At 61.8% G+C, this 111859-nt stretch carries 112 protein-coding genes and 4 pseudogenes (2 of these 116 cut by a window edge); 75 read left to right on the top strand and 41 right to left on the bottom strand.

Annotated features, from left to right (window positions below):
• The 4 genes from dnaA to mutM all read right to left on the bottom strand — a co-directional run.
• Positions 1–988, bottom strand: partial view of a chromosomal replication initiator protein DnaA gene (gene dnaA, locus BS630_RS10380; RefSeq protein WP_017958684.1) — the 5' portion only. Its footprint begins 563 nt before the window's first position; 988 of the gene's 1551 nt are visible here — the first part of the coding sequence; its start codon is at positions 986–988; its stop codon lies off the left edge, out of view.
• An 858-nt stretch (positions 989–1846) separates the two neighbouring features.
• Positions 1847–2125, bottom strand: a complete 279-nt coding sequence (gene rpsT, locus BS630_RS10375; protein ID WP_077977358.1) for a 30S ribosomal protein S20 — start codon at positions 2123–2125, stop codon at positions 1847–1849.
• Between the two features lie 192 nt (positions 2126–2317).
• The gene (locus BS630_RS10370; protein WP_077977357.1) at positions 2318–3091 is read right to left on the bottom strand and encodes an enoyl-CoA hydratase; all 774 of its coding nucleotides are present in this window, start codon (positions 3089–3091) and stop codon (positions 2318–2320) included.
• 39 nt (positions 3092–3130) lie between these two features.
• The gene (gene mutM, locus BS630_RS10365; protein WP_077977356.1) at positions 3131–4021 is read right to left on the bottom strand and encodes a bifunctional DNA-formamidopyrimidine glycosylase/DNA-(apurinic or apyrimidinic site) lyase; all 891 of its coding nucleotides are present in this window, start codon (positions 4019–4021) and stop codon (positions 3131–3133) included.
• A 149-nt stretch (positions 4022–4170) separates the two neighbouring features.
• On the opposite strand from mutM, the gene ubiE reads away from it, so the two are divergent.
• From ubiE to BS630_RS10325, 8 genes are all read left to right on the top strand, one after another.
• Entirely contained in the window at positions 4171–4947 is a 777-nt protein-coding gene (gene ubiE / locus BS630_RS10360) for a bifunctional demethylmenaquinone methyltransferase/2-methoxy-6-polyprenyl-1,4-benzoquinol methylase UbiE (RefSeq protein ID WP_077977355.1), read from the top strand.
• A gap of 68 nt (positions 4948–5015) precedes the next feature.
• The gene (gene ubiB / locus BS630_RS10355; RefSeq protein ID WP_077977354.1) at positions 5016–6590 is read left to right on the top strand and encodes a 2-polyprenylphenol 6-hydroxylase; all 1575 of its coding nucleotides are present in this window, start codon (positions 5016–5018) and stop codon (positions 6588–6590) included.
• 151 nt (positions 6591–6741) lie between these two features.
• Positions 6742–8328 (top strand): aromatic amino acid lyase, encoded by a 1587-nt coding sequence (locus BS630_RS10350; RefSeq protein WP_077977353.1) that lies wholly within the window; start codon positions 6742–6744, stop codon positions 8326–8328.
• A gap of 23 nt (positions 8329–8351) precedes the next feature.
• Positions 8352–9731: a dihydroorotase gene (locus tag BS630_RS10345; protein WP_077977352.1), complete on the top strand. Its 1380-nt coding sequence runs from the start codon at positions 8352–8354 to the stop codon at positions 9729–9731.
• Complete coding sequence (locus tag BS630_RS10340) at positions 9728–11008, top strand: Zn-dependent hydrolase (RefSeq protein WP_077977351.1); 1281 nt, start codon at positions 9728–9730, stop codon at positions 11006–11008. Before BS630_RS10345 ends, BS630_RS10340 begins: the two co-directional genes overlap by 4 nt.
• Positions 10989–12086: a thiohydantoin desulfurase gene (locus BS630_RS10335; protein WP_077977350.1), complete on the top strand. Its 1098-nt coding sequence runs from the start codon at positions 10989–10991 to the stop codon at positions 12084–12086. Before BS630_RS10340 ends, BS630_RS10335 begins: the two co-directional genes overlap by 20 nt.
• A 3-nt stretch (positions 12087–12089) precedes the next feature.
• Positions 12090–12419, top strand: coding sequence for a TfoX/Sxy family protein (locus BS630_RS10330; RefSeq protein WP_077977349.1), 330 nt, complete (start codon positions 12090–12092; stop codon positions 12417–12419).
• An 18-nt stretch (positions 12420–12437) separates the two neighbouring features.
• Positions 12438–14099 (top strand): thiourocanate hydratase, encoded by a 1662-nt coding sequence (locus BS630_RS10325; protein WP_077977348.1) that lies wholly within the window; start codon positions 12438–12440, stop codon positions 14097–14099.
• A 17-nt stretch (positions 14100–14116) separates the two neighbouring features.
• Here the strand turns inward: BS630_RS10325 and BS630_RS10320 are convergent, their stop codons facing one another.
• Positions 14117–14503, bottom strand: a complete 387-nt coding sequence (locus BS630_RS10320; protein ID WP_077977347.1) for a VOC family protein — start codon at positions 14501–14503, stop codon at positions 14117–14119.
• The gene (locus BS630_RS10315) at positions 14500–15750 is read right to left on the bottom strand and encodes an MFS transporter (RefSeq protein ID WP_077977346.1); all 1251 of its coding nucleotides are present in this window, start codon (positions 15748–15750) and stop codon (positions 14500–14502) included. Before BS630_RS10315 ends, BS630_RS10320 begins: the two co-directional genes overlap by 4 nt.
• Before the next feature lie 91 nt (positions 15751–15841).
• Between BS630_RS10315 and BS630_RS10310 the strand changes: the two genes are divergently transcribed.
• Complete coding sequence (locus tag BS630_RS10310) at positions 15842–16720, top strand: LysR family transcriptional regulator (protein ID WP_077977345.1); 879 nt, start codon at positions 15842–15844, stop codon at positions 16718–16720.
• 1 nt (position 16721) lies between these two features.
• On the opposite strand, the gene BS630_RS10305 is transcribed toward BS630_RS10310, so the two are convergent.
• On the bottom strand, positions 16722–17627 hold the full coding sequence (locus tag BS630_RS10305; RefSeq protein WP_077977344.1) for a LysR family transcriptional regulator: 906 nt from the start codon (positions 17625–17627) through the stop codon (positions 16722–16724).
• Positions 17628–17753: 126 nt separating this feature from the next.
• On the opposite strand from BS630_RS10305, the gene BS630_RS10300 reads away from it, so the two are divergent.
• The gene (locus BS630_RS10300; RefSeq protein WP_077977343.1) at positions 17754–18518 is read left to right on the top strand and encodes an SDR family oxidoreductase; all 765 of its coding nucleotides are present in this window, start codon (positions 17754–17756) and stop codon (positions 18516–18518) included.
• A 140-nt stretch (positions 18519–18658) separates the two neighbouring features.
• Positions 18659–19864, top strand: coding sequence for a bifunctional phosphopantothenoylcysteine decarboxylase/phosphopantothenate--cysteine ligase CoaBC (gene coaBC / locus BS630_RS10295; RefSeq protein ID WP_077977342.1), 1206 nt, complete (start codon positions 18659–18661; stop codon positions 19862–19864).
• A 30-nt stretch (positions 19865–19894) separates the two neighbouring features.
• Here coaBC and BS630_RS10290 read toward each other — a convergent pair whose 3' ends face one another.
• Positions 19895–20707: a class II glutamine amidotransferase gene (locus BS630_RS10290; RefSeq protein WP_077977341.1), complete on the bottom strand. Its 813-nt coding sequence runs from the start codon at positions 20705–20707 to the stop codon at positions 19895–19897.
• A 524-nt stretch (positions 20708–21231) separates the two neighbouring features.
• Here BS630_RS10290 and BS630_RS10285 point away from each other — a divergent pair.
• The 4 genes from BS630_RS10285 to BS630_RS10270 all read left to right on the top strand — a co-directional run bounded on the left by BS630_RS10285 (position 21232) and on the right by BS630_RS10270 (position 25300).
• Positions 21232–21909, top strand: a complete 678-nt coding sequence (locus BS630_RS10285; RefSeq protein WP_077977340.1) for a FadR/GntR family transcriptional regulator — start codon at positions 21232–21234, stop codon at positions 21907–21909.
• A complete protein-coding gene (locus BS630_RS10280; protein ID WP_077977339.1) occupies positions 21906–23198 on the top strand; it encodes a CynX/NimT family MFS transporter in 1293 nt (430 codons plus the stop codon). The genes BS630_RS10285 and BS630_RS10280 overlap by 4 nt, the downstream gene beginning before the upstream one ends.
• Before the next feature lie 101 nt (positions 23199–23299).
• Positions 23300–24832, top strand: a complete 1533-nt coding sequence (locus BS630_RS10275; RefSeq protein ID WP_077977338.1) for a S10 family peptidase — start codon at positions 23300–23302, stop codon at positions 24830–24832.
• A 66-nt stretch (positions 24833–24898) separates the two neighbouring features.
• Positions 24899–25300: a GFA family protein gene (locus tag BS630_RS10270; protein ID WP_077977337.1), complete on the top strand. Its 402-nt coding sequence runs from the start codon at positions 24899–24901 to the stop codon at positions 25298–25300.
• 26 nt (positions 25301–25326) lie between these two features.
• On the opposite strand, the gene BS630_RS10265 is transcribed toward BS630_RS10270, so the two are convergent.
• A complete protein-coding gene (locus BS630_RS10265; RefSeq protein ID WP_077977336.1) occupies positions 25327–25908 on the bottom strand; it encodes an Lrp/AsnC family transcriptional regulator in 582 nt (193 codons plus the stop codon).
• A 27-nt stretch (positions 25909–25935) separates the two neighbouring features.
• On the opposite strand from BS630_RS10265, the gene BS630_RS10260 reads away from it, so the two are divergent.
• Positions 25936–26322: a RidA family protein gene (locus tag BS630_RS10260; protein ID WP_077977335.1), complete on the top strand. Its 387-nt coding sequence runs from the start codon at positions 25936–25938 to the stop codon at positions 26320–26322.
• A gap of 44 nt (positions 26323–26366) precedes the next feature.
• Here BS630_RS10260 and BS630_RS10255 read toward each other — a convergent pair whose 3' ends face one another.
• Positions 26367–27074: a glutathione S-transferase family protein gene (locus BS630_RS10255; RefSeq protein WP_077977334.1), complete on the bottom strand. Its 708-nt coding sequence runs from the start codon at positions 27072–27074 to the stop codon at positions 26367–26369.
• Between the two features lie 114 nt (positions 27075–27188).
• On the opposite strand from BS630_RS10255, the gene BS630_RS10250 reads away from it, so the two are divergent.
• From BS630_RS10250 to BS630_RS10235, 4 genes are all read left to right on the top strand, one after another.
• A complete protein-coding gene (locus BS630_RS10250; RefSeq protein WP_077977333.1) occupies positions 27189–28079 on the top strand; it encodes a LysR substrate-binding domain-containing protein in 891 nt (296 codons plus the stop codon).
• A 706-nt stretch (positions 28080–28785) separates the two neighbouring features.
• Positions 28786–32331 (top strand): DUF5801 repeats-in-toxin domain-containing protein, encoded by a 3546-nt coding sequence (locus BS630_RS10245; RefSeq protein WP_077977332.1) that lies wholly within the window; start codon positions 28786–28788, stop codon positions 32329–32331.
• An 81-nt stretch (positions 32332–32412) separates the two neighbouring features.
• A complete protein-coding gene (locus tag BS630_RS10240; RefSeq protein WP_077977711.1) occupies positions 32413–34137 on the top strand; it encodes a type I secretion system permease/ATPase in 1725 nt (574 codons plus the stop codon).
• 20 nt (positions 34138–34157) lie between these two features.
• Positions 34158–35492 carry an HlyD family type I secretion periplasmic adaptor subunit gene (locus BS630_RS10235; protein ID WP_143529418.1) on the top strand — a complete coding sequence of 445 codons (1335 nt, stop codon included), beginning with the start codon at positions 34158–34160 and terminating at the stop codon, positions 35490–35492.
• Positions 35493–35606: 114 nt separating this feature from the next.
• On the opposite strand, the gene BS630_RS10230 is transcribed toward BS630_RS10235, so the two are convergent.
• Positions 35607–37190: a peptide chain release factor 3 gene (locus BS630_RS10230; RefSeq protein ID WP_077977331.1), complete on the bottom strand. Its 1584-nt coding sequence runs from the start codon at positions 37188–37190 to the stop codon at positions 35607–35609.
• A 91-nt stretch (positions 37191–37281) separates the two neighbouring features.
• Here BS630_RS10230 and dut point away from each other — a divergent pair, with 91 nt between their 5' ends.
• Both dut and BS630_RS10220 read left to right on the top strand, forming a co-directional pair.
• Positions 37282–37752: a dUTP diphosphatase gene (gene dut, locus BS630_RS10225; RefSeq protein ID WP_077977330.1), complete on the top strand. Its 471-nt coding sequence runs from the start codon at positions 37282–37284 to the stop codon at positions 37750–37752.
• Complete coding sequence (locus tag BS630_RS10220) at positions 37752–38651, top strand: GNAT family N-acetyltransferase (protein WP_077977329.1); 900 nt, start codon at positions 37752–37754, stop codon at positions 38649–38651. Before dut ends, BS630_RS10220 begins: the two co-directional genes overlap by 1 nt.
• A 6-nt stretch (positions 38652–38657) precedes the next feature.
• On the opposite strand, the gene BS630_RS10215 is transcribed toward BS630_RS10220, so the two are convergent.
• Positions 38658–39122 carry an Lrp/AsnC family transcriptional regulator gene (locus BS630_RS10215; RefSeq protein ID WP_077977328.1) on the bottom strand — a complete coding sequence of 155 codons (465 nt, stop codon included), beginning with the start codon at positions 39120–39122 and terminating at the stop codon, positions 38658–38660.
• A gap of 99 nt (positions 39123–39221) precedes the next feature.
• Between BS630_RS10215 and BS630_RS10210 the strand changes: the two genes are divergently transcribed.
• Positions 39222–40136: a DMT family transporter gene (locus BS630_RS10210; protein WP_170268695.1), complete on the top strand. Its 915-nt coding sequence runs from the start codon at positions 39222–39224 to the stop codon at positions 40134–40136.
• Between the two features lie 119 nt (positions 40137–40255).
• On the opposite strand, the gene BS630_RS10205 is transcribed toward BS630_RS10210, so the two are convergent.
• Positions 40256–40774 carry a Dps family protein gene (locus BS630_RS10205; RefSeq protein ID WP_077977326.1) on the bottom strand — a complete coding sequence of 173 codons (519 nt, stop codon included), beginning with the start codon at positions 40772–40774 and terminating at the stop codon, positions 40256–40258.
• A gap of 255 nt (positions 40775–41029) precedes the next feature.
• Between BS630_RS10205 and BS630_RS10200 the strand changes: the two genes are divergently transcribed.
• Positions 41030–41647 (top strand): LysE family translocator, encoded by a 618-nt coding sequence (locus tag BS630_RS10200; RefSeq protein ID WP_077977325.1) that lies wholly within the window; start codon positions 41030–41032, stop codon positions 41645–41647.
• Between the two features lie 144 nt (positions 41648–41791).
• On the top strand, positions 41792–42754 hold the full coding sequence (gene cysK / locus BS630_RS10195; RefSeq protein WP_077977324.1) for a cysteine synthase A: 963 nt from the start codon (positions 41792–41794) through the stop codon (positions 42752–42754).
• 423 nt (positions 42755–43177) lie between these two features.
• Here cysK and BS630_RS10190 read toward each other — a convergent pair.
• The 5 genes and pseudogenes from BS630_RS10190 to rsmI all read right to left on the bottom strand — a co-directional run.
• Positions 43178–43732, bottom strand: a pseudogene (locus BS630_RS10190) (magnesium chelatase domain-containing protein); the annotation flags it as partial.
• A gap of 231 nt (positions 43733–43963) precedes the next feature.
• Positions 43964–44911: a glutathione synthase gene (gene gshB, locus BS630_RS10185; protein WP_077977323.1), complete on the bottom strand. Its 948-nt coding sequence runs from the start codon at positions 44909–44911 to the stop codon at positions 43964–43966.
• A gap of 86 nt (positions 44912–44997) precedes the next feature.
• A complete protein-coding gene (locus BS630_RS10180) occupies positions 44998–45501 on the bottom strand; it encodes a cupin domain-containing protein (RefSeq protein ID WP_077977322.1) in 504 nt (167 codons plus the stop codon).
• A 114-nt stretch (positions 45502–45615) separates the two neighbouring features.
• On the bottom strand, positions 45616–45984 hold the full coding sequence (locus BS630_RS10175) for a YraN family protein (RefSeq protein ID WP_077977321.1): 369 nt from the start codon (positions 45982–45984) through the stop codon (positions 45616–45618).
• Positions 45974–46891 carry a 16S rRNA (cytidine(1402)-2'-O)-methyltransferase gene (gene rsmI / locus BS630_RS10170; protein ID WP_077977320.1) on the bottom strand — a complete coding sequence of 306 codons (918 nt, stop codon included), beginning with the start codon at positions 46889–46891 and terminating at the stop codon, positions 45974–45976. The genes BS630_RS10175 and rsmI overlap by 11 nt, the downstream gene beginning before the upstream one ends.
• 259 nt (positions 46892–47150) lie before the next feature.
• Between rsmI and dnaN the strand changes: the two genes are divergently transcribed.
• The 8 genes from dnaN (at position 47151) to BS630_RS37315 (ending at position 53093) form a co-directional block, all read left to right on the top strand.
• Positions 47151–48269, top strand: coding sequence for a DNA polymerase III subunit beta (dnaN, locus tag BS630_RS10165; RefSeq protein ID WP_077977319.1), 1119 nt, complete (start codon positions 47151–47153; stop codon positions 48267–48269).
• Between the two features lie 54 nt (positions 48270–48323).
• On the top strand, positions 48324–49235 hold the full coding sequence (locus BS630_RS10160; RefSeq protein WP_025396801.1) for a DUF72 domain-containing protein: 912 nt from the start codon (positions 48324–48326) through the stop codon (positions 49233–49235).
• A 95-nt stretch (positions 49236–49330) separates the two neighbouring features.
• Complete coding sequence (gene pmtA / locus BS630_RS10155; RefSeq protein WP_077977318.1) at positions 49331–49930, top strand: phospholipid N-methyltransferase PmtA; 600 nt, start codon at positions 49331–49333, stop codon at positions 49928–49930.
• Between the two features lies 1 nt (position 49931).
• Positions 49932–50513, top strand: coding sequence for a histidine phosphatase family protein (locus BS630_RS10150; RefSeq protein WP_077977317.1), 582 nt, complete (start codon positions 49932–49934; stop codon positions 50511–50513).
• 6 nt (positions 50514–50519) lie between these two features.
• Entirely contained in the window at positions 50520–51227 is a 708-nt protein-coding gene (pyrF, locus tag BS630_RS10145) for an orotidine-5'-phosphate decarboxylase (RefSeq protein ID WP_012759833.1), read from the top strand.
• Between the two features lie 29 nt (positions 51228–51256).
• On the top strand, positions 51257–51544 hold the full coding sequence (locus BS630_RS10140; RefSeq protein WP_017990037.1) for a DUF1330 domain-containing protein: 288 nt from the start codon (positions 51257–51259) through the stop codon (positions 51542–51544).
• Positions 51545–51655: 111 nt separating this feature from the next.
• On the top strand, positions 51656–52636 hold the full coding sequence (locus tag BS630_RS10135; protein WP_077977316.1) for a complex I NDUFA9 subunit family protein: 981 nt from the start codon (positions 51656–51658) through the stop codon (positions 52634–52636).
• A 304-nt stretch (positions 52637–52940) separates the two neighbouring features.
• Positions 52941–53093 (top strand): hypothetical protein, encoded by a 153-nt coding sequence (locus tag BS630_RS37315; RefSeq protein ID WP_003544729.1) that lies wholly within the window; start codon positions 52941–52943, stop codon positions 53091–53093.
• 244 nt (positions 53094–53337) lie between these two features.
• On the opposite strand, the gene BS630_RS10130 is transcribed toward BS630_RS37315, so the two are convergent.
• Positions 53338–54135 carry an undecaprenyl-diphosphate phosphatase gene (locus BS630_RS10130; protein WP_077977315.1) on the bottom strand — a complete coding sequence of 266 codons (798 nt, stop codon included), beginning with the start codon at positions 54133–54135 and terminating at the stop codon, positions 53338–53340.
• Between the two features lie 228 nt (positions 54136–54363).
• Here BS630_RS10130 and BS630_RS10125 point away from each other — a divergent pair, with 228 nt between their 5' ends.
• The 9 genes from BS630_RS10125 (at position 54364) to BS630_RS10085 (ending at position 64588) form a co-directional block, all read left to right on the top strand.
• Entirely contained in the window at positions 54364–55056 is a 693-nt protein-coding gene (locus BS630_RS10125) for a glutathione S-transferase family protein (RefSeq protein WP_020052564.1), read from the top strand.
• A gap of 12 nt (positions 55057–55068) precedes the next feature.
• Positions 55069–56226 (top strand): tRNA epoxyqueuosine(34) reductase QueG, encoded by a 1158-nt coding sequence (gene queG / locus BS630_RS10120; protein ID WP_077977314.1) that lies wholly within the window; start codon positions 55069–55071, stop codon positions 56224–56226.
• Positions 56226–57098 carry an SDR family oxidoreductase gene (locus BS630_RS10115; protein WP_077977313.1) on the top strand — a complete coding sequence of 291 codons (873 nt, stop codon included), beginning with the start codon at positions 56226–56228 and terminating at the stop codon, positions 57096–57098. The genes queG and BS630_RS10115 overlap by 1 nt, the downstream gene beginning before the upstream one ends.
• A 407-nt stretch (positions 57099–57505) precedes the next feature.
• On the top strand, positions 57506–57868 hold the full coding sequence (locus tag BS630_RS10110) for a septal ring lytic transglycosylase RlpA family protein (protein ID WP_017962911.1): 363 nt from the start codon (positions 57506–57508) through the stop codon (positions 57866–57868).
• A 143-nt stretch (positions 57869–58011) separates the two neighbouring features.
• Positions 58012–59301 (top strand): RsmB/NOP family class I SAM-dependent RNA methyltransferase, encoded by a 1290-nt coding sequence (locus BS630_RS10105; RefSeq protein WP_077977312.1) that lies wholly within the window; start codon positions 58012–58014, stop codon positions 59299–59301.
• A 239-nt stretch (positions 59302–59540) separates the two neighbouring features.
• Positions 59541–60818 (top strand): imelysin family protein, encoded by a 1278-nt coding sequence (locus BS630_RS10100; RefSeq protein WP_077977311.1) that lies wholly within the window; start codon positions 59541–59543, stop codon positions 60816–60818.
• 47 nt (positions 60819–60865) lie between these two features.
• On the top strand, positions 60866–62404 hold the full coding sequence (locus BS630_RS10095) for a di-heme oxidoreductase family protein (RefSeq protein WP_077977310.1): 1539 nt from the start codon (positions 60866–60868) through the stop codon (positions 62402–62404).
• Complete coding sequence (locus BS630_RS10090; RefSeq protein ID WP_077977309.1) at positions 62404–63504, top strand: imelysin family protein; 1101 nt, start codon at positions 62404–62406, stop codon at positions 63502–63504. Before BS630_RS10095 ends, BS630_RS10090 begins: the two co-directional genes overlap by 1 nt.
• A gap of 4 nt (positions 63505–63508) precedes the next feature.
• The gene (locus BS630_RS10085) at positions 63509–64588 is read left to right on the top strand and encodes a DUF1513 domain-containing protein (protein WP_077977308.1); all 1080 of its coding nucleotides are present in this window, start codon (positions 63509–63511) and stop codon (positions 64586–64588) included.
• 17 nt (positions 64589–64605) lie between these two features.
• On the opposite strand, the gene BS630_RS10080 is transcribed toward BS630_RS10085, so the two are convergent.
• On the bottom strand, positions 64606–65682 hold the full coding sequence (locus BS630_RS10080) for a DUF2252 family protein (protein ID WP_077977307.1): 1077 nt from the start codon (positions 65680–65682) through the stop codon (positions 64606–64608).
• Positions 65683–65952: 270 nt separating this feature from the next.
• On the opposite strand from BS630_RS10080, the gene BS630_RS10075 reads away from it, so the two are divergent.
• Positions 65953–66402 (top strand): PaaI family thioesterase, encoded by a 450-nt coding sequence (locus BS630_RS10075; protein ID WP_003544704.1) that lies wholly within the window; start codon positions 65953–65955, stop codon positions 66400–66402.
• Positions 66399–67037 (top strand): 5'-methylthioadenosine/S-adenosylhomocysteine nucleosidase, encoded by a 639-nt coding sequence (locus tag BS630_RS10070; RefSeq protein WP_003544703.1) that lies wholly within the window; start codon positions 66399–66401, stop codon positions 67035–67037. Before BS630_RS10075 ends, BS630_RS10070 begins: the two co-directional genes overlap by 4 nt.
• A gap of 334 nt (positions 67038–67371) precedes the next feature.
• Here the strand turns inward: BS630_RS10070 and BS630_RS10065 are convergent, their stop codons facing one another.
• The 3 genes from BS630_RS10065 to BS630_RS10055 all read right to left on the bottom strand — a co-directional run bounded on the left by BS630_RS10065 (position 67372) and on the right by BS630_RS10055 (position 71601).
• Positions 67372–68154: an ATP-binding cassette domain-containing protein gene (locus BS630_RS10065; RefSeq protein ID WP_077977306.1), complete on the bottom strand. Its 783-nt coding sequence runs from the start codon at positions 68152–68154 to the stop codon at positions 67372–67374.
• The gene (locus BS630_RS10060; RefSeq protein WP_077977305.1) at positions 68147–70402 is read right to left on the bottom strand and encodes an ABC transporter permease; all 2256 of its coding nucleotides are present in this window, start codon (positions 70400–70402) and stop codon (positions 68147–68149) included. Before BS630_RS10060 ends, BS630_RS10065 begins: the two co-directional genes overlap by 8 nt.
• Positions 70403–70518: 116 nt before the next feature.
• Entirely contained in the window at positions 70519–71601 is a 1083-nt protein-coding gene (locus BS630_RS10055; RefSeq protein ID WP_026265552.1) for a substrate-binding domain-containing protein, read from the bottom strand.
• A 284-nt stretch (positions 71602–71885) separates the two neighbouring features.
• Here BS630_RS10055 and guaA point away from each other — a divergent pair, with 284 nt between their 5' ends.
• Complete coding sequence (guaA, locus tag BS630_RS10050) at positions 71886–73448, top strand: glutamine-hydrolyzing GMP synthase (RefSeq protein WP_020052549.1); 1563 nt, start codon at positions 71886–71888, stop codon at positions 73446–73448.
• A gap of 61 nt (positions 73449–73509) precedes the next feature.
• Here the strand turns inward: guaA and BS630_RS10045 are convergent.
• A pseudogene (locus tag BS630_RS10045) lies at positions 73510–73787 on the bottom strand (helix-turn-helix transcriptional regulator).
• Positions 73788–74660: 873 nt separating this feature from the next.
• Here BS630_RS10045 and BS630_RS10035 point away from each other — a divergent pair.
• From BS630_RS10035 to BS630_RS10010, 6 genes are all read left to right on the top strand, one after another.
• The gene (locus BS630_RS10035) at positions 74661–75470 is read left to right on the top strand and encodes a CE1 family esterase (protein ID WP_077977304.1); all 810 of its coding nucleotides are present in this window, start codon (positions 74661–74663) and stop codon (positions 75468–75470) included.
• 131 nt (positions 75471–75601) lie between these two features.
• On the top strand, positions 75602–76144 hold the full coding sequence (locus BS630_RS10030) for a hypothetical protein (RefSeq protein WP_077977303.1): 543 nt from the start codon (positions 75602–75604) through the stop codon (positions 76142–76144).
• A 65-nt stretch (positions 76145–76209) separates the two neighbouring features.
• Positions 76210–76665 carry a DoxX family protein gene (locus tag BS630_RS10025; RefSeq protein WP_077977302.1) on the top strand — a complete coding sequence of 152 codons (456 nt, stop codon included), beginning with the start codon at positions 76210–76212 and terminating at the stop codon, positions 76663–76665.
• 72 nt (positions 76666–76737) lie between these two features.
• Positions 76738–77226, top strand: coding sequence for a class I SAM-dependent methyltransferase (locus BS630_RS10020; RefSeq protein ID WP_183594487.1), 489 nt, complete (start codon positions 76738–76740; stop codon positions 77224–77226).
• A gap of 184 nt (positions 77227–77410) precedes the next feature.
• Positions 77411–77869: a YHS domain-containing (seleno)protein gene (locus BS630_RS10015; RefSeq protein ID WP_077977301.1), complete on the top strand. Its 459-nt coding sequence runs from the start codon at positions 77411–77413 to the stop codon at positions 77867–77869.
• Between the two features lie 58 nt (positions 77870–77927).
• Positions 77928–78152, top strand: coding sequence for a hypothetical protein (locus tag BS630_RS10010; RefSeq protein ID WP_077977300.1), 225 nt, complete (start codon positions 77928–77930; stop codon positions 78150–78152).
• Here BS630_RS10010 and BS630_RS10005 read toward each other — a convergent pair.
• From BS630_RS10005 to BS630_RS09985, 5 genes are all read right to left on the bottom strand, one after another.
• The gene (locus BS630_RS10005; RefSeq protein WP_077977299.1) at positions 78149–79360 is read right to left on the bottom strand and encodes a CaiB/BaiF CoA transferase family protein; all 1212 of its coding nucleotides are present in this window, start codon (positions 79358–79360) and stop codon (positions 78149–78151) included. The genes BS630_RS10010 and BS630_RS10005 overlap by 4 nt on opposite strands.
• Positions 79361–79369: 9 nt before the next feature.
• On the bottom strand, positions 79370–80527 hold the full coding sequence (locus BS630_RS10000; protein WP_077977298.1) for an OpgC family protein: 1158 nt from the start codon (positions 80525–80527) through the stop codon (positions 79370–79372).
• A complete protein-coding gene (locus BS630_RS09995; protein ID WP_077977297.1) occupies positions 80499–82130 on the bottom strand; it encodes a thiamine pyrophosphate-binding protein in 1632 nt (543 codons plus the stop codon). The genes BS630_RS10000 and BS630_RS09995 overlap by 29 nt, the downstream gene beginning before the upstream one ends.
• Positions 82131–82246: 116 nt before the next feature.
• The gene (locus BS630_RS09990) at positions 82247–82729 is read right to left on the bottom strand and encodes a hypothetical protein (RefSeq protein ID WP_077977296.1); all 483 of its coding nucleotides are present in this window, start codon (positions 82727–82729) and stop codon (positions 82247–82249) included.
• A gap of 25 nt (positions 82730–82754) precedes the next feature.
• The gene (locus BS630_RS09985; RefSeq protein ID WP_077977295.1) at positions 82755–84083 is read right to left on the bottom strand and encodes a tetratricopeptide repeat protein; all 1329 of its coding nucleotides are present in this window, start codon (positions 84081–84083) and stop codon (positions 82755–82757) included.
• Positions 84084–84333: 250 nt separating this feature from the next.
• Here BS630_RS09985 and BS630_RS09980 point away from each other — a divergent pair, with 250 nt between their 5' ends.
• From BS630_RS09980 to BS630_RS37920, 11 genes and pseudogenes are all read left to right on the top strand, one after another.
• Entirely contained in the window at positions 84334–85053 is a 720-nt protein-coding gene (locus tag BS630_RS09980; RefSeq protein ID WP_167383829.1) for an SDR family NAD(P)-dependent oxidoreductase, read from the top strand.
• Between the two features lie 7 nt (positions 85054–85060).
• Positions 85061–85276 carry a hypothetical protein gene (locus BS630_RS09975; protein ID WP_077977294.1) on the top strand — a complete coding sequence of 72 codons (216 nt, stop codon included), beginning with the start codon at positions 85061–85063 and terminating at the stop codon, positions 85274–85276.
• A 162-nt stretch (positions 85277–85438) separates the two neighbouring features.
• Positions 85439–86536 (top strand): Rieske 2Fe-2S domain-containing protein, encoded by a 1098-nt coding sequence (locus BS630_RS09970; protein WP_077977293.1) that lies wholly within the window; start codon positions 85439–85441, stop codon positions 86534–86536.
• A complete protein-coding gene (locus BS630_RS09965) occupies positions 86536–87294 on the top strand; it encodes a hypothetical protein (RefSeq protein ID WP_077977292.1) in 759 nt (252 codons plus the stop codon). The genes BS630_RS09970 and BS630_RS09965 overlap by 1 nt, the downstream gene beginning before the upstream one ends.
• Positions 87291–87500, top strand: coding sequence for a hypothetical protein (locus BS630_RS09960; RefSeq protein ID WP_077977291.1), 210 nt, complete (start codon positions 87291–87293; stop codon positions 87498–87500). Before BS630_RS09965 ends, BS630_RS09960 begins: the two co-directional genes overlap by 4 nt.
• Before the next feature lie 116 nt (positions 87501–87616).
• Positions 87617–88231 (top strand): TetR/AcrR family transcriptional regulator, encoded by a 615-nt coding sequence (locus BS630_RS09955; RefSeq protein WP_077977290.1) that lies wholly within the window; start codon positions 87617–87619, stop codon positions 88229–88231.
• A gap of 108 nt (positions 88232–88339) precedes the next feature.
• Positions 88340–88894, top strand: a complete 555-nt coding sequence (locus BS630_RS09950; protein ID WP_025398402.1) for a sigma-70 family RNA polymerase sigma factor — start codon at positions 88340–88342, stop codon at positions 88892–88894.
• A complete protein-coding gene (locus BS630_RS09945) occupies positions 88891–89526 on the top strand; it encodes an NrsF family protein (protein ID WP_077977289.1) in 636 nt (211 codons plus the stop codon). The genes BS630_RS09950 and BS630_RS09945 overlap by 4 nt, the downstream gene beginning before the upstream one ends.
• Before the next feature lie 6 nt (positions 89527–89532).
• Positions 89533–90090 carry a chlorite dismutase family protein gene (locus BS630_RS09940; RefSeq protein WP_244735303.1) on the top strand — a complete coding sequence of 186 codons (558 nt, stop codon included), beginning with the start codon at positions 89533–89535 and terminating at the stop codon, positions 90088–90090.
• An 84-nt stretch (positions 90091–90174) separates the two neighbouring features.
• Positions 90175–90810 carry an NrsF family protein gene (locus BS630_RS09935; RefSeq protein ID WP_077977287.1) on the top strand — a complete coding sequence of 212 codons (636 nt, stop codon included), beginning with the start codon at positions 90175–90177 and terminating at the stop codon, positions 90808–90810.
• A gap of 404 nt (positions 90811–91214) precedes the next feature.
• Positions 91215–91324: pseudogene (locus tag BS630_RS37920) on the top strand (LysR family transcriptional regulator); the annotation flags it as partial.
• A 162-nt stretch (positions 91325–91486) separates the two neighbouring features.
• Here BS630_RS37920 and BS630_RS09930 read toward each other — a convergent pair.
• Positions 91487–92380: a LysR family transcriptional regulator gene (locus BS630_RS09930; protein WP_077977286.1), complete on the bottom strand. Its 894-nt coding sequence runs from the start codon at positions 92378–92380 to the stop codon at positions 91487–91489.
• Positions 92381–92532: 152 nt separating this feature from the next.
• On the opposite strand from BS630_RS09930, the gene BS630_RS09925 reads away from it, so the two are divergent.
• A complete protein-coding gene (locus BS630_RS09925) occupies positions 92533–93180 on the top strand; it encodes a hydrolase (protein ID WP_077977285.1) in 648 nt (215 codons plus the stop codon).
• Between the two features lie 253 nt (positions 93181–93433).
• On the opposite strand, the gene BS630_RS09920 is transcribed toward BS630_RS09925, so the two are convergent.
• Together BS630_RS09920 and BS630_RS09915 are read right to left on the bottom strand one after the other, a co-directional pair.
• The gene (locus BS630_RS09920) at positions 93434–93964 is read right to left on the bottom strand and encodes a dihydrofolate reductase family protein (RefSeq protein WP_077977284.1); all 531 of its coding nucleotides are present in this window, start codon (positions 93962–93964) and stop codon (positions 93434–93436) included.
• A 220-nt stretch (positions 93965–94184) separates the two neighbouring features.
• The gene (locus BS630_RS09915; RefSeq protein ID WP_077977283.1) at positions 94185–95066 is read right to left on the bottom strand and encodes an AraC family transcriptional regulator; all 882 of its coding nucleotides are present in this window, start codon (positions 95064–95066) and stop codon (positions 94185–94187) included.
• A 288-nt stretch (positions 95067–95354) separates the two neighbouring features.
• Here BS630_RS09915 and BS630_RS09910 point away from each other — a divergent pair, with 288 nt between their 5' ends.
• Entirely contained in the window at positions 95355–95846 is a 492-nt protein-coding gene (locus tag BS630_RS09910; RefSeq protein WP_077977282.1) for a GNAT family N-acetyltransferase, read from the top strand.
• Positions 95847–95949: 103 nt separating this feature from the next.
• Here the strand turns inward: BS630_RS09910 and BS630_RS09905 are convergent, their stop codons facing one another.
• The 3 genes and pseudogenes from BS630_RS09905 to BS630_RS09895 all read right to left on the bottom strand — a co-directional run bounded on the left by BS630_RS09905 (position 95950) and on the right by BS630_RS09895 (position 98483).
• Entirely contained in the window at positions 95950–96495 is a 546-nt protein-coding gene (locus BS630_RS09905) for a YbhB/YbcL family Raf kinase inhibitor-like protein (protein ID WP_077977281.1), read from the bottom strand.
• 38 nt (positions 96496–96533) lie between these two features.
• A pseudogene (locus tag BS630_RS09900) lies at positions 96534–97386 on the bottom strand (helix-turn-helix transcriptional regulator).
• 200 nt (positions 97387–97586) lie between these two features.
• Complete coding sequence (locus tag BS630_RS09895) at positions 97587–98483, bottom strand: LysR family transcriptional regulator (protein ID WP_077977280.1); 897 nt, start codon at positions 98481–98483, stop codon at positions 97587–97589.
• Between the two features lie 105 nt (positions 98484–98588).
• On the opposite strand from BS630_RS09895, the gene BS630_RS09890 reads away from it, so the two are divergent.
• The 3 genes from BS630_RS09890 to BS630_RS09880 all read left to right on the top strand — a co-directional run bounded on the left by BS630_RS09890 (position 98589) and on the right by BS630_RS09880 (position 100670).
• A complete protein-coding gene (locus BS630_RS09890) occupies positions 98589–98963 on the top strand; it encodes an Atu4866 domain-containing protein (RefSeq protein WP_077977279.1) in 375 nt (124 codons plus the stop codon).
• Positions 98964–99021: 58 nt separating this feature from the next.
• Positions 99022–99873, top strand: a complete 852-nt coding sequence (locus BS630_RS09885; protein WP_183594489.1) for an oxidoreductase — start codon at positions 99022–99024, stop codon at positions 99871–99873.
• A 62-nt stretch (positions 99874–99935) separates the two neighbouring features.
• Positions 99936–100670, top strand: a complete 735-nt coding sequence (locus BS630_RS09880; RefSeq protein ID WP_077977708.1) for an SDR family oxidoreductase — start codon at positions 99936–99938, stop codon at positions 100668–100670.
• A gap of 111 nt (positions 100671–100781) precedes the next feature.
• Here BS630_RS09880 and BS630_RS09875 read toward each other — a convergent pair whose 3' ends face one another.
• Entirely contained in the window at positions 100782–101345 is a 564-nt protein-coding gene (locus BS630_RS09875) for a methylated-DNA--[protein]-cysteine S-methyltransferase (RefSeq protein WP_077977278.1), read from the bottom strand.
• Positions 101346–101605: 260 nt separating this feature from the next.
• Between BS630_RS09875 and BS630_RS09870 the strand changes: the two genes are divergently transcribed.
• The 4 genes from BS630_RS09870 to ybaK all read left to right on the top strand — a co-directional run bounded on the left by BS630_RS09870 (position 101606) and on the right by ybaK (position 104348).
• Positions 101606–102214: a 2'-5' RNA ligase family protein gene (locus tag BS630_RS09870; RefSeq protein WP_077977277.1), complete on the top strand. Its 609-nt coding sequence runs from the start codon at positions 101606–101608 to the stop codon at positions 102212–102214.
• 98 nt (positions 102215–102312) lie between these two features.
• Positions 102313–103374: a M14 family metallopeptidase gene (locus BS630_RS09865; RefSeq protein WP_077977276.1), complete on the top strand. Its 1062-nt coding sequence runs from the start codon at positions 102313–102315 to the stop codon at positions 103372–103374.
• A 118-nt stretch (positions 103375–103492) separates the two neighbouring features.
• Entirely contained in the window at positions 103493–103843 is a 351-nt protein-coding gene (locus BS630_RS09860; protein ID WP_077977275.1) for an ArsC family reductase, read from the top strand.
• Between the two features lie 31 nt (positions 103844–103874).
• Positions 103875–104348 (top strand): Cys-tRNA(Pro) deacylase, encoded by a 474-nt coding sequence (gene ybaK, locus BS630_RS09855; protein WP_077977274.1) that lies wholly within the window; start codon positions 103875–103877, stop codon positions 104346–104348.
• Between the two features lie 61 nt (positions 104349–104409).
• Here ybaK and BS630_RS09850 read toward each other — a convergent pair whose 3' ends face one another.
• Complete coding sequence (locus BS630_RS09850; RefSeq protein ID WP_077977273.1) at positions 104410–104853, bottom strand: MarR family winged helix-turn-helix transcriptional regulator; 444 nt, start codon at positions 104851–104853, stop codon at positions 104410–104412.
• Between the two features lie 80 nt (positions 104854–104933).
• Between BS630_RS09850 and BS630_RS09845 the strand changes: the two genes are divergently transcribed.
• Together BS630_RS09845 and BS630_RS09840 are read left to right on the top strand one after the other, a co-directional pair.
• Entirely contained in the window at positions 104934–105617 is a 684-nt protein-coding gene (locus tag BS630_RS09845; protein WP_077977272.1) for a glutathione S-transferase family protein, read from the top strand.
• A gap of 128 nt (positions 105618–105745) precedes the next feature.
• A complete protein-coding gene (locus BS630_RS09840; protein ID WP_077977271.1) occupies positions 105746–106999 on the top strand; it encodes an aminopeptidase in 1254 nt (417 codons plus the stop codon).
• On the opposite strand, the gene BS630_RS09835 is transcribed toward BS630_RS09840, so the two are convergent.
• Positions 106947–107858, bottom strand: coding sequence for an EamA family transporter (locus BS630_RS09835; RefSeq protein ID WP_077977270.1), 912 nt, complete (start codon positions 107856–107858; stop codon positions 106947–106949). The genes BS630_RS09840 and BS630_RS09835 overlap by 53 nt on opposite strands.
• Positions 107859–107939: 81 nt before the next feature.
• On the opposite strand from BS630_RS09835, the gene BS630_RS09830 reads away from it, so the two are divergent.
• A complete protein-coding gene (locus BS630_RS09830; protein ID WP_077977269.1) occupies positions 107940–108440 on the top strand; it encodes a MarR family winged helix-turn-helix transcriptional regulator in 501 nt (166 codons plus the stop codon).
• A gap of 3 nt (positions 108441–108443) precedes the next feature.
• Here the strand turns inward: BS630_RS09830 and BS630_RS09825 are convergent, their stop codons facing one another.
• Both BS630_RS09825 and xseA read right to left on the bottom strand, forming a co-directional pair.
• Complete coding sequence (locus BS630_RS09825) at positions 108444–109037, bottom strand: NAD(P)H-dependent oxidoreductase (RefSeq protein WP_077977268.1); 594 nt, start codon at positions 109035–109037, stop codon at positions 108444–108446.
• Positions 109038–109039: 2 nt separating this feature from the next.
• Positions 109040–110620, bottom strand: a complete 1581-nt coding sequence (xseA, locus tag BS630_RS09820) for an exodeoxyribonuclease VII large subunit (protein WP_077977267.1) — start codon at positions 110618–110620, stop codon at positions 109040–109042.
• A 342-nt stretch (positions 110621–110962) separates the two neighbouring features.
• Between xseA and BS630_RS09815 the strand changes: the two genes are divergently transcribed.
• Complete coding sequence (locus BS630_RS09815) at positions 110963–111208, top strand: hypothetical protein (RefSeq protein ID WP_027669230.1); 246 nt, start codon at positions 110963–110965, stop codon at positions 111206–111208.
• Between the two features lie 66 nt (positions 111209–111274).
• Here BS630_RS09815 and BS630_RS09810 read toward each other — a convergent pair whose 3' ends face one another.
• Positions 111275–111859, bottom strand: partial view of a hypothetical protein gene (locus BS630_RS09810; RefSeq protein ID WP_077977266.1) — the end only. Its footprint extends 1263 nt past the window's final position; the window shows 585 of its 1848 coding nt (coding positions 1264–1848); its start codon lies off the right edge, out of view; its stop codon occupies positions 111275–111277.

Here is a 111859-nt window from a genome sequence, read left to right as displayed (position 1 = left end):
GGCGCGAGCGAACGCGGGGGTCGAGCGACTCCAGCTCCCAGGGCGCACGGTCGGCTGCAACGACGACCTGCTTGGCGCTGTCGAGCAGCATGTTCAGGAGATGGCAGAATTCATGCTGGATCATCTTGCCCTGCAGGAACTGCATGTCGTCGATGATCAGGAGGTCGATGTTGCGCAGCGAATCCTTCAGCGTCAGCGCATCATTGTCGCGGATCGCGGTGGCAAAGCGCCACATGAAATATTCGGCCGTCAGATAGACGACGCGCAGAGCCCGCGGGTTCTGTACTGCCGCATTAGCGACCGCCTGCAGCAGGTGGGTCTTGCCGAGGCCGACAGTCGAATGAATGAAGAGCGGGTTGAAGCGCACAGCGCCCTGACCAGCTTCCGCAATCGTCTTAGCAGCCGCAAGTGCGACCCGGTTCGAGCTGCCTTCGACGAAGGTGTCGAAGGTAAAACGGCTATCGAGCGGCGAACCGAAGAGCGGCGAGCCAAAGCTTGCTGGCCTTGCGGCGGCAACAGCCGAAACCGCCTGCTGGACGGCCTGACCGGCCGGCTGCGCGCTTGTCGGGCGGCGCATCTGCGTGGGGGCGGCTGGTTCCGGCGCGACCGCCTCATCGAGCGCCTTGGTGCCGTGGCGCGTTGCCGTGCGCACCAGGACTTCGATTTTCAGAATTTCCGGATCCTCGGCCTGGAACAGACCGGTGATGAGATCGAGATAACGATTGTTGATCCACGACTTCAGGAAGGTCGTGGGGACCGAAAGGCGAACGACGCTCTTCGATACCGAATGCAGCTTCAGTCTGGCAAACCAGCTGGCATAGACGTCAGGACCGACCTGGGCCTTCAAGCGCGCGCTGACGCGCTCAAACAAAATGCTCTGCTTCATTTCCGCCTTTGCTTCGCCCACTTCGAGGCGAATGGATCCGAACGTCTGCGGTGCCGCATCCCCATTGTCGAGCCCGCCCGTCGTCATCGTATTCATCTGCATAATGCCGCCTTTCAATTCCACCGGGCGGCATCCGCTAAAACAGCCGCCCGATCAATCCCCGCTTTGGCGGGCTGACGGATCCTCATGAGCCGCTCGCCTGCCGGTTCACTCAAAACACTGGCCCCTCAACGGGACCGACGCAGAACTCCGTTGCAGGGGCCGCATTCATGCGGCAACCTTCATCGGCCTTCCGTGTCAGGCTGGCGATCGAACCTCGTTTTCGGCCGACCAGCCCGAACCCAATATTACTTTACCTTCTCCGGCGGCCTCGCCTTAAACGTGTGGCCACTGAAGGCACAAAACATCCCCGCTCCGTAACAGCCACGTTACGGCTCAAATCCGTCGAGTGCTTGAAAAGACGGAAGCGCAAGGCTCCGTAACAAAAGGCACAAGCTCATCGCCCTGCCGACGTGGCAGTTAAAACCGAGCCTCTGCAGGTGATGTCCGCGCCCTCTGTTGGAAGCCATTTAGGCAGGATCAAAGGGCAATATCAACGATGAATTTTACGCAAAATTAACAAGCGGCCATTGACTCCGCCTGCCCTTTTCGGGCGTCACACCAGCGTCAAAAAAGAATCGCAGTTGAATCAAAGAGATTCCCCCGTTCGGGCTATTTTGACACGCATTGAAAGAAAAAAAATAAAATCCTCTTGACTCCCCTGTGGTCCGGGAAGCTTGGGGCAGAGTCGCGCAGTGCAAAAGCATCCTTGCGCAAGCCTTTGTTTTTAAACAATTTTTCCTGTCATGGCGCTGACACGAAACAGTCTTGAGATTAACCATGCAGGGGCTGATCGGTTGAATCGAAAAAGCCCGGTAAAATTACCGGGCTAATCATAAAGAAGAAGTCGTTAACGGAAGATTACGCGGTCGTGGTGGCCGAAAGAGCCTTCACACGAGCGGCCAGGCGCGAGACCTTGCGAGATGCCGTGTTGGAATGCAGCACACCCTTGCTGGCAGCGCGGGCAAGCTCGGGCTGAGCCGCCAGGAAAGCTTCCTTCGCCTTGGCGGCGTCACCGGAGGCGATGGCCTCTTCGACCTGGCGAACGAAAGTACGAACGCGCGAGCGACGAGCCTTATTGACGTCGGTACGGCGGGCGATCTTGCGGGTCGCTTTTTTCGCCGAAGTTGTATTGGCCATGGATGCCTCTCTCAAGAATTCGAACAAACTCCGCCATTACCGCGGGCCCTGCGGCCACAAAATCCAGCAATGCGGGAGCAATCGCGGAAAACCAAACCGGCTTTCCGAACCGTGGGCGGGCATATAACTCTAAAGCCGGCCCACGTCAACGCGGATTTTCAAGCTTTACCACCGGCAAGCGCCTAAAAGCATTCAACGGTGCGTAAAAGCAGGTTTGCGCTTCTCGACGAAGGCCGCCATGCCTTCTTTCTGGTCGTCCGTGGCAAAGAGACTGTGAAACAGGCGGCGCTCGAAACGCAAGCCCTCCTCCAGCGTGGTCTCGAATGCGCGGTTGACCGCCTCCTTGGCCATCATCACCGAGGGGCGCGAAAGCGAAGCGATCTTTTCGGCCGCCGCCAACGCCTCGTCGATGAGACGCTCGGGCGCCACCACACGCGAAACGAGTCCCGATCGTTCGGCTTCCGCCGCATCCATCATGCGGCCGGTCAGGATGAGATCCATTGCCTTCGCCTTGCCGACGGCGCGCGTCAGCCGCTGCGAGCCGCCCATGCCGGGAATGACACCTAGGGTGATTTCCGGCTGGCCGAACTTCGCCGTCTCCGAGGCGATGACGAAATCGCACATCATGGCGAGCTCACAGCCGCCGCCGAGCGCAAAACCGCTGACGGCAGCGATCACCGGCTTGCGTGCCTTGGCGACTTCATCCCAGCCGCTGATGAAATCACTCTTATAGATATCGGCGAACTCAAGCGGCTGCATCTCCTTGATATCGGCGCCGGCAGCAAAGGCGCGCTCGGAACCGGTCAGCACGATCGCCCCGACCGTCTCGTCGGCGTGGAAGGCGGCATAGGCCTCTTTCAGTTCCTTCAGGACGGTGGAATTCAGCGCGTTTAGCGCCTGCGGGCGGTTCAGCGTGACGAGGCCGACATTGCCTCGGGTTTCGACGATCAGGGTCTCATAGGCCATGCTGTTCTCCCGGTTTCTCACTCTTAACGTCTGGCAAGCTTACTTCTGGCAGGTGGCGCAATAGAAGGTGGAGCGACCCGCCTGGGCGATGCGGGCGACCGTACCGCCGCAGCCGGGCGTGCGGCAAGCCTGACTTTCGCGATCATAAGCGGAGAAGGAATGTTGGAAATAGCCGAGCGATCCGTCGGTCTGGATGTGGTCGCGCAGCGATGATCCGCCGGCGGCGATCGCATCGGCGATGACGTCGCGGATCGAGGCGACGAGCAGGTCGAGCTGCGCCTTCGGCCGGCCAGTCGCCGTCACAAGCGTACCGGCGGCGCGGATCGGCGAAAGATGTGAGCGCCACAGCGCCTCGCAGACATATATATTGCCGAGACCGGCAATGTTCTTCTGGTCAAGCAGCGCACTCTTCAGCGGCTGCGCCTTGTCCCGGAAGCGTTCGGCCAGATAGGCGGCGCTGAGCTCGTTTCCCGTCGGCTCCGGGCCGAGATCGCGGAAGAAGGGATGGGCGGCGAGATCGGCACGTCCCACCATATCCATGAAGCCGAAACGGCGCGGATCGTTATAGACGACGCGGCGGGGGCCGCTTGCCGCTTGCAGATGGAAGATGACATGATCGTGCTTCTCGTCCTTCGAGCGGGCATGGTGAAATTCGCCCGGCACGCCGGAGGCGGCCCCCTCCTCGATGCGAAACGAACCGGACATGCCGAGATGCGAAATCAGCGTGTTGCCGTCGTCGAGATCGACCAGCAGATATTTGGCGCGGCGGCCAAGGCCGACGATGGTGCGGCCGGAAACCCTGTCCGCGAAAGCGTCGGGAAAGGGGAAGCGCAGATCGCCGCGGCGCAGCTCCAGCCTGGTGACGCGCGTGCCCTCCATCGCCGGCGTCAGGCCGCGTTTCACCGTTTCGACTTCTGGCAATTCCGGCATCTTAACCCATCTATCTGTAACGTGTTTCAACCGACGACGATGTGCGCTATAGCGCCAGTGTGCCGCGGAAAACGCGGCCCATAGATAACGTCGCGCGCGGTCTTTCGCTATGGCCGTCGCGCCCGAATCGTCAGGAACGGAGCAGTCTGATGTCAGAAAGCCGCACTTCCGCCGATGGCGGCATGGAGACCTCCTACGGCTTCCGCGAGGTGCCCGACGGCCAGAAGCAGGGCCTGGTCAACCAGGTGTTCCACAAGGTCGCCAAGCGCTACGACATCATGAACGACGTTATGTCGATGGGCATGCACCGCGCCTGGAAGGATGCGATGATCTCGGCGCTGAACCCGCGCAAGGAGCCTGGCTACAAGGTACTCGACGTTGCCGGCGGCACGGGTGATATCGCCTTCCGCATCGTCGAGGCGTCGGGCAGACAGGCGCATGCCACGGTGCTCGACATCAACGGTTCGATGCTCGGCGTCGGCGCCGAGCGGGCGGAAAAGAGGAAGCTTTCGGGCAATCTCACCTTCATCGAGGCGAATGCCGAGGAACTGCCTTTCGAGGCAGGCAGCTTCGACGCCTATACGATCGCCTTCGGCATCCGCAACGTGCCGAGGATCGATGTCGCGCTGTCTGAGGCCTATCGCGTCTTGAAGCGTGGCGGGCGGCTGCTGGTGCTGGAATTTTCCGAAGTCGATATGCCGCTTCTCGACAGGATCTACGACGCCTGGTCGTTCAACGCCATTCCGCAATTCGGCAAGGCGATCACCGGCGATGCCGAACCCTACCAATATCTGGTGGAATCGATCCGCAAATTCCCGAACCAGGAGAATTTCGCGGCGATGATCCGCCAGGCTGGCTTCTCACGCGTCACCTACACCAATTATACCGGCGGCATCGCCGCACTCCATTCCGGCTGGAAGCTCTGAGGGATGATGCAGGCTACACGCTTTCCTTCATTCCTGTCCGTGGCCCCTTCGCAAGCAGGCCAGCCTGCATGAGCACTTTCGGCGCCTATTTCCGCCTTTGGCGCGTCGGCTGGGTGCTCGTGCGTGAGGGTGTCGTGTCAGCCCTTCCTTCCGAAGGGCTGCCGCCTCCGGTCGCGCTCGCCAAATCCTTCGTCACGATTTTCGAGCGAAGCAAGGCGCGGCACCAGAAGCGCAGCGACCGGTTGGCCCAGGCCGTCGAGCGGCTCGGTCCCTCCTATGTGAAGATCGGGCAGTTCCTGGCGACGCGGCCGGATGTCGTCGGCGTCGAATTCGCCAACGACCTGTCGCAGCTTCAGGACCGGATGGCCTTCTTTCCCTCGGCCGCCGCCAAGGCCAATATCGAAGGCTCGCTCGGACGGCCGATCAGCGAGCTCTATGCGAGCTTCGGTGATCCGATCGCCGCCGCCTCGATCGCGCAGGTGCATCCGGCCGAGGTCGATAGCGCCGAGGGCCGGAAGAAGGTCGCCGTCAAGATCGTGCGGCCCGGCGTACGCCAGCGCTTTGCCCATGACATCGAGGCGATGTATCTCGTTGCCCATATGCAGGAGCGTTTCCTGCCGTCCAGCCGGCGGCTGCGGCCGGTCGAGGTGACGAAGACGCTGGAGCAGACGACCAAGGTGGAGATGGATCTTCGCCTGGAGGCGGCCGCCCTTTCCGAGATCGCCGAGAATACCGAACGGGATCCCGGCTTTCGCGTGCCGAAGGTCGACTGGGAACGCACCGGGCGCGACGTCATCACCATGGAGTGGATCGACGGCACGCGGATGTCCGATGTCGAGGGCCTGCGCGCGGCGGGCCACGACCTCAACCTGCTTGCCGATACGCTGATCCAGTCGTTCCTGCGCCACACGCTGCGCGACGGCTTCTTCCATGCCGACATGCATCCGGGCAATCTCTTCGTCGATGCGGGCGGCATGATCGTCGCCGTCGACATGGGCATCGTCGGGCGGCTGGGCAAGAAGGAGCGGCGGTTCCTCGCCGAAATCCTCTATGGTTTCATCACCCGCGACTATATCCGCGTCGCCGAGGTACATTTCGAGGCCGGCTATGTGCCCGGCCACCACAATGTTGAAAGCTTCGCCCAGGCGATCCGGGCGATCGGCGAGCCGATCCATGGACAGCCGGCCGAGACGATCTCGATGGGCAAGCTGCTGACGCTGCTGTTCGAAGTGACCGAACTCTTCGACATGGCGACACGGCCCGAGCTGGTGATGCTGCAGAAGACCATGGTCGTGGTCGAAGGCGTGTCGCGCATGCTCAATCCACGCTTCAATATGTGGAAGGCCTCCGAGCCTGTCGTCGGCGACTGGATCCGCACCAATCTCGGTCCGAAGCGGATCGCCACCGATCTCAAGGACGGGCTGAAGGCGGCGGTCAAGCTCGCCGAAGCCGTGCCGGAAATCGCGGCAAAAACCGAAAAATTCCACCACCAGCTGCTGCATATGAGCGAGCACGGCTTACGTTTCGACGCTGAGACGGCGGAAGCGATCGGCAAGGCCGAAGCGCGGCACAACCGCTCGGCCAAAATCGCCTTATGGGTCATCGCCTTGACGCTTCTCTACATTGCCTGGATGCTGAGCTGACCGCCTGCCAAAAACATGCTGTGTTCGGCATTTGGGATATCCCATGTGACGGATGGCTCGCTTAGTCTCGCGTTCCGAGCATGATGCCGAAAAATGTGAGCGGTTTTCGGGCGACATCATGCTCTGAATCCTGTTTTAGGGAGATAGGCACATGAAGCACGAACGCCCTGGCATCGAACTTTCCGGACGGCCGCTCGGTTTTGCCGAGATGGTGACGATCGGGGCGGGCAAGGCTGCGATTTCGGCTTCGGCGACGGGCATGGCCCGCATCGCGATCGCCCGCGAGGTCGTCGAGGACGCGATCGCCTCCGGCATGCCCGTCTACGGCTCAACGACAGGCGTGGGCGCCATGAAGGATGTGGAGTGGTCGGCCGACGAACTCGACACTTTCAATCTCGGCCTGGTGCGTGCCCATCATTTCGGCACCGGCACCCCCTTTTCCTGCAATGTCGTGCGCAATGCCATGGCGATCCGTATCAACACGGCGCTGACCGGCCAGGTCGGCTGCACGCCGGAGCTGATCCAGGCCTATATGACGATGCTCGAGGCCGATCTGATCCCGGTCGTGCGCCGCACCGGCTCGATCGGCTGTGCCGATATCGGTCTGATGGGACAGATCGGCGCGGTGCTGACGGGGGTCGGCGAAGCGATCTATCGCGGCAACCGGATGCAGGCGGCCGAGGCTTTCCGGGCGGCCGGGCTGGAACCGGTGCGGATGGCGCCGCGCGACAGCCTTGCCTCGCTCAGCATCAATGCGGTGAGCTTTGCCTCGGCAGCGGAAACGACACGCAATGCTGCGGCCTCGATCCGCATCCTGCTGGCGACGGCGATGATGGCCGCTGGCGCGCTCGGCGCTTCCCGCGACCCGTGGAAGGCGGTCAGGCATGTCGGAACGGCGCGCGAGGCGCTGATCGGCGCCTGGCTCTGCAATGCCTCCGACGAATGGAACTGGCCCGTCGCAACACATGTGCAGGATCCGCTCAGCCTGCGCATGATCGCGCAGGTGTTCGGCGCGGTGATCGAGAACCTCTTATCGACCGGCCATAAGATCCTTGCCGCCACCGGCCGCTCGGACGACAATCCCGTCGTCGTCGAAGGCCGGGTGATGACGTCCGGGGGTTCGCTTCCGCTCGATGTGACGATCCTGCTCGAATCGGCAGCACTCTGCATGGCGCATGCGGCGCGCAACGCCTTCAACCGCTGCGTCATTCTCGGCAACGGCCAACGGCGCGACCTGCCGGTCAACCTCGTGCCGCCGGGGCGGATCGCCACCGGTTTCGGGCCGATCATCAAACTTGCCGGCGAGATTTTCTCGCGCGTGCTGTCGATGTCCAATCCCGTGTCGGCCCAGTCGCTGGTCGTCGCAGCCGGGCTGGAGGACGAGGCAGCCTTCCTGCCGCTCGTCATCGAGCGCTTCGAACGGCAGATGCAAGCACTGAAGCGCCTTGCGGCGCTCGAGGCGCTGCTGTCTGCCCAGGCGATCGACATTCTCGGCGACGAACCGAAGGGCGTCGCGGGCATGCTCTACGATGTCGTGCGCAAACATGCGGATTTCTATATCGTCGACCGGCCGCTTTCGGCCGAGGTGGAGGCGATCGAGGAGGAACTTGGTTCGGACGACTTCGTTACGAAGCTGACCGAGCAGGTTCCGATCGCCTCCTTCGACGATTTCTTCGCCCTCGGCTCGCTGGAGCGCATCGAGGAACGGCTAACCCGTCACGAGCCGGCAGCGGTCTGATTGCCAGTTACGGAGGAAGCAGCATGGACTTCGATCTCGTTCTGCAGGGCACGGTGGTGCTGCCGGACCGCATTCTCGACGAGGGATATGTCGCCGTGCGCGACGGCAAAATCGCCGAGGTCGGCCTCGGCGTGCCGCCTGCGGGCCGCGAACGGCATCTGCTCGGAAAAGCGCTCATCCTGCCCGGTGCGATCGACGCGCAGGTGCATTCGCTTTCCCAGAAGGACCAGGAGGATTTCCTCTGGTCGACACGATCGGCAGCGGCCGGCGGCGTGACTGTCATTGTCGACATGCCTTATGATGAAGGCAATCTCGTCTGCTCGGCGGCGGCGGTGAAGCGGAAGATCGACCATGCCGGTCCGCAGGCGCGCGTCGATTTCGCGCTTTACGGCACCGTCGATCCGGAAGAAGGCCCGGCACGGATCCGCGAAATGGTGGAGGCAGGCGTTGCGGCCTTCAAATTCTCGACATTCGGTACCGACCCGAAGCGCTTTCCGCGCATTCCGCCTGCCCTGCTCGACGCCTGCTTTGCGGCAATCGCGCCGACGGGGCTGACGGCGGGCGTACACAATGAAGACGACGAGGCGGTGCGCACTTACATGGAACAGGTGAAGACGAGCGGCATCACCGACTGGCGGGCGCACGGCCTGTCGCGGCCGCCGATCACCGAACTGCTGGCGATGCATACGATCTTCGAGACCGGCGCCAATACCGGCTGCCCGGCGCATGTGGTGCATTGCTCGCTCGGGCGTGGCTACGATATCGCGCGTTCCTACCGCCGCGACGGCTTTGCGGCGACGGTGGAATGCTGCATCCACTACCTGACGCTCGACGAGGAAAACGACGTGAAGCGCCTCGGCGGCAAGGCGAAGATCAATCCGCCCGTGCGGTCGCGCGCCGAGGTGGAGACGCTCTGGCGGAAGGTGGCCGAGGGCGATGTCTGGCTGGTCTCGACCGATCACGTCAGCTGGTCGGAAAGCCGCAAGACCAATCCCGACATGCTCGCCAACGCCTCCGGCGTTCCCGGTCTCGAGGTGATGGTGCCGCTTTTCGTCAAAGGTGCCGTCGAACGCGGCATTCCGCTGACATGGGCCGCCAGGCTGATGGCGGAGAACCCGGCGAAGCATTTCCGGCTCGACCATATCAAGGGCGCGCTGACCCCGGGCAAGGACGCCGATATCGTCGTGCTCGAGCCGCGCGACAGCGTCTATGATGCCGCCGTGAGCGGCAACAATGTCGTCGGCTGGAGCCCCTATAACGGCATCCGCCTGCCCTGGACCGTTTCCGCCACCTACCTCAGGGGCGAAAAGATCGCCGAGGGCGCGAAGGTGCTGGCTAAACCCGGCACCGGCCGCTTCGTACGGCCGCTGCCGCGCCAGGCCATTCCGGGAATTGAAACATGAGCCGCAATCTACCCGTCAATGCCAGCCGGATCGCTGACGATATCGATACATTGGCCGGGATCACCGAGCCGGAGCATCCCTGGACGCGACGGGCCTTCTCACCGCTCTTTCTCGACGGCCGTGCCTATATCGAAGCGCGGATGAAGGCGGCGGGGCTGGAAACGCGGATCGATGCCGCCGGCAATCTGATCGGCCGCCGGACAGGTCGGAAACCATGGCTCGGCACGATCATGATCGGCTCGCATTCCGACACGGTGCCCGACGGCGGCCGCTTCGACGGCATCGCCGGCGTGATTGCGGCGCTGGAGGTAGCGCGGGCTCTTGTTGACCAGAATATCGAGCTCGATCACGATCTCGAAATCGTCGATTTCCTCGCCGAGGAGGTCAGCATCTTCGGCGTCTCCTGCATCGGCAGCCGCGGCATGACCGGCCAACTGCCAGAGGCCTGGCTTTCGCGCGTCAGCGACGGGCGCGACCTGGCCGAAGGCATCGCCCAGGTCGGCGGCAGACCCGATGTGTTGATGCAGCAGAACAGGCCCGATATAGCAGGCTTTCTGGAGCTTCATATCGAACAGGGGCCGGTGCTCGAAGCCGAAAAGGAGGATATCGGCATCGTCACCGCGATCTCGGGCATCACCCGTATCGAGATCACAGTCGAAGGACGGGCCGACCATGCCGGCACGACGCCGATGGACCGGCGAGCGGATGCGCTGGTGGCGGCATCACAGCTGGTGCTCGACATCCGCAATGCCGCCGCCGAACTTGCCAGAACGCCGGGGCACTTCGCCGCGACCGTCGGCGAATTCAGGATCGAGCCGAACGCCGCCAATGTCGTACCGTCGAAGGTGGTGCTGCTGATCGATGGCCGCGCCGAAATCCGCGCCGACATGGAGGCATTCTGCCGCTGGCTCGACGGCCATGTCGAAAAGCTGGCGGGCGCCTACGGCGTGATGATCAAGACGCCGAACCGGGTTTCCGACAATCAGCCGACGCCTGGCGATGCCGGGCTGCTGTCGACCTTGGAGGCTGCCTGCGAACGTGTCGGCGCAAAACATCGGCGCATGGCCTCCGGCGCGGGGCACGATACGGCCTGGATTGCCAAGGTGGCGCCGGCGGCGATGATCTTCGTGCCTTGCCGCGAAGGCCGCAGCCATTCGGCCGACGAGTGGGCTGACAATGACGATATCGCACTCGGCGCCGCCGTGCTTTTTGAGGCAGTGCGCGAGATGGACAAAAGCTTGAATCAGGAGAAGGCGAATGGGACGCATACTCGTTGAGAAGGACGTGGAAGCTGCCGTCAAGGGCGGCTCCGTCTATGCCGCCGGCGGCGGCGGCTGGGCCGATCACGGGCGGATGCTTGGGTTTGCCGCCGTCAATGTCGGCAAGCCGGAGCTGGTCTCGATCGACGAGTTGAAGGACGAAGACTGGATTGCGACTGCGGCCGCGATCGGTGCGCCGGCCTCCACCACCCCCTGGGAAATGCAGGGCATCGATTATGTGAAGGCGGTGCAACTGCTGCAGGAGACGCTCGGCCACAAGCTTTCCGGGCTGATCATCGGCCAGAACGGCAAATCCTCGACGCTGAACGGCTGGCTTCCGTCAGCAATCCTCGGCACCAAGGTGGTCGACGCGGTCGGGGATATTCGCGCGCATCCCACAGGCGACATGGGCTCGATCGGCATGGCCGGTTCGCCCGAGCAGATGATCCAGACCGCCGTCGGCGGCAATCGCGCCGAGAATCGTTATATCGAGCTGGTGGTGAAGGGGGCGACGGCGAAGATCTCGCCGGTGCTGCGCGCCGCCGCCGATCAATCCGGCGGCTTCATCGCCAGCTGCCGCAATCCGCTCCGAGCCTCCTACGTCCGCACCCATGCGGCGCTCGGCGGTATCTCGATGGCGCTTGCGCTCGGCGAGGCGATCATCGCGGCGGAGAAGCGCGGCGGATCTGCCGTCATCGACGCGATCTGCAAGACGACGGGCGGGCATATCCTTGCCGAAGGCGTCATCACCCGCAAGGACGTCGTCTACACCAAGGAAGCCTTCGACATCGGCACGATCACCGTCGGCGCAGGCGAAAAATCGGTGACGCTGCATGTGATGAACGAATATATGGCGGTGGACGATGCGGATGGTGAGCGACTTGCGACCTTTCCCGCCGTCATCACCACGCTTTCACCGGAGGGCGAGCCGCTCAGCGTCGGCCAGCTCAAGGAGGGCATGCATGTCTTCATCCTGCATGTGCCGATGGAGATCATTCCGCTGTCGGCAAGCGTGCTCGATCCGACCGTCTATCCCGTCGTCGAAAAGGCGATGGGGATCGAGATCGCACGTTATGCACTGGCGACGAAGGCCTGAGCCATGGCGCGCGATCCCGGCCTCGAAGAACTGATGCGTGAGGAACTCGGCGGTCGGCCGGGCCTTGCCGAAAAATCGATGTTCGGCGGCTGGGCCTTCATGCTGAACGGCAATCTTCTCTGCTGCGCGCGCCATGACGGCATGCTGATCCGTCTCGGCAAGGGCAATGACGGCTGGGCGCTGGCGCTGCCGGGCGTGATCCAGATGCTGTCGGGCGAGCGGGTGATGCATGGCTGGGTGCGCGGCGGTGCCGAGGTTTACGGCGACGATGCCCTGAGACAGCGTTTGCTCGATGCGGCACTTGCCTATGTGGAATCGCTGCCGAGCAAATAACGAAACGAGGAACCCACGATGCCGAAGGCCAATCTACGTCATCCGAAATTTCCGATTCCCGGCGGGCCGGAGCTGCGCGCCAAGGGCTGGCGGCAGGAAGCGCTGCTGCGGCTGCTCGAAAATGTGCTTTCCGTCGGCGAGGACCCCGAGAACCTGATTGTCTATGCCGCTCTCGGCAAGGCGGCCCGCAACTGGGCGGCGCACAGGGGCATCGTCAAGGCGCTGACCGAGATGGAGGAGGACCAGACGCTGCTCATCCAGTCCGGCAAGCCGATCGGGCTTGTTCGAACGCATGCCAAAGCGCCGCTTGTTATCATGGCGAACTGCAATATCGTCGGGCAATGGGCAAAGGCCGAAGTATTCTACGAGCTGCAGCGTAAGGGACTGATCTGCTGGGGCGGGCTGACGGCCGGCGCCTGGCAATATATCGGCAGCCAGGGCGTCATCCAGGGCACGTATGAGATCTTCATGCGCATTGCCGAGCGGCGCTTCGGCGGCGATCTCCTCGGCCGGTTCGTGCTGACGGCCGGCCTCGGCGGCATGGGCGGAGCGCAGCCGCTTGCCGGCCGCATGGCAGGCGCTGCGATCCTCTGCGTCGACTTCGATCCGGAGCGGGCCCGCAAGCGCCAGCAGATCGGTTATCTCCAGGAAATCGCGCCCGATCTCGACACCGCCCTTCAGATGATCGATGCGGCGGTGAAGGACAAGCGGGCGCTGTCTGTCGGCCTCGTCGGCAATGCGGCGGAGGTCTATCCCGAAATTGCCCGGCGCGGCATCGTGCCTGATATCGTCACCGACCAGACCTCGGCGCATGACCTCGTCTATGGCTACGTGCCGAAAGGCATGGACCTCGAGCAGGTCAAGGGCCTGCGTGACGATGGCCAAGGGCAATTGATGGCGGCAAGCCGGGCCTCGATCGTCGAGCATGTGACGGCGATGCTGGAATTCCAGAAGCGTGGCTCGGAAGTCTTCGACAACGGCAACCTGATCCGCACGCAGGCCAAAGAGGGCGGCGTCGCCAATGCCTTCGACATCCCGATTTTCACCGAAGCCTATCTCAGGCCGCTGTTTGCCCGGGCGATCGGCCCATTCCGCTGGATGGCGCTATCGGGCGAAGAGAGCGATATCGCTCGCATTGACGACCTGCTGCTCGAGATGTTCCCCGACAACAAGATCATCACCAACTGGATCCGGCTGGCGCGCGAGCATGTGCCATTTGAGGGGCTGCCGGCCCGCATCGCCTGGCTCGGCCATGGCGAACGCACGGCACTCGCCCGCCGCGTCAATGCGCTGGTTGCAAGCGGCGAACTCAACGGCCCGGTCGCCTTCTCCCGCGACCATCTCGACGCCGGCGCCATGGCGCATCCCAACATCATGACTGAAGGGATGAAGGACGGCTCCGACGCGATCGCCGACTGGCCGCTGATCGATGCGATGATGCTCTGCTCGTCGATGGCCGATCTGGTCGTCATCCACTCCGGCGGCGGCGGTTATGCCGGCTACATGACGAGCTGTGGCGTCACCGTCGTTGCCGACGGTACGGATGCTGCCGACGAACGGCTCGACCATGCGCTGACCAACGATACGGCGCTTGGCGTCATGCGTTACGCTGATGCCGGTTACGAGGAGGCGCTGGACGAGGTGACGAAGAAGGACGTTCCCTATATCCGGCTTGGTTGATGTGCGGGAGGCGGACGTCAGGCAATCAGATTGGAGACTTCGAGGAGGTTGCCGTCGGGATCCCTGAAATAGACCGAGCACAAACGCCCGGTCGCACCTGTGCGTTCGACCGGGCCCTCTTCGATCGCAACGCCCGCGGCCTTTAGATCAGCGATGACATTGGCAAGCGGTGTCTCGGCGATGAAACAGAGGTCGCCGGAGCCGGGTGTGGGTTGCCTTGCCTTGGGATCGAATTCGTTTCCAGCCTGGTGCAGGTTGATCTTCTGCCCGCCAAATTTCACCGCCTTGCGGCCTTCCGCGAAGGTTTCGGCCGACATGCCGAGGATGCGGGAATAAAAATCGCAGGTGATGGCGATATCGGCGACGGTCAGCACGAGATGGTCGAGACGGTCTATGCGGATCATGCTTTTCTCCTCGCGAGGTGTTGCGCAAAACAGGCGGAAGCAAAGGCCAGCGCCAGCATGGCAAGCGTGAAGATAACCACGGCGGCCCAGCCTTCAACCGCGAAGAACCAGCCGCCCGCCGAACCCATGAGGCTGGAGCCGACATAATAGGCGAGCATATAGAGCGATGAGGCATGGCCTTTGGTGCCATGCGCCAGCTTGCCGACAAGTCCGCTGGCGATGGAATGGCTCATGAAGAAGCCGGTCGTCAGCACTGTTATACCGAAGATGATGACCGGAAGTGAGGCCGCGAGCGTCAGCGCACTGCCGGCTGCGGTGAGCGCCAGGCCGAAGAGAAGCACGGAAAAATGCCCGATTCTGTCTCCGAGCAGGCCACCGATCGAGGAGGCGCCGATGCCGAAGAGATAGACGGTGAAGATCAACCCGAGTTCGGTCTGGTTGAGGTCGTAAGGCGGCTCCACCAGGCGAAAGCCGGCATAGTTATAGATCGTCACAAAGGAGCCCATCGCCAGGAAGGCGATAGCGAAGAGTAAGGGCAGCGCCGGATTTTTGAGATGGCCGAGCCAGGCCCTGAGATGAAAGCGGGGATCGAAGCCCGGCCGGCGGACGAAATTGCGTGACGGCGGCAAGAGGGCGATGAAGCCGATCGCGGCGGCAAGGCCGATGGCGCCGATGAGAAAAAGCGCCGGACGCCACGTGAGATATTCGGCGAAGATACCGGTCAGCACGCGGCCGGACATGCCGCCGAAGGCCGTGCCGCCGACATAAAAGCCCATGGTGGCGCCAAGACCGCGCGGATCGATTTCCTCGGCGAGATAGGCCATGGCGACAGCAGGCACGCCGCCGAGAATGAGGCCCTGGAGAGCGCGGATGACGAGCAGCAGATGCCAGTTCGGGGCAAAGGCGGTGGTGATGGTCAGCAATGCCGCGCCCACCAGCGATATCGACATCAGGCTGCGGCGGCCAAGACCTTCCGAGACGGCAGCGGCACAGACGATGGCGACCGCGAGAAAGCCGGTGGAGAGCGACAGGGACAGCGAGCTTTCGGCCGGACTGACGGAGAATTGCTGCGAAAAGATCGGCAGCAGCGGCTGGACGCAATAGAGCAGTGAGAAGGTGGAGAAACCGGACAGGAAGAGTGCCAGGCTGGCGCGGCGATATGCGCCGGCGCCACGGGTCAGGTATTGCTTCTGCCCTGGGATTGCGGCTGTCTCGGCGGTCTTCATTGCATGCACTGACGTCGGCATATCTCATCCTTCCCGACCTCCGATCTAGTCAACGCCACTCCATTTGTCCAATATATGGCACTGGCGGTCCTGATAGGTTTTGGAGATACCAATGGAATTGCGGCATTTGAGATATTTCCTGGCGGTGGCGGAAGAAGGCAATTTCACCCGTGCCGCCGGCAAGCTCGGCATCGGGCAGCCGCCGCTCAGCCAGCAGATCCGCGACTTGGAGAGGGAAGTGGGTGCCACGCTGTTTCACCGCGTGCCGCATGGGGCCGAATTGACGGCAGCGGGTACGGCATTCCTCGGCGAGGCGAAGGCTTCGTTGGCAGCCGCGGAAAAGGCAAAGCTTGCGGCGCAAAGCGCCAATCGCGGCGAGACCGGCCGGCTATCGCTTGGTTTCACTGCTTCCTCCGCCTTCAATCCCATCGTCAGCACGACGATCCGACGCTTTCGCGCACGCTGGCCGGAGGTGCAGCTGTCGCTGACGGAAATGAATACGCTGGCGCTGATGCAGAAGCTCGAACGTGGAGAGCTCGACGCCACCTTCATGCGCCCTAGCCTCGACGATCTCGCGGGTATCCGGATGCGGCGGCTGCCGGATGAGCCGATGGTGATCGCCCTGCCCGCCAGCCATCTCTTGGCACGGCGCAGCAAGTTGCCGCTTGCGGCGCTGGCGGACGAACCCTTCATCCTCTTTCCCCGGCTCGTGGGCTTGAGCCTTTACGACGATGTCGTGCTCGCCTGCCGCAGGGCGGGGTTCGAGCTGACCGTGGCGCAGGAGGCGCCGCAGATATCCTCCGTCGTCAATCTGGTGGCGGCCGATCTCGGCGTCTCGATCGTGCCGGCCTCGATTTCGCAGATCAAGCTCGAAGGTGTGGCCTACCGGCCGGTCGAGGGGCCGCCGGCCGTGGCGCGCCTGGCGCTGGCAATCCTGAAAACACATCGCTCGCCCGTCACCGAGAACCTGATCAGCCTCCTGAGCACATGAGTTAGCCCGCCGGATCCCAATAGGGCGGATCGCCGAAGCTTTTCTTGAGATGATCGGCGATGGCGCGAAGCTTGGCGGAGGGATTTCGGCCTTCGGGATGGGCCATGTAGATGAATTCGGCCTCCGGCCTATGGCCGACATCGATTTCGGCAAGCCGGCCCTCGCGGATTGCCGGGCCTGCGATGAAGGCAGGCAGCAGCGCGATGCCGAGCCCGGCAATCGCGGCGTCGCGGAGCATGTCGCCATTGTTGATGCCGAGCGCCAGTTTCGCGCGCACGACGATCGCACCGTCGGGCGTCTGGAAGCGCCAGTCGGCAATGCCGCGATTGGTGTAGAAGATGCCGCGATGGCTGTTGAGATCAGCCAGCGACGACGGAATTCCCTGGCGCGCGAGATAATCCGGCGAGGCGCAGAGAAGACGGCGGCTATGCGCGAGCTTCCAGGCGACCAGCCGGCTATCGGCGATTGGGCCGTTGCGGATAATGGCATCATAACCGTCCGAGGCGGCATCGACGCGCCGGTCATCGATATCGAGGGTCAGTTCGATCTCGGGATGTTCGGCAAGAAAGGGATAGAGCGCCGGGCCGAGATGCATGCGGCCGAAGGTGACGGGGGCGGCGATGCGGATCGGTCCCGATAGTGTTCCGCGCCGCTCGGCCATATCGGCGGCGGCTTCCTCGATCTCGCGCACGATGCGCGCGGCGCGCCCGAGGAAGACCGTGCCATCCTCCGTCAAGGTGAGCTTGCGCGTCGTTCGGTGCAGCAGCATGCCGCCGAGCGACTTCTCCAGTTCCGCCAGCCTTTCGCTGACGACGGATTTGGACAGCCGCAGGCGCCGGGCCGCCTCGCTGACCGAGCCCGCCTCGACCACGGCGACGAAAGCCGCAATACCTTCGATTCTGATCATCGTTCGGCTCTTCCGAATTTGAATTCCCCAATCTGGAGACTAACCCGAACGAAGGGAAAATGCCATCTTCCACTCATCGAAAGGGACGGCAGGGGCCGCCTCACCTTAAACGCAGGAGATGGAACCATGAACCGCTTGAACAACAAGGTGGCGATCGTCACCGGCGCAAGCTCCGGCATCGGCCGCGCCACGGCAAAGCTGTTTGCCGCCGAAGGCGCCAAAGTCGTCGTCAGCGCCCGCCGCCAGGGCGAACTCGACAGTCTCGTCGCCGAGATCAAGGCAGAGGGCGGCGAGGCCATCGCGATTGCCGGCGACGTGCGCTCGGAAGATTATCACAAGGCGCTGGTCGCGGCCGCCGTGACGAATTACGGCAAGCTCGACATCGCCTTCAACAATGCCGGCACGCTTGGCGAAGCCGGTCCGAGCACCGCCGTTTCGGAAACAGGCTTCAGCGAGGCGCTGGCAGTCAATCTGACAGCCTCCTTCCTCGCCGCTAAGCACCAGATCGGCGCGATGGTGGAAAATGGCGGCGGCTCGGTAATCTTCACCTCGACCTTCGTCGGCTACAGCTTCGCCTTTCCGGGCGTTGCCGCCTATGCCGCCAGCAAATCCGGGCTGATCGGCCTGACGCAGGCGCTTGCCGCCGAATTCGGCCAGCAGGGCGTGCGCGTCAATGCCATCCTGCCGGGTGCTGTTGATACCGACATGTATCGGGACATGAACGATACGCCTGACAAGCAGGCCTTCGTCACCAACCTGCATGCGCTGAAGCGTGTCGCAACCCCCGAAGAACTCGCCCGCTCGGTTCTCTATCTCGCCTCCGACGATGCGAGCTTCGTTAGCGGCACGGCCTCGCTGGTCGATGGCGGCGCTTCGATCACCCGCACCTGAGACGGCGCGACGCGATTATTCGCTGCGGGTTGGGGGGCTTCCCCGACCCGTGGGGACGTCGTGTAGATCCGCGCGATTGCATGTTCTCCGCCAAAGGCTTAGGGTCGAGAACGGTCAGAAAAGGCAACAGGAAGAAGGCCATGGCTCTCAGCGGCAAACGCATCCTCCTTATCATCTCGGGCGGCATCGCGGCCTATAAGAGCCTGGATCTGATCCGCCGGCTGCGCGAGCGCGGCGCGAGTGTCCGCCCTGTCATGACCAAAGGCGCGCAGGAATTCGTCACGCCGATTGCCGTCGGTGCGCTGGCGGCGGATCACGTCTTCCTCGATCTGTTTTCACGACAGGACGAACAGGATGTCGGTCATATCCGGCTGGCGCGTGACTGCGACCTCGTGCTGATTGCCCCTGCCTCCGCCGATCTGATGGCGAAGATGGCGAACGGGCTTGCTGACGATCTCGCTTCGACCGTGCTTCTGGCGACGAATAGGCCGGTACTGGCCGCACCGGCGATGAACCCGGCCATGTGGGCGCATCCGGCGACGCGGCGCAACGCGGCGATGCTGAGAGCCGACGGCATCCGCTTCATCGGGCCGATGGCTGGCGAGATGGCGGAAAGCCGAGAAGCAGGGCTCGGCCGGATGGCGGAGCCGCTGGAGATCGTCGCTGCGGCCGAAACCATGCTCGACGATGGAGAAAAGCCGCTCAAGGGGCGCAAGGCGATCGTCACCTCAGGACCGACGCACGAGCCGATCGATCCGGTGCGTTATATCGCCAACCGCTCCTCCGGCCGGCAGGGGCATGCGATCGCCGCAGCCCTGGCAAAGCTCGGGGCGGAGGTGACGCTGGTGTCAGGGCCGGTGACGATCGCCGATCCCGTCGGCGTCAGCACCGTGCATGTCGAGCGGGCCGAGGAAATGCGTGATGCCGTGCTTGCGGCGCTGCCGGCCGACATCGCCGTGATGGTCGCGGCGGTGGCGGACTGGCGCGTCGCCTCGGCGGCTGACCAGAAGCTGAAGAAACATCCGGGCGAATCCATCCCGACGCTGGCGCTGACCGAGAATCCGGACATCCTGAAAACCGTCGGCCATCACACGATGCGGCCGAGGCTGGTGATCGGCTTTGCCGCCGAGACGCAGGACGTGGAAAGCAATGCGAAGGCGAAACTCGAAAGGAAAGGCGCCGACATGATCGTCGCCAATGACGTTTCTCCTGCGACCGGCATCATGGGCGGCAGCCGCAACAGCGTCAAACTCATTCGCCGTGACGGCGTCGAGCAATGGCCTGATCTGACGAAGGAAGAGGTTGCCGAAAGACTTGCGGCACTGATCGCCAAGCAGCTCCGCTGATCGCGAGCGGCTCAGCTGATCGCGAGCGGTTCAGGCAGGAATCGCCAGACGCTGCGGCTTGGCGGCACTGCGCTTCTCCGGCCGGAAGTCGACGACGTCGATGCCGTCTTTGCCGACGGTGACGGCGCTGCCGTCCGGAATTTCGGCCCAGGCATCGACATCGTCATTCAACGGCTCGGAGACGAGGCAATAACCCGCGCCGACGGGAGAGGCGTAGAGCGTCGGCGCCTTGCGATCCGTGGCATAACGGATCGCATAGAGCGTGCTGCCATCGGAGAAGGCGGCGGTGAATCGCAGCAGGATCGAGCCGATGACACTTTCGGCCAGATCCTCGATCACACCGATCATTTCCGCCATCGCGGCGACCGGCGCCTCGCGCAGGCCGAACTGCAGCGCCAGCAGGAACATCAGCTCGGAATCGGTCGTGCCGCCGCGGGCATTGAACAACTCGTCGTCGAGCATCGCCTCCATCGGCCGGCGCAGGCGCTCGAAGCCGGAGATCTGGCCGTTATGCATGAAGGACCAGGTGCCATGGGTGAAGGGGTGGCAGTTGTCGCGGCGCGTGCCGCCGCCTGTGGCAGCGCGGACATGGGCGAGGAAAAGCGGCGAACGGATCTGCCGCGCCAGGCTCTTCAGATTGCAATCCGACCATGCGGGCAGGATATCGCGGTAGCGGCCGGGCTCGGGTCTATCGCCATACCAGGCGATGCCGAAGCCATCGCCATTCGTCGCCGTCTTGGCGCGGGTGGCGCAATGGGACTGCTCGATCAGCGAGTGGGCGGGCGAGGATACCAGCTCCTCGAGATAAAGAGGGTCTCCGCGATAGGCTGCCCAGCGACACATGGCTCTTTGCTCCGGAACCCGCCGCCGCATCGGCGGGAATGCTGAAATTGTCGAACGACGCGACTAACAACAGCTTAACGCGCGGCCGGTTTGCAAGCCAAACATGACGGTTTCTTGACGTATAGCGTCTTCAAATTCGGCAAAACACTGTGTTCTCTCGTGAACACCCGTGTTCCCGAAAGCAGGGCATGCGTGCATTTCTGCTTGCATCTCAGAAGAATCAGCCTAACTTTAAGCCATCAGCAACAGAACGAAAGGAAGGTGATCCAATGTCTAATGAGATTTCGGACCTCGTAACGGGCATGGAAGAGGTGACGAAGGCGAGGCAGCCCTCGCTCTAATCCCCGCCTTCCTGGGGCTGCATAGACAGTCCAGGCCAGTTTGAGGCCAAACTCATGGAAAGGGTCGCTGAGGCGGCCCTTTTTTATTGTCTTGATGTCTTTATTCTCTTTGATGTCAGGCGTTGACGGAAGATCGAAATCCCACTACTCATAAAGTCATCGGATGACTTTATGAGTAGTGGGATGCGAGCGCTCAGCAAGACCAATCTCGCCGATGAGGCGATCGAGGCGATCCGCGGCGACATTCTCGGCAAACGCTGGGCGGTCGGCGAGAAATTGCCGAATGAAGCCTCGCTGTCTGCCATGCTTTCCGTCAGCCGCGGCACGGTGCGCGAGGCGGTGCGCGTTCTTGTCTCCCAGGGTTATCTCGAAACAAGGCAGGGTTCGGGCACCTATGTCCGCTCGACGACCGATGCCGGCCGGCCGCTGACGATGGCGCGGCGCGCCAGCCTGCGCGACCAGTTCGAGGCGCGCCTGGCGCTCGACGTCGAGGCCGCCCGGCTGACGGCGATCCGCAAGACGCCGGAGACGGTTGCCGGGCTTCGCCGGCTGCTTGCCGAACGCGGCAATTACGACGGCGGCAATCAGGCCGCCTTCATCGAACGCGACCTCGCCTTCCACAAGGCCGTCATCGCCGCCTCCGGCAACCGGGCGATGATCGAGATCTATGATTTCTTCTCGGCCTCGATCGCCGACGCCATCGCGGCGACGCTCGGCAAGGATGTTCCGGAACCCCATATGCAGGCGCATGCCAATATCGTCGACGCCATCGAAACCGGCGATCCCGACAAGGCGGATGCGGCGGTGCGCCGCTTCATGGCGCCGGTCCTTGCCGCACTCGAGCGGATGATCCTGTCATGAACACGCCTGCCAACCATGCCGTCAGCACGCTCGAGGCGGCCGACGAACTGCTTGTAGACGCCGAGGCCGGCAGCCTTCCGCCGCCGCAGGCAACGCCGGTCCGGGGAGTTGCGGGTCGTTTCCTGCTTGGTGCAAGTCTGGTGCTGATCGCCTTCAACCTGCGCCCGGTCTTCTCCAGCGCCTCGGCGCTTCTGCCGGAAATCCGCGGAGAATTCGGCCTGAGCGCGCTGGGCGCCAGCCTGCTGACGACGCTTCCGGTCGTCTGCCTCGGCGCCTTCTCGCCGCTTGCGCCTCGTCTTGCCCAGCGCTTCGGCACGGAACGCACGCTGCTCGGCGTTCTCCTGCTTCTGGCGCTCGGCACCGCATTGCGCGGGCTTTCCTCCATACCGCTGCTCTTCATCGGCACGGCCCTTGCCGGCGCCTGCATCGCCGTCGGCAACGTGCTGCTGCCGGGGCTGGTGAAGCGGGATTTTGCCGGGCGCGCCGCGCTGATGACCGGCTTCTATACGATGGCGCTCTGCGCCGGGGCGGCAAGTGCCGCCGGGCTGACGCTGCCGATCGAGCACGCACTCGGCGGCTCTCTCGAGGGCGCCCTCGCCGTCTGGGCGCTGCCCGCGCTCATCGTCAGCCTGCTCTGGCTGCCTGAGGTTCTTCGCAGCGGCAGACAGGCAAGACGAAACGGCTTTCGCGTCGAAGGCCTCTGGCGCGACCGTTTCGCCTGGCAGGTGACGCTGTTCATGGGGCTGCAATCGGCCCTTGCCTATTGCGTCTTCGGCTGGTTGGTTCCGATCTTGCGCGAACGCGGGCTCGACGGCGTCACTGCCGGGGCGATCGTTTCGCTGTCGGTGATGGTGCAGGCGGCATCCTGCCTGATCGTGCCGCATATCGCCGTGCGCGGCCGCGACCAGCGGCTGATCAATGCGAGCCTCTGCGGCGTTGCCGTCATCGCCCTGCTCGGCCTGCTCTTCGCGCCGCTTTCGACGGTCTGGCTGTGGGCGGTGCTGCAGGGCATCGGCCAGGGCGGGCTGATCGCGGCGGCCATGACGACGATCGTGCTGCGCTCGCGCGATCCGGATGTCGCCGCCCATCTTTCCGGCATGGCGCAATGCGTCGGTTACCTGCTCGCCGCCATCGGCCCGCTCATCGTCGGCCTCATCCGCGGCTGGACCGGCAGCTTTTCCTGGTGCGCCGCCCTCTTCGTCGCACTCGGACTGGGCGCGGCAATCAATGGCTGGAAGGCCGGCCGGGCAGTGGAGATCAATGTCCATGCGGTCGAAAAGGACGGCTGAGCCCTTCGCTCACCTATCCATCACCATCTCTTGATGCCGGTCGCCGGCCGCGGATGTTACGCTATCTCAGCCTCTCATTCCTGACCGCCGGAGGAGACATCTTGCGCATACGAACCCTGTTTCTGCTCACCGCATTTATGGCGTCGCTGGCACCTGCCCTTTCCCATGCGCAGGAAAGCGATCCACCGAGGGCGAATGTCCAGCGCGGCGCACGCGACGGCGTGCTGAAGCTGCTGCCGGCCGATTCCGTCACCGAGCACGCGTTGACGATCGGTGACCGGAAGATCGCCTATACCGCCACCGCCGGCACGCTGGATCTCTTCGGCCAGGACGGGGCGCAGACCGGCGCGATCTTCTACACCGCTTACGTCGCAGGGGATAGCGGGGCGAACCGGCCTCTGACCTTTGCCTTTAACGGCGGGCCGGGTGCTGCTTCCGCCTTCCTGCATCTCGGGCTGGTCGGGCCGAAGGTGCTCGACTTCGGGCCGGACGGACGCGACGGCGCCAATGCGAAACTCATCGACAACCCGCAAAGCTGGCTCGATTTCACCGACCTCGTTCTGATCGATCCGATCGGCACCGGCTGGAGCCGGACGGCAAAGGCGGACGACGCCTCCAATTATTACAACGTCAACTCAGATGCCCAGAGCATCGCCAAGGCGATCGCGCTCTATGTCACGCACAACAACCGTTCCAACTCGCCGAAATATCTTCTCGGCGAAAGTTATGGCGGCTTCCGCGCGGCTAAGGTCGCCTCGGCACTGCAGGAAAGCCAGGGCATCATCGTCGCCGGTGCGGTGATGCTTTCTCCCTTGCTCGAGGGTCAGCTGATGTTCAATGCCGATCAGTTTCCGCTCGGCGCAGCACTTGAGCTGCCGTCGCTCGCCGCCGCCGAACTCGACCGGCACAAGGCCTTTGACGAAGAGAAGCAGAAGGAAGCCGAGGCCTTCGCGCTCGGGGACTATCTGACGACGCTCGCCGGCCCGCCGCCGACGGGTGCCGAGGCCGCAGCTTTCTATGGCAGGATCGCTCGCCTGACGGGCATCCCCGAGGATATCGTCACCCGCAACCGCGGCTTCCTCGGCAGTTCCTTCGTCAAACATTCCGATGAGGGCAGCGGCGAGGTGATGAGCTCTTACGACGCCTCCTTTGCAGCACCTGATCCCTATCCGGAATCGGATTACGACCGCGGCGACGACGCCATCCTTGACGGCTTCACCCGCGCCTATGGCGGCGCCTTTGCCGACTATGCCCGCAACGAACTTGGCTTCAAGACGGAGATGACCTATTCGCTGCTCGACGGCGATATCAGCCGGCGCTGGGAATGGGGCGGCGGGCGCGGCGGCGGATCGCGCTTCCAGGCCAGCGCCACCGACGATATCAGGCAGCTGCTCGCCGCAAACCCGGCCTTCCATCTGCTGATTGCACATGGCTACAGCGATCTGGTGACGCCTTATGGCGTCAGCCGCTATGTGGTCGACCATCTGCCACCCTCGCTCGCCGGCGGCCGTGTCGGACTGAAGCTTTATCGCGGCGGCCATATGTTCTATACAAGAGCTGATCAGCGGGCCGCCTTTACGGCCGATGCAAAGGCCTTCTACGCCACACATTTGGCCGCTCAGCCAGCGGACTAGAGCGTGGCGATGTCTTTGTCGCTAACCGCTCTACAGTTTTGCGCAACATGCTTTGGGGACTTGCCGATGCATATTACCGGAGGATGCCACTGCGGCGCGATCCGCTATCAGGCGGAGATCGACCCGGAGCGGGTGTCGATCTGCCATTGCATCGATTGCCAGCGGTTGACGGGCTCGGCCTATCGCATCACCGCGCCGGCGAGGCCGGGACGTTTCACGCTCACTTCAGGCGAGCCGAGAGGCTACGCAAAATATGGCGACAGCGGTGGCCTCAGCCGGCAATTCTTCTGCCCGAATTGCGGATCGCCGCTCTACCGCACGGACGGCGCCGGCGGCGGGTTCGGCATCCGCGTCGGCAGCATCGACCAGCGGCAGGAACTGGTGCCGAAGAAACAGATATGGTGCCGCTCAGCCTTGCCCGGGGTGGAGAATATCGAAACGCTTCCGCGCTTCGAGGGTGAGGATTAGGCTGGCCGCGGCTTAACATCCCGCCTCTATCCCGGCAGAGGCATGTCCGGCCAGTTATCGGTGACGCCGACCTGTACCGGACGCTCCAGATAGGTGGAAAGCGCAATATAGCTGCGGGTGCCGGTGACACCGGCAACGGCGTGAATCTGGGCGAGAAAAGCTTCCAAAGCCTGCGGGCTGGCGGTGCGGACCTTGAAGAGAACGCTGGCGTCGCCCGCGACCGAATGCATCTCCTCGACCTCGGGAAACTGGAGGAGCTGCATCAGCCGCTCGCTCTTGCCCCAGCCGGCCGCCTCCACATGCACGAAGGCAAGCAGTGGTTTGCCAAGGGCTGCGCCATCCAGCGCGGCATGCACGCCCTTGATGGCGCCGGATTGTCTCAGGCGGCGCACACGCTCATGCACGGCCGGCGCCGACAGGCCGACCACTTCGCCAAGCCTGGCATAGCTCTGGCTGCTGTCGGCGGCGAGCGCGGCTAATATTCTTCGGTCGAACGCATCGATAACCGGTTGCTGTGGGCGTCTTTGCCGAAGATCCTCTGTATTTTTCGCCATTCTGCAAACTCCCCTTTCTGCCGAAGAATAATCGCCGATACTGGCGTTCTTCAACAGAATATTCGGAAGAGGAGGAACCTCATGGAGATGATCGCGCACAATCCAGCAGACGGGATCTATGCGGCCAGCCCTGATTACATCCATGCGCTGGAGGTCAGGCATCCATCCCGGCTGCTTTTCGTCAGCGGTACGATGGGTCTCGATCAACAGGGAATGGCGGCGGCCGATCTGGAAGGCCAGTTAGAGCTCATCTGGTCCAATCTTCGCGCCATCCTCACGTCCGCTGATATGACGGTCGACAATATCGTGCGGCTGACGAGCTATCTCAGCGACGGCGCCTTCATGGAGGCGAACCAGAATGCCCGTCTTCGGGCGTTTGGCGGCCGCGCCGTGCCGACTACGGCCATCATTGTCGAAACGCTGCGCCACGACTGGCTCGTCGAAATCGAGATCATCGCTGCCGGCTGACGGCACATTGGCCATCGCACCCAAAGATGCGATGGCCATGGTTTTCAGGCCGCCTGTTTCAGCAGGCCAAGCGCCTCGGCCAGATCGACCTCGCCGCGGAAACCGCCGCTGCTTTTCGCCTCCTGCCGATGCTCGATCGCATGGGCAAAACGCACGGCCGGTTGCTGCTGCATACGCTCATAGAGGCGATGCAGGCCGGGAAATTGCCGGCGGTCGACGACCTTGTGAAAATCGTTCCAGCGGGCGATGCCGACGAAATAGGCGTCCGCCAGGCTCGGGCCGTTGCCGAGAAGCCATTCGCGGCCATCGAGCAGATTTTCCAGCCTATGATGCGCCTTTTCGACCGCGGAGATGCCATAGGCCGTGAGGACCTGCTTCTCTTCCGGCTCCAGCGGATGCTCGATCGCATACCAGAGCGGGCCGAAGGCCTGGAAGAAGGTGGTGTTGAGAAAGGCGAGCATCTGGTTCAGCCGATCGAAATCCTCCGAGCCCTGCGTAAAGCCAAGACCCCTGCCGATCGTGCGGGCGCCGATATGGTGGAGGATCGCCATGCTTTCGCTGATCGTCCTGCCATCTTCGAGCAGCAGCGACGGCGTTTCGCCGACCGCGTTGATCCGCTTGTATTCTTCACTGGAAACTATTTCCGGCATCTCGACGCGGCAGAGCCGATAAGGCAGGCCGGACCATTCCAGCGCGACGATCGAGCCGAAGGAGCAGCCTTCCGGCACGCCGTAAAACAATATGGGTGACATCAATCGTTCCTTTCAGAATTGAACCCGTTTGGACACGATCAATGTGAGGATGTGGACGATCTTGCGGTAGAGGCTATAAATGCATCGCAATGTCCACATATCTGGAAGCTGACGATGGCGCTTTTCAACCTCAATGACCTCCATCTTTTCGTGCAGGCCGTCGACAGCGGCAGCTTTACCGCCGCCGCAAGACATCTCGGCATTCCGAAATCGACGGTTAGCAAGCGGGTTGCAGAACTGGAGGCACGGCTTGGCGTGCGGCTGATCCAGCGCACGTCGCGAAGCTTCGCGCTGACCGAGCTCGGCCGGGAATTCTTTCAGCATGCCCAGGCCTCGATCATCGAGGCGGAGATGGCCGAGGGCATCGTGCGGCGGCATCTGGCCGAACCCGCCGGCAGCGTTCGCCTGACCGCCTCGGTGCCGACGGCGCAGTTTACCTTGACGGAGCATCTGCCGGCGCTGGCGGTGCGCTATCCGAAGCTCCGGCTTTCCGTGCATGTGACGGACCGTTTCGTCGATATCGTCCAGGAAGGGTTCGACATCGCGCTGCGCAGCCATCGCGGGCCACTGCCGGATTCGGCGCTGGTGCAGCGGAAGCTCGCCAGCCATCCTTTCTTCATCCTCGCCTCGCCAGATTATGTGAGTACCCATGGGCAACCGCGCCGGCCGGAGGAGCTGGCACAGCACGCGACGATCATGACCAGCCTGACGGAGGACCAGTGGCGGCTTTATTCGGGCGGCGACGAGGTTCTCGTCACGCTGCATTCCGTCATGGCCGCGGATGAGCCTTATGTCTTGATGGAAATGGCCATGTCGGGGCTCGGCATCACCTGCCTGCCGACATCCGTCTGCCGCAAAGCGCTGGCCGACGGGCGGCTGGTGCGGGTGCTGCCGGAATGGACGGCCGGCAGCATCGAAACGACCATCCTGATGCCGCACCGGCGCGGCCAGCTGCCGGCTGTGCGCGCCGTCGTCGACTTCCTGGCCGAACGGCTCGGCGGCTAACGCTCCGCCCATACGCAGCAGACGGAGAAACGCGACATTTCGAAGGAGACAGGGCGTATTCGGCCATCAGCCGCTCCTTCAGCACGTCGAGCTGCAGGGCACCGACGATCGCCGGCGAGGCGTCTTCCGGCGAGACTGCAAGTCGTCGATCGCTCGTGCTTCCGGCCCGGCTTTAGCCTTTTCTAATCACAACCACCGCCTCGTTTTGGTGACTATCCGCGACGCCCTAGGTCCCCGCCAGTACTCAGTAAAGTGTGAAATGCGATGTATTCGTCCACCATCAGATAGAACAGGTTAAATCTAGTTCAATATAGCTCCGATCTGTAGCTCGAACTGACTAAGTGCATACTAGCCAGATTTGCAGTATAGGTAGAGTTGAGGAGCAATTCGCGTCACGAACGCGATAGGTCGACATAGTCTTCAACGGCCTTTTCTGAGTTTACCAACTCTGTCTTGCACATTGTATGAAATTAGCTTCAGAGTTGTTATTATTCAGCTATACGTACGGACTTTAGTCTTGGCGTATTTACGGACTTTAGTCCCAATACCTTCCAACCGAGAATGACCAGCGCTCTCGATCGACGAATCAATAGTCGTCATTGAGCGCCTTAAAATCAATGCGCAATGAGGTGGACCAGGCGGGTGCATTCGGCATCCGGACTTGGATCCCTCCTCTCAACGCGATTGAAACCAAGGGAGAATCTCCATGGCACTCGACATCACGACCCAGGACATCATTATCGACGAGACCACCGGTCTGACTGACGACGATATCAACCCTGCCACACCGCCGCACAACGCCAATACCACGCTGCAATATTTGTTAGGTCTTGACGTTGCCGGCGGGCTGACCTCACCGGAGGTCGCCTACCAGAGCAATTTCGTCGTGGCCTCGGCGAGCGCCGGGGAAACCATCACCTCGGTCGTTCTCACCCAGAACGCCTCCGGGACCCCGTTCTCCACCACGGTCGGCGTCAACAGCGGCGTTCGCACGGTTGACGGCAATTATGTCTGGCTGTTCCAGGACCCGACACGTCCAAATGTGGTGATCGGCGTCATCGGCACCTCTAACCCGCTCACCGAGCCCGTTGAAACAGGGCCGCTCGCCTTCTCGCTGGCGCTGATCGGCAGTGGCGCCGCTGCGGACCTGTACACGGTCCAGTACGTGCCGTTGTTCCATACGGATGCGACCAATGCGGACGACCGCATCGATCTGACGAACAAGGTGTTCGCCTCGGTCAGCGGAACCTCGGTGGTCAATTTCAGCCAGCTTGGCGACGCCCCGTCCGGACATAACAACTGGTATATTCTCGACGCCGATGCAGCGAGCCCCCAGAAGATCCTCGTCACGGCTCACGACAATGGCGTGCAGGCGGAAGTCAACGTCAGCACGCAAGGCCTGGGTGTCGCATCGCAAGACGTACGCTTCGGCCGTGAGCTCCAGATCGACCTGATCACCGGCGGCACCCAGAGCGCCGGCAAGGATTTCACCAACGCGCCAACCGCGCCCGACTACGGCACCCACCTCGAGAACGTCTCCACCGCCGGCTTCTCGATCTCGCAGTCGACGCCGACCAGCACCGTCGCCGACATCGAGATCCACGCCTATAACAATGATGACAACGTAGAAGGCGCTGCCTTCCCCACTGACGACAACGATGCCGAGATCAACATCACCGGCGTGACGTTCAAGCTGAACGGTGTGACAAAAACAGCCGCTGAGCTCGGCATCACGGTCAATCTGGCCGGCACTGGACTGATCCTCGAGGACGTCGGCGAGGGCGTGACGATCGACTTCACGACCGCAGGCGGAGCTGGCGGAACCTTCGATCGCTTCACCATCAAAAATATCGACACCGAGAAGGACTTTTTCGATGTCAAAGAGGTGCATTATGGTGGTGAGGTAAGCAACGCCTACAATGAGGAGGTTGGCTCCTTCATCAACTTCGACGATGACGGGCCAAGCATTACCGCAACCGGCAGCCCGCCCGAATTGACGGTCGATGAGACAGTCCTGGCAACCAATGACAGCGGCGACTTCGCGACCTTCTTCACCTCGAATGCGGGGGCCGACGGCGGTGCCATCACCTATGCGCTCGGCATCAGCCAGGTCACCAATGTCAGCGGCCTCACCGACACCGCAACCGGCCAGTCCGTGCTGCTCTTCGTCGAAGGCGGCAATGTCGTTGGCCGCGCCGGAGCCGGAGGCCCGGTCGTCTTCACCGTCAGCGTCACCGCTGCTGGCCTCGTCAGCCTCGACCAGGCACGGGCCGTGGTCCATGCCGATGCCAGCGACCCCGACGACAGCATCACCCTGGCTGCCGCCGACCTCGTCACCCTGACCGCGACCATCACCGACGGCGACGGCGATCACGCCGCAGCCACCCACAATATCGGCCAGAGCCTCAACTTCGAGGATGACAAGCCGATAATCGGGGTAAAAGGCGGCCCGTTTCCACTGACGGTCGACGATACCGATCTGACGACCAACGTCAGCGCCGACTTCGGCGCCTACTTCGTCGCCTTCCCGGGGGCCGATGGCATTGGCAACGGAATCACCTATGCGCTCGGCATCAACCCGAACAACAATGTCAGCGGTCTTACCGATACCGAAACCGGCCAATCCGTCCTGCTCTTCCTGGAAGGCGGCAGCGTGGTCGGCCGCGCCGGAGCTGGCGGTCCGGTCGTCTTCACCGTCAGCGTCAGCGCTGCCGGCGTCATCACCCTCGACCAGGCAAGGGCGGTTGTCCATGCCGATGCCAACAACCCGGACGACATCACCACCCTGGCGGCCTCCGACATCACCTTGACCGCAACTATCACCGATGGCGACGGCGATCAGGCAACCTCCACCCGCTATATCGGCCAGAGCCTCTACTTCCAGGATGACGGGCCGACGATCACGGTGCCGTTTGACGGCAACCCGGCTCTCGCAGGCATCCAGCACGAAACCCTGGCCAACGTGCTCAACGCCTCGGCCAGCGGCGCCTTCGGCTACAATATTGGGGCGGATGTCCACCCGGCGGCTTTCTACACCGGTGGCGGTTCTGACTTTGTCGACGAGGATGGCGGGACGACCGGTGTCCAGATCGGACTGACCGGCACGATCACCGGCGGCGGCGGCGGCAATCTCGTCACCTCGAATGTGACGCTGGCGTCGGAGAGCCTCACCTCGGCGACGTTCAACTTCACCTTCACCTATGACAAGGATCCGGCAGCCGGCGTCCAGGCGGGCACGGCGGGCGGCACCCTCGTCTTCGACAAGGCCGGCGACACCTATACGGTCAACCTCACCGACCCGCTCGAAGGCTTCAGCTTCGACGTTCTCCACACCAGCCAGCTCTTGTCCAAGGAGCCCACCGGCAATACCGGCCACCCGCAGATCGTGCTGGAACGGTTGCAGGCGGATGACGCGAACACACCTGACGATGAAGACTTCTACGTGCAATTCACGGGCAACGCGATCAACAGAGGCAACCCGTTCAGCTTGACGAACAATGGGCAGGGGTCATCCGCCGACTCCACCTTCACCATCGGTGGTCACGAGATGGTCAGCAACAACAATCCCACGTGGGTGTCTGCGACACAGAGCACCAACGGTGTCGCCGGCGATACGATCCAGAAAGACGAACTGCTGACGCTGCGGTTCTTCAACAGCAATGTCGGCATTGCCAACGAGGCCACGACCCCGACGGCGACCGCCGGCACGATGGCCATCAAGTTCGACGGCATCGGCAACAGCGAGGACCTGATGCTGATCCTCAACCTGATCGACAAGAACGGCGCCGACAATATCGCCGGCACCGCGGACGACAACACGACCATCACCCGGGCCATGTACGTGTCGAATGATGACATCTACAAGACAGGCCAGGTGCCGACCGCCTACAGCAGCGAGTTCACGCTCGACCAAAATGACGGCCTCGTGATCGTCGAGCAGAACGACTACAACGCCGCCGGAGAAGACTACGTACTGCAGGGGGCGCAGATCATGCAGTCCGGCAACGGAATCACCGGCAACAATACGGCGATCGACCTGGTGAAGGCGACCGGCGCCAATGGCGGCAGCAATGCGACCGGCGGTCTGGTAAACTTCGACGCCACCGATAATGACGTGCTGAAGATCACCGACATCGGTTTCACCTCGACCGTGACCGAGACGCCGAACGCCAACCTCGACTTCGCCTTCCAGGTGGAGGACGCCGATGGCGATCAGACAGCGATGCAGCACATCCTTGTTGACGTCGCCTGACACGTGACCAAACGGGGGCAGCCGAGGCTGCCCCCGGACTTCTTTGCACGCTGTGAAACCTCGTACACCCGAGACATAATGATGAAACCAAAGCAACAGCCCCCTGCCCTGCAGGTGGTGATGAAGGAGGCCAGACGCGCCATTCGGCCGATGATCTGGTTCAGCGGTGGCATCAACGTGCTGATGCTGACCGGGGCGTTTTACATGCTCCAAGTCTACCACCGCGTATTGTCCAGCCACAGCTTGGAGACGTTGGTGATGCTGTCGCTGATGGCGGCAGCGGCACTCGCGACGATGGCGGCTCTGGAGGTGGTGCGCGGGCGTCTTCTGGCAACCGTCGGATCGTGGATGAACGCGCGGTTGGCACCCGTTCTCCTGACCGCATCGGTCGAATATGCCGCCTCAGCGCCCGGCCAAGCCAACGCCCGTCCGCTGCGAGACCTTGATCAAGTCCGGAACTTCTTCACCAGCCCGAGCATCTTCCCGATCCTCGACGCGCCCTGGGCGCCGCTATTTTTCGGCGCCATATTTTTCATGCACCCTTGGCTGGGTTGGTTGGCGCTGTGCGGCGGGATCGTCCTGTTTGCGCTGGCGTTGCTCAATGAATACCTCACACGCAAGCCGTTGGCCGAGGCCGCAAGCGCACAGTCGCGGGCATACGTCCAGGCTGAGGCGGCGATCCGCAACGCCGAGGTCGTCCAGGCGATGGGCATGTTGAAGCCGTTGCTGGTGGGCTGGAAGGCGCAGCAAGACGAGGCAAATGAGGGACAAGTTCTTGCCGCCAACCGGGGCGGCGTGATCGCTGCCATCGCGCGTTGTCACCGGCTGGCCCTGCAAATGGCCATACTGGGCCTTGGGGCTTATCTCGTCCTTCGCAACGAAGCTTCCCCCGGGATCATGATCTCCGCCTCGATCCTGATGGGCCGCGCATTGTCCCCGGTCGAGCAAGCGATCGGCACATGGAAGGCGACGGTCGGAGCACGCGCCGCCTACCGGCGCCTCGCCGCAGTCGCCGGGCAGCATCCGGAGGCCACACCGGTTCTGCCACTACCACGACCGAAAGGCAGGTTTGAGGCCGAGAACCTTGTGCTTGCCCGACAGGGCGGCGAGCCTATCCTGAAAGGGATCAACTTCCACCTCGAGCCGGGTGAAGCAATGGCGCTGATTGGCCCGAGCGCGGCCGGCAAGACCAGCCTGGCGCGAATACTGGCCGGTGCCTGGCGTCCATCTGGAGGGCGCGCGTTGCTTGATGGCATGGACGTTGCCCAATGGGCGGCGGAAGATCGTGGCCATTATGTCGGTTACCTGCCGCAAGACATCGAGCTCTTCGCCGGTACCGTCTCCGAAAACATCTGCCGCTTCGCAAAGCTCAGCCCAGTGGTCTTCGACAAGGTGGTCAAGGCCGCACAGCTGGCGGGAGTTCACGAACTGATCAAAGGACTGCCGAAAGGTTACCTCACAGAGATCGGCGAATCCGGCGCGGTCCTATCAGGCGGACAGCGCCAACGCATCGGGTTGGCGCGAGCACTCTACGGCGACCCGGCCCTCATTATCCTGGACGAGCCCAATTCCAACCTCGACCGCGAGGGTGAGGAGGCATTGATCGCCGCGCTCAGCACGGTCAAGGCGACAGGCACGACTGTCATCCTGATCGCGCACCGACCGAACATCATGGAGACGGTTGACAAGATATTGATCCTCAACCGGGGCCAACAGGACCTCTTCGGTCCACGCGACTATGTCTTCAATGAGCTCGCCGCGCGCGCCCGCAAGGTTAGCCAGATGCCGACCATAGTGGCGAAATAAGCCAGGAAAAGAAAACAGACATGCAGGATATGAAGGTCGTTCCGCTACCCGTTTCGCCGCCCGCCGCACCGGTCCCCCTGCGTCTCACCGGCGTGACGTTCACCGGCTTCGCGATCATGTTCCTGTTCTTCGGCATGGCGGGGGGCTGGGCGACGCTTGCACCATTGGATAGCGCCGCCGTGGCACCGGGCGTGATCAAGGTTGCCGGCGACCGCAAGCTCATCCAGCACCTCGAGGGCGGCATCATCGCAGAGCTGCACGCCGCCAACGGTGATATCGTCAAGGCGGGCAAGGTCCTCATCCAGCTCGACAACACACCGGCAAAGGCGAGGCTTGACCTGATCCAGAACCGGATAGCAACGCGTGAGTCGCTTGCCGCTCGTCTCAGGGCTGAGCGTGACGGCAAGGCCGAGATCGAGTTTGATCCGGCATTGCTCGCAAACCGCGACAAAGCCGCAAAGGACGCGGTGGCCTCACAGCGTGACGTGTTCGCCGCGAAGCACGACAACCTGAAGGACGAGCGGGAAATTCTCAGCCAGCGCCGTCACCAGACCGAGGAAGAGGTAACGGGACTGGAGGGGCTTATCGTCACCGAGGACAAGCAGATCGAAGCACTCGAGGGCGAAACCAAAGACCTTGAAAGCCTGATCAAGCGTGGGCTGGTCACGCGCGAGCGGAACCTGATGCTCAGACGGCAACAGCGGGAGATCGAGGGGGAGCGCGCCACCAACGTTGCGGCCATCGCTCGCGCCAAAAGCGCCATGGCCGAGATCGACATGCAGATCTTGAACCTCGGCACGGTGCGGCTCAACGAGGCTGTCGAAGAGTTGAGCAAGGTCGAGGCGGAGTTGTTCGACCTCAGACAGGAGGAGCGTTCCGCCAAGGACGTGCTTGCCCGTACCAATGTCGTCGCCCCCGTTGACGGCATCGTCATGGACCTGAAGGTCCACACGGCGGGTGGTGTCGTAAAACCCGGCGAGACACTGATGACCGTCGTGCCGCTCGGACAGCAACTCGTGGTCGAGGCCATGGTCAGGCCGGAGGACGTCGAAACGATCGCCCCCGGACAGCTCGCGCGCGTCAGTTTCCCGGCCTTCGCCCGCTACAGCCTCCCGCCGCTCGACGGCGTCGTGGAGGTCGTGTCGGCTGACCGGATGACGGAGGAGCGTAGCGGTGCACCTTATTTCGCCGCGACCGTGGTGATCGACAAGAGCGAACTCGCCAAGCTGGAGGGCCGCAAGCTGATGCCCGGCATGTCGAGCGAAACGATGATCCGGACGGGTGCTCGCACCGTGCTTTCATATCTGGCTGAGCCGATCGCCCAGAACTTCCGCCGAGCGATGCGGGAAAAATAGCCGCAGGCCCCCAACGGCTTTTTCGCTGCCTGACTGGGCTCGATGACGCGCAAATGTCAATGCCGCAGCGACCGCTTACCAGCGAGCCTCACCACAGCATTCGGGGCTTAAGTATCACGCCGCCTTGGCGGCGTGATATTCCTTGATGGCGACCATCTTGATCGCCGGATGGCGCTCGGATTCGTAACGCAGCGAAAAACCATCCTGGGCGAGGAAGACCGGGTCGCCGTCGAGATCGCGGGCGATATCGCCGCGTTTGACGGTGAGGAATTTTTCGAGATCGGCCGGCTGATCGGCCGAGATCCAACGGCAGACGGAGAAACGCGACATTTCGAAGGAGACCGGCAGGCCGTATTCGGCCATCAGCCGCTCCTTCAGGACGTCGAGCTGTAGGGCGCCGACGACGCCGACGATCGCCGGCGAGCCGTCCTCCGGCGAAAACAGCTGGACGACCCCTTCCTCGGCCATCTGCTGCAGGGCTTCCTTCAGCTTCTTCGCCTTCATCGCGTCTTCCAGACGCACGCGGCGCAGGATCTCCGGCGAGAAGTTCGGCACGCCCTGGAAGACCAGCGATTCACCCTCGGTCAGCGTATCGCCGATCCGGAGCGTGCCGTGGTTGGGAATGCCGACGACGTCGCCGGCATAGGCGGTGTCGGCGAGCTGGCGCTGCGAGGCGAAAAAGAACTGCGGCGCCGTCAGGCCGAGCTGCTTGCCGGTGCGGGCAAGCCTTGCCTTCATGCCGCGTTCGAGCTTGCCGGAGCAGATGCGGGCAAAGGCGATGCGGTCGCGGTGGTTGGGGTCCATATTGGCCTGGATCTTGAAGACGAAGGCGGTCATCTTGTCGTCGGTCGCGTGCACGGTCCTGGTATCGGCGATCTGGTCACGCGGCGGCGGCGCAAAATCGCCGAGCGCGTTGATGAGATCGCGAACGCCGTAATTGCGCAGCGCCGAGCCGAAAAAGACAGGCGTCATATGGCCTTCCAGGAAGGCCTGACGGTCGAACGGACGGCAGGCCTCGATCGCCAGCTCCGTCTCCTCGACGAAGACCTGGCGCTCGTTTTCCGGCAGCCTGCCGGCGACGCTTTGCGGGCCGTTGACCGGCGTTCCCTCGATTTCGATATCCGAACCGCGCACCGTGTTGGCGGCGATATTGTACGAGCCGCAAAAGGTCTTCGAGCGGCCGATCGGCCAGGTGATCGGCGCCGTATCCAGCGCCAGCTTCTCTTCCACCTCGTCGAGGATCTCGAAGGGATCGCGGCTTTCGCGGTCCATCTTGTTGATGAAGGTGATGATCGGAATATCGCGCATGCGGCAGACTTCGAAAAGCTTCAGCGTGCGCGGCTCGATACCCTTGGCGGCATCGATGACCATGACGGCGGCGTCGACGGCGGTCAGCGTGCGATAGGTGTCGTCGGCAAAATCCTCGTGACCCGGCGTGTCGAGGATGTTGAAGACATTGTCGTTATATTCGAAGGTCATCACCGAGGTGACGACGGAGATGCCGCGTTCGCGCTCGATCTTCATCCAGTCGGAGCGCGTCTGCATGCGATCCTTCTTCGCCTTGACTTCGCCGGCAAGCTGAATGGCGCCGCCGAACAGCAGCAGCTTTTCGGTGAGCGTCGTCTTACCCGCGTCCGGGTGGGCGATAATAGCGAATGTGCGGCGGCGGGAGACCGCCTCGGCGAGACTTTCGGCCATGCTTGTGAATCCTGTGGAATTGCCGCGTATCTAGCGATTAAAGCCCGGCAATGCAATTGACCTCGGGCCCTCGGGCGCAAAGTAATGGGCCATGACCATTCATCACGATACGCGCCCGACGCTGAACCTGATCCGCTTAGCCAATGGCGAGGGCCTAGATCTGCCCGCCTATGAAAGCAAGGGAGCGGCCGGTATGGACCTGCGTGCCGCCGTCGACGAGGCAGCGCCGCTGACGCTTCTGCCCGGCAAGCGGACGCTGGTGCCGACCGGCTTCATCTTCGAGATCCCCGAAGGTTTCGAGGGACAGGTGCGGCCGCGCTCCGGCCTCGCCTTCAAAAACGGCATCACCTGCCTGAATTCACCGGGCACCGTCGACAGCGATTATCGCGGCGAGGTGAAGGTGCTGCTCATCAATCTCGGCGAGGAGCCCTTCGTCATTTCGCGCGGCATGCGCATCGCCCAGATGGTGATCGCGCCGGTCACCCAGGCGCAAGTGGCCGAGATCACCGCGGCCAGCGAAACGGTGCGCGGCGCAGGCGGCTTCGGCTCCACCGGCGCCTGATGACAGAGCGCCTCGACAGTGCCGGCCTGATCTTCCGGCAGGACTATTTCGGCGATCCCGCCGGCTGGGCGGCGCTGGTCTGCCTGCTCAAGGATATTTTCGGCATCGATATCGGGCCGCTGCAACAGCTGGGCGGCCCTGATCCCACCAGCATGCCCTTCGGCTGGTTTGATGCCGAAGGCGAACTTGCAGCCAATATCTCAGCTTTCGCGCTGCCCTTCGTCCTCAATGGCAGGATCGTCCATGCCGCCGGGCTGCAATCCGGCGCTGTGCGGCCGCCATGGCGCGGCCGCGGGCTCTATCGCGACGTGACGGTAAAAGCGCTCGACTGGTGCGAGAAGCAAGGCTTTGAAGCCATCATCCTCTATACCGACAAGCCGTCGCTCTACGAGCCCTACGGTTTCCGCGCGATACCGCTGCACCGATACGAGGGAGCAGCACCTGCCCCCTCAGCTTCCGCCGCACTCGCCCGGCCGCTATTGCCAACAAACGCCGATGACCTTGCCTTACTGCAATCGCTGCTGAAGGCAAGAAGCCCGGTTTCGACCTCGCTGGCGGTCACAGTCAATGCGGCGATGTTTCTGATCAACACCCAGCTCGATCCCGATATCCGCATCAGCTTCCTCGAAGACAAACAGGCGGTGATCGCCTGGAAGATCGATGAGGCGGGCCGCTTCAGCCTTCTCGACGTCGTGGCGGCTGATATGCCGTCGCTTGCAGCGATCCTTAGCGGGCTTAAGATCGCGCCCGCCTCCGTCGAGGTGCTCTTCCGTCCCGACAAGCTCGGCTGGGAGGGTGTTCCGCAACCGTTGGAAAGCGGCACGAGGCTGATGCTGCGCGGGCTCGGCGATGTCACACCGGGTTTTCCGGCGATGCTGTCGCCGATGGCGGAATTCTAGATCCTTCTATTTCCGGCGCGAAAGCGGTGGCAGGCGGCGTTTGACGGGCGAGGCTTTGATCATCGCGGTGTTGGTCTCCGCCCTTTCGGCAACGCGGTCGAGAATGCCGTCGAGGTCCGCCATGGAGCGGATGACCAGGCGGGCGATGAAGCAATCCTCACCCGTCACCTTGTCGCATTCGATGATTTCGGGAATTTCCTGGATGATACGCTCGACGATGTGCAGCTTTCCCGGCAGAGGACGCACACGCACGATCGCCTGCAGGGGATAACCGACGGCGGCGGGATCGAGATCGATGGTGAAGGCCTTGATGACGCCGCGCTCCTCCAGCCGGCGCAGGCGCTCGGCGGCACTCGGCGAGGACAGGCCGACCTGCTGCGCCAGCTCTTTCAGCGAGATCCGCGCATTGCCGGCCAGCGCTTCCAGAATGGCCTGATCGACTTCACCGAGCGACTGCACATCATTAGCCACGGCGATCTCTTTTCCTCTTATGATTAGGTGATACCGACAATTTTCCTTTTTATCCTTATATAAAATCGCCCGTCGCTGCAATATTGTTATGCCACCGAAATGGAGGCAATCATGGGCAGCGACATCAAAAGAGGCACGGCGGAAATGACGGCAGCGATGCTGATCTCGGGGACGATCGGCTGGTTCGTCGTCATGTCGGGCCAGCCGGTCAGCGGCGTGGTCTTCTGGCGCTGCCTGTTCGGCGCGCTCACTTTGCTCGTCATCTGCGGCGCGCTCGGGCTGCTGCGGCCCGGCATCATCACGCTGCGCGCCTTCGGCATCGCTATTTTCGGCGGCATCGCCATCGTCTTGAACTGGCTGCTGCTCTTTGCCTCCTATTCGCATGCGACGATCTCGATCGCGACGACTGTCTATAACACCCAGCCCTTCATGCTGCTGGTGCTCGGGGCACTCTTCCTCGGCGAGAAGATCACCGCGACCAAGCTTTTCTGGCTGGCGCTCGCCTTCGCCGGCATGGTGGCGATCGTCCAAGGGAAACCCGGTGCGGGCGGCGCTGCGTTCGACGGCTACGGCCTCGGCATCCTGATGGCGCTCGGTGCTGCCTTCTTCTATGCGCTCGCCGCCCTTGCCGCGAAATGGCTGAAGGGCACGCCGCCGCATCTGATCGCGCTCATCCAGGTCGCAACCGGCATGCTGATGCTGGCGCCGATGACCGATTTTTCCCATCCGCCAGGCGATGTCAGGGGCTGGGCGATCCTAGCTACCGTCGGCGTCGTCCATACCGGGCTGATGTATGTGCTGCTCTACGGCGCGATCCAGAGGCTGCCGACGCATCTCACAGGCGCCCTGTCCTTCATCTATCCGATCGCGGCGATCCTCGTCGACCGGCTGGCCTTCGGCCATGCGCTGCAGCCGATGCAGCTATTAGGCGCGGCGATCATTCTGCTTGCCGCCGCCGGCATGAATCTCGGCTGGACGCCGCGGTGGCTGCGGCCGCGGGCGCTGGAGAGCTGAGAACCGGGCGGGCATGGCAAGCACGCCCGGGCATGGCAAGCATGCCTGGGCATGGCAAGCATGCCTGGGCATGGCAAGCATGCCTGGGCATGGCAAGCATGCCCGGGGATATGCCGATATTATTTCTGCCCGCGCGTCGTTTCGAACAGGAACCAGGTACGGCGCTCGGCCTCGTCGATCCAGTTCTCGATCAGGCTGGCGCTTGCGACATCATTATGCTCGTCGCAGAGATCATGCACCTCGCGCAGCAGCGAAACGAGCTGAGCGTTATCCTGGCGCAGTTCCGACAACATGTCCTCGGGCGTGACGAATTCCGCGTCATTGTCCGAAATGCGCTGCTGGCGGGCGATCTGGCCGATGGAGCGCAGTGTCGTGCCGCCGATCTTACGGGCACGCTCGGCAATGTCGTCTGTCATGGCGAAGATCTGCTCGGCCTGTTCGTCGAGCAGCAGATGATAATCGCGAAAATGCGGGCCGGACATGTGCCAGTGGAAATTCTTGGTCTTGAGATAGAGCGCAAAGACATCGGCGAGCAGCGCCGTCAGCGCTGCCGAAATATCGGTGATGGCGTTGGTCGGCAGATCCGAAGGGGTCTTCAGGGGCGCAAGTCTGGTCTTCTCGGCCTGTGTGGGGGACATCCGTTTTCTCCTTGGGGTGACGAAGCGATATGGGGGACCTGATAGGGCGACGATGACATGTTGATGAAGACGGCCGTGACAATGAGTGCCCGGCGGAGTTCTTCACCGCAACAAATACGGGAGGCTTGCGGTTCTTCAAGGTCGTGGGCAACCGGCGAGCAAGCATTCCTGCCGGTGATGCATCCATCAACGCCGGCGGATTGATGGTTGCAGGCCCCGGATATAAAACAGCGAGGAAAAAGAAGGGAGCGCATCATGAGCCTTGCCGCCTTGCTGACCTATGCCGGAGCGCTGTTTATCGCCGCGGCCATTCCGGGACCCGGGATTACCGCGATCGTTGCGCGTGCGCTCGGCTCGAATTTTCGCGAGACCTTCTTCATGGGCCTCGGCCTGGTGCTCGGCGACATGGCCTATCTCACAGCGGTCATTCTCGGCCTTGCCTTCGTGGCGCAGACCTTCACCGAGGTGTTCATAACAATCAAGATCGCCGGCGTCCTCTATCTCGGCTATATCGCCTGGAAACTCTGGACGGCGGGGCTGCTGCCGCAGGATATCGCGGCGCGGAAATCTACCAATATCGGCCTATCCTTCCTCTCCGGGCTGCTGGTGACGCTCGGCAATCCGAAGACGATGCTCTTCTATGTCGCCCTGGTCCCGACGCTGATCGATATCGGCAATATCGGCCTGCGAGACTATGCGCTCCTGCTGACCACCACCTTCTTGGTGCTGATCGTCGTGCTCGTGCCCTATATGCTGCTTGCCTCGCGGGCCCGCACGATGCTGAAGCAGCCGCGGGCCTTGCAGGCGCTGAACCGGGTTGCATCAGGCATCCTCGCCGGCACGGCCGCCTTCATCGCCACGCGGGCCGCCTGAAATAAACATTCCGCAAGGACCGGTTTTCAAAGGTTATTTTCTTCGAGGACCGCCTCCCCGGGATGAACACGGGCTGGCCTAGACCGGCCTTTGACCCTATTCTCCTCCTCGATTTCAGAGACAGGATTTCAAAGGGAGGCACCCATGTCGCACAAGCCCGGCCGCGGCCGCATCTATTCCTCGATCACCGAGACCATCGGCGACACGCCGCTCGTGCGCTTCGACAAGCTGGCGCAGGAAAAGGGCGTCGTGGCGAACCTAATCGGCAAGCTCGAATTCTTCAACCCGATCGCATCCGTGAAGGACCGCATCGGTGTCGCGATGATCGAAGGCCTCGAAGCCCAGGGTAAGATCACCCCCGGCAAGACGGTGCTGATCGAGCCGACCTCCGGCAACACAGGCATCGCGCTCGCCTTTGCCGCCGCCGCCAAGGGTTATCGGCTGATCCTCACCATGCCGGAAACGATGTCGGTCGAGCGCCGCAAGATGCTGGCGCTGCTCGGCGCTGAGCTGGTGCTGACCGAGGGATCGAAGGGCATGAAGGGCGCCATCGCCAAGGCGGAGGAACTGGCGTCCTCCCTTCCGGATGCCGTCATTCCGCAGCAGTTCGAAAATCCTGATAATCCCGAGATCCACCGCAAGACGACGGCCGAGGAAATCTGGAACGATACCGAGGGCACGGTCGATATCGTCGTCTCCGGCATCGGCACCGGCGGCACGATCACCGGCGTCGGCCAGGTGCTGAAGAGCCGCAAGCCCGAGATCAAGATCATCGCCGTCGAACCGGCCGATTCGCCGATCCTCTCCGGCGGCAATCCCGGCCCGCACAAAATCCAGGGCATCGGTGCCGGCTTCGCGCCGAAGATCCTCGATACCGGCATCTATGACGAGGTCGTCACCGTGACCAATGACGAAGCCTTCGAACAGGCGCGCCTGGTCGCAAGGCTCGAAGGCGTGCCGGTCGGCATCTCCTCGGGCGCGGCCCTGACGGCCGCAATCAAGGTCGGCGTCCGTCCCGAGAATGCCGGCAAGAACATCGTCATCATCATCCCTTCCTTCGCCGAGCGTTATCTGTCGACGGCGCTGTTTGAGGGTCTCGGGAGCTAAAATAGCGAATAGCGAAAAGGATGCGAACCGGACGCCTTTCGAGCTGGAACAGCACGACTGATGCCGGTGTTCACGTACTCGGAGAGCGTCGGCCAGACGTTGGTGTGGGGGTCACCGTGTGCCAGAACGGAGACAGCGGACATTTCATCCGACCAGTTCATCGTCGGTGCGGCCGGGTCTGGACCGAGGTCTAAAAGAGCGGCAGCGAGGCAGCGTGCGACGGCATCGAACAGCTTCATGGCGCTCTTCGGTATCTGGCATCGTCACTCCTCCAAACTGTTGAACCCTGGGCAGCAGCCAGATGAAATGCGGCCTTGAAAGGCTGCCGCCTGGCAGCAGGTCCCCTCCGATGATGCGCGGCAGGCATTGGAATGCCTCCGTCGCGCACGACATCCAGCAGAATCCGGCGACACGAAGACGCCATGCCGCATTGGCCTGGATCGATGCCTCCGGCCGAGACAGGACCTGCGTGCCGCGGAAATGATTGGCAAGGGCAATCAGGCTGCGGGGTGCGAGGATATCGACGTCCGAACCTGCCCAGGCGGCTTCGGCGCCGCTTTCGGCCGGGCAGATCAGCCCCTTGCCGAGCGCATTGGCGCCGATCGCAGCCGGCAGCGCGCCTGAGATGGCGGCGATCGTTCCGTCGAGGTTGAGCTCGCCGACGACGACAAAGTCCGACAGGGCATCGGCGGGAATGGCGCCGAGAGCGGCCATCAGGGCAAGGGCGATCGGCAGATCGAAATGCGAGCCTTCCTTCGGCAGATCGGCCGGCGCCAGATTGACCGTCACGCGCTTGGCCGGCAGCGCCAGGCCGGAGGCGTGGAGGGCCGCCTGCACGCGCTCGCGGCTTTCGGCAACAGCCTTGTCAGGCAGGCCGACGATCTGCATGCCGACCTTTCCGGGCGCGACCATGACCTGGACCTCGACCGGCACACCTTCGATGCCCTGAAATGCAACCGTACTGACACGCGCGACCATCAACCCATCCCCTTGCCGCAAATTTTATAGCCCGCCCTGCGGCCTTTATTCGATACTTGTCGTGGTCCCCAGAACCGCTACGCACTTTTGGGCGACATGCATCAAGGCCAACGGTTGCAATCTGGCATGGACGCAGGAATAAAACAAGAACAATCAAAGAACGTAGTCAGGCACCCGCTGTGACCTTGGTTGTGTTCGGTCGCGGGACCAGAACGGTCAGCGGCGGCTGGCTCAGCCGCGCTTGCGCTCGATCGCATCCCAAAGCATGCTCGCGATATCGGCGCCGCCGAATTTCTTGACCTCGCGGATGCCGGTGGGCGAGGTGACGTTGATCTCGGTCATGTAATCGCCGATCACATCGATGCCGACGAGCAGGAAGCCGCGTTCCCTCAGCGCCGGACCGATGCGGGCGCAGATTTCCTGTTCGCGCGGCGTCAGTTCGGTCGCCTCGGCGCGGCCACCGACATGCATGTTGGAGCGGCTGTCGTGTTCGGCCGGCACCCGGTTGATGGCGCCGGCGAATTCGCCGTCGACCAGGATGATGCGTTTGTCGCCCTTGCGCACGTCGGGCAGATATTGCTGAGCAATGAAGGGCTCGCGGAAAAGCTGGCCGAACATTTCCAGCAGCGAGGAGAGATTGCGGTCGTCGCGGGTCGAATGGAAGACGCCGGCGCCGCCATTGCCGTAAAGCGGCTTCAGGATGATATCGCCCATTTCATCGCGGAAGCGGCGGATCTCGGCGGCATCCTTGGTGATCAGCGTCTTCGGCATCAGGTCGGAGAATTCGGTGACGAAGATCTTCTCCGGCGAATTGCGCACCCAGGCCGGATCGTTGACGACGAGCGTCTTCGGGTGGATGCGCTCGAGCAGATGCGTCGAGGTGATATAGGCCATGTCGAAGGGCGGGTCCTGGCGCAGCAGCACGACATCCATGGTCGCGAGATCGACGCGCTCGGGCGCGCCAAGCTCGAAGTGATCGCCCTTGACGTCGCGCAGCACCATCGGCTCGACGCTGGCATAGAGCTTGCCGTCGCGAAAGCTCAGGCGCTCGGGGGTATAGTGGAAGAGCTTGTAGCCGCGCACTTGGGCTTCCAGGCTCATCGCGAAGGTGGAATCGCCTGCGATATTGATGCCGGCGACATGGTCCATCTGGACCGCTACATTGGTAATCTTGGCCATTTCCATCCCTCGCTGAATGCCGGACAGATGTAGGTCGGCCAGATATCAAACGCAACGGGCAATCAAGGGCTTCAGGTCGCCGTTTTTCAGGCAGCGATGCCCTGGTTGCCGTTGTTGCGCAGCATGTTGCGGAGACGGTAGGCGATCGCCAACGGCTTAGGGAAGGGCTTGCGCAGGAAGGCGACCTTGCGGACGTAATTGTCGACCCGCCAGCTCGCCCAGGTTCCACCGGCGAAAAAGGCGACATCGCCGGCGCAGAGCGTTCGTTCGGTGCCGTCCTCGGCAGTGATATGGACCTCGCCTTCGAGGATCATCACCGTCTCGTCCCAGCCGAAATACCAGCGGAATTCGCCCGCCGTGCAATCCCAGATCGCCGTCAGCGAGGCCTCGTCATGGCCGCGCGAATGTTCGGCGGTGCGGGCCTGCGGATTGCCGCTGACGATCCAGTCCGGATTGATCGGCGTGGATTTCAGCGGCAGCAGATCGCTCGCATGCGCGACGAAGGACTTTCCGGCCGGCTTCGCCACCGCATACGGCACCGAGCGCGCGGCCATGGCGACCGCACTTGCAAACATCAGCTTCCAGGCCATGAAACAACCCCCAATTGTTATCCCCACCGAGTCGATAGCAGAGAGTCGTAAGGACCTGGTTCAAGTGGGGGCTAAAAGTTTAACGATCCGGAAATCCGATGGGGCGAAGGGAGGTCAGAAAGCATCAATAAAATGCCGCGGCAGCCGGCCCGGCATGATCGCGACGATATCATAACGCTGGGAAAGGCGGGTCTGATCCCTCTGGCGGGCGAGCCAGAGATCGCTTGCCGCCCGTATGCGCTTCTGCGCGATGACAGAGACGGCATCGACCGCCGCGGCCTCGCCATGGCGGGCCTTGACCTCGACGAAGACGGCGAGATCGCCCTTGCGGGCGATGATGTCGATCTCGCCAAGCTTGGTGCGGTGGCGCAGAGCCAGGATGCGATAACCCTTCAGCATCAGGAAGGCGGCCGCGACATATTCCGACATGCGGCCCCGGCGCAGCGCCTTCCTTCTGATCGTGGTGAGATCATTATCGCCCATCGGCGTTCTTGATCTCCAGCAGGCGCTGATAGAGCACCTTGCGCGGCAGGCCGGTGAGGCGGGCGGCCTCGGTCGCGGCGCCGGCCGTCGGCATCGACTTCGACAGGTCGGCCAGCATGGCTTCGACATCGGCCTCATCGGTCTCGACCGGCTCCGGCGGACCGATCACGAGGACAATCTCGCCTTTGACGTTTTCCACCTGCTGATAATGGGCTGCGAGGTCGGCAAGCGAGCCGCGACGGAACTCTTCATAGGTCTTGGTCAGCTCGCGGCAAACGGAGGCGGGCCGAGCGCCGCCCAGCACATCGGCGGCGGCCAGAAGCGTTGCGCCGATGCGATGCGGCGATTCAAAGAAGATCAGCGTCGCGGGAGCCTTAGCAAGTTCACCGAGACGGTCGCGGCGGGCCTTGTCCTTGGCCGGCAGGAAACCGGCGAAAAGAAACGCATCGTTCGGCAGGCCGGAGCCGACAAGGGCTGCGAGCGGCGCCGACGCCCCGGGAATGGGAATGACGCGGTAACCTGCCGTTATCGCCTGTTGCGCCAGCCGATAACCGGGATCGGAGACCAGCGGCGTGCCGGCATCGGAAACCAGCGCCACCGAGCGCCCGGCTTCGAGCGCCTGCAGCAGCCTTGGACCGGCCTCGTCGGCATTGTGCTCGTGATAGGCGAAGGGACGGTTCTGGATGCCGTAGCGGTCAAGCAGCACGCGGGTGACGCGGGTATCCTCGCAGGCGAGCACATCGGCGCCGGCCAGCGTTTCCAGCGCCCGCAGGGTGATATCGCCGAGATTGCCGATCGGGGTGGCGACGAGATAGAGCGCCGGCTCCAGCGGCCGCGCCGGCACCGTTGCATTGTGCAGGCGGAAGCTTCGCCGGCCGGCGGCGTCCGCTGTCGTTTCCTCATTCATGCCATTTGCTTTCGTCCCGCCGGCTCGTCGCCGGCATCGAACCCTTATGGGCGAGCCGCACCGCTTCGGCAAGGGTTCGGATTTCTGTGAGCATTGCTCTGGAAAACCGCAAATGCAGGGGTGCCGGCGTCCATGCCTCTTGCAAAGCAATGCTGAAGTCTGCCATTTTGCCCGTCCACTCCCCCGGCCTCAAGCCGGGACAGCATTCTTCGGGTGCTCGACGCGCCCGGACAGTCACGGTCGAAGGCGGTAGCATCCCATGCGTATTACTATTGAGCGGTCAAACCTGTTGAAATCGCTGAACCACGTCCACCGCGTGGTCGAACGTCGCAACACGATCCCGATCCTGTCCAACGTATTGCTGAAGGCGGACGGCCAGAAGCTCGACATGAAGGCGACCGACCTCGACCTCGAAATCACCGAGGCGACACCGGCTAACGTCGAGCAGCCCGGCGCCACCACCGTTCCCGCCCATCTTCTCTACGACATCGTGCGCAAGCTTTCCGACGGCTCGGAAGTGCTGCTTGCCACCAGCACCGATGGCGGCTCGATGACCGTGCAATCCGGCCGCTCGAAATTCTCGCTGCAGTGCCTGCCGGAATCGGACTTTCCGGATCTTACAGCCGGCACCTTCACGCATTCCTTCAAGCTGAAGGCGACCGATCTGAAGATGCTGATCGACCGCACGCAGTTTGCGATCTCGACGGAAGAGACGCGTTATTATCTGAACGGTATCTTCTTCCACACGATCGAGAGCAACGGCCAGCTGAAACTCAGGGCGGTTGCGACCGACGGCCACCGGCTGGCGCGCGCCGATGTCGATGCGCCCTCCGGCTCCGAGGGCATGCCCGGCATCATCATTCCGCGCAAGACGGTCGGCGAACTGCAGAAGCTGGTCGACAATCCCGAGGTGATGGTGACCGTCGAGGTGTCCGACGCCAAGATCCGGCTGACGATCGGTTCGATCGTCATGACCTCGAAACTGATCGACGGCACCTTCCCGGATTATCAGCGCGTCATCCCGACTGGCAATGACAAGGAAATGCGGGTCGACTGCACGAGTTTCGCACAGGCCGTCGACCGCGTCTCGACCATCTCCTCCGAGCGCGGCCGCGCCGTCAAGCTGGCGCTTTCCGAGGGGCAGCTGATGCTGACCGTCAACAATCCCGATTCCGGCAGCGCGACGGAAGAAGTCGCCGTCGGCTACGACACGGATGCGATGGAAATCGGCTTCAACGCCAAGTACTTGCTCGACATCACCGCCCAGCTTTCCGGCGAGGAAGCGATCTTCCTGCTTGCCGATGCCGGCTCGCCGACGCTGATCCGAGACACGGCGGGCGACGATGCGCTCTACGTGCTGATGCCGATGCGCGTCTGACCGGAACGAAGGCCGCCCATTGCCGTTTTTCCTCCTGTCAAAATGGAGGATCCCATGACCAAAAAGACGGGAGCGGTGCGCATCGGCATATCCGGCTGGACCTATGCGCCCTGGCGCGGCCAATTCTATCCGAAGGACCTGCCGCAGAAGCAGGAACTTTCCTATGCCGCCCGGCACTTCCGGTCGATCGAGATTAACGGCACCTTCTACGGATTGCAGCGGCCCGAAAGCTTCGGCCGCTGGCGGGAGGAAACGCCGGAGGATTTCGTCTTCGCGGTCAAGGGACCGCGCTTCATTACCCATATGCTGCGGCTGCAGGATATCCAGACGGCGCTCGCCAATTTCCTCGCTTCCGGCGTTTTGCGGCTCGGCCCCAAGCTCGGACCAATCCTCTGGCAATTCCCGCCGAACATGGTCTTCGACCCATCCCTTTTCGAAAGCTTTTTGTCGCTGCTGCCGCACACCCGCGACGCGGCAATAGCGCTGGCGAAACGGCACGACTGGCATATCAAGGGACCGGCCTGGCTTACATGCGACGGGCATCAGCCGATCCGGCATGCGCTGGAAATTCGTCACGAGAGCTTCCGCTCACCCGCCTTTATCGAGATGCTCAGGCGGCACAAGGTCGCTCTCGTCTGCGCCGACACGGTGAAATGGCCGCTGCTGATGGATATCACCGCCGATTTCATCTACTGCCGCCTGCATGGCTCCGAAAAGCTCTATGTCAGCGGCTACGAGGATGAAGCACTCGACCTATGGGCGCAACGCATCCGCGCCTGGGCCACGGGTGGAGAACCTGAGAATGCGACGCGAGTGCTGGCGCCCCTACCGGTGCGCAGCAAGGGCCGCGACGTCTATCTCTACTTCGACAATACCGATGTGAAACTGCGCGCACCTGTCGACGCCGATCACTTGGCGGATAGGCTCGCCGATCTCATGCCGGGTTCGGCGCCGAAAGCCGCATGAACTGTTGATGCCGATGTCCTTGTTGCGAAAATCCTTGTCCCTTAAGCGACAAGCGGCATATTAAGGCATTCGATCAACATGCGGATGGGTGGAGAATGAGCTTACGGGTCAAGGTGAAGGAACGGCTGGGCAAGAGGTTCGACGACGAGATCCGCTTCTTCCGGGGCATGATGCAGGGGCCGAAGACGGTGGGCTCGATCGTGCCGACGTCCTCGATCACGGCCAAGCGCATGGCAAGCGTCGTCGACATCCATTCCGGGCTGCCGGTGCTTGAACTCGGACCGGGCACGGGCGCCATCACCAAGGCCATTCTCGGCCGCGGCGTCCGTCCGGAAAATCTCGTCGCAATCGAATATTCGACGGATTTTCATAAACATCTGCAGCGGACATATCCCGGCGTGCACTTCATCAACGGCGATGCCTTCGATATTCAGGCCACCCTTGGCAATTTCAGCCGCCTCACCTTCGATTCCGTCGTCTCCGGCATTCCGCTGCTGAATTTCCCGATGGCGAAGCGCATCTCGCTGCTCGAAAGCCTGCTCGATCGACTGCCGGCCGGCCGGCCGATGGTGCAGATTTCCTACGGCGCGATCTCGCCGATCGCCGCCAATCCCGACCGCTACCATATCCAGCATTTCGACTTCGTCATGCGCAATATTCCGCCGGCGCAGCTCTGGATCTATAAGCGCGGCTGAGATGTTCGGGATCTACATCACTCATCCGCAGGTCAGGATCGACGCCAACGTGCCCGTGCCGAAATGGGGGCTTTCCGATGTCGGCGCAGCGCGCGCCCGCAAAGCAGCCGAGAGCGGCTGGGCGAGGCAATTGCGGCGCATCGTCTCCAGCGACGAGACGAAGGCGATCGAGACGGCCGAAATCCTCGCGGAAGCTTCCGGCGTGACGATCGAGATCGTCCACGCCATGCACGAGAACGACCGCACGGCCACCGGGTTCCTGCCGCCGCCGCAATTCGAAGAAGCGGCCAACTGGTTCTTCGCCTATCCGGAACAGAGCTTCAAAGGCTGGGAGCGCGCCGTCGATGCGCAGGCCCGCATCGTCGAGGCCGTGAACGCCGTTCTTGCCACGCATGATACGACGGCGCCGATCGCCTTTGTCGGCCATGGCGGCGTCGGCACGCTGCTCAAATGCCATTTGGCGGGCAGGCCGATCTCCCGCGACCGAGACCAGCCGGGCGGCGGCGGCAATCTCTATGCTTTCGGCCTTGCGGATCGCCGCTTATCATGCGACTGGACACCCATCGAAGACTGGCAGGGGTGACCTCAGATGGACGCACGCGAGCGGTTGATCGTCGGCCTGGATGTTCCAACGATCGGTGAGGCGGAAAGACTGGTTTCCACGCTCGGCGACGACATTCTCTTCTACAAGATCGGCTATCAGCTGGTCTTTGCCGGCGGCCTGGAATTCGCCCGCGATCTTGCCGCTAGCGGCAAGAAGATCTTTCTCGACATGAAGCTGCTGGACATCGACAACACCGTTGCCTCCGGCGTCGAGAACATCGCCAAGATGGGCATGTCGATGCTGACGCTGCACGCCTATCCGAAGGCGATGAAGGCGGCGGTCGAGGCCGCGGCCGGCTCCGGCCTCTGCCTCCTCGGCGTCACCGTGTTGACCTCGATGGATGCCGATGACCTTGCCGAGGCCGGCTACAGCCAGGATCCGCACAGCCTGGTGCTGCGCCGCGCCGAACAGGCGCGCGCGGCCGGCATGGGCGGTATCGTCTGCTCGGCGGAGGAAGCGGCTGCGGTGCGCGAGATCGTCGGGCCCGATATGGCAATCGTCACCCCCGGTATTCGCCCTGATGGTAGCGACAAGGGCGACCAGAAGCGGGTGATGACGCCTTTCGACGCACTGAAAGCGGGAGCGACGCATCTCGTCGTCGGCCGGCCTGTCGTCAAGGCGCCGGATCCCCGAGATGCCGCCCGCGCGATCCTCAGCGAAATGGTGAGCGCGCTCTGGCCGGCAAATCGCTAACCAGATTCAACGGCAAAAGGGAGAAGACCATGGCCAAAGGATACTGGATCGCCCGCGTCGACGTTCGCGATGCCGAGCGCTACAAGGATTACGTGACGGCGGCCAAGCCCGCCTTCGAAAAATACGGCGCGAATTTTCTGGCGCGCGGCGGCGCCTTTACCGAGCTCGAGGGCAAGGCGCGCGTCCGCAATGTGGTGATCGAATTCCCCTCGATGCAACATGCGGTCGACTGCTATAATTCGCCGGAATACCAGATCGCCGCGAAAATCCGCCAGGAAGTCGCGGATGCGGAAATGGTGGTCGTCGAAGGCGTCTGAGCAACTTCGCGTTCGCAAAAACTGACGGCGTGATGGGCCTTCCCGTCGCGCAGGGATTCGGCTAAGACGAGAGCCAATTCAGCATCCGCAAAGCCTTTCGAGGAGCCTGCCATGACCCTTGCCAACCTGCCGCCGCTCGTCACCGTGTTCGGAGGGTCCGGCTTCGTCGGCAGGCACGTGGTTCGGGCGCTGGCCAAGCGCGGCTATAACATCCGCGTCGCCGTGCGCCGTCCCGATCTCGCCGGTTTCCTGCAGCCGCTCGGCAATGTCGGCCAGATCTCCTTCGTGCAGGCGAACCTGCGCTATCGCAGCTCGATCGACCGCGCCGTCGACGGTGCGAGCCACGTCGTCAACTGCGTCGGCATTCTGCATGAGACCGGCCGCAACACTTTCGACGCCGTGCAGGAATTCGGCGGCCGTGCGATTGCCGAGGCGGCGCGCGGCGCAGGTGCGACGCTGACGCATATTTCGGCGATCGGCGCCGACGCGAAATCCGATTCCGACTATGGCCGCACCAAGGGTCGTGCCGAAACGGCCATCCTCTCGGTCAAGCCCGATGCAGTGATCTTCCGTCCGTCGATCGTCTTCGGACCGGAGGACAGCTTCTTCAACAAGTTTGCCGAGATGGCGCGCATGTCGCCGATCCTGCCGCTCGTCGGCGGCGGCAAGACGAAATTCCAGCCTGTCTATGTCGAGGATGTCGCCGAGGCTGTCGCCCGCGCCGTCGACGGCAAGGTCGCCGGCGGCAAGGTCTATGAGCTTGGCGGGCCTGAGGTGCTGAGCTTCCGCGAATGTCTCGAGACGATGCTGAAGGTAACGTGCCGCAAGAACCCGCTGGTATCCCTGCCCTTCGGCATCGCTTCGATGATCGGCAGCATCGCTTCGCTGGTCCCCTTTATCACGCCGCCGATCACGCCGGACCAGGTGCGCATGCTGAAGCGCGACAATGTCGTCTCCCCGGAAGCCGAGGCGGAAGGCCGCACGCTGAAGGGCCTCGGCATTGCGCCCACGATGGTGGCATCGGTACTCGGCTCCTATCTCGTGCACTATCGTCCTCACGGCCAGTACACCGGCACCGGCAAGGCCGCCTGACCATCTTTTCCAGACGATGAGGCTTTTCTCAGCCGATGAGACTTGGCCGTCTGCGGATGCCGCGGGCGGCCTTTTGGCCTTGCCGTGTCCTGCAAAACCCGGCGCAAGTTTGAAGTGTTTTGGTGCTCGGCATATTCAGTAGCGTTGCATAAAAGACGCATCGGATTTTTTGTGGAATTAACGCCAAATTTAGCAGGAACGTTTATTGCTATTTGCCATTCCACTGACTACCAAACCCGCGCGTCTTCCAACGGACTCAACGCCTGCGGTCGCGCGCGGCAATCACTGTGAAAGGCAATTCTCAATGGGCAAGTCAATCGCGCTCCTGTTTGCGTGTGCGGCGCTGGTTATCCTTGCAGGCTCTTTCGTTGCGCCCGGTTCGGTCGCGGCGGTAAAGGGCGATTGCTCGCCGGCCTACGGCGTCGATCCTTGCTCTACGGCCTCGATCATCCATTGACGAAAAGCCCGGCCCTGCGCCGGCATCCTGCTCCCAGCAAGCAGTCATCGGAACGCCTGAAATAGCGCGTTCACAATGAACGCTCAGCCCTGCCTGCTTCAAGCGGCGGCGGGCACTTATCCTCTCAATATCGCCTATCTGAAAGATTGGCGGCTTCTGCCGGCAACAGAGTGCCTGTTCGGAGTCCGACGGGGCATTTGCATTCGCGCCGGGAGTTGCGCGAATGCAATGCAGGACGGATGTCTCAGGCAATCAAGCCGGTCGCGGCCATGCCGAGCAGCAAAACACCGAGAATGATGCGGTAGATGGCAAACAGCGTAAACCGGTTGCTTCTGATATAGGCCAGCAGCCATTTGACGGCGATGAAAGCGACGATCGTGGACACGACGAAGGCGATGCCGAGCGCCGTCCAGTCTTCGCCCGCCGCTCCGCCATCTCGGAACGTCTTCAGCAATTCATAGCCGCTTGCGGCGTACATCGTGGGTATGCCGACGAGAAAGGCGAATTCGGTCGCCGCAGCGCGGTTGCCCGTGCCTGCCAGCATGGCGACGAAAATCGTGGCGCCGGAGCGCGACGTTCCCGGGAAGACGCCGGCAACGATCTGGGCGATGCCGACCAGGATGGCGACAAGCCAGGTGATCTCTTTATGGGGCGGCCTGCGGGCGGCGGCCCACTCGGCAAAGATCATCCAGATACCGCCGATGATCAGCGCCCAGGCGATCGGCGTCGCAGTTTCCGGCAGTTCAAAGCCGAGCTTCTTGACGACCAGTCCGAGAATGGCGGTGATGAGAAAGGCAACGATCAGCTTGGCGGCATAATCACGATTGATCGGGTCGCGCCAGCCGAGCACCAGATCCACCAGACGACGCCAGTAAATGATGGTGACGGCGAGGATGGCGCCTGCCTGGATGACGATGTTGAACATGTCCGACCGGTGGCCGAGCCATTGCTCCGCAATGATCAGATGGCCGGTGCTCGAGATCGGCAGAAACTCGGTGATCCCCTCTATGATACCGAGAATGATAGCACTTATATAATCCATACATTGTCTCCGGTTTAAAGTTCGGCCGGGCCTGAACGCTTGGGTCGATCAGGCCGCCGTTTCCACATTCGTTAGACCGTGTTTCGCCATCGTCAGACGGCGTAAAATCCGATTCGCTTGTATTGGCGGGGCCAAGCTCCTATAGCTTCAACCAATGAGTCATGACTAGGGCGCTATAATCGAGCTGCCACACAGTCCTGTAACAGCAATCACAACGCCCGAGTATCGATGCCCACGCTTTATCATCATCCCATGTCATCCGCATCTCGCTTCGTCCGGCTGATCCTGGCGGAATACGGCTATCAGGCGGATCTGATCGAAGAGCAGACATGGGAGAAACGCCGGGATTTCCTGGCGCTCAATCCGGCCGGCACGCTGCCTGTTTATGTCGACGACAGCATGCGCGCGCTTTGCGGCGCGAGCGTTATTTCCGAATATCTGGATGAGACGCACGGCGTCTTGAAGCGCGACCGGCGGCTGCTCGCCGAAGACCCTTTCCAGCGAGCCGAAATCCGCCGGCTGACCGAATGGTTCATGCAGAAGATGGAAAACGACGTGACCAAGCCGCTCGCGCGCGAGCGTGTCTATAAGTTGCAGATGAGCGCCGATCAGGGCGGCGGAGCGCCGGATTCGAAGGTTTTGCGCACGGCTCGCGCGAATATCCGCCAGCATATGCGCTATCTCACCTGGCTTGCCGGCTCGCGTCAGTGGCTGGCCGGCGAGCGGATGAGCTATGCCGACCTTGCCGCCGCGGCCTCGATCTCGATCCTCGACTATCTTGGCGAGATCGAGTGGGCGGATTCGCCCGTCGTCAAGGACTGGTACCAGCGGCTGAAGTCGCGTCCGTCCTTCCGGCCGATGCTGACCGAGCGCGTGCGCGGCCTGACACCGGTTTCACACTATGCCGATCTGGATTTCTGACGAGGGCTCTTCATGCCCGAAGCTGACAATGATGACAAAGAGCGCCGCCGCCGCGACAATTTGACCGAGTTCGTCCGGGCGGAATCTGCCGCCAAGGGCTTCGATCTCTGCCGCATCACGCGCCCGGATGCGATCACTGAAGCCAAGGAGCGCCTCGGCCAGTTCATCGATGCCGGGCGCCACGGGACGATGGACTGGATGGCGGAGACGCGCGATCGGCGCGGCGATCCGCGCACGCTGTGGAGCGAGGTGCGCTCCGTTGTCGTCTTCGGCCTCAATTACGCCCCGGATGAAGATCCCCGCGGCATTCTCGACAAGCCGGACAAGGCAGCGATTTCGGTCTATGCCCGCAACCGCGATTATCACGACGTCATCAAGGGCCGGCTGAAGGAGATCGCCACGCGCTTTGCGGCGCGGGCGGGCGCCGATGTGAAGGTCTTCGTCGATACGGCGCCGGTGATGGAAAAGCCCTTAGCGGAGGCAGCCGGACTCGGCTGGCAGGGCAAACACACCAATCTCGTCAGCCGCGTTCATGGCTCCTGGCTGTTCCTCGGCACGATGTTCACCACCGCGGATCTCGTGATCGATGAAGCGGAAACCGATCATTGCGGCTCCTGCCGCGCCTGCCTCGACATCTGTCCGACGGCTGCCTTCCCGGCGCCTTACCAAATCGATGCGCGGCGCTGCATCTCCTATCTCACCATCGAGCACAAGGGGCCGATCGACGCCGATTTGCGCGGGCTGATCGGCAATCGCATCTATGGCTGCGACGACTGTCTTGCCGCCTGTCCCTGGAACAAGTTCGCAAGCTCCGCCTCCGAGATGAAACTCAAGGCGCGGGAAGATCTGAAGGAGCCGTCGATCGCCTTTCTGCTGACACTCGACGATGCCGCCTTCCGGGCCTTTTTCAGCGGCTCGCCGGTGAAGCGGATCGGCCGCGACCGTTTCATCCGCAATGTGCTGATCGCCGCCGGCAATTCCGGCGACAAGGTGCTCGTCGGGCCATGTCGCCTGCTTTCGGACGATCCCTCGCCCGTGGTGCGCGGCATGGCGGTCTGGGCGCTTTCGCGGCTGATGGAGGCTGGCGAATTTGCGGCCTTTGCCGCACGAAGGACGGATGAGAGAGACGACGACGTTTTGAACGAATGGCGATTAGCGGGAGTGGGCTGATGCACGTGATGATATTTGGCTGCGGGTATTCCGGCACGGCAATCGCCAAGGCCTTTGCCGGCGACGGCGTGCGGGTTTCCGGCACCACGCGCTCGCCTGAGAAGATGGATGCGCTCCGCGAAAACGGCATCGAAGCATTCCTTTTTGACGGCGAGAGCATGGAAGAGAGGCTCCGCCAGGCTTTGGAAGGCGCCACCCATCTGGTCCAATCGATCGCCCCTGGAAAGGCCGACCCTCTGCTGCGGTTGCTTGAAAAAGACGGCGCACGCCTGCTGCCGAAGCTGGAATGGGTCGGTTATCTCTCCACCGTCGGCGTCTATGGCGATCACCAGGGCGCCTGGGTGAGCGAGGAAACGCCGTGCGTGCCGGTTTCCGGGCGGTCGACCGAGCGGCTCGAGGCGGAAGAGGGCTGGCTGGCGATGGGCCGGGAGCGCGGCGTGCCGGCGGCGGTGCTTCGCCTTTCCGGCATCTATGGACCGGGCCGCAACGCCTTCTGCAATCTGGACAAGGGTACGGCGCGACGGCTGATCAAGAAGGACCAGGTGTTCAACCGCATCCGCGTCGAGGATATCGGCGCGTCGACACGCTTCCTGTCGGAGCGCGGCCTCGGTGGCATCTATAATGTCACCGACGACCGGCCCGGCCCGCCGCAGGATGTGATCGTCGAGGCCGCCCGCCTGATGGGCGTCGAACCGCCGCCGGAGCAGGCATTCGAGACCGCCGAACTGACGCCGATGGCGCGCACTTTCTACGGCGAGAACAAGCGGGTTTCGAATGCGAAACTGAAGGCTGCCGGCTTCGAATTCTCCTTCCCGAACTATCCTATGTCGCTTGCGCAATTGTGGCAGGATGGCCGCTGGCGTGGGGAGTAGAACTCAGTCCTGTTTGCGACGGATACGCTCACCCATAATGAGTAGGAAATTCCTACTTTCCCGCTTTGGCCGGACAATTTTCGCCGCATCTTATGGTTAACGGCCTTTGAATTTGCCCAAATGTGGCAGCAAATATGGCGAAATCAGAAAAATATTTTCGCGATTTTCGTGAACGCCATTGCGTTAATTATCCCTTTGGAAAATTCGTTCGGATTCTAACTGATTTTATTGGGTTTTTTCCACACTTGGGCGCGACGCGCAATCCTGAAATCCCGGCATCACACTCACGAATGTTACCGATTGTAATATTCCGTGAACAGACGCGGCACTTTTTCGCCACTTTTTCACAGATTTAAGCCCCGCCGCCTGCAAGGGCGTTGAGTTCAATAGTTGAGGGATACTCTGTTTTGAAGAAAATACGTCGTTCTATTATCGCCGCTGTAACTATTGCAGCCTGTTCTTCCATGCTTCCGGCGGAAGGTTTTGCTGGCAATGGTTGTGGCGGTGCTTCATGGTACGCACTTCGCTCCAAAACTGCTTCCGGGGAACGTATGAATCCTGCCATCTTGACTGCCGCGCATCGTTCGCTTGCTTTCGGCACCAAGGTGAAGGTCACCAACCGCAACAATGGCCGCACCGTCGTCGTTCGTATCAACGATCGTGGTCCGTTCATCCGTGGTCGTGTAATCGACCTGTCGCGCGCCGCCGCGCAGAATATCGGCATGGTGAGCTCCGGCACTGCGAAAGTCTGCTACCAGGTCATCGGCTGAGGCCGGCACTGACGCGCCGGAAGCGGCGCTTGCTCTTGCCGTCAATCGCGGTTACCACCCGGTTGAGACTTGTGAACAATTGACTGCGTGACACTCGCGTTTGCGCTGGTCGTTCACACGCTACGGCAACAGGAGACATGTGAATGCGTCTGGGCGGCCGCCTCGAAGGGGCGATTTCTGTGCTCGCGGACATCGACGCCCGCAAGCGGCCCGTCGCCGACGCGCTGAAGGACTGGGGCCTCGCGCACCGCTTCGCCGGCTCCGGCGATCGTGCTGCGATCGGCAACATCGTCTATGACGCACTGCGCATGCGGCTTTCCCATGCCTGGCTGATGGATGACGACAGTGCCGCGGCCATTGCCCATGCCGTCATGTTCCGCCAATGGGGTTTTTCACCTGACAGTCTTGCCACTGAGCTGGCGGATGACAAGTTTGCGCCGGCACCGCTTTCGACCGACGCTGTTGCGGCCTTTCAAAGCCGCTCGCTCGACGATGCGCCGCCGCATATCCGCGGCGATATTCCCGAATGGGTCCAACCCTCCTTCGAACAGGCCTTCGGCGCCGCCTGGCTTGCGGAGGCACAGGCGCTCGCCGCCCGCCCGACGCTCGATCTGCGCGCCAACAGCCTCAAGGCCTCCCGCGACAAGGTCGTCAAGGCGCTCGAAAGAGCCAACGCGCATGCAGCGAAGATCGCCCGCTACGGCATCCGGATTGCCGCTGGCGAAGGCGCCTCGCGTCTTCCCAACGTGACAGCCGAGCTTTCGTTCCAGAAAGGCTGGTTCGAAGTTCAGGACGAGGGATCGCAGATCGTCGCCGACCTGGTGCTCGCCCACGACGGCGAACAGGTTCTCGACTATTGCGCCGGCGGCGGCGGCAAGACGCTCGCCATGGCGGCCGCCATGCAGAACAAGGGACAGGTTCACGCCTATGACGCCGATCGGAAACGGCTGGCGCCGATCATCGAGCGGCTGAAGCGGGCGGGCACGCGCAATGTCCAGGTGCATGACGACGCCAGGGCGCTTTCCGCCCTTGCCGGACGCTGCGACAAGGTGCTGGTCGACGCGCCCTGCACCGGCACCGGCACGTGGCGCCGCCGCCCCGACACGAAGTGGCGGCTGACGGCGAAGAACCTCGACGAGCGCACCGCCCAGCAGCAGGACGCGCTGGCGCAGGCGAGCGGCTTCGTCAAATCAGGCGGCGATCTGGTCTATGTGACCTGCTCGGTCCTGCCCCAGGAAAACGAGGAGCAGGCGCGCCGCTTCACGGCTGATAATCCTGACTTTCAACTCGTCAGTGCCCTGCCCGCCTGGGAAGCCCTGTTCGGCAAGGATGCCCCGCGTCCGCATTCTTCCGACGGGCTGACGGTCACCCTGACGCCCGCCTCTACCGACACGGACGGCTTCTTCTTCTGCCGTATGCAGCGCAAAGGCTGACGGGGTTTAGCGGCCGTCGACAACGCATCATGATGCCGCGGCGGAATAAGGCTGCGCTGAGCGCGTGAGTTGGCGTGGTTGCCGCCGATTTTTCAAGTAGATGCCGTTCGACAACGGCAGTGCGGGCACCGGCTCTGCATCCTTAAAACCATTCCAAACTAGAGCGTTTGACACAAGTTTGCTTTTGCGCGAAGAGACGGAGCCCGATTAGACGGAAAATCCCGTCACAGGAGAGGATCATGACGCTCAACCGCAAATTCCGCGCAGCCGTGCTGGCGATCGCCCCCGCAGCCCTGCTCGCCCTTCCCGTGCATGCCGAGACCGATGCCGCTAGCGTGGTGAAACACTATGCCGACGTGGCGCATGCGAAATACGAGGATTCGCTGACGACGGCCAAGGCGCTCGATGCTGCGATCGACGCCTTCCTGAAGGCGCCGACCGACGCGACGCTCAATGCCGCCAGGGACGCCTGGATCAAGGCGCGCGTCCCCTACCAGCAGACGGAAGTCTATCGCTTCGGCAATCCGATCGTCGACGACTGGGAAGGCAAGGTCAACGCGTGGCCGCTCGATGAAGGCCTGATCGATTATGTCGATGCCTCCTACGGCACCGAGAGCGACGAAAATTCTCTCTATGTGGCAAATGTCATCGCCAACAAGACGATCAAGATCGACGGCAAGGATGTCGACGCCTCCAAGCTGACGCCGGAATTCCTTTCCGGCACGCTGGCCGAGGCCGGCGGCATCGAAGCCAATGTCGCGACCGGCTATCATGCCATCGAATTCCTGCTCTGGGGTCAGGATCTGAACGGCACGGGCCCTGGCGCCGGCGACCGCCCAGCAACCGATTACGACCTCAAGAACTGCACGCACGGCAATTGCGACCGCCGCGCCGAGTATCTGAAGTCCGCCTCCACCCTGCTCGTTTCCGACCTGCAGGAAATGACTGGCAACTGGAAGCCGGATGGTGCTGCGACGAAGAATGTCGAAGCTGATCCGAAAGCCGGCCTCGTCGCGATCCTGACGGGCATGGGTTCGCTTTCCTACGGCGAGCTTGCCGGCGAGCGCATGAAGCTCGGCCTCTTGCTGCACGATCCGGAAGAAGAGCATGATTGCTTCTCGGACAATACCTACAACTCGCATCTCAATGACGCGATCGGCATCGCTGCCGCCTATACCGGCAACTATACCCGCGTCGACGGCACCAAGCTCAGCGGCCCGTCGCTGCACGATCTGGTGGCAGCCAAGGACAAGGCGCTCGATGCCGAAGTGGAAGCCAAGCTCAACAAGACGCTCGATGCGATGAATGCCATGGCAAAGCGCGGCGAGACGGTCGAAAAGTACGATCAGATGATCGGCGAAGGCAACAAGGACGGCAACGCCGTCGTCCAGGCCGCCATCGACGGGTTGATCGACCAGACGAAATCGGTGCAGCGCGTTATTGCTGCACTCGATCTCGGCACGGTCCAGCTTGAAGGTTCCGACAGCTTGGATAATCCTAACGCCGTCTTCCAATAAGCAAAAAGGCGGGCCGCTTCGAAAGCCGGAGCGGCCCGGACCCTGAAATGTCGCATGCCCCGGCCCGCCGATTTTTCGCCAGCGCAACACTTTGCGCAACGCTTGCCGGTTTTTCCGCGAGCATCGCCGCCGGTTTCGATCTGCCGAGCAAACGCACCGACCTCTCCGAGGCCGATCTGAAACGCGTCGCCGATGTAACGCGGCCGACAGCGGATTTTTCCAAGGCCGAACAATACGAAGCCATGCAGGCAGGGGCGACGACCTCGATCGATCCCGTCACCGAAGACAGCTTCTCGCATATTTCGGCCAATATCCCCTTCGAGGAAGAGCAGAATTTCAAGCTCGGCAATGCGCTCTTCCGCAAGCTGTGGGTGTCCTCTCCTTCCTCGACACAGGCTTCCGATGGTCTTGGGCCGCTGTTCAACGCCCGCTCCTGCATGAGCTGCCATGTCAATGACGGCCGCGGCAGACCGCCGGAGGGAGGTCCGAGCGCCACCTCGATGTTCCTGAGGCTTTCGCGCGCCGCCACGACGCCGGAGGAAGAAACGGCGGTCGCAAGTGCCGATGTCGTCAATTTTCCCGATCCGGTCTACGGCCATCAGCTGCAGGACCTCGCCGTTCCCGGGCTTGCCGCCGAAGGGAAGATGGCGATCAGCTACCGCGACGAGAGGGTGACGCTTGGCGACGGCGAGACCGTATCGCTGCGCCGGCCGAGTTATGCGGTGACGAACCTTGGCTATGGGCCGCTCGATCCCGCGACGACGATTTCGCCGCGTGTCGCCTCGGCGATGATCGGCCTCGGACTGATCGAGGCCATTCCCGAGGCCGATATCCTTGCCCATGCCGATCCTGACGATGCCGACGGCGACGGCATTTCGGGGAAGGCTGCGGTTGTGCGCGACCATCGCAGCGGCAAGATCGCGCTCGGCCGCTTCGGCTGGAAGGCGCAGAACGCCACGGTGCGCGACCAGAGTGCGGATGCCTTCGCCAACGATATCGGCATCTCGACGCCCGATCACCCGGATGCGCAGGGCGATTGCACCAAGGCGGAAGAGACATGCCTCGATATGCCGACCGGCGTGCAGAAACGGCTGGGCGCAGAAGAAGCGCCGGGTCCCATTCTCGACCTCGTCACCTTCTATTCCGGAAATCTTGCCGTTCCGGCACGGCGCAAGGCGAGTTTCCCTGAGACCCTGCAGGGCAAGCGGATTTTTTACGAAAGCGGCTGCATTTCCTGTCACGTGCCGAAATTCGTCACCCGGCGGGATACGCAAGAAAAAGCGCAGTCCTTCCAGCTGATCTGGCCCTATTCCGACTTTCTTCTGCACGACATGGGCGACGGGCTTGCCGACGGGCAGCAGGTCGGCCTTGCAAGCGGACGTGAATGGCGCACGCCGCCGCTATGGGGTATAGGACTGACCCGGACTGTCAGCGGACACAGCTTTTTCCTGCATGACGGCCGTGCGCGGAGCCTCACCGAAGCGATCCTCTGGCACGGCGGCGAAGCTGAAAAGGCCCGCAACGCTTTCTCCTCCCTGCCGAAAGACGACAGGGCGGCCCTGATTACATTCCTGGAGTCACTTTGATGCGCCTTTGGCACCCCCTGCTCTGCCTTACTCTGATCGGCCTCGCGACATCCGCGGCCGCCCAGACTGTTGCTCCCCCGGCAGGGCTGAACGAGGATGCCGTTCCCGCCGTCATGCAGCGCGCCGTCGACGAGGTGATCCGTCCCGGCTATCGCAACATGCAGCAATCGGCTGCCCGGTTGACGACGGCGATGAAGGATCTATGCGCTGACGGTACGCAGCAGACGCTCGACAAGGCGAAATCCGCCTTCGACGATACGATCCGCTACTGGTCGATCATCGAGATCGTCCAGACCGGACCTGTCATCCAGGACAATCTCTTCGAGCACATCCTGTTTTATCCCGACCGCAAGGGCGTCGGCCTCAAGCAGGTGCAGGCGCTGATCGCCAAGGCCGATCCAAAGGATGCGACTGTCGATGCGATCGCCGGCAAGAGTGTTGCGCTGCAAGGCCTGACGGCGCTGGAATACGTGCTCTACGGCAATGGCTCCAACGATCTCGTCGGGCAGAAAAACGGCTTCCGTTGCCTTTACGGCGAGGCGGTCGCGGGCAATATCCAGCGTGAGGCCGGCGAAGTCGTCGCCGCCTGGGAAAAGCCCGACGGCGTGCAGGCGAGCTGGAAACATCCAGGCCCGCAGAGCAACGATTTCATGGATAACAAGGAAGCGGTGACCGCGCTGCTCGGCATTCTCGTCCATGGCGCGGAGAATGTCCGCGACCAGCGGCTGGAGCAATTCTACAAGGGCAAGGACACCGCGCCGCGGCCGCGCATGGCGATCTACTGGCGTTCCAAGAACACCTGGAAATCGATGGCCGCCAATCTGGAAGGCCTGCGCACGCTCTGGCAGAAGGCCGGCATGGCCGAACTTCTGCCGCCGGACAAACAGCCGATCGCCGCCTCGATCGACGAGGATTTCAAATCACTGCTCGACAGCGTGCCGAAGCTCAACCCCGACATCGACGTCGCCACAAGCGATGCGGAGAAGGCCAAGCTCGATACGCTGCTTGCCGAAAGCCGCGACCTGATTACCCGGATCAGCGACGAATATGGCGCAGCCATCGGCCTTTCGGCCGGCTTTTCCTTTTCGGACGGAGACTGAGACGATGATGCAAAGTGCCGCGATCAACCGACGCAGCTTCGTCAAGGCGGCGGGGCTCGGCTTCCTTGCCACCTTGACGCCAAGATCGCTGATGGCGCTGGAGGGGACTGATGTGGTCTATGCCTCGGGCATTCGGGCAGCCGACGGCTCCTTTGCCATTGCGACCGTGACCGAGCGCGGCGAGATCGTCGATCAGGTGGCGCTTCCCGCCCGCGCCCACGGCATGGCCTTCAGCGCCAGTACCGGCAAGACTGTCGCCTTCGCGCGCCGGCCGGGCACTTATGCGATGATCTTCGATCCCTGGAACAAAAGCGAGCCGATCGTCATCAGCTCCAGGGAAGACCGGCATTTCTACGGCCACGGCGCCTTCTCTCCCGACGGCCGTCTGCTCTACGCCAGCGAGAACGACTTCGACGGCAATCGCGGCATGATCGGCCTCTACGACGCCACCGACCGCTTCACCCGCATCGGCGAATTCGAAACCTACGGCATCGGCCCGCACGACATGACCGTTTCCGAAGACGGACGCCTGCTGATCGTCGCCAATGGCGGCATCGAGACGCATCCGGATTTCGGGCGCACCAAGCTCAATCTCGGAGAGATGCAGCCGTCGCTGGCGTTGATCGATGCGGCAACCGGTGCTCTGGTCGAAAAACATGTGCTGCCGGCGGAATGGGCAGAACTCTCCACTCGCCACGTCGATCTCGACGGCGCCGGCCGCATCTGGTTCGCCTGCCAGTATGAAGGCCACCGCAAGGATTTGCCGCCGCTTGTCGGCCATTTCGCTAAGGGGGAGGATCTTACTTTCATCGACCTGCCGGAGGAAACGACGCGCAGGCTCGCCAATTACGTCGGGGCGATCGCCGTCAATCGCAGCGAAGGTCTCGTCGGCATAACCTCGCCGAAGGGCGGCGCCTCGGTGACCATCGACGCTAGGACGGGCAAGATGCTGGCCGAGACTTCCGTACCGGATGCGGCGGGCATCGCGCCGGCTAGAAGCGGCTTTGCCGTCTCCTCCTATGACGGCGATTTCCTGTCGACCCGCAGCGACGTCGCCTGGGATCAGCACATCGTGCGGATCTAGATCAGGGAAGGCAGGGCTTAACCGGAACGCGCATAGGCTTTCTGCTCGGCGCTGACGCTTGATGCCGCGGCTCTTGCCACCTCGTGCAGCCATTCGTTTCCCCGCGCCGCCAAATCCTTCAGGATCGCTGCAACCGCCGCTGCATCGTCGGAATGGCAATTGGCGATCTCGAATCCCATCAATTCCAGCATCGTCGGCGAAAGCAGGATCTCGGGGTGCCGGTCGATTTCGATCTTGCAGCTGTTCGGCGAGAGCCGGCGCACGAGGGTGCGGCCGGAGACCCGGTAATGCGGATCGGCAGAGCGCGCCCGCCCATTGGCGATCTCGCTTGCATGGATCGCCACGTCCCGCGGGTTGTGGCGAAGCGACCAGGCGGACGGCACCAGCGCCTTTGCCTCGCGCAGCACCGGCCCACCCTGCCATTCGGCATAGGCGACGAAACGCGGCCGGCCGAGGCTGCCGGTGCCGCCGCTGCGCGGTTTCGCCGCGAAGGGTCCTGCCCCCAACGGCAGCGCGTCTGCGAGCGCCTCGACATAGGCTGCCGGTGGCGGCTTCTTGCCGGGCTGCAGCATTTCGTATTTCTCCCAGAATTCCCGGCGCTCGGAATTCGGCAGCAGCAGCGCCTTGCGCAGCCATTTGTGGTCGCGCTCGAGGATGACGGGCAGCGGATTTTCAAGGCCCCGGCGATAGCCGCTCAAGATCAGTTCGCCGATCATGCGAACCGACGGACCGTCGCCGCCGCGGGCCAGCACGGCGCTTGCCGCAAGGCGAACGAGATCCAGCGCATAGGGCATCACCGCCGCGTCGTCGAAATCATTGACGCCCCAGACGAGCCGGCCCTCGACATCGCGCCAGGTGCCGAAATTCTCCAGATGCGTGTCACCGATCGCCAGTACCTGAGGCGCGCCCGTCAGTTCCGGGCAGATATCGAGGATGATCTCGCACCAGCGCCAATAGGTGGCGCGCAGGAAGACGAAATCGTCGCTCCGCATCTTCTCGTGCTTCTCCCGGAGATCGTCCTTGACGAGATCGTCGCCGAGTTCACCGGCCAGCCAGGTCTCGAAATTCCGCACCGATTGCGATATCGTCGTCATGCCGCCGGCGCTCCATCATTTCGCGACCCGGTGCGGAGAATACGCGCACCGCGCGAAGCTGCAATCGTCTTCGCATCGGAACGCCACAATCCAGCGGTACTGGCGAGCGGTGCCGGCCAGCTGTGCCGGCTTGCACGGCGACGGAAAGGTGAAGGGTTGCCGCGGCGACACGGTCCCGGGTTTCCATCGGCGCCCGGACCGATTTCAGCAATGTCCAGCTTGTCGAATGCGGCGCGCCATGCCACTTTCGCGGCTGCAAGAGGGGCAGACATGAGCGAGACTGACAGGGGCGATTTCCGCGCGCGAATCCGCCGCAATTTTGCGCGGCAGGCGGCGATGGAGACGATCGGCGCGGAGCTGACGCGCGTCGAGCACGGCGTCGTCGAGATCGAGCTTCCCTTCGACGTCAAACTGACACAGCAGCACGGCATCCTGCATGCGGGCATCATTTCCGCAGCGCTCGATTCGGCCTGCGGCTTTGCCGCCTACAGCGTCATCGACCCGGAAGCCTCGATCCTGACGATCGAGTTCAAGGTCAACCTCATGTCGCCCGGGCGCGGCGATCGTTTCCTGTTTCGCGGGGAAATCACCAAACCCGGCTCCACCATCATCGTCGCCGACGGACGAGGCTACGCGATCAGCGACGGGCCGGCGAAACTCATCGCCTCCATGACCGGAACGATGATGGTGATCCGCGGTAGAGAGGGCATTACGGGATGAAGTTCGAACTGAAATCGGTCGCGGGGAAATCCATTCTTTTCGTCATGGCGGCGGAGGCCGAATACGGTCCCTTCCTGCGTTCGCGCATCGAACCGCTGATGACCGGTGTCGGCCCGGTCGAAGCAGCCATCGCGCTGAGCAAGACATTGGCGCGGCTGGATGCCGTCGACGACCTGCCCGATCTCGTCGTCTCCCTCGGCTCGGCCGGCTCCGCGAAACTGGAGCAGACCGAAATCTATCAGGTGACCTCGGTTTCCTACCGCGACATGGACGCCTCGCCGCTCGGCTTCGAAAAGGGCAAGACACCCTTTCTCGACCTGCCGGCAACGCTCGAGCTGCCGCTGCGCATTCCCGGCATTGCCGAAGCAAGCCTTTCCACCGGCGGCAACATCATCTCGGGCGCCGCTTATACCGGCATCGACGCCGACATGGTCGACATGGAGACCTATGCGGTGCTGCGCGCCTGCCAGGGCTACAAGCTGCCGCTGATCGGCCTGCGCGGCATTTCCGACGGCGCCGTCGAGCTGCAGCATATTTCGGGCTGGACCGAATATCTGCACATCGTCGACCGCAAGCTCTCCTATGGCGTCGACAGCCTGTTCACGGCGCTGGAGGACGGGGTTTTCTGGTTCTGAGCCCCTGAATGGATCGTGTCCCGGCAGGTGGCCATCGATGGCTGAACGCGTCATCGTGGCGCTGCAGTCCAGTAGGAAGGCTTGAGATCGGTGCGATGTTACCCTGGGCGTTCGCCAGCCACGCCTCTCCGAAACAAGCCGTTTCTGACCGGCGCTTGCTCAGGAACGTCTTTGCACTGTGAACCTCTTCAGGGCCGCGAGCGTTTCCGGGCTGACATGATGCTCCATCGGCGCCGGTCGTGACCCCACCTGCGCGTCGAATTACGATTGACAATCAATATGATGCGTTTCACCAGACCGGTGTCAACCTTCGCTTCTGATTCACAGTGGCTATTCAAATGGATCTTGCCTCATCGGCTGTCAGCGCATTCTCTCGCGTGCCGGAAACGATAATCTCCAGCACTTCATGTTCGTCGGTATTCCTGATGTAGCGATCGCCGACATATTCGCCGCGCTTGAGGATCATGACGCGATCGCCCACGGCAAAAATATCGATAAGGCGGTGTGAGATGATGATCTGGGCGACGCCCTGCTTCTTCAGTTCCAGCATGGTTTCGAGCAGCCGTTCCGTCGCCATCACGGAAAGGTTGGCGGTCGGCTCGTCGAGGATCACGACGCGCGGCTCGAACGAGATTGCGCGGGCGATCGCGACGGATTGCTGGCGGCCGCCCGACAAGCTTTCGACCTTCTGATAGACGGAGTTCACGTCGACCTTGAGCCGTTTCAGCACGCTGTCGGCTTCCGCATACATCTTCCGCCTGTTAACGAAAGGGCCTTTGAGCGGCCAGCGGCCAAGGAAGATATTCTGGCCGACATCCATGTTGCCGCAGAGCGCGAAATCCTGGTAGATCATCTCGATGCCGACGTCGCGGCTCTCGTGCGGGCTCTTGAACCGCACCGGTTGCCCGGCAACGAGGATATCACCCGCATCGCGCTGATAAGCACCGGTCAGGATCTTCATGAGCGTCGATTTGCCGGCCGAGTTGTCGCCGACCAGGCCGAGAATCTCGCCGGGATAAAGCGTCAGATCGACCTTGCGAAGCGCCTGCACGGCCCCGAAGGCTTTTTCGATGCCCCGCATTTCCACGATCGGCGCGGATGGTGTCGCGTCAGCCATGACTGCTGTCCCCTGTTGGCGCACCTCTTCTCAGCCGGGTGCGCAGGCGCCCGAAAATATTGGCCTGGCGCACCCATATATCGATCAGCACCGCGACGATGAGGATGACGCCGATAAAGACGTTGATCCAGTGCTGCGGCATGCTGAACCCCTGAACGTTGAGTTGAAGCAGCGCCCGCACGAGCGTGATGACGGCGGCGCCCGCAAGCGAGCCGACCATCGTGCCGTAACCGCCGAAGATCGATCCGCCGCCGATGATGACAGAAGCGATCGCATCGAGCTCGCGAAACTGGCCGGCAACCGGGTTGAAGCTGCGAAAATAGGCGACGTTGATGATCCCGGCCATGGTGGCGCAGAGCGCCGACAGCATGAGCGCGATGATGCGCACGCGGTTGGTGTTGATGCCGGCATAAGCGGCGGCGCGCACGTTGCCGCCGGCCGCGCAGACCTTCAGCCCGAACGGCGTATAGGCAAGCACGATACCGGCGATCACGGCAACGAAAAACATCCAGATCGTCTGGACGCTGACGACCTCGGCCACCGAGCGAATGATCCCCGGCGGCAATGCAAGGCCGAAATGCAGGAGAACGTCATTCACCTTGCGTCCGAACAGGTTATAGCCCTCGGGCCAGCCGGTCAGCTGCTGTCCCGCGACGAACCAGGCGGCGAGCCCGCGGGCAATGTAGAACATGCCGAGCGTGGCGATGAAGGCAGGCAGTTTGAAGCCGACGACGACCATGGCGTTGACGGCCCCGGCGGTCATCCCCGCAAACAGGCCCATCGTCACGGCGGTGAGCGGATCGGCGCCGAGCACCTTCAGGAAATAGGCCGCCGTGCTGCCGGCAAGGGCAAGCACCGCGCCGACGGAGAGATCGATATCGCCGGCTGCGATGACATAGGTGAGCCCGACGGTGATGAGGGCCAATTCCGTGTAATTGAGCAGGATGGCAAAGGTGTTGGGCAGGTTCCACCAGTAGTCCGGCCTGAGCACGAGGCCCGTCAGCCACAACACGACGGTCAGGATGATGGCCAGCGCGTCGCGGCGGGCGAGAAACTTGCCGAGCCCGGTGGCAGACAGCGCCATGTCGGCCGCCATCGCCCCCTTGGTCTGCACACCTTCCATCGCCACGCCGCCGATCTCATAGGCCGGCGGGGGTGACCGGCCGCGCAGCCATGCCCATAGCCGGGCCGCAACCTGGCGCCGAATGAGGAAGGGCTCGATCAGCACGGCGATGACGAGAAGCAGACCCAGGAAAACCAGAACGGCGCCTGCCGGCAACGTGAACTTGGCACCGACCGAGACGTTTTCACCGTCGATCACCACGATGCGCGTGATCGGCCATCCCTCGCGCAGCACCTTATCGATCAGCACGACGACCGCAGCCCCCAGGCAAGACCCGATCACGCGCCCGCGCCCGCCAAGGATCGATGCTCCGCCGATGACGACCGATGCGATGACGGTGAGTTCCCAGCTGACACCATAGAGGGGGGTGACGCCCTTGTCCTGCGCGGCCGACAGGAGAGCTGCAAGGGTCGCGCAAAGCGAGGAGAGCAGATAGGCGCGAATGCGCACCCAGCGCGTGCGAATGCCGGCATAGGCCGCCGCCTGCTCGTTTCCGCCGGTGGCGAAAGTCTCATAGCCCCAGCGGGTCTTGGCAAGCACATAGGCCCCAACCATGGCGATGAGGAAGAAGATCGCGATCTGGTTGTTGAAGCCGAGGATATTCGTCTCGCCCAGGTGGAAGAACAGCGGATGGTCTTTCGCCTTGTCGGAGTAATAGATTGCCTGGCCATGCGTCAGCGCCAGCACGAAACCGCGGCCGATGAAGAGGATCGTCAGCGTCGCGATGAAGGCCGGCACTTTCAGGACGGTGACGAGCACGCCGTTGATCAGGCCGATCGCCGTGCCCAGCAGCACGCAGAGGATCGCCGACTGGATCACGCCGAAATCGAGAAAGCTCGGGGCAAAAAGTCTGGCGAAGACCACCGCGATCAGGCCGTAGGTCGAACCGACCGAAAGATCGAGATCCCTGTTGACGATGACGAAAGTCATCCCGACCGCGATGATGCCCACACGGGACGTATCGCGCAGAAGCGCGTGAAGGGCCTCCGTCGATCCGAAAAAGGCCGGATTGACGATTGCCCCGCCGAAATAGAGCAGCGCAAGGAACACGAGGAGCCCCGCCTCCCAGCCGCCGACGAGCTGGGGCGGCGCACGGCCGAGCGATGTCGTCGTGGCGGGCTCCATCAGTTTCTACCGAAAATAAATTTCTACCGAATGAGTTTCTACCGACCGATGCTTGCCTTCGCGTGGCGGGATGGCTCGCACCCTCCCGCCTTGATTTCAGACGTTTCGAACGGCAGTCAGTTCTCGAAGCGCTTGCCGACGTTGGCGACCGTTTCCTTCGTCACAAGCTGGGCACGCGTGTCGAGATTGGCAGCCGCGATACCGCGATCGATCTGCAGATAAAGCTGCATGACGGGCCAGAAGCCCTGCAGGAAGGGCTGCTGGCCGAGCGAGCCGGTCAGGTTCCCCGCTGCGATGCCTTCCTGCTGCGCCGGGCCGAGATCGAAACCATAAGCGCACAACTTGCCTGTCCGCCCCATCTGGGCAACCGCCTTGACGAGCGGCGGCGTAAAGACGTTGTTGGCTGTGAAGGCGCCGACCACGTCTCCACGGGACTCGAAGAGCGAAACAAGTGCGTTGACAGGGTCGTTCGGGTTCGTGTCGATGCCGACGTTCTCCGGACCGGCGTCAACCTTGAAGGCATCGAGCTTGCCGGCGTCCTTCAACGTCTTGACGATGGCATTGAAGGCGGCGGTGACTCGGTTGTTCACCTCGATGTTGCCCATCGCGGTGGAGGACGGCAGCACGATCGAGCCGCTGGTCGCGCCGCTGGCCAGCACGCAAGTCGCGAGCGCCTCGCCGCCGATTGCCGCGGCCGACGCGTCCTGGCCGGTATGGCTGATCGCGCTCCGGTGCAGTATGGTGCCGTCGAACGAGTTGGTCGTCGCGATCGGGATGCCGGCCGCCTCGGCAGCCTTGACGATGTCGTTATAGGCACCGACCTGCGGCGTCGTCATGATGATGCCGTCGATCGTCGGGTCCTGAACGATCTGGTTCAGGATCTCGATCTCGCGGGCGGGGTCGTCCACCGGCGATTCCGAACCGAGCAGCAATATCTTGGCACCGATCATATTGCCGGCGACGGTCGCGCCGACATAGACAGGGTCAAAGAAGCCATTGCCTGCCGTGTGCGTCACGATCGCGAAGGTCAAATGACCGTCAGCCGAATGGAAATCCTTCGTGCCGGGGGCCTCTTTTGCCGCTTCCTCGAAGTTATAGCCGCCAACCGCTTTCTCGACGCCGCCCGACTGCGCAAATGCATGCGAGACACCGAGCGACAGTATCGCGGCCGATGCCGCGTAGAACAATACCCGCCTCATGATTGGTCCTCCCTTGAAACCAAGGGAGGAAAGCCGTTCCGGCGCAATGTATCGAGAGTGGGCCGAAGGCTTATCCTCCCATTTGCTAATATTCCGCGCAATTCTGGTTCAAGTAAACCGCAAACCCATCCTACTTGTGAATTTTTTGCTTTTGGAAGCGTCCGATAACCGTTTTTGAATGGCAGGTGACAGGTTGGTGGGGTCGGGACAATTGGAACAATAAAAACCCGATGCCTTCGATTTCCCGGATTGCCAGGCGAAGCGCTTTTCATTAAAGCCTCGCCATGACCCAGACAGCACATCCCGACTCCGTTCTCATCGTCGATTTCGGCAGCCAGGTGACCCAGCTCATCGCACGACGCGTGCGCGAGGCCGGCGTCTATTGCGAGATCGTCCCCTTCCAATCGGCCGAAGAAGGCTTCCACCGCCTGCAGCCGAAGGCCGTGATCCTGTCCGGCAGCCCGGCTTCCACGGTGGACGAGGGATCGCCGCGAGCGCCTCAGATCATCTTCGACAGCGGCCTGCCGGTGTTCGGCATCTGCTACGGCCAGCAGACGATGTGCATGCAGCTCGGCGGCAAGGTCGAGAGCGGCCATCATCGCGAATTCGGCCGCGCCTTCCTCGATGTCGACAGGGACTGCCAGCTGTTCGAGGGCCTCTGGTCCTCCGGCTCGCGCCATCAGGTCTGGATGAGCCATGGCGACCGCGTCACCGCGCTGCCGGATGGTTTCGAGGTGGTCGCCACCTCCTCCAACGCGCCCTATGCCTTCATCGCTGACGAGAAGCGCAAATATTACGGCGTGCAGTTCCACCCGGAAGTCGTGCATACGCCTGACGGCGCCAAGCTGATCGGCAATTTCATTCACAACATTGCCGGCATCAAGGGCGACTGGTCGATGTCGGCCTATCGCCAGAAGGCGGTCGAGCAGATCCGTGCGCAGGTGGGCGACAAACGCGTCATCTGCGCGCTTTCGGGCGGCGTCGACAGCTCCGTCGCAGCCCTCCTGATCCACGAAGCCGTCGGCGACCAGCTGACCTGCATCCTCGTCGACCACGGGTTGATGCGCAAGGACGAGGCGGCCGGCGTCGTCGCCATGTTCCGCGAGCACTACAATCTGCATCTGCTGCACGTCGATGCCGCCGATCGTTTCATCGGCGAACTCGAGGGCGTCAGCGACCCGGAAACCAAGCGCAAGATCATCGGCCGGCTGTTCATCGAGACCTTCGAGGAAGAGGCAAAAAAGCTCGGCGGCGCCGACTTCCTCGGCCAGGGCACGCTCTATCCCGACGTGATCGAGAGCGTTTCCTTCACCGGCGGCCCGTCGGTGACGATCAAATCGCACCACAATGTCGGCGGTCTGCCGGAGCGCATGAAGATGCAGCTCGTGGAACCCTTGCGCGAGCTCTTCAAGGACGAAGTGCGCGCGCTCGGCCGCGAACTCGGCCTACCCGACAGCTTCATCGGCCGCCACCCCTTCCCCGGCCCCGGCCTTGCGATCCGCTGCCCCGGCGGCATCACCCGCGAAAAGCTGGAGATCCTGCGCGAGGCCGATGCGATCTATCTCGACGAAATCCGCAAGGCCGGCCTTTACGACGCCATCTGGCAGGCCTTCGCCGTGCTGCTGCCCGTCCAGACCGTCGGCGTCATGGGTGATGGCCGCACCTACGAATTCGTCTGCGCGCTGCGCGCTGTCACCTCCGTCGACGGCATGACGGCGGACTTCTACCACTACGACATGGAATTCCTCGGCCGCGCCGCGACCCGCATCATCAACGAGGTGCGCGGCATCAACCGCGTGGTCTACGATGTTACGTCGAAGCCGCCCGGTACGATCGAGTGGGAATAATCGGACATCATTGACGCGTGGGTGGCGGGACGTACACACACACCCGGGCTCTTGCCGCCGGCTATGCCTTTGATGGAGCTTGATCCCGCCCTTTGACTGGCCGCGTTTTACGCTTTGAAACGTCCGGCTGCTGAGCGCGTCGGCGCGGCGCGCCAGCAGCCAGGCCTCAACTTCAGCTAAGTCCCAGACGATGCATCTAGGCGATAGTGCAAAACGGCGCGGAAATTCACCACGCTGCTCCATTTCGTAGATGGTGCTGTCAGCGAGTGGGATCATCTCGCGCAACTGATGGCGCCGTATAGTCCGGCGTAGTGCATCGTCGGCATTTGCCTTGGCCATGCTTTGCCTCCTGCTGCTCGGGGGGCCCGAGATAGAAAGCAATAGGTCGAGGAAGATGGAAGGCCCCACAGCGCTGCGTGCGGGAATATCGCATCATAGCGTGCAAATCGGACGGGCGGTCTCAAGGGGCAGGCGTCGTCTAGGACATCCAACCACGGCACGCCCGAGAGAAGATCGCCATACCGATCGGTAAAGATCTTTGAAAATTAGCTTTGCCTAATCTTTACTGACCGGTAATTGAGCGGATGCGGTCCACATAGCCAAGCTGCTTTCAACCAACGCCTCAAGCTCACGTTGGTTTGCGCCGGCCCCTCCCTGCATGAGGATGCCGTGCATCAGGGATTGGAGGACGTCGCCAAGGCAGAAGCGCAGGTTGCACCAGATTTTCGATATGGTTGTCAGAGCAGCGCATGCGTCGATAGGAACGAGCGAACGCGACGATACCGCATGGCCGCGGCGTCGCCGTTCAGCCCATCGACCAAAATTCCGCCCGAACGTCCTCATTATTTTTACGGTCCGATGTAACAATCAGAGACCCGAGTGCGAAATATCTGCTGTGACTCGGTCTTCCTACCTCCTTCCCGATCACCGGGGGGCCGGAACCTTTTTGGGCCGTGCGCAGATTCACCGCAACTTGAAGGAATAACTTATGGGCACCAATCTCGCTGCGCTCGCCCACAGGACAGGTCGAAGCGTCCTTACTCCCCTATGCAAAAAGGAGCGTATTTCCCTTCCGGCAACGTCCAAAAAAAATTCCCAGACGTGACCCCGTCTGCTGCGCTCGCACGCTATTGCAATATGCCTTGCGCAAACTGCTCACCACCCACCAGGACTCTGGCAGACTTCTCATTATAAACACCGGTGATACCCTTCATGCGCACATGCCCACTCGCTCCTCTCCTCCTCATCGCCGTCATGCCTCTTACTGTTTCTTCCGCAATGCTCTGCGGAGTGCAGACTGCTTGCACGCTCAAGGACGGAAACTATCGGATCGAGTTGCCGCAAGATGGCGACATTCGCGGCGTCTTTGTCTATTTCCATGGTTTCAAAAGTTCCGCCAGGTTGCAGATGCAGCAACGCTCCCTGGTCAAGATGACGCTCGCGCATCATCTGGCCTATGTAGCCGTCGATGGCATCGACGGGAGTTGGTCTTTTGCCCACGGTCCCAACCAGGGTCGCGATGAAAAGGCGTTCATCACGAATGTCTTTGATGACCTGCGGCAACGTTACGGTTTTACCCCGGACCGGACGGTGATCAGTGGTTTTTCCATCGGCGCATCGATGGCTTGGTACACCGCCTGCCAGCAGGGGGAGAAAACCGCGGCGATGGTGACTTTCTCCGGCGTGTTCTGGAATCCTCTTCCAAAACCGGAGGACTGCGTTGCCGATCTTCCTCCAATGGCACATTTTCATGGGACCGCGGATCAGACATTTCCGCTCGCCGGTCGGGCGATTGGCACCGAATTCCATCAGGGCGATGCTCTCAAGAGCTTGGCCATTCTGCGTGAGCGCGCCAAATGCGACATGAAGGCTGCGAAGAAAGTCACGCTGGATAGCATCGAGTGCGACGATGTACCGGACTGCATTCGGGGCGACAGTATCATGTGCATCCACAACGGTGGCCACGAGGCCCGGTCCGATATGCTCGACGCTGGCCTGACAGCGATGGGTTTTCCCAAGTGAGCCGGGCTGCAAAAAAAGAAGATCCTTTGTAACAACCGCCTGCATTCCCACGAATTAGCAGGCAGCAAGGTCGCAAACCTGGTCCGACGCGATGCTGACGGATCGTTCGAGGATTACAAAGGAACACCCTCATGCTGCAGTCAATTACATGTCCAAATATCGGCCATGATATCGTTCATCACTTCGGAGAGGGCGCGGCCGTCTGGGGGCAGACGATTACTCCGAGCATTGCTCATCTGGTTCAGGCGCAGCGGGAGTTGGCGATCGATTATTCCCGGATACGCCCCGGGATTGTGTTCGAGACCGTATCGAGTGTTGCGATGCTTCCCCATGTCATCGATGGATCCACGTTTCGCGCGCACGTCGAAAGCACGGCGTTTCGCCGAACCGTTGTTCGACGCGAAGCGGCGGTGGAAGCCTTCATCCGCTGCGATGCAGGCGCCGAATGCACTCTCAAGCTTTGGGGACGCGTCGCATCGCAGCGGTCAGATCACTTGCTAGCTGCCGACGATAAAGATGCCGCCACCGTACCTGTGATTTTCACCGTGGCCTTCTGGGAGATCTCGCGCGCACCTGACGCCCGCATGGAGCAGATGATCAGGGAAGCTTCCGAGAAAGATCGCAAAATCCGGGAACTGGAAGAGAAGGCGGCGCTCTCAATGTGTTCGCAATGAGCCTGATGTTCAGCCAGATGCGTACGCAGTCGTAGAATTGATTGTTCCATACGAGGGAGTTTACCATGCAGAATTCAGACAGGCCGACGATAAAGAATGAGGCGGAATCAACCTGGATCCCCCGGGCAGAGCAGCCCGCACCGCGCTGGCGTCAAATCGGACTGTGGAGCGTCAAGCTTCTCCTTGCTGCGACCTTCATCGCCGCCGGCAGCGCCAACCTCTACGGCCTGCCGATGTTGGTTCAGAACTTCGAGCAGATCGGGCTCGGGCAGTGGTTTCGGTATTTCACCGGAACACTCGAGTTGATCGGCGCGGCCGCGCTACTCGTCCCGGCTGTGGCCTCGCTCGGTGCGCTTCTGCTCGCCGCGATCATGGTCGGCGCCACCTTGACCCATCTCTTCGTGCTGCCGGGCTCGCCCGTCCCCGCGATCGTGCTCTTCGCGCTGAGCGTGATGGTAGCCTGGGCGCATCGCGACCAGAACGCGGCGCTGGCCAGCAAGATCCCTGTCGACCGCGACTGAGGACACGAAGGTCGTCAACACTCTCCCCTTCACGTTCCCAGGCTCATGTCATGTCACGGCTTGGACGGGCAGATGCTCGCCTTGGAGGATGAAGGTTTTGACGCGACTTTCTCGCTGATTGGCGCCAGCATCTTTCCTGACTGGCGGCGAGGGCTTGCGGAACAAGTTCGCGTGACCCGGACGGGCGGCAAAGCATGCGTCGCGACGTGGCGCAAGCTGCCTGGCGGTGGCCCCTTCCTTGTTATGGCGGAAGCGCTTCGTGCCGTTTATCCGAATATGGCGCCGCCAGCGCCGCCCGAAGGGTTCACAACGCTTGCGGACCCGGACCTCTCTGCGCTCGAGATCGAAGAGATCGAGGTCGTCTGGGAAGGGCCTGCTGGCCAGTCCTATCTTGACGACGTTCGGGAATTGCACGGCTACATGGGTGCTTATGCCACGCTCGATGACAATGAACGTCGCCGGGTGGATGGCGCGATCTTAACGGTGGTCGACCGGATTGCAGCGGACAACCGGGTTGTGCTGTGCTCGACTGCGGTTCTGGCCGTGGGAACGAGACAGTGATCACTCATTCGAATTGTCGCAAAGGTTGCGCAGACTGTTTCAAACCCTGGCGCGTAAGGCCTGCGCTTCGTTCTGCAATCGGTTTATCCCTCTCCACACAAAAGTGTGAACAGCCTGGATGTAACGTCTACGCAGCCCGTGACGAAGAAGGCAGGTCGCGTTCGTTCAACGGAAGGATAACACCATGACGATCTCATTACGCCCCATTCTGCCACTTGCAGCGGCTCTTACCCTTTCCTTCGCCTCTGTCGGCTTTGCCGCCGAGATTTTTACGACGAATGGTGTGGCCATAAACGGCTATGATCCGGTCGCCTATTTCACCGACCACAAGCCTGTGAAAGGGTCGGACAAATACACGGCAACCTACCGAGGGGCGAAGTTTCACTTTGCATCCGCCGCACATCGCGATGTTTTCGCCGCCAACCCCGGGCACTTTGCTCCGCAGTATGGCGGCTATTGCGCCTTTGGAACGGCGCAGGGCCACAAGGCGTCGACCGAACCGCAAGCCTTTACCGTGGTCGATAACAAGCTCTACCTCAACTACAATGACAGCGTCCTCAAGACGTGGAGGCAGGACGTCAGCGGGTATATCAAAAAGGCCGAAGCAAACTGGGATAAGGTCAGGGTACAACCTGATCCGTAAATCCCGATGCCGACATGAATTACCTATCCGCTCGTTTGCGGATAGGTCCCTTTTCAAGTTGACGACGGCGACGCCTGCCGAGCCGAGCAAAGAGGCCGCCGGAAAATGTCTGATTGCCGCCCGGCTCGGCGCGGTTGCGAATGCAGTGCGTCAGAAACAAGATGACAATCAAACTCTGGCCCTCAACTTTGCCGGTTACGTCGCCCTTGTCATCGGCAAGACAACTCATACCGGCGTCCTTGGCAAAAACCACTTGCACGACGTGATCAAGCGACAGTTTTAAGTCCGGCGAGTAAGTTCGAGCATCGCGAGCTCGCGAAGGATGGCGTCCTTATCCTGATCGACATGCGGCGGCGCCCGATCGAAACGAACGGGGGTTGCGGACATTTTGAGCGGGTTGCCGAGCAGGCGGACGGTTTGTCCGTCCACTGTTTCCATGGGCATGATCATTTCACGCGCCAAGGTATGCGGATTGGTCACGACCTGGTCGATCGTGGCGACCCGGCCTGCAGGGATTTCGGCATGGACAAGGCGCTGCTCCCAGCTTTCGGCGGTGTCGGCTTGCAGAGCCTCGCTCACAAGCCGGTCCAATGCATCGACATTGACAACGCGATCACGGTTGCGGCGAAACCGCTCGTCGCCCGCCAGATCGGGACAGCCGATCGCCGTACAGAAGCGGGCGAACTGCTGATCGTTTCCGACTGCGATGGCGATTTCACCGGCAGCCGTTGCGAAGGTCTGGTAGGGGGCGATGTTGGGATGCCGGTTGCCGATCCGATTTGGCACCTTTCCCGAAACCAGATGGTTCGTCGCGGCATTGATAAGCCAGGCAACTTGCGCGTCATAAAGCGCCAGATCGATATACTGGCCTTCGCCCGTGCGGTCGCGATGGCGGAGAGCGGCGAGGATGCCGACGGTCGCATACATGCCGCACATGACATCGGCGATACCGAGGCCGACCTTGAGGGGCCGGCCACCGGCCGTGTCGCTTTCGCCCGTGATGCTCATGATGCCGCCCATCGCCTGGACGAGAAAATCATAGCCGGTTCGCTCGGCATAGGGTCCGGTTTGACCAAAGCCGGAAATCGCACACCAGACGATATTCGGTTTGATCTTGCGAATATCCTCATAGCCCAGTCCGCGCCGGTCGAGATCGCCCGGCTTGTAGTTTTCGATCACCACGTCCGAGATAGCCACCAGCCGCTCGACAAGCGCAACACCTTCATCGCTGGCGAGATCGATGGCTATCGATCGCTTGTTGCGGTTGGCGGACAGGAAATAGGCGCTGAGATCACTGTCGCCGCCATCGGCACCTGGCACGAAGGGCGGTCCCCAGCTGCGCGTGTCGTCGCCAGTATCAGGCCGCTCGACCTTGATGACATCGGCCCCGAGATCGGCGAGCAGCTGCGTGCAGGTCGGTCCGGCGAGAATCCGCGACAGATCGAGGATGCGCAGACCGTCCAGGCTGGCGGGTTTTTGATGGTCAGACATTAGTGATTCTCACGATTTCCAGGGGGAACTCTTGAACCAGCGTACGAGATAGGCGGTTCCTACGAGCACGCCGAAGCCAATCAGGTTTCCAACTGCCTCTGCAGAAGTGGTGCGACCGGCATGATCAAGCGCAATACCGATCGGCTGAGCAATCACGATACCGGTGATGAAGACGGCGAGCGATTGCTGGCCTACCACCGTCAGAACGCGCACGGCAGGGCCGCGCAGCCGGAAACCCTTCTTGCCGACGAGATGTACGGCGATGTAGCAGAGCGCCATGAAATGAACGAAGCGCAACAGGCCGAAGTCGGTCTTGTCGGTGAGGGGGAAAAGCGTGGTAGCGGCCATTTGGAAGGCTGGATGCGCATCGTGGAACCGTACCCAGGCAAACGGCACAGTCAGGATCACGACGGCAATCGCGAGCGCCATCAACCTGCGATCGAAGCCGGGCGCTGGAAGGCTGCCGCGCATCAGGAAGAAACCCGTGAAAAACAGCAACTGCCATCCGAAGGGGTTAAAGAACCACGGACGATCCGACCAGGGCTCGGCGGGCAGCCCCGTAAAGCCGAACTGCGTCGCCAGCCACAACGCTGTCATGAGCGCAAACGGCAGGAATCGCTGGATTTTCGACGCGAAGATCATCACCGGCATCAGCGCCAGGATGACGATGTACATCGGCAGGATATCGAAATAATTCGGCACGTAAGTCAGCGTCAGCAAACCGACGAGGAGGTTGCCGGGGTCCTCCATGAAAGGCACGAGGTTCAGGCTGTCGACATAGGTGACGCCGTCATAACGGGTTCCGGCAACAACCATGATGGCGGCGACGACAATGAAGACAACAATGTGGGCCCAGAAGATTTGCCAGATCCGCTGTGCAACGCGGGCGATGAGGGCAAGTGCGCCGCTGCGGTCGAAGGTCGAGCCGAAGGCGATGGCCGAGGCCATTCCCGATTGGAAGACGAACATTTCCGTGGCGTCGGAAAAACCAAAGCGCGCCGGAATCCACAGCGCCCATCCGTTGTTTGGGATATGGGCCAAAAGAATGATCAGCATGCCGACACCACGGAAAAAGTCGAGCCGCGGATCACGGGCGCGCTTGACCTTCTGAGGGGCTGAACCTGCCGCCTGGTTGGCCTCAGAAGGCACCGTCGTAGGCGCTTGCATCGAATTTGCAGGCGATGAGGGTGAAGCCTTCGCGCTCGCGGGCTGCCTCAAGCTCGTTACGGAAGTCATCACAATTCTCCACATTGAAACCATAACCGCCGAAACCTCGCGCGACAGCGGCAAAGTCAGTTTCGCCGAGCGTGACGCCGGCCGATTTCAGACCGGCGGATGCCTGCTTCAGAGCAATTAATGCCAGGCTGCGATCCTGAAAAAGCACGATGGTGATCGGCAGATTAAGATCGCGTAGCGTAGCTAGTTCGCCGATTCCCATCTCAAGACCGCCGTCGCCCATCACGGCGAAAACCGGACGTGATGGATCGGCGACCTTGGCACCGATCGCAAGCGGCAAGGCGGCGTTCATGGTGCAAAAGCCCGCCGATTGCAGCAATGACATGGCCCGTGGCGCAACCCATTTTTGCGACAGGAGAATGCGATGCGCTCCGCTGTCGACTGTGACGATTGCTTCCTGACCGGTGACGGCATTGAGCGCCTCGATAATTGCGTGCGGTCCCCAACTGCCATTGCTTGCGAATAAACGGGCAAGTTCGTTTTTCACGGCGGCGGGTTCGCCGTCCGTCCAGGTCTTGTCCCCCGCGTGAATATCGGCCAGCGCCAGTAGATAGGATCGAGGTGCAGCGTGGATTCTGGTTCCGGCATGATGCATGCCGTGGTCCGGGGCAGTATCGGAAATCTCCACAAGCTTGGCTGGATCTCCGACGAAATCCAGCCAGCCGAGCCGCATTTCAATTGGGTCGTAGCCAATCAACAGGACCAGATCCGAATCCCGGACCAGGTTCAGAAGAATTTGATCCGCCAGCGGTGACAATCCGGCCGCACCAAGCGACAGCGGGTGGTTCTCGGGAATGATGCCCTTGGCCTTATAGGTCGTGATAACCGGTGCGCCAATTTTTTGGATCAGGTGCTGGAGTGCCGGACCAGCGTGATCTCGCACGGCGTCAAGACCAGCGATAAAAAGCGGTCGTTGCGCCCGGCCGATCCTTTCAGACAGTGTGTGAACGGCCGGATCCGTCATTGTCACCGAGGGCTTCAGAAGCTTCGGAGGCGAAATGACATTCAAGGCTGGCGACACCGCGGCAGCAGTCGCCGGAGACAGGTCGAGATGGACGGGACCCATCGGCTCCGTCATGGCAAGCGCAAGGGCACGAGCGACCGCGGAAGCAGCGCTCTCGGGCTCGATTTCGAAAGAAGCTTTGACCAACGGGCGGAGCAACTGGGCATGGTCGATCACCTGATGGGTGTAACGCGCACGGGTCGGACGGTCGACAATGCCGGATATGACGATCAGAGGGACGCGCTCCTGGGCAGCGTCGGCGATGCCGTTGACCGCATTGGCAAGGCCCGGGCCCACGGTCGTCACGAGAAGTTCCGGGTTTTGCGTCATCGCGCTCGCGCCTGCCGCCATGATCGCCGCCGCGGTTTCATGGCGTGCTAGGTGAAAGACGATGCCTGAGGCCTCCAGGCCGTCTATCAGCGTGACCACTTCTCCGCCCGGCATGCCAAAGGCATGACGGACGCCATGGGCATGAAGCGTCCTGGCGACGATGTCGGCAACTCTCGGCGTTACGAAGCTCTCAGCGGTCACTATCAATCTCTCGAATCCGATGAAATGGGCTGTGCTCAGCGCTCACTGGTAACTGAAACCTTGCACGGGTAGAAAACCTGCCCGCGGAACCGGGCAGGCCTAGTCCCACAACAGGTCTAACGTTCCATGCGGCGGACGACAAACGCGACAACCATACCAAACAGCATGTGCCCGATCAGCGATGCCCAGGTGAGAGTAACAAAACCGAGAAACGCCGGTTGGCCGCCAAACAGGTGTGCCATGACGTAAAGGGCGAAGATCCAAAGACCGATGCCGAAGCCGATACCTGTCAATAGCAACGGCAGCTTGGGGACGATCAGCCGCTGCAACGGCCGGGCGATGAACAGGTAGCCGATCGGATAGAAAACGATACCCACGATCGCGTGGATGGCTTCGGCCAGCAACAAATTGTTGAACCCGAACACCGATTGAACGAGAGCGGCCGGCTCCAGCGGTCCGCCAACCCACAGGGGCGTGATCAGCCGCGCCCAGATTTCCCAGGTAATACTCGCGGCAAGTCCGGAAAGAATAATCGTCCGGCCGAGGCTCGGTTGCATTTCAGGGAAGATGCTTGTCTTTTGGATTTCCATCATAGACATCGTGTTTTCCTTCTTTGAGGTGAGATCAGGCAGGCAAACTCACGCCAACCGAATGTTCGATCGATTTGAACAATCGGTCGTCGGCCTTCAGCTTTTGGCGAATCTGGCCGATACGCGAGACACCGACATTATTGCCATCGCTCGCCATCGCCCTGGCCAGCGCGAGCACGAAGAAGTCGCGCTGTGCGTTGCTGCCGCCGATCTTCGGCAGGTTCGCCACCATGCGTTCGAGCATGTGGCGGTCCGCCGGAGCATGGAGACCTGTGAGAATGTGCGCCATCGGTACACCGATCTCGGCGGCGACGCGGCCTTGGTCATCCATACGAAGCGCTTTGGCTTCTATATGCGATACAAGCTCCACTGCTCCATCGCGGTCACCAACGGCAACCATGGCGGCAAGATTGTGCAGAGCTGCAAAAATCAAGGTCGTGTCCGCCTTTCGACGATGGGCTATCTCTGCCAGATCTGTCCAGCGATCACCGACGTGAACTCCCGATTGCTCCATCCGCCACAGAAGCGAGACGGCATTCGCCATGTCTCGGAAATCGTCGGTTTGCTGTGGGCGAACGTCGTCGTCGTAGATCTGCAGCACCCGATCATGATCGCCGCGTTCCAAGTGCAGCAGACCGAGATGCCAGGCCATATGAAAGGAGAAATTGTTGCAGCGCGACCAGGCCTTGCGGCTGGCCTCGAGCCAGTCAATACCTTCTGCCGTATTGCCACGCATCTCGAAGACATGCGAGACGGCGTGAAGGCCCCAGGAATCATCGGGCTGCAGAGCAACCGCAAGCTGCCCCGCGGCAAGCGCCTCGGCATACCGACCATGCTCTTCAAGCGAAAACGCGTGGCAACCAAGAACAAAGCCTCTCGCCGTTGTGCCGGTGTCAAGGCGAGCGACTGCACGCGTGCTTGCCCGCAGCATGCCGCGGGCATCTCCAAGCATGAAACGTAGCGCCTGCGAAATCTTAAAGGGCAAGAACGTCACCGACCGATCCTCGAAACCGTCATCGAGAATATCCGCCGCACGCGAAAACGAGCCTTCGACGGCGGCCTCCAATGCTTTCACAAGGGTGCGCTCGTCACCGGTTCCTCCGCCTCTCACCGCCAGCGCTGCCTTCGCATCGACGAATGCCTTGGCGGCAGGTTCGTCAAGCTCCGACCGCGCCAATATCAGATTTGCAAAGCCCTTCAGCGCATGGCCGGCAACGTGATGGGGGTCGGCTGCCAATGTCGACTGGATGGCCACGCCAGTACTTGGCCGATGCGCCGCCAGACCAAAAACGGCATTCTCGAATGCCCGTTGTGCCTCGTTGCTGTCAGTGCTGGTCATGAGACCATAAGCATCGCGCTTCATTCGTTTGCTCCATCAGGAGGACGAAATAGAACCCTGAAGATCCCATTACCCTTCGTCCGACAGAGACCTTTACGGTCGCGTCAGGTAGTTCGTTACAGCCGGTCCTGAATTTTTCGCAGCCGCGTCAATATTTCTGGGCTGCGCATAGCGGCGGGAGTTTTTTTTAAAACATAAGTAACAAAACGATGCGCTGCCGCGAATTACGAGAGAGCCTTTGCAGGCGGCCTCAACTCGAAAGGGCGGGACCATCATGAGTGAAGCAACCGGAACAAGCACCGTTGTCATGGTTACGGGCGCAGCAGGAAACCTTGGAAGCGCCGTCGTCAGAGAGCTTGCGGCGAACGGTACGCGGCTCGTCTGTGTCGAGCACAATTCGGAAGCCTTGGAAAAATTGGCAGATTGCCTGCCCGAGAGTAGCGAAACCCTGCTGATCGGTGGCATGGATCTCGCCGATTTGACGTCATGCCAGGAGGCGGTCGAAGAAACGCTGGCGCGATTTGGCCGGCTCGACGCGCTCGCCAATACCGTCGGCGGCTTCCAGACAGGACCGGTCGACGAGACGGGCGTACACCAGTGGGATCAGTTGTTTCACATGAACGCCAGAACCGCTTATGCAATTAGTGCGGCAGTCCTGAAACCGATGCAGCAGGCAGGCTACGGCCGCATCGTCCCTGTCGCGGCAGCGCCGGGACTAAAGGCCGGCGCCAATCAAGCCGCCTATGCAGCATCGAAAGGGGCGGTGATCCGGCTTACCGAAGCGATCGCCGCGGAAAACCGCGATAAGCGCATTACGGCCAACTGTATTTTGCCGGGCACGATCGACACGCCGCAAAACCGCTCGGCGATGCCGAATGCGAAGATGGACAACTGGGTTCAGCCAACGGATATCGCCAAGCTCATAGGTTTCCTCGTTTCGCCTGCAGCAGGCATCGTCACCGGCGCGGCCATACCGGCAACCGGCCGCATCTGAGGGTCCGATGGTTTCTGTGTCCGATCCCGTCTCCGCAGGATTGATGCTTTGGGCCGGCATCGGTCTTGCCGTCGCCGTCGCCTTTCTGCTGTTCGGATTCGACAAGGTCGATCCGGGAGCACGTGACGCTTATGCGGTCCGCCCGCTCCTTATCCCCGGGCTCGTTCTCCTCTGGCCGCTGGTCGTCTGGCGGTGGATCAGGCTTTCCAGGGGAGAACCGTAGTATGCAGCGTCGCCATCGTCGCGCTCACGCAGTGATATGGACAGGCATTGCTGTCGTTCTCCCGATCATGCTTGTCGTCATCTTCGCGAGCGTTCCGAAGCTGCCGGTCGATGCACCGGCTGTGCGCCTTGAAGCCATTGCAGCCCAGGGAGATGGCAACCCGTGAGCGTATCCTACAAGCCGGTCATCTGGAACAAGACCAAGATCATCTATGACGCGGTCATGCTGGCCGGGATCTTCATCTACATCCTCATTTTCCTGCGGCTAGGCCCAGTCATGTCCTCTGCGCTGCGGGATACCGACCTGCCGATCCAGCGGATGCGCGCCTTCGGGTCTCTGGCCCTGCTGATGCTGACCATCGTCCTCGCAATCGGGCCACTAGCGCGGATCGATGCCCGTTTCGTTCCGCTCCTCTACAATCGCCGCCATTTTGGCGTGATGACCGCGATCATCGCAGCCACGCACGCCTACTATGTGCTCGGATGGTATTTCTCCTTTAGTCCAACACCACAGCTCACGGCGCTCTTCACCAGCAATACCAGCTTCACGAGCATCGCCGGCTTTCCTTTCGAACTCTTCGGCGTCTTCGCGCTCGTCATTCTGGCGGTCCTTGCGGTAACGAGCCACGATTTCTGGCTTTCCTTCCTGACGCCGCCGGTGTGGAAGGCGATCCACATGAGCGTCTACTTCGCCTACGCTGCGGTCATCCTGCATGTGGCGCTCGGCGCTCTGATCGATCGCCGGGATCTTGCTTTGGCATTTTTGTCGCTCGGCGGATTGGCGACACTGTGCGTCCTGCACCTTGTCACAGGTCGGCGGGAGACATCGGCTGACGCGGCCGCGGCGCGAAAGGCCACCGAGGCGCCCTGGGTGATCGTCGGCGATGTCAGCGAGATTGCCGAAGGCAGGGCGATCATCGGGGTGGCACCGGGCGGCGAGCGCATCGCCGTCTTCCGTTCAAAGGGTGGTCTTTCAGCCGTATCCAATATCTGCTCGCACCAGAACGGCCCCATCGGCGAAGGCAAGGTCGTCATCGGCTTTATCACCTGCCCCTGGCATGGCTATCAGTATCGCCCCGAGGACGGTTGTTCGCCACCGCCGTTCCGGGAGCGGATCCGCAAATATCGCCTTCGCCTGGAGGGATCGAGCATTCTGGTTGATCCGGAACCTTTGCCTCTTGGTACAAAGCTGGAGCCGTTGGCCATCCCCGCGGAGTTGCTTCCCGCGGCTGCTGCGCCGAAGAATGGAGGAACAGTTTGATGCTGAGGCCCGTCGAACGCGGATTTTTTGTCGGTTACTTCAAGAAAGTCCCAGCCGATGTCAGGGTGCTGATGATCGGGTTCATCGTGTTCTTCATTGCCGCTATGGCGACGACTTCGGCGTTGCTGTCCCTGAATACCGAAAGTCCAGGCGCGGGCAGCTATGCCGACGAGCATTTGATCGGCACCATGGAGGTAAAGCCCTATCCGATTCTTCGTGTTCCCTCCGACGGCAAAAAGCCCGCGCGCGCTGTCATGCTGGCGGGCTCGGGCAAGTTCGGGGTGGACGACAGGGCGCTGACACTTGCGGGCAAAACCACACAGGCCGGTGGCATCTTCGTTAAGCGTGGAGACCTGGTCATGCTGCTGATCGGCGGCGAAGACGACCTGAAAGCAGCCGATCCGCAAATGCCGGCCCTGCCGGTCACGTCCGTGCCGGACAATCTCGGTCGGTGGCGTTTGACGGGCGAGATCTGTGATGGAAAATGCAGTGCTGGCGCCATGAAGCCGGGGACGGGCCTCGCGCACAAGGCCTGCGCCAATCTGTGTATTTCTGGAGGTGTTCCACCCGTCTTCGTTTCCACTGCACCCGTGGACGGCCACATCTTCTTTCTTCTCGCTTCCAAGGACGGAGGACCGATGCCGGCGGCCTTGCTCGACAAGACCGGTTTACCGGTGGTGCTTGAAGGTAATATCGAACGCCGCGACGATCTGCTGATTTTCAAGATCGACAGTTTCCGCGAGGTGGCGGGAGCATGACCCAGAATGGGAGAGGCTTCTGGCGCCATCTGTTCGGTCTATTGCTGGCGCTGATTGCTACCATCATGATCGTCCTCGCATGGCAGTATGGCCTGGACTATCTGAGCGGCACCCCGTTCGAAGAACTGCGCTACGTGATCTTCGGGGCTGCCGTTATCGTACTGCTCTCCGTCCTTAACAGCCTGACGCTGAGATTGATGAAGTAGAAAGCAGACAAAGGTTGAACCACACAGGGTTGAGTTTTAGACCGTATGTTCTAAAATAGATTGGCGATAGCCTTGGGCAGCCGCCCGTTCGATCCATGTTCTGGGAGACAGGACGTATGGCCAGACCTAGAGAATTTGATGAAGAAAAAATATTGCTGCTGGCTGTAGAGCGGTTTTGGGAACACGGCTACGAGGCAACGTCAATCCGCGATCTGGCCCAGGCAATCGGGCTGACCACCGCAAGCATCTACAATGCCTTTGGCGACAAGCACGCATTTTATCGCAAAGCGCTCGATTTCTATGTCGAACGGAGCTTCGGCGACCGTGTCGGCCGGTTTGAGACGAAGCCGCCGCGTGAGGCGATCGGCGCATTTTTCAACGAAATTATTGAGCGGTCGTTGAGCGATACAAAGCGGAAAGGCTGCATGCTGGTCAATTCCGCGCTCGAGGTAGCACCACATGATGATGAGTTTCAGCGGGTGGTTGCACAAGTCCTGGTGCAGGTTGAGGCTTTCTTCAAGCGCTGCGTCGAAAGAGGCCAGAAAGACGGATCGATCAATCGTTGCCAAAAAGCATCGGACATGGCCGGCACGCTCCTCGGCACACTGCTTGGTATTCGTGTGCTAGCGCGCACGCGTCCAGAAAGAGACCTTCTGGAAGGTCTTATCCGGCCCATTTTTGCACTGCTGGAACCCAATCACAGTCAGACAATCTTATCTCATGATCGATGACATGAACGTTCAAACGCTTGCACGTTTCGGCCCGATATCCCACACGCAAAAAAATGCGGCTGGTCTCTGTAACAATTGCACGAGAACCGCCGAAGAAGGATATGTCGGATGAAAGATCTGGCGCGTGAAAAGGAATGGGCATCCTGGCTGCGTTCCGCGATTGCGGGCGACAGCCATGCCTATCACAAATTTCTGACGGCCCTCACACCACATTTACGGGTGATGGCGCGGAAGCGTTGTGACCAGTTCGGTGCGCCGGCCAGCGAGGCTGAGGACGTGGTTCAGGAAGTGCTGCTTACTATCCATCTCAAGCGGGGGACATGGGATCCGTCACGGCCTTTGGGGCCATGGCTATCGGCAATCGTTCGCAACAAGGTGGTCGATAGCCTGCGGCGCCGTGGCAGTCAGTCAGTACCACTCGAGGACGTCGTTGCTACACTTAAAGCAGACGAACGCATCGCAGCCTCCGATCGCATCGATATCGAACAGATTTTGGGCAAGCTCAAGGATCCGCAACGAACGATCGTTCAATCGATATCGATTGAAGGGTCGAGTGTTCGGGAAACCGCCGATCGGCTGGAAATGACAGAGGTGGCGGTACGTGTTTCCCTGCATAGGGCATTGAAGGGGTTGGCTGCTCTCTATTCGGGGCGGGTGACATGAAAACTGATGAGTTGATCGAACTGCTCGTGCAGGATACCCCGGTTCGACTGAATCTTGATCATGCCCTGATGCATGCTGCCACTGCCGCTACATTGATCGCCGCCATTTTGTTCTTCGCGGTCATCGGCTTGCGTGCGGACTTCGGCACGGCCATCGAGACCGGCCGCTTCCTGTTCAAATTCGTGATCACGGGATCTCTCAGCTTGACCGGTGGGATGGTCATGTTCCGGATTGGAAGACCGGGGGTCCCGGTTCGGTTGACGGCATTGGGCTTAACGGTTCCAGCTCTGTTGATGAGTGCAGCGGCGATCTTTGAACTGTTGGTCATGCCGTCGGAGACATGGGTGACGCGCATGATCGGGCGCAATTCCAGCCTCTGCCTGACGATTATCCCTTTCTTATCGGTGGGTCCTCTTGCCTGTTTTCTCTACGCGCTTCGATCCGCTGCCCCCACCCGACCCGCGGTCGCCGGAGCTGTTGCCGGGCTCGTAGCGGCAGGGATTGCGGCGACATTCTACGCAGCCAATTGCGATGACGACAGCCCGCTCTTTGTAATGCTATGGTATCCGATTGCCATTTCGATAGTTGCCGGAACCGGTGCTTTGCTTGGCCACAGACTGTTGCGCTGGTAGGTCACGATGGTGAAACCGACATACTTCGTGGCTGGTGAGAGTGGCCAATGGCAGGTCGAGGCAACGCGCGCCATTATTGGCAAGGGTCTAGATGTTGCGCCTCGTCTTAGTGTCATGGACACCGATCAGGTCATATTACCCGATTCGGCGGCCTGGGTTCTGCGCGGAACGGCCGGCAGCGCGCGATACACGACCCGTGTCGAACTCGATCAGCTTGGAGAACGCCAACCACCGTTGGGCCGCGCAACGGCCTGCCTCGCGGTCTTAATCCCGATCCGCAAGTCGGAGCTTTGGTGGTCTCTTGCGCAGGACGAACGCCGGGCCATCATTCAGGAGAGGTCGGCGCATTTTCAGATTGGGATGGACTATTTGCCTGCTGTCGCTCGACGGCTCTATCACAGCCGTGATCTTGGCGAGCCTTTCGATTTTCTCACCTGGTTCGAATTCGCGGAGGAAAGTGCCCCTCAATTTGAGGCCATGCTCTTTCGATTGCGTGCGACTGAAGAATGGCGTTTTGTCGAACGCGAGGTCGAGATCCGCTTGCGGATATGGCAACATGGTTGATGATGCGAAGATAGCCAATCCTGGTAAGGTTGCCCAACAAAGCGGGACGGTCTCGTCAGGCCAGCCGCAAACGGAGTACTTTGAGTGAACACGGAAGACCTGATCAATCTGATATCAGAGGACACACGGCGGCCCGTCAACCTCTCGAAGGCGCTTGCTCTGGCGACAGCTGCTGGCGCATTGGTGGCGGGATTGGTGTTCTTTTCGGTCCTGGGTGTTCGACCTGATTTTGCTCAAGCAATCGTGACTGTGCGCTTCGCATTCAAGTTCATCGCCACCTTGGCGCTGTTTTTTGTGGCGGCATCGCTGATGGAGAGCCTTATCCGTCCAGGGGAGGGCACAACGGCTCGGCGCTGGTTGTTGCTGCTGGCACCAGCGCTGTTGATCGCCGCCGCTACCATCGAGTTGGTCGTCACCCCGGCCGGTCTTTGGGAAAGCAGACTGGTTGGTCACAATGCATTGCATTGCCTGACAGTCATCCCGGTCCTCTCGCTAGCGCCGACCGTGTTCCTCTTTCTGGTGATGCGCCATGGTGCGCCGGATCACCCCGGTCAGGCTGGGGCAATCGCGGCATTGGCTTCCGCCGGTATTGCCGCTACGCTTTACGCCTCCAATTGCCCCGACGACAGTCCGTTGTTCGTCGCAACCTGGTATCCAATCGCCATACTCATTGTGGCCGTTGCGGGCTATTTTGCAGGCCGACGCTTTCTAAGGTGGTAGTTGCGACGAAGCAGTTGCAATGCCAGGCCCTATCCGTCCGGCGAAAGTCGATGGCGTTCATTATGAACAATCGTCTGGAACGGGGCCGCTGATTGCAAGCCGACAGCTTTGGCTATTCCTGTTCGTAAAGTTGTTCGCGAGAAACCGTCGTCATCCTTTGACGGTACTTTGTTGGCGGGCTAGATTCGACCTTCGCCGCCTACGGCACGCCGCGAAATGGTCGATAGATATCGATAGTCCACAGAATTTTTAGTGCTGCAGCTGCGTCGAAAAATGCTGTAAAATCAAAATGTTAACTTTTGACGTTCCCGTCCACGGTGTGTGGAGCGCATGAATTAATTTTCGTCAATAAAAACAGATGCTTGGTGTAGAAAAAATAATAGAGTGGGAGTAGGGGAATAGCGCATCTTCACGGTCTGAAGGGACCGGAGCTGTTCAGCGGCGTCTACATGTCTCGCGATCGACTGGCCGCGTGGCATGCGGGCGCGCCGATCCCATCCGGTGGATCGTCATAAGAAGGCTCACCGCGTACGCTCCGCTTCTCGCGGGGCTGTCCATATCGCGCGACTGACGCTCGGTAGGTCGCCGGCGACGCTTACCGTCATCCGGCCGGAAGCCGAGCTGCGATTGCTTGAAGCGACGTTGTTCAATCCGCGAATGTTGCGCCGTTTGCGCTTTAGCGACCGACACCTGCAAAGGGCGGAGCCGGTTCGCAATACTCAATCAGCAATTCGGTGAGGACCCGTATCTTCCGTGCGGGATGCTGACCTGGCGGGCGGATGACATATGCACCTGCCGGGGGTGGTGGATAATGCGTCATGACCGGCACAAGCGCGCCGGAGGCTATAAATTCATGGGTAAGGCAATCGGGCAGGTAAGCGATCCCTAATCCTGCTGCCGCAGCGGCGACTAGAGCGGTGCCGTTGTCGGCTTTAAAGCGCCCCTGCGGACGAACCGTGATGATCTTGTCGCCATCCATGAGTTGCCAGGCTTCGGTGCCCTGCATGAGGGCCTCGTGAGCGACGAGTTCCTCCGGCGTCTCGGGCGACCCATGCGCCTTGATGTAGTCCGGGCTCGCGACGAACTTCCCATAGATCGGTCCGACGCGTCTTGCGATCAAGTTGGAGTCCTGAAGATAGCCAACCCGGATCGCACAATCATAACCCTCTGTGATGAGATCGACGAAGCGATCACTGTAGCAGGTGTGGATGTGGAGCTGGGGGTGGCGGCGCGCCATTTCCGCGAGGATGGGAGCGAAGTGAGTCTGGCCGAAGGAAAGCGGCACGGCAACTCGCAAGCGGCCGCGAAGGTCACCGGCGGGTAGGATCGTTTCCTTGGCCACGTCGATCTCGGCGCAGACTCTCGCTGCATAATCTCGGAACGTGGCCCCTGCTTCCGTGAGAGCGGCGCCTCGAGTGGTCCGTGCAAGAAGCTGGACACCAAGTTCCGCTTCAAGCCGGAAGAGCCGCCGACTGACGATTGACTTGGAGACGCCGAGCCGGAGCGCAGCCGACGAAACGCCCCCGGCATCAGCCACTTCCACGAAGGTCTGCAGTTCTTCGATGTCCATTAGCGTTCCCCTTTTCGCGACACAGATTGCCATGAAAGGGTGCTACCGCATCTTGAGTAGGAACGGCAATACTGCTTCCAGGCAACGTCGCCCCTGGCGCATGTCTCCCGCAAAACCAATGCCGCTCATGGGCGGCAGCAAAGGAAGTAATAATGACCTTTCGTAATGGCCTTGCTTCGCTTCTTCGTCCCGAAGATTCGGTACTCGTTCTGATCGACCACCAGCCCTACCAGCTCGCGAACCTGAACAGCCACGATCCGCATGCAGTGGTCAACAACTCGACGGCCTTGGCAAAGGCCGCGAGGGCTTTCGGTGTTCCCACCATCCTGACGAGCGTGATCGCCGATCGGGGTGGTCTGATCTTCCCGCAAATCACCGACGTATTTCCCGGCCAGGAGGTCATCGACCGGACGTTCATCAATACCTGGGAAGACAGGAAGGTCGTGGACGCGGTCAAGGCGACCGGCCGCAAGCAGCTGATCATCGCCGGCCTGTGGACCGAGATATGCGTCGCGATGCCGGTGATCCAGGCGCTCGGCGAAGGCTGGGATGTCACCGTTATCACCGACGCGTCGGGCGGCACGTCGGTCGAGGCCCACGAGGTCGCCATCCAGCGCATGATCGCGGCTGGCGCGAACATGATGACCTGGCTGGCGCTGGCGTCCGAATGGCAGCGCGACTGGGCCCGGACCGAGCACGCCGGTGAGCTGACGGAGGTTCTCAAGCAGCACGCCGCCGGTAGCGGTATCGCGTACCTGTGGGAGCAGCAGCTGCTCAACACGCCTGTGCCTAGAGCATGATGCCGAAAAGTGTCAGCGGTTTTCGGGCGACATCATGCTCTAACTTTTAGAACAGGATGATCTGCACCCGGATCAGGCGCCCGTCCGCTATCGCAGGCATCACCTTTGCGACAGGCGCCCCTATGAATTCGTAGGCTGCGCGCCGTCACCTCCGTCGACGGCACGACGGCGCCGCCAAACGGGCTGTTTCCGTCGCTTTGACCCAAACCAAGACCAGACTTTCGCGGCGATTTCCATCTGGCGAGTCCCGAGATCAAGCCGGAACGTAGGTCAACCTGATCACATCCTCGCCAATCCGGTCATGAGCCATCAGGCGGAGCGGCGGCCGGGGTCCGGCGAAATATGGCTTGCCGTGACCGAGCACGACGGGGTGCAGGTAGATGCGATACTCATCGATCAGGCCAAGTTCGGTGAGGCTTTGCGCCAAATTGGGGCCGGCAACTTCGATCTCCCCGTCACGTTCCGCCTTAAGCTCGCGGATCGCGGCCTCAAGGTCTTCCCCAACAAGCCTGGCTTTGGGACCGACCGACTTCAACGAGCGCGAGACGACCCATTTCGGCTGGTTCCGCCACGCCGCCGCGAAAGCCCGTCGCTCTGCATCCCATTCAGGATGTTCGTCGTCCCAGTAACGCATGACCTCATACATCTGGCGACCGTACACACTGCCCGCCTGCCGCTCTGCCTCCTCGATGAAGTGGCGGAAGAGCGTCGGGCTTGGTCCAAACGCCATATGATCGACGTAGCCGTCCAGGGACTGATTCATTCCGAATACGAGCTTAGCCATCCTCACTTCCTTTCCTTAAACGGCATATCCGCAGATCTGATTGCAGAATGCAATCGGTTGCGATTTAACTCAACTGGTTTTAAATCGCAATTTGTTTTTGGAGCAGCCTGAACGCCCACGCTCAGGCTGCCGACTAATCTTGCCTGTCAAGGCTGCCTGGGTGGACAATGGCCTGTCCGCTTCCAGCGATCCGAAATGGACAAGCCATCGTCAGAGGGCGCTATTTCAACGGCAGAAACAACTCCGCCACCGCCTCATGCTCCGGCACTTCGGGGAAGAAGCTCAGCCGCTGGCAATAGATCGGGAAGTCGCGTGCTTCCTCGCCGCTGGCCGGAAGCCAGTCGCGATAAAGGTAGAGCGCGGCGGGCTCCAGATTGTCGGTGTTGCCGACGACGCGCAGCACCGCGCAGCGTCCGCCAGGGATCTCGCCGGCTTTGATCTCTTCGCCGTTCGCCTGGATCGGTTGGTCGGTCCCGACACAAAGGTCGACGCTATAATCGGCAGGCGACTGAGGACGCCGCTCGGAACGCCAGACGTTAAAAGTCGGACTTGTCCTGGGGTGCAGGCCAGCGGCCTTGCGCCAGGCGATGAACCGCTGGATGGTGGCACCGAGCGTCGCCGGGTCGCCCCGATGCTCCATGATCGCCACCGGCGTGGTAGGCACATTGCGAATTATCACGTCGTCAGTGGTAAAAGTCTTCTGCATGAGCTTGCTCCTTGCATTGTCGAGAGGCCCGAAGGCGGCAAGACACGGCTCCCAGTCAGGAGACGTCCGAAACGACGAAGGCGATTGACCGAACCGTTGCCGAAAGGCGCGGGCGAAGGCATCCGGCGCATCGTAGCCGGCATCCATCGCTATATCGGTGACGCGTTCTTCGTCCCTGTAAGCCAGCCGGTATGAAGCGCGCTTCATGCGGGCAAGCTGGATATAGCGATGCACGGACAATCCGAAGGTCGCCGTGAACTGCCGGTGGAAATGAAACTTCGAGAAGGCTGCGACACTGCTCAAAACATCGAGATCGAGATCGTCATCGAGGTGCCGGTCGATATAATCCAGCACTCGCTGCATCCGCTGATGATAGTTCCGAAGCGCTGCGGTCATTCGTCTTGGTCTCCGTGGCAGCTCAAACTAGATCCCTCAGGCAACGCAGCGCTCGACCGATCTTGCGGTTTGGCATGCATCAGCAGGCGTGCCGCCCGATCGGCGCATCTTGCGATCCTCGGCCGACGCTGTTATTCGCATTTCCGTCTTAGAGGAGAATGCCTTTGTTTGCCGTCGCAACGATCCATAACTCACCGGCTGCGGCGGTAGGGATAAAGGCGCTCGGCATCGTGACCGAGCGCTGATCCTCGCTCTATCGCTCGGCCTTTAGCGCGCCAGTGCTGGCGCATGTCTAATGTCGAGAAGACTATGATTATCGAACTAACGTCTCATGATTTTGAAGCGCTGCTGAAAGGCATCGCGCCACGTCATCTGCGCCTTGTCCAAGACAGCGCCATTGCGCCTCCTGAAGTGCTGGCGATGTTGAACCGCCTCGCGGCTGACATCGGCGCGGAATTTTCGCCGTCGGCCTGGATGATCGTGGAGGATGACGAGATCGTCGGCCTTTGCTCTGTCCTCAAGGTTCCTCAGGATGGAAGGATGCATATCGGCTATGGGGTTGCGCCCACCCGCCAAAGCCGCGGATGCACCACGCGAGCCATAGGGCAGTTGCTCGCGTGGGCGCGGAACGACTCTCGCGTCGCCCTGGTCTCTGCGGAGACCGGAGTCGACAACATCGCGTCCCAGCGCGTTCTTAAGCGCAATGGCTTTATCCGGATCGGCGAGCGTATCGATGCCGAAGACGGTCCGTTGATCTGCTGGGAAGCAATGACCGTTTAGGTTGCAGGCGAGGGAGCCCAAACAGGAAACGGCCGGCGAGGTTCAGTCACCTCGGCCGGCCGTTGTCATGAAGGAAATGACGACTGCGGATCTGAAGCCGGCTTCAGCGGCCGTAGGTGAACTCGACGGAGGCCTTGGCAAGCGTATTGGCCCTTACATAGAAGCCAACCATGGCGGCCGGGGCGGTCTCGGGAAGCGGGAACTTGTCCACCGAGAGCGCGTAGACCGTGAACTGGTAGTGGTGCGGCTGATCACCCGCCGGCGGGCATGCGCCGCCATATCCAGACATGCCAAAATCCGTGCGACCTTCGACAGCGCCTGCGGGAAGCTTTTTGTCACCGCTTGCGCCAGTGGCAACTTTCGAGGCATCCGCCGGAATGTTGAACACCGACCAGTGCCACCAGCCCGAGCCTGTGGGAGCATCCGGATCGTAAGCCATGATGGCGAAGCTCTTGGTCGCCTCCGGAGCACCCGACCAGGTCAGTTCCGGCGAGATGTTCTCGCCGGCGCAGCCGAAGCTGTTGAAGACCTGCGCGTCGGCCATGGACTTGCCGGCGGCCAGATCCTTCGAGGTGAACTTCATTTCGGCCTGTGCGGCCGTCGCGCCGAAGACGGACGCGGCGAAAAGTACTGCTGTGATGAAACGCATGCTGTTTTCCTGCGGTTGATAATGCCGGAAAACTATCGTCACTGCGCAAGCGCATCTGCCCCACTACGCTCAACTTCTGCCCCGATCCGCTCAAAACGCTCGGAGCCGCCCCGCACATGGCGCGGATTGACGCCAAACCGGTCCTTGAACCGCGCCGCGAATTGAGAAGGGGAGTCGTAACCGACTTCAAGCGCAACCTGTGCCATCGGCAAGGTTGTGGTTTGAATGAGCCCCAAGGCGCGGTTCATCCTTGTATCGCTCAGGATCTCACTAAAGCCGGTATTCTCGGCGCCGAGCTTACGCCTCAGCGTCGCTTCGCTCATGTTGAACGAGCGCGCCGCGTGCCCCAGCGTCCAATCAAAGGCCGTATCACTTTCGATCATCTGCCGCAGCCGGTCCTCGAACCGAGGGCTTTGGCATTGGCCCAGCACCGCTCCGCAGAGCGCAAACCAGGTGATCAGCTCCATCAAACGAGCCTTGGCAATGGCGCCGGGAAGCCTCGTCAGATTGCCGGGCTGACAGCAATAGTCAAACAGCACCGCGGCTTCCTCCGGCAGCTTCGAGGTGCCTGCGGGGACAGGCCTTGATGGAACGGCGATCGATCCCATCCTGATATAGGCCTCCTCGAAGAGCTGTCGCGGAACAGGAAGCGCCAGGGTTTGATACTTCTGCGGCGCCTTGGGAATTCTCCATCGTCAGCGGTCGATAGTCGGGCAGCAAGCCATAGGCGCCGGCTTCGAGGCGCAAAGCCTTGTCATCGGCCATGACGATCTTCGTTCCCGATTGCACCTGTATCAACAGGGGGCTCGTATTGACCAGGCGATAGAAACAGGCTCGCCCGCCCTGACGGATTAAGGCCCTGGCCGGAACGGGAAAGACGTCGTCGAGCATATGTTCTCCGGCAAAAGGATGGACGCGCGGCAACCGATGGACCTTTATTGAACGCCCTGGCTCGCTGGCCTCGATGATCGGGGATATCAAAACCGAATGTCAGCGGCAACATTCAGCCCAAGCGGCAGGCTTTGAGCCCGTCCGACAGGCCTGAAATCGCCGTCATGGCTTACAAGCGGCAGGCCTGAGCCAAAGCAGCATTAGCGCCTGCCGGACCTCCTGACATAGTCGACCAGCGCGCGCAGCTTCAGCGGCTGCCTCTGGCGCCGGGGATAGTAGAGATAGAAGCCCGGGAAGGGCGGACAGAAATCCTCCAGCAGCAGTACGAGTTCCCCGCGGTCGATATAGGGCTGGAAGGTCTCCACCATGCCGAAGGTGATGCCGGCTCCGGCGCAGGCCATGCGGATCATCATGCCCATGTCGTTGGTCGTAACGGCGGGATCAACCGCGACGTCGAAGTCGCGGTCGTTTTCGGTGAACTCCCAGCGATAGGGTGCCGTATCCGGGCGTGGCCGCCATCCGATGCAGGCGTGGTTCTGCAACTCGCCGGGATGACGGGGATGACCGCGGCGCTCGAGGTAGCTGCGGGATGCGGCGGCGCATTGTCGCTGCTCTTCGGAGACTGATATGGCGATCATGTCCTGTTCGATCACTTCGCCCAGCCGGACGCCCGCGTCGAAGCCGGCCTCGACGATATCGAATTCGTCATCGGTGATGGTGATATCGAGCTTGATGTCAGGGCAGGCTTCCATGAAGCCGGCCAGCAAGGTGCCGGAGAGGAAGTTCTCGGCGATCGAGGAAACGGTGATCCGCAGCAGACCGCTCGGGCGCGCCTGCATTTCCCGGACCGTCTGCATCGCATCCTTGACCTGGCGGAGCGATGGACGAACCGCGTCGAAGAACACTTCGCCGGCTTCGGTCAGGCTGACGCTGCGCGTCGTGCGCTGTACCAGGGCGACGCCGATCCGATCCTCCAGGCGCTGCAGGGCCTGGCTGACGGCGGAGCGGGTGACGCCAAGCCGCTCGCCGGCGAGCCGGAAGTTCCGCGCCTCCGCCACCGCAAGAAAAACCGAAATGCCTTCAAGATCGTCGACCATTGGTTAGCATTTCTAACCAGGGCATCTTGGATTGGCAACTTAATCACTCGGGTTCTCCGTATTATCTTTCAGTCGAGGTCAACGAAGGCTTCGAAAGGCAAGGCAATGCGAAGGATTTTCAAAAGCCCCCTCCTGCAGTTTTTCACGGTGGTCGCCCTGGCCGGCGCAGCAACCAGTTCGTTCGGCGCCGATACCGTGAACGACCGAGAAACTCAGCAGCAACAAACAAGCGAGAACAGAATGCAGCAACATCCTTATGTCGGCATGTGGATTACGGATGATGGCCGGGTCCGCCACGAACTTCTGCCCAATGGCCGCTACGACGAGGCCCGCGGCAGCCGGGAAAGCGCCTACCGGGGACGCTACGAAGTCACCGGAAGCCACATCGAATATTGGGATGACACGGGCTTCACGGCCGACGGCGATTTCGTCGACGGCAATACCCTCCACCATGGCGGCATGGTGCTTCGGCGCAAATGACGTGCCGCCCGAAAGGCAATACCACACAGAAGCAGGCCGCGTTTGCCGGCCGGAAAGGATGACGATCATGTCTTCCCCAACCCCCATCTGGTTCATCACTGGCGCATCGTCCGGCCTCGGCCGGGCACTCGCCGAAGCCGTCCTCGCCCGTGGATGGCGCGCCGCCGTGACGGCGCGCAGACCCGAGACCCTAGCGGATATCGCGGCAGAGCATGGGGACCGCGCGCTTGCCCTTGCACTCGATGTGACGGACAGCCGCTCCATCGCCGGCGCGGTTCGTGATGCCGAAACGCATTTCGGTGCGATCGACGTCCTCGTCAACAATGCCGGTTACGGTTACCTTTCGTCGATCGAAGAGGGTGACGACGCCGAGATACATGCCCAGTTCGAGACCAATGTCTTCGGACTGATCGATGTCACCAAGCAGGTTCTGCCGGGCATGCGCCGACGCCGGCAAGGGCATATTTTCAACGTCTCCTCGCTTGGCGGGCTCGTCGCTTTTGCCGCAACCGGCTACTACCACGCCACCAAGTTCGCGGTCGAAGCTCTGTCGGAATCGCTTTCCCATGAGGTCAAACCGCTCGGCATCGATGTGACGATCCTCGAACCCGGCGCCTTCCGCACGGATTGGGCCGGCCGGTCGATGGTCGAATCCAGCACGATCATCGAAGACTATGCGGAAACATCCGGCAAGCGGCGCCAGGCCACCCGCTCGATCTCCGGCAACCAGCCGGGCGATCCCGCGCGCGCGGCAACCGCTATCATATCGGCGTTCGAAGCGGACGTGCCGCCGCTGCGCCTGCTGCTCGGTGCACCCGCCCTGAAGATCGCCCGCGAACGGCTCGATGCGCTGCGCGCAAACTTCGACGCCTGGGCGGAAACAACGCTCAGCGCCGATTTCCCAACCTGACCGTAATGCCAAAAAATCCTCAGCCGCATCGCCAGGCGAGCGGCGTACAGATGGAGCTTGAAATGTCTGATATCAAAGGAAAAGTCATTGCCATCACCGGCGCCAGCAGCGGCATCGGAGAGGCGGCGGCAAAGGTGCTGGCTGCCGCAGGCGCCCATATCGTGATCGGCGCCCGCCGCACCGAGCGCCTCGAGGAACTCGCCGGCGAAATCGCCGCAAAGGGCGGGACGGTGCGCCTGCGACAGCTTGATGTCACCGACCGTTCCCAGGTGAAAGCCTTTGCAGGCTTTGCCTGCTCCGAATTCGGCCGGTTGGATGTCATCGTCAACAATGCCGGCGTCATGCCGCTGTCGCCGCTGGAGGCTCTCAAGGTCGACGAATGGGAACGGATGGTCGACGTCAACATCAAGGGCGTTCTTTACGGCATTGCGGCGGCGCTCCCGATCATGAAGGCGCAGGGATCAGGGCAGATCATCAACCTGTCTTCGATCGGCGGCCACAGCGTCTCGCCAACGGCCGCCGTCTATTGCGCGACGAAATTTGCGGTGCGTGCGATCTCGGACGGATTGCGGCAGGAGACCGATCGTATCCGCGTGACTGTCATCTCTCCCGGCACGACGACGTCGGAACTGGCCGACACGATCACCGATCCGACGGCGCGGGACGCTATGAAGGCTTTCAGGGCGATCACGATCAGCCCCGAGGTCATCGCCCATTCGATCCTCTACGCCGTCAGCCAGCCTGATGACGTCGATGTCAGCGAGATCATCATCCGGCCGACCGCCAGCCCGCATTGATCGGCTGAGATTTTGCCAAAGCAATTCCAGCAAAAGTGCAGAGCGGTTTTGCCAGGCAAAGCGCGAAGCGATTTTCGCCGGGAATTGCGGAAAACGAAAAGCCTCCGCCGCCTAAAAACCCAGCGACTGCTGGGCAGGCGGCGGCGGTGCGAGGTTGACGCCTTCGAGCTCCAGCATGCGGGTCTTCGATGACGAACCGCCGGGAGCGGAGAAGCCCCCGATCTTGCCGCCAGCCGCAAGCACCCGGTGGCAGGGAATGATCAGAGCCACCGGGTTCTTCGCCATCGCCTGGCCGACGTCGCGGGCGGCTTCCGGCCCGACGCCGAGCTCCTTGGCCAGCGCACCGTAAGTGGTCGTGTGGCCCCAGCCGACACGCCTTGCCGCCGCATAAATATCCCGGAAGAAGGTATCTTGGCCGGCAAGGTCGAGTTCGACGCCGGAAAAATCCGTCTCCTCACCCTGGAAATAACGTTTCACTGCCGCGACCGTCTCCAGCACGGCAGGCGTCGGCGCGCCGGGTTCGGCATCCGGCAGGCGGCGCAGCAGGAGCCGTTCGGTGGCCTCTGCTGACTTGGTCGGCAGCTGGAAACGGGTGATGCCGGCGTCGCTCCAGGCGATGCCGCAGAAACCGCCCGCGGTTTCGAAGATGAGATAGTGGTGCGTTGTCTTAGCCATGACACAGCCTCCGTGTTTCGATGACCCTCAAAATCGTATGAGACGGCCGCTGTTTCAACCCGTTTCTTGCGCGCGTAAGGCGTCCGGGAAATATCGCGATGCGTCCCTCGCAATGTCGATCGAACATCCAAGTCATCCGTTCAGAGCGGATTGTATCGGAAGCTTATGTTCCCTTTCTGTTCTTGCTATCAATCCCACCGGAGTATCCTTCGCCGCGTTTTTGGAAACGACGAGGCGGGTCATGACGACCCTGAGAGCCGATGAACCAGATTTCCTTCGACTTCGAGGGTGGGCGAAGTCGGAGCGGGCGACCGCGCGAACACCATAGCGGCGGACACCGGCTTTTCTTCGCTCTCTGTCCACCTGGGGCGGTTGAGCGGCAGGCGGCTTCGATCTCCTGTGATTATGGCAAGGCTTTCTCCCTTTCGGCAAAGCCGCGGCTGACGACGCTGCATGTGATGATCATCGGCATCGACGATTATCAGGAATTGCCGGAGGACGCGGTGTTTGCGGCGCGGCAAGCCGGCGCCACGGTGGAGGGCGCGCCGATTGCGATCACTTTCGACAGGATTATGAGCTTCAGGCGGGAAGGCAAGGCGCGACCGCTCGTGCTTTGCGGCGAAGGCGGGCGGAAGGCGCTCACCCGGCTGCATGTCCAGCTCGGCGTCGGCATGCACAATGCCGGACTGCGCCACAATATCCGCCGCGATTTCACGCCGCATATGACGCTACTCTACGACCGCAAGACCGTGCCGCCGACGAGCCTCGACGCACACGTTTCATGGACGGCATCCGAATTCCTGCTCGTCCACAGTCTTCTCGGAAAAACCGAACATCGAATCATCGATCGCTGGCCGTTGCTCGGCTGAGGCAACGATGTCCTCCCTACTCCGGCTTGCGCTTGGCTGATTTACGCGCATAAAGCTCGGGAAACCTGTTCGGATTGCAGTCGGGGAGCGAAGACAAAATGGACGTTTCAGAGATCATCATACCCGGAGATACGCCGGGAACGGAGTGGCGGTTGCCGGTGCTGCGCTTTGAAGGCCACGATCAGAAGGCACCGAAGACCTATATCCAGGCGGCCCTGCATGCCGGCGAGCTGCCGGGAACGGTGCTGCTGCATTTCCTCTGCGACCGGCTGCGGCAGGCGGAAAGCCAAGGCGGGATCGCCGGCGACATCACCATCGTGCCGCAGGCCAATCCGATCGGTGCGGCGCAATCGCATTTCGGCGAGCTGCAGGGCCGTTTCGACCTGGGCTCACGCACCAATTTCAACCGGGATTTCCCGCTGATCTCGATTGTCGATCGCGCCACGCTCACCGAAGATCTCGATGGTTATCCGGCTACCGACCGGTTGAAGCGGCAGCTGCTGCACATGGCGCTCGGGGCCGATCTCGTGCTCGACCTGCATTGCGACGATGAATCCCTGCAATATGCCTATATCGACGAGGCCTTCTGGCCGGAGGCCGCCGATCTCGCCGCTGCACTCGACATGGAGGCCGTGCTGCTTTCGGATGGCGAAAGCTCGGCCTTCGAGGAGGCCGTCGGCTTTGCATGGAAATATGAAGTTCCCGGCGAACGCCGGTCCCGGCTGCCCGGCAAACTCTCCGTCACTGTCGAGCTGCGCGGCAAATGCGACGTCGATCCGGTGCTGGCGAAAAAGGATGCGGACGGGCTCTGGCACTTCCTCGCGGCACGGGGCATCGTTGGCGACGAAAAGCCGACGGCAACGGCATTTTCCGGTCCGGCCGTGCCGCTCGACAATGTCGAGATCATCCGCACGCCAGAAGGCGGCGCCGTACTCTTCTATCGCGATATCGGCGAGAGGGTTACCGAAGGCGACCGCCTAGTGACGATCGTCACCCGGCCCGGGCAGCCGGGCGGCAGCATCGACCTGCGGGCGCCGCAGGATGGTCTGATTCTGACCCGAACCTCCGACCGGCTGGTGCGGCGGCGCGGCGACCTGATGAAGATCGCCTGCGACGAACCCAGCAAGGCTTCCCGCAAGGCCGGTACGTTGGAGAATTGAGCCGGGACGACTTTGCCGGCGGCGATTGTCGAAGCGCTCGGGGATAAAAGGTCGTACGGCGTTTGCGCCGGCCTTCGTGCATGTTATCTCGCTGTCATCACAGGGAGATCGATCGGGCATGGCCGTCACCATCTATGGCATCAAGAATTGCGACACGATGAAGAAGGCCCGCAGCTGGCTGGAAGAACATCGCGTCGCCTATGAGTTTCACGACTACAAGGCGCTCGGTATCGACCGCGCCCATCTCGAAACCTGGATCGACCAAGCCGGCCTCGATACCGTGCTCAACCGCGCCGGCACCACCTTCCGCAAATTGCCCGATGCCCAGCGCGAGAACCTGACCCGGGAGAAGGCAATCCAGCTGATGCTCGATCAGCCGTCGATGATCAAGCGGCCCGTGCTGGAGGCGAAGGGCAAGCTGCTGGTCGGCTTCAAGCCGGAGATTTACGCCGGTGCATTCGGCGGCTGACGGCGGGCCGCTGAACTCACGAGGGAAAGAGATGTCCAAGGCCACGCGCGCGACACAGCTTCTTTCGCAGGCAGGCGTCGCCTTCACTGTCCATGTCTATGACTACCACCCCAATGCCGAGCGCGTCGGGTTGCAGGCGGCCGAAGCACTCGGCGAGGCGCCGCATCGGGTGCTGAAGACGCTGATGGCGGAGGTGGACGGCAAGCCGGTCTGCGTCGTCGTGCCATCGGATCGTGAAGTCAGCATGAAAAAACTTGCCAGCGCCTTTCGCGGCAAATCGGCCAACATGATGAAGCCTGCCGATGCCGAGCGGCTGACAGGTTATCATGTCGGCGGCATCAGCCCTTTCGGCCAGAAGAAGACCGTGCCGACGGCGATCGAGGAGGCCGCGCTTGGCGAACCGCTGGTCTACATCAATGGCGGGCAGCGCGGGCTGCAGGTGCGGCTCGATCCGAAGCATGCGTTGAAGGCGCTGAAGGCCGTCGCCGCGCCACTGATTGCCTGATCAGAGCATGATGCCGAAAAGTGTGAGCGGTTTTCGGACGACATCATGCTCTTACTTGAATCTAGAGGAAGCGGTCGAGCAGCCGGGCGATCGTCTTCGCCTCGTTTTCGGCAAGCTTGCAACCGATATGGGTCTCGATCGATCTGGCATAGACGGTCCACATGCACTCGCGAAGCTTTCGGCCGGCATCAGTGATCACCACCCAACGGCCGCGCCCATCCTCAGCGAAGGCCTCGCGCCGGACCAGGCCCTCTTTTTCCAGCCGGTCGATCAACCGGGAAAGATTATACTGGGCCAGCAGCGTCCGCTCCTCGATCTCGTAAGGGCGCAGCTTGCAGTCGTGCGAGCGCGCCAATTCCCACAGCACGTCGTACCAGGCAAGCGGCGGCATGCCGGCCGCCTTCAGGTCGGCTTCGATGACGCCAAGCAACCGCTCGCGGGCGCGCATGATGCTCGTCCAGGCAGAGGTGACCGCTTCGCTCGGATTCGACAGTTTTTCAGACATAAATGCAGTTACATCTATCTTGAATTTCACTGCAAGCGGCATTAGATGCAATTACATCTATCATTACCAAGGATAGCGCCATGAGCAAGCTTACCCTCGTCAGCCATCATCTGTGCCCCTATGTACAGCGCGCCGCGATCGCCCTGCTCGAAAAGGGCGTGCCCTTCGAGCGCATCAATATCGATCTTGCCGACAAGCCGGACTGGTTCCTGACGATCTCGCCGCTCGGCAAGGTGCCGCTGCTGCAGATCGAGGAGGAGGACGGCAGTCAGGCCGTGCTGTTCGAAAGCAGCGTCATCTGCGAATATCTGGAGGAGACGCAGCCGGGCGTGGCGCTGCATCCGAAAGACGCGCTGACGCGTGCCCGCCATCGCGGCTGGATGGAATTCGGTTCGTCGGTGCTTTCCGATCTCTGGGGTTACGAGACGGCTGAGGATGCCGCGCAGTTGGAGGCCAAGCGCATGGCGCTCATCTCCAAATTCGCAACTGTCGAGAAGGTGTTGACGGACGGGCCGTATTTCGCCGGCAACGACTTCAGCCTCGTCGACGCCGTCTTCGCGCCGGTCTTTCGGTATTTCGATCTCTTCGAGACGCTCGGCGACGGCGACATCTTCGAAGGGCTTGAGCGTGTAAAGCGCTGGCGCAAGGCGCTCTCCGAACGGGCGAGCGTCAAGGCCGCCGTTGGCGAAGACTACCCGCAGCGGCTGATGGAATTCCTCGAAAAACATAACTCGATCCTGCTCAGGCAAGCTGCCGCCGCCTGAAGCGCGCCCGGCGGCCGGACATCTCATCCGGCCGCTTGCAATTCGGGCAGCCGAGCGCTTCATTTTCGCCGCAAACGGGTCTAAGTCTTCCAGCCTCCCACCGTCGATGACAGAAGGCAGGTTGAACCATGACTTTCATGCCCCAGAGCCAGAGCACCGTTGATCCCGTCAAGCTGGAAAAGCTTGCGGAAGTCGCCGTCAAGGTCGGGCTGCAGCTGCAGAAGGGTCAGGACCTAGTGATCACCGCGCCTGTCGTGGCGCTGCCGCTCGTCCGCCTGATCACCAAACATGCCTATCTGGCCGGCGCCGGACTGGTCTCCGCCTTCTATTCCGATGAGGAAACGACGCTGGCGCGCTATCAATATGGCAGCGACGAGAGCTTCGACCGCGCCTCCGGCTGGCTCTACGAGGGCATGGCCAAGGCCTATGCCAATGGGGCTGCCCGTCTCGCGGTTGCCGGCGACAATCCGATGCTGCTGTCCGAGCAGGATGCCGGCAAGGTCGGCCGCGCCAATCGCGCCAACTCCACCGCCTACAAGCCGGCGCTGGAGAAGATCTCGAATTTCGACATCAACTGGAACATCGTCTCCTATCCCAACCCCTCCTGGGCCAAGGTGGTCTTCCCCGACGATCCGGAACCGATCGCGATCGCCAAGCTCGCCAAGGCGATCTTTGCCGCCTCGCGCGTCGATGTCAGCGATCCCGTCGCCGCCTGGACCGAGCACAATGCCAATCTTGGCAAGCGCTCCGCCTGGCTGAACGGCGAGCGCTTCGCCTCGTTGCATTTCCGCGGACCGGGCACCGACCTGACGGTCGGCCTTGCCGACGGGCATGAATGGCATGGCGGCGCTTCCACCGCCAAGAACGGCATTACCTGCAATCCGAATATTCCGACCGAGGAAGTCTTCACCACGCCGCATGCGCTGCGCGTCGAAGGCCATGTCTCAAGCACCAAACCGCTTTCGCACCAGGGCACGCTGATCGACAATATCCAGGTGCGCTTCGAGGGCGGGTGCATCGTCGAGGCCAAGGCCTCGCGCGGCGAAGAGGTGTTGAACAAGGTGCTAGACACCGACGAGGGCGCGCGGCGGCTCGGCGAAGTGGCGCTGGTGCCGCATTCCTCACCGATCTCGGCCAGCGGCATCCTGTTCTACAACACGCTGTTCGACGAAAACGCCTCGTGCCACATCGCGCTCGGCCAGTGCTATTCCAAATGTTTCCTCAATGGCGCGACGCTGAGCCAGGAGCAGATCAAGGCACAGGGCGGCAATTCCAGCCTGATCCATATCGACTGGATGATCGGCTCCGACAAGGTCGATATCGACGGCATCAAGCCGGATGGTTCGCGGGTTCCGGTGATGCGGCAGGGCGAATGGGCCTGAGCGGCATCATCGTACGCTGACCGAGCCAGACGCTGGCAAGCACCATGGCCAAACCGCCGATCTGCACAGGCGTCAGGCTCTGGCCGAGCGCCAGCCAACCGAGCAGGGTCGCGACCAGCGGGCTAAGGAAGCCAAGCGAGGCAACCGCCGAGGGCTCGATGCGCGACAGGCCACGGAACCAGAGCTGATAGGTGAAGGCTGCGCCGATCAGCCCGAGATAGGCAATGCCCGCAATGTTTGCGGCGGTCGGCATCGGCAGCGCCGGTTCAAGGAAAAAGGCAAAAGGCACCAGCAGCATGCCGCCCGCCGTCAATTGCCAGGCCGTGAAGGTGAGGTTTGAGACCGGCGGCGCCCAGCGGCGCGTCAGCACCGTGCCGAAGGCCATCGAGACCGCGCCGGCCAGACCGGCAGCGACACCGATCGGATCGAGCCCCGCATTCGGCGTCAGCACCAGCAGTCCGACGCCGGCCATGCCGGCGAGACCGGCCAGTACGGCAAGCGGCCGGATCGGCTTGCCGAGAAAAAGCTGCGACAAAGCGATAACGATCAGCGGCTGCACGGCGCCGACCGTTGCGGCAACGCCGCCTGGCAGCCTGTAGGCCGAGACGAAGAGCATCGCCCAGAAGAACGAGAAGTTAAGCGCGCCGAGAACGAAAGCCCTTCCCCACCAGATGCCGAAAGGCAGCTTTCTGACCAGGAAGAGAAGCAGCAGGCCGGCCGGCAGGGCGCGCAGCATCGCAACCGTCAGCGGATATCCGGCCGGCAGGAAAGCGGTGGTGACGATATAGGTGCTTCCCCAAATGGCGGGCGCGAGCGCGGTTGCCATAAGATCGGCGACATAGCGTGAATTTGTCTTCATATCAAGAATCTCTATTTCAAGATAAATTCATCCTACACCTTCTTATCTTGACGTCAAGATAATGAATGGTATCGATGGAGCATGAGCGAAGACGGCAAGATGGACCATGTCGACAAGATCCTGGCGCAATGGCGACGGGAGCGGCCGGACCTCGACGTCGAAGCGATGGGCATCCTCGGACGTCTGAAACGCTTGAGTACCCATCTCGGCCGCGAAGTGGAGGCCGTGCTCATGCAGCAGGGGCTTTCGTCCTCCGCCTTCGACGTGCTGGCGACGCTGCGCCGCGCCGGGGCGCCCCACCGGCTTTCGCCGGGGGAGCTTCTGGAGATGACTATGGTCAGCTCCGGCACGATGACGAACCGCATCGACCAGTTGGAGAAGGCAGGTTACGTCGAGCGTATCCTCAATCCGGAGGATCGCAGGAGCGTGCTCATCGCGCTGACAGAAAAAGGGCTTGCGACGGTGGAGACCGCCGTCGATGCGCATGTCGCCAATCAGCACCGGCTGTCGAAAAATCTGAGCGCCGCCGACAAGGCGGAACTCGACAGGCTGCTGCGCAAGTTTCTTGCTGACTTCGAATAGCGCCTATCGGATTGCCGATAGCAGCTTGCGCACGCGATCGAGGTGCGCCCTGCGCTTTGCATCGGTGGCCCGGTCCATGTCGTGCAGGCTGAGCATGCGGAAATTCAATCCCTTCGAGCAGAAGGCGGCGATGCCGCGCTTCAGGAGCCGGCGCACCGGATCGCCCATATAGAGACGCACCAGCCACCAGGGCGAACCTGTCGTCGTCAGCGCATGGAGCAGCCTGATATTGGTCAGCTGCGGCACGATACGGCCGCCGGCGGCGTCATGGCTGAATGCAACGCCGGGGGCGAAGACACGGTCAAAGAAACCCTTGAGGATGGCCGGGAAATTGAACCACCATTGCGGAAAGACGAAGATCAGGCCGTCGGCGGCCTTCAGGCGGGCAATGATATCGGCAACGGCTGAAGTATCGTAGGGCACGTCGAAGTAGCCGCCGCGCTCGGCCTTCGAAAGGCGTGGATCGAAATCTTCGCTGTAGAGATCAAGCAGGTCGACCGTATGGCCTGCCGCTTCCAGCGCCTCACGCGCAGTCCTTGCCACGGCGGCGGCGAAACTGTCCTCCAGCGGATGGGCAAGCACCAGCAGGATCCGCATCGTCAGAACAGGCTTCCCTGCTTCGGCGGGTCGGCGGGTCTTACGCTGCGTTTCTTGGCACCGGCTGGCGGTGTGCCGCCTTCCGTGGTCATGGCGCCGACACGGCCGTCGGCGAATTCGATGGCGATGCCCATGCCGGCGGAGAGGTGAGCAGCCTGCGAGACCGGCCTGTTATCCTCATCGCGAATGACGGCGTAACCGCGCTTCAGCACATTCTTATAGGAGAGCGACTGCAGCACGCGGTCCTGCGCGGAAAGCTCGGCGCGCGCACGGGTCAGCTGGTGGCGGACCGCCGTATCGGCATGGCGCGAAAGATTGCCGAGGCGCTCGCGACCGCGGTCGGTCCGGGTCTTCAGCCGGGCCGGCAGTGAGGCGAGGATGGCTTCGGCGCGATCGACGCGCGCTTTCGAGCGGTCGATCAGCCGCTCGACCATGCGCTCGGCCCGGGCCATGCGCTCGTTCAGCGTCTGGCGGCGCTCGGCGATGCGATTGGACAGCACATCAGGACGCAGATGCCCGGCGACACGCTCGAAGCCGCGGCGCTTGTTGATGGTGTTGAGTTCCAGCCCGCGGCCGAGACCGGTTGCCGCCTCGTCGAAACGGCGGCGCGGCAAGGCGAGAAGCTGATCGAGCGACGGCAATGCCCGCATCAGGGCACGCACCGACTGGCGGCGCTGATCCATCTGCCGGTTCATGCAGCCCTGCAGGCGCGCCGCAAGAGCGGCGGCCTGCGCCTCGAGTTCCGCCTTGACCGGCACCGCCATTTCCGCGGCCCCCGTCGGCGTCGGCGCACGGACATCGGCGGCATAGTCGATCAGCGTCCAGTCGGTCTCATGGCCGACGGCCGAGATCAGCGGTATTGCGCTTTCGGCCGCAGCACGCACGACGATTTCGTCGTTGAAGCTCCAGAGGTCTTCCAGGCTGCCGCCGCCACGTGCGACGATCAGCACATCCGGGCGGGGGATGGCGCCTGAAGGTTGCAGCGCGTTGAAGCCGCGGATGGCGTTCGCCACCTCCTCGCCGGAGCCCTCGCCCTGGACCTTCACCGGCCAGACGAGGACATGCACGGGAAAACGATCGGAGATGCGGTGAAGGATATCGCGGATGACGGCGCCGGTCGGCGAGGTGACGACGCCGATGACGCTCGGCATGAAGGGCAGCCGCTTCTTGCGGGCGGCATCGAACAGGCCCTCGGCGCCGAGCTTGCGCTTGCGCTCCTCGATCAGCGCCATCAGCGCGCCGGCGCCGGCGGGCTCCAGCGTCTCGATGACGATCTGATATTTCGAGGAGCCCGGAAAGGTGGTGACCTTGCCGGTGGCAATGACTTCCATGCCCTCTTCCGGGCGGAACTTCAGCCGCGAGAAGGTGCCCTTCCAGATGACGGCGTCGATGCGGGCGCGATCATCCTTCAGCGCGAAATAGGCATGGCCCGAGGAATGCGGCCCGCGATAGCCGGAAATCTCGCCGCGCACGCGAACCTGGTCGAAGGCGGTTTCGACCGTGCGCTTGATCGAGCCGGAAAGTTCCGAAACCGAATATTCGGCAAGGTTGGTCGGCGAATCGCCGTCGAAGACGTTGCTCATCCCCTCTTTCTATGTCTAACGGCGGCAAACGGAAAGATCGGCACTGGCATTGGGATCGGTTTTCCCGGCCATTGAGATAGGTCGCGCGCGGGGTTCGTCGCCATTGCTTCGAGCGCGCTCATCCCCTGGAATGCTGCACATGCACTCGTTGCAGCCGGGCAAACAAACAACAAAATCGTGTAAATATGCTTTGCTGCGGAACGGATAGTTAGAATGCGCGTTTTACCTGAAAGGGATTGCTAACCACCGCAATACAAAGGCTTTTCGGCGAAGATCGTCGGTAAAACTTTGTTAGTTGGCGCTTCCTATGCTTCCCCTCGTTCTCTCTGGGAAGGTGCTGAAATGATTATTCTCACAGCAGCAGCATTGGGCGTCAGCGCCGGGCAAACGCGTTCGGCTGGCGTGATCGCGCTGGTCGCCGCGCTGATCGGAATGACATTTGTGTTGGCGGCGATAACCTCGCCCGGGCCGGTGTCTATTCTCGCATTCGTCTATGCCGTGCTCGGCTATAATTGCGGCCTCATGCTCTTCGTGCTCGGGCTCTACGCCAGTCAGCGCCTTCGTCGCGCCATGCGCGTTTCAAACTGACAAGTGCGTCGCGGCCTTTCAGATCGGCTTCCCGCGCTTGCTTTCCCATCCTGAAGATCGCCGGCGTCAATTCGTCGTCGGCCGATAGCGATAGAACTGAACGCCCGCCTCCGCCGCCTTCGGAAGCGGTTCCAGATAGGGCGGGATATTGCCCTTGCCGAGCTCAGCATAGAGCCCATCCGGCTTCAGTTTGGCGATCTCGCGGGTCTGCAGGTCGCCGGGGCAGAAAGCAAGCACCGTCACGCCGGTCCCCTTCAGGAAAGCGTCCGCCTCCCGCGGCTCGGCCATGCCGGTATGCAGCTCCGTCAGCATGCCGCCCTGATTGCGATGATAAGGCGCGGAGAGAACCCGGTTCGCCGTGAAGCGGAGGATGGGGACGCCCATTTCCGACGGCGCCGAGACCAGTCCGGCCGGTAGCCCGGCGAGCGGCGCCAGCGCCGCTTGCGATGTGCAGGAGATCTTCTTTGCCGGCTCTGCCGCCTTCTTCTGCGCAGCATTCTGCATCTGCAGCGAGACAAATCCGCCGCCGACGGCCCAGGCGGCCGGAGCACTTGCGAGCACGGTGACGATATAGATGAAGGCGGCGGCGACATTCTCGGTGTCGCTGTTGGAGATGCGCCTGATATCGATGATCAGCAGAGCAAGCGGCAG

Origin of the sequence: Rhizobium laguerreae, from assembly GCF_002008165.1 — a bacterium.
Classification (GTDB): domain Bacteria; phylum Pseudomonadota; class Alphaproteobacteria; order Rhizobiales; family Rhizobiaceae; genus Rhizobium; species Rhizobium laguerreae.
This window is presented reverse-complemented; position numbering and strand designations above follow the sequence as displayed.

Coding starts and splice junctions, on each gene's coding strand:
- BS630_RS10290 (WP_077977341.1), bottom strand. CDS start 20,707: ATGTGTCGCTGGGCAGCCTATCGCGGAGACCCTCTTTATCTCGAGGAG.
- BS630_RS09920 (WP_077977284.1), bottom strand. CDS start 93,964: ATGGCTAAGCTCGTATTCGGAATGAATCAGTCCCTGGACGGCTACGTC.
- BS630_RS10070 (WP_003544703.1), top strand. CDS start 66,399: ATGAAGTTCGAACTGAAATCGGTCGCGGGGAAATCCATTCTTTTCGTC.
- BS630_RS10140 (WP_017990037.1), top strand. CDS start 51,257: ATGGCCAAAGGATACTGGATCGCCCGCGTCGACGTTCGCGATGCCGAG.
- BS630_RS10130 (WP_077977315.1), bottom strand. CDS start 54,135: ATGGATTATATAAGTGCTATCATTCTCGGTATCATAGAGGGGATCACC.
- BS630_RS09835 (WP_077977270.1), bottom strand. CDS start 107,858: ATGAAGACAAATTCACGCTATGTCGCCGATCTTATGGCAACCGCGCTC.
- BS630_RS10315 (WP_077977346.1), bottom strand. CDS start 15,750: ATGCCGACGTCAGTGCATGCAATGAAGACCGCCGAGACAGCCGCAATC.
- BS630_RS10095 (WP_077977310.1), top strand. CDS start 60,866: ATGTCGCATGCCCCGGCCCGCCGATTTTTCGCCAGCGCAACACTTTGC.
- BS630_RS10035 (WP_077977304.1), top strand. CDS start 74,661: ATGCGCACATGCCCACTCGCTCCTCTCCTCCTCATCGCCGTCATGCCT.
- BS630_RS10285 (WP_077977340.1), top strand. CDS start 21,232: ATGCGAGCGCTCAGCAAGACCAATCTCGCCGATGAGGCGATCGAGGCG.
- BS630_RS09895 (WP_077977280.1), bottom strand. CDS start 98,483: ATGGTCGACGATCTTGAAGGCATTTCGGTTTTTCTTGCGGTGGCGGAG.
- BS630_RS09990 (WP_077977296.1), bottom strand. CDS start 82,729: ATGTCTATGATGGAAATCCAAAAGACAAGCATCTTCCCTGAAATGCAA.
- ubiB (WP_077977354.1), top strand. CDS start 5,016: ATGAGCACTTTCGGCGCCTATTTCCGCCTTTGGCGCGTCGGCTGGGTG.
- BS630_RS09825 (WP_077977268.1), bottom strand. CDS start 109,037: ATGCGGATCCTGCTGGTGCTTGCCCATCCGCTGGAGGACAGTTTCGCC.
- BS630_RS09925 (WP_077977285.1), top strand. CDS start 92,533: ATGACCTTTCGTAATGGCCTTGCTTCGCTTCTTCGTCCCGAAGATTCG.
- pyrF (WP_012759833.1), top strand. CDS start 50,520: ATGGACGCACGCGAGCGGTTGATCGTCGGCCTGGATGTTCCAACGATC.
- BS630_RS37315 (WP_003544729.1), top strand. CDS start 52,941: ATGGGCAAGTCAATCGCGCTCCTGTTTGCGTGTGCGGCGCTGGTTATC.
- BS630_RS09860 (WP_077977275.1), top strand. CDS start 103,493: ATGGCCGTCACCATCTATGGCATCAAGAATTGCGACACGATGAAGAAG.
- BS630_RS10180 (WP_077977322.1), bottom strand. CDS start 45,501: ATGGCCTGGAAGCTGATGTTTGCAAGTGCGGTCGCCATGGCCGCGCGC.
- BS630_RS09885 (WP_183594489.1), top strand. CDS start 99,022: ATGACGATCATGTCTTCCCCAACCCCCATCTGGTTCATCACTGGCGCA.
- BS630_RS10030 (WP_077977303.1), top strand. CDS start 75,602: ATGCTGCAGTCAATTACATGTCCAAATATCGGCCATGATATCGTTCAT.
- BS630_RS10100 (WP_077977311.1), top strand. CDS start 59,541: ATGACGCTCAACCGCAAATTCCGCGCAGCCGTGCTGGCGATCGCCCCC.
- BS630_RS10300 (WP_077977343.1), top strand. CDS start 17,754: ATGAACCGCTTGAACAACAAGGTGGCGATCGTCACCGGCGCAAGCTCC.
- BS630_RS10245 (WP_077977332.1), top strand. CDS start 28,786: ATGGCACTCGACATCACGACCCAGGACATCATTATCGACGAGACCACC.
- xseA (WP_077977267.1), bottom strand. CDS start 110,620: ATGAGCAACGTCTTCGACGGCGATTCGCCGACCAACCTTGCCGAATAT.
- BS630_RS10350 (WP_077977353.1), top strand. CDS start 6,742: ATGAAGCACGAACGCCCTGGCATCGAACTTTCCGGACGGCCGCTCGGT.
- BS630_RS10235 (WP_143529418.1), top strand. CDS start 34,158: ATGCAGGATATGAAGGTCGTTCCGCTACCCGTTTCGCCGCCCGCCGCA.
- BS630_RS10015 (WP_077977301.1), top strand. CDS start 77,411: ATGACGATCTCATTACGCCCCATTCTGCCACTTGCAGCGGCTCTTACC.
- coaBC (WP_077977342.1), top strand. CDS start 18,659: ATGGCTCTCAGCGGCAAACGCATCCTCCTTATCATCTCGGGCGGCATC.
- BS630_RS09880 (WP_077977708.1), top strand. CDS start 99,936: ATGTCTGATATCAAAGGAAAAGTCATTGCCATCACCGGCGCCAGCAGC.
- BS630_RS09815 (WP_027669230.1), top strand. CDS start 110,963: ATGATTATTCTCACAGCAGCAGCATTGGGCGTCAGCGCCGGGCAAACG.
- BS630_RS10210 (WP_170268695.1), top strand. CDS start 39,222: ATGGAGGCAATCATGGGCAGCGACATCAAAAGAGGCACGGCGGAAATG.
- BS630_RS09875 (WP_077977278.1), bottom strand. CDS start 101,345: ATGGCTAAGACAACGCACCACTATCTCATCTTCGAAACCGCGGGCGGT.
- BS630_RS09910 (WP_077977282.1), top strand. CDS start 95,355: ATGTCTAATGTCGAGAAGACTATGATTATCGAACTAACGTCTCATGAT.
- BS630_RS10075 (WP_003544704.1), top strand. CDS start 65,953: ATGAGCGAGACTGACAGGGGCGATTTCCGCGCGCGAATCCGCCGCAAT.
- BS630_RS09955 (WP_077977290.1), top strand. CDS start 87,617: ATGGCCAGACCTAGAGAATTTGATGAAGAAAAAATATTGCTGCTGGCT.
- BS630_RS09850 (WP_077977273.1), bottom strand. CDS start 104,853: ATGTCTGAAAAACTGTCGAATCCGAGCGAAGCGGTCACCTCTGCCTGG.
- BS630_RS09930 (WP_077977286.1), bottom strand. CDS start 92,380: ATGGACATCGAAGAACTGCAGACCTTCGTGGAAGTGGCTGATGCCGGG.
- BS630_RS10135 (WP_077977316.1), top strand. CDS start 51,656: ATGACCCTTGCCAACCTGCCGCCGCTCGTCACCGTGTTCGGAGGGTCC.
- gshB (WP_077977323.1), bottom strand. CDS start 44,911: ATGGCCAAGATTACCAATGTAGCGGTCCAGATGGACCATGTCGCCGGC.
- BS630_RS10240 (WP_077977711.1), top strand. CDS start 32,413: ATGAAACCAAAGCAACAGCCCCCTGCCCTGCAGGTGGTGATGAAGGAG.
- BS630_RS09945 (WP_077977289.1), top strand. CDS start 88,891: ATGAAAACTGATGAGTTGATCGAACTGCTCGTGCAGGATACCCCGGTT.
- BS630_RS10280 (WP_077977339.1), top strand. CDS start 21,906: ATGAACACGCCTGCCAACCATGCCGTCAGCACGCTCGAGGCGGCCGAC.
- BS630_RS10020 (WP_183594487.1), top strand. CDS start 76,738: ATGCTCGCCTTGGAGGATGAAGGTTTTGACGCGACTTTCTCGCTGATT.
- BS630_RS10105 (WP_077977312.1), top strand. CDS start 58,012: ATGCGTCTGGGCGGCCGCCTCGAAGGGGCGATTTCTGTGCTCGCGGAC.
- BS630_RS09940 (WP_244735303.1), top strand. CDS start 89,533: ATGGTGAAACCGACATACTTCGTGGCTGGTGAGAGTGGCCAATGGCAG.
- BS630_RS10250 (WP_077977333.1), top strand. CDS start 27,189: ATGGCGCTTTTCAACCTCAATGACCTCCATCTTTTCGTGCAGGCCGTC.
- BS630_RS10305 (WP_077977344.1), bottom strand. CDS start 17,627: ATGATCAGAATCGAAGGTATTGCGGCTTTCGTCGCCGTGGTCGAGGCG.
- dnaN (WP_077977319.1), top strand. CDS start 47,151: ATGCGTATTACTATTGAGCGGTCAAACCTGTTGAAATCGCTGAACCAC.
- guaA (WP_020052549.1), top strand. CDS start 71,886: ATGACCCAGACAGCACATCCCGACTCCGTTCTCATCGTCGATTTCGGC.
- BS630_RS10205 (WP_077977326.1), bottom strand. CDS start 40,774: ATGTCCCCCACACAGGCCGAGAAGACCAGACTTGCGCCCCTGAAGACC.
- BS630_RS09980 (WP_167383829.1), top strand. CDS start 84,334: ATGAGTGAAGCAACCGGAACAAGCACCGTTGTCATGGTTACGGGCGCA.
- rsmI (WP_077977320.1), bottom strand. CDS start 46,891: ATGAATGAGGAAACGACAGCGGACGCCGCCGGCCGGCGAAGCTTCCGC.
- pmtA (WP_077977318.1), top strand. CDS start 49,331: ATGAGCTTACGGGTCAAGGTGAAGGAACGGCTGGGCAAGAGGTTCGAC.
- BS630_RS10310 (WP_077977345.1), top strand. CDS start 15,842: ATGGAATTGCGGCATTTGAGATATTTCCTGGCGGTGGCGGAAGAAGGC.
- BS630_RS09890 (WP_077977279.1), top strand. CDS start 98,589: ATGCGAAGGATTTTCAAAAGCCCCCTCCTGCAGTTTTTCACGGTGGTC.
- BS630_RS10080 (WP_077977307.1), bottom strand. CDS start 65,682: ATGACGACGATATCGCAATCGGTGCGGAATTTCGAGACCTGGCTGGCC.
- ubiE (WP_077977355.1), top strand. CDS start 4,171: ATGTCAGAAAGCCGCACTTCCGCCGATGGCGGCATGGAGACCTCCTAC.
- BS630_RS10000 (WP_077977298.1), bottom strand. CDS start 80,527: ATGCAAGCGCCTACGACGGTGCCTTCTGAGGCCAACCAGGCGGCAGGT.
- BS630_RS10150 (WP_077977317.1), top strand. CDS start 49,932: ATGTTCGGGATCTACATCACTCATCCGCAGGTCAGGATCGACGCCAAC.
- BS630_RS09985 (WP_077977295.1), bottom strand. CDS start 84,083: ATGAAGCGCGATGCTTATGGTCTCATGACCAGCACTGACAGCAACGAG.
- BS630_RS09915 (WP_077977283.1), bottom strand. CDS start 95,066: ATGACCGCAGCGCTTCGGAACTATCATCAGCGGATGCAGCGAGTGCTG.
- BS630_RS10175 (WP_077977321.1), bottom strand. CDS start 45,984: ATGGGCGATAATGATCTCACCACGATCAGAAGGAAGGCGCTGCGCCGG.
- BS630_RS10025 (WP_077977302.1), top strand. CDS start 76,210: ATGCAGAATTCAGACAGGCCGACGATAAAGAATGAGGCGGAATCAACC.
- BS630_RS09840 (WP_077977271.1), top strand. CDS start 105,746: ATGACTTTCATGCCCCAGAGCCAGAGCACCGTTGATCCCGTCAAGCTG.
- BS630_RS10335 (WP_077977350.1), top strand. CDS start 10,989: ATGGGACGCATACTCGTTGAGAAGGACGTGGAAGCTGCCGTCAAGGGC.
- BS630_RS10370 (WP_077977357.1), bottom strand. CDS start 3,091: ATGGCCTATGAGACCCTGATCGTCGAAACCCGAGGCAATGTCGGCCTC.
- mutM (WP_077977356.1), bottom strand. CDS start 4,021: ATGCCGGAATTGCCAGAAGTCGAAACGGTGAAACGCGGCCTGACGCCG.
- BS630_RS09975 (WP_077977294.1), top strand. CDS start 85,061: ATGGTTTCTGTGTCCGATCCCGTCTCCGCAGGATTGATGCTTTGGGCC.
- BS630_RS10230 (WP_077977331.1), bottom strand. CDS start 37,190: ATGGCCGAAAGTCTCGCCGAGGCGGTCTCCCGCCGCCGCACATTCGCT.
- BS630_RS10255 (WP_077977334.1), bottom strand. CDS start 27,074: ATGTCACCCATATTGTTTTACGGCGTGCCGGAAGGCTGCTCCTTCGGC.
- BS630_RS10090 (WP_077977309.1), top strand. CDS start 62,404: ATGCGCCTTTGGCACCCCCTGCTCTGCCTTACTCTGATCGGCCTCGCG.
- BS630_RS09905 (WP_077977281.1), bottom strand. CDS start 96,495: ATGCGTTTCATCACAGCAGTACTTTTCGCCGCGTCCGTCTTCGGCGCG.
- BS630_RS10340 (WP_077977351.1), top strand. CDS start 9,728: ATGAGCCGCAATCTACCCGTCAATGCCAGCCGGATCGCTGACGATATC.
- cysK (WP_077977324.1), top strand. CDS start 41,792: ATGTCGCACAAGCCCGGCCGCGGCCGCATCTATTCCTCGATCACCGAG.
- BS630_RS10200 (WP_077977325.1), top strand. CDS start 41,030: ATGAGCCTTGCCGCCTTGCTGACCTATGCCGGAGCGCTGTTTATCGCC.
- ybaK (WP_077977274.1), top strand. CDS start 103,875: ATGTCCAAGGCCACGCGCGCGACACAGCTTCTTTCGCAGGCAGGCGTC.
- BS630_RS10320 (WP_077977347.1), bottom strand. CDS start 14,503: ATGATCCGCATAGACCGTCTCGACCATCTCGTGCTGACCGTCGCCGAT.
- BS630_RS10085 (WP_077977308.1), top strand. CDS start 63,509: ATGATGCAAAGTGCCGCGATCAACCGACGCAGCTTCGTCAAGGCGGCG.
- BS630_RS10325 (WP_077977348.1), top strand. CDS start 12,438: ATGCCGAAGGCCAATCTACGTCATCCGAAATTTCCGATTCCCGGCGGG.
- BS630_RS09965 (WP_077977292.1), top strand. CDS start 86,536: ATGCTGAGGCCCGTCGAACGCGGATTTTTTGTCGGTTACTTCAAGAAA.
- dut (WP_077977330.1), top strand. CDS start 37,282: ATGACCATTCATCACGATACGCGCCCGACGCTGAACCTGATCCGCTTA.
- rpsT (WP_077977358.1), bottom strand. CDS start 2,125: ATGGCCAATACAACTTCGGCGAAAAAAGCGACCCGCAAGATCGCCCGC.
- BS630_RS10115 (WP_077977313.1), top strand. CDS start 56,226: ATGCACGTGATGATATTTGGCTGCGGGTATTCCGGCACGGCAATCGCC.
- BS630_RS10060 (WP_077977305.1), bottom strand. CDS start 70,402: ATGGAGCCCGCCACGACGACATCGCTCGGCCGTGCGCCGCCCCAGCTC.
- BS630_RS10260 (WP_077977335.1), top strand. CDS start 25,936: ATGGAGATGATCGCGCACAATCCAGCAGACGGGATCTATGCGGCCAGC.
- BS630_RS10055 (WP_026265552.1), bottom strand. CDS start 71,601: ATGAGGCGGGTATTGTTCTACGCGGCATCGGCCGCGATACTGTCGCTC.
- BS630_RS10005 (WP_077977299.1), bottom strand. CDS start 79,360: ATGTCTGACCATCAAAAACCCGCCAGCCTGGACGGTCTGCGCATCCTC.
- BS630_RS09830 (WP_077977269.1), top strand. CDS start 107,940: ATGAGCGAAGACGGCAAGATGGACCATGTCGACAAGATCCTGGCGCAA.
- BS630_RS10270 (WP_077977337.1), top strand. CDS start 24,899: ATGCATATTACCGGAGGATGCCACTGCGGCGCGATCCGCTATCAGGCG.
- BS630_RS09950 (WP_025398402.1), top strand. CDS start 88,340: ATGAAAGATCTGGCGCGTGAAAAGGAATGGGCATCCTGGCTGCGTTCC.
- BS630_RS09865 (WP_077977276.1), top strand. CDS start 102,313: ATGGACGTTTCAGAGATCATCATACCCGGAGATACGCCGGGAACGGAG.
- BS630_RS09960 (WP_077977291.1), top strand. CDS start 87,291: ATGACCCAGAATGGGAGAGGCTTCTGGCGCCATCTGTTCGGTCTATTG.
- queG (WP_077977314.1), top strand. CDS start 55,069: ATGCCCGAAGCTGACAATGATGACAAAGAGCGCCGCCGCCGCGACAAT.
- BS630_RS10160 (WP_025396801.1), top strand. CDS start 48,324: ATGACCAAAAAGACGGGAGCGGTGCGCATCGGCATATCCGGCTGGACC.
- BS630_RS10345 (WP_077977352.1), top strand. CDS start 8,352: ATGGACTTCGATCTCGTTCTGCAGGGCACGGTGGTGCTGCCGGACCGC.
- BS630_RS09845 (WP_077977272.1), top strand. CDS start 104,934: ATGAGCAAGCTTACCCTCGTCAGCCATCATCTGTGCCCCTATGTACAG.
- BS630_RS09870 (WP_077977277.1), top strand. CDS start 101,606: ATGAACCAGATTTCCTTCGACTTCGAGGGTGGGCGAAGTCGGAGCGGG.
- BS630_RS10330 (WP_077977349.1), top strand. CDS start 12,090: ATGGCGCGCGATCCCGGCCTCGAAGAACTGATGCGTGAGGAACTCGGC.
- BS630_RS10065 (WP_077977306.1), bottom strand. CDS start 68,154: ATGGCTGACGCGACACCATCCGCGCCGATCGTGGAAATGCGGGGCATC.
- BS630_RS10125 (WP_020052564.1), top strand. CDS start 54,364: ATGCCCACGCTTTATCATCATCCCATGTCATCCGCATCTCGCTTCGTC.
- BS630_RS10220 (WP_077977329.1), top strand. CDS start 37,752: ATGACAGAGCGCCTCGACAGTGCCGGCCTGATCTTCCGGCAGGACTAT.